Below are 115,343 nucleotides of genomic sequence, written 5' to 3'. Positions count from 1 at the left end.
GACGAGCCAAATCCACTCAGCATACTTCGTCTGGGTGACGAGTTGTTCTTTTGCACCAAGTTCTTTCGCACGGAGACTACTCCGGTAGTTCGTGAACGTGCTCTCCATCGTGTTGACGCTTTTACGCATCGTCTCACTATTCGAGGCATTCATCTTGAATTTCCGGTTCGGGTCCCGTGGCACTTCTGGCATCATCGCCTTCAGACTCGGCATCTGCAAGAAACGTTCGTCGATCGTGCCTGACTGCTTCGCTTGAACATATTTAATCAAGCTTGGCATGACGAAGTTCGTATACGAGTTATAGAGCGACCGGATATCAGACGCATAGATTTGATCCGCTTTGTAGAGACGATTTTTCTCAAACCAAGCGGTCTGTTGTTCAAGTGAGGCTTTTTTTTCATCAATCACGTCGAGCACGGCATCGTCACCGAAGACGATATAGCCCCGCATCTCGTATTGAAGGGACTGCCAATCGTCCCAAAGTTTCGTCGCTCGATCTTCACGTAAGCTGATCGCATCGAGCTCCTGTTTCGCATCCGTGACTTGGTGGTTCGTGTAAAAATAAGCAGCCAGGGAAGAGATCGATAGTGTGATAAGAATGAGATAAAACGACGACATGATCTGTCGGCTGATCTTTTGATTGAACCATTTTCGCATATGGATTATGGATGCTCCTTTGTCTATGTGTATCAAGCGTCGATTAGATGTATTACATTGGAATATTTGTTACCGTAATCGTACATTTTTTAGACGAATAAATATAGTCATAATGCTTAAATTATCTTCAAAGTAAGAGATTCAGGTTCACAAAGAAAACAAAGAACGACAAAAAAGCAGAACGGGATCTTACTCCCATCCTGCTCCGATGCCCATTAATGATGTTCGACGACAATCTTCCCAATCGTTTTTCCGCTTTCGACAAGACGATGTGCTTCTTTTAGGTTGTCGGCATTCATGCCGATTAGCGTCTGTGTGACCGTCGTCTCGAGTGTATGCTCTTCGATCCATGCTGCGACTTGCGTCAGAATCTCATGTTGGCGGATCATGTCCTCTGTCTCGAACAGCGGACGCGTGAACATGAACTCCCAAACGAACGTCGCACTCTTTTGTTGGAGCGCACTTAAATCGAGTTTTTGATCTGTCTCGACGATGCTACAGATTTTCCCTTGCGGTGCAATTACATCGACCATCGTCTCAAAATGTTGGTCCGTCGCATTGAGACAGAAGATATAGTCGACGTATTTGTAGCCGAGGGCTTCCAGCTGAGGACGGAATGCCTCGTGGTGATTGATCGTATGATGTGCACCGTGTTCCTTCGCCCACTCAATCGTCTCGTCGCGTGACGCCGTTCCGATGACAGTTAGTCCAGCGTGATTTGCGAGTTGTGTCGCGATTGAACCGACACCACCAGCGGCTCCGATGATGAGAATCGTCTTCTCGAGATTCGACTTAGCATCAAACGTCAATCCGAGACGATCGGTCAATGCTTCGTAAGCTGTCAGCGTCGTCAACGGGAGAGCAGCGGCTTCACTGAACGTCAACCGTTCCGGCTTTTTGGCGACGATCCGTTCATCGACGAGTTGGAAGTCACTGTTTGACCCGGGGCGCTGAATCGCACCGGCGTAATAGACTTCATCACCGACTTGGAAGAGGGAGGCATCATCGCCGACTTCAACGACGACTCCGGCTGCATCGTAACCGATGACCTTCGGGGCGTCTTCGTCTTTCCCGTGAGCACGGACTTTCGTATCGACCGGGTTAACCGATACGGCTTTGATCTCAACCAATAAATCGTGTCCGGTTGCTTCCGGGCGTGGCAGTTCTAAATCAATCAGACTCTCTTGTTCCGTTAGTGGTAAGTGTCGGTGGAAACCGACAGCGGACATATTCGACATCGACAATCATCCTTTCCAGATAGGAATCGTTTCTCTCCATCTGTTCCACCCCCGCTCGGTCTTAAAACCAATTGCGAAACTTTGAAAACGGATTCCCCTTCTGTCGTCAACGTAAGAATGCTGGATAGATATGGTAGCATATGAGAGTAGCTATTATTTTTTGAGAAGGAGCGATTTTGTATGTATGACGTCATCTCTCTACCGGCAGGACCGACTCAAGTCACGATTGAACGTTACCTCGTCCATGCGCATCCGCACCCACGTCCATATCGACCCGCGCGTTTGATTGCCTTGCGTCAAAGTGGTGGCGTCATGCATCGACTGTATCGCACGGAGCGGGAAATCGTGCTCTCTCCGCACGAGGCACTTGCCCCACAAGTCCAGCGGCTCTCGTTCTCGCAACAGGAGCGTGTCCTTGCGTATATCGAAGAACGGCGCGCAAGCTTCGGTTTTGATGAAGGGGAGGAATACAAATTTTACTTACTCGAAGTAGCATACGAACTCCGTCACCTGCCACGAACGGATCGACCGATTCGGGCACATACGTACTATCAACTGGATGAGCTGTTGTCGGGTCGACCGCTCGTTTTGCGTGCTGGAAGTCAAATGCGCTCCACATGAGACAGAAAAAAGAACATAAAAAAAGCAGTCCGCCTTTCCTGACGTTCATCGCGAGGAGGGCGGACTGTTTATTAGAGTGCCGGAGTTGGCGTCGGTGTGACACCGGTCTTTTTATAAGCTTGATCGATGGCAGTCCGGATTTCCTTGACGGAGCTACCTTTTTGATAAGCGACAATCGACTGTGCTGCGATATCGAGACACGTGCCGCACGTGATGCCGTGCGTCGTCCAGGTCGTGGAACTAGCAGTCTGCTCCTCGATGAAGCAGTCATAGTTGCTTGTATGACCAGCAGATTCACCGCAACCACAATAACAAGGCATCTTCTTCAAGAGATCAGGATGTTTAGCGACGGAGCGGTAAATCGTCTGGATCGACTCATCCTGTTCGTTCAGAAAAGCGGGTAACGTGTCTGGTCCCGCGGTCTTCTCGAGTTGATCACCAGCACCGTGGCTGGCATGGTCCGCATGATCTCCGTGATTCGTCTGTTCTGTTTTTGGAGCACCCGTTTGATCAGCTGTTCCGCATGCAGCGAGCAACAGGATGATACTAAGGGGAAAGGCGTAACGATATAGTCCTATTTGCATAATGTGCCTCTCTTTCATCGTCTTGCCTTCATTATAAGGAAAGACGTATCGAGAAGGCGTGACGATTTGTTGACGCTTACTTGGCGAGTGCTTCCGTGATCGTCTCGATGTTTGCTTGCATCATGCTGTAGTAGGTGTCGCCATCCTTACCCGGTGCACCGAGTGAGTCGGTGAAGAGAGTACCACCGATCGGAACACCAGTCTCCCTTGAGACGGTTTCCATGCTCCGCCGATCGACGCTCGTTTCGACGAACAGGACTGGGATATCTTGCTCCTTGATCGTATCGACGATCCGGCGGACTTGAGCCGGAGTTCCTTGATTATCTGAGTTGATCTCCCAAATATAATCCGCTTTGACGTCATAGGCAGTTCCGAAGTATTTGAAGGCTCCTTCGCTCGTGACGAGATGACGTTCTGCTTTCGGAATAGCGGCAAACTGCTTTTTCGCTTCCTGATCAAGCGTCTGCAATTTTTTAATATAGGCATCGGCATTTTTTTCGTAGTCGGCTTTGTGCTTCGGATCTTCCTTGATTAATGCCTGCTTGACGTTTTCGACGTAGCGAATCCCATTGCTTATATCGAGCCACGCATGCGGATCAGTCTCCGATTCTTTGCCCTTCGTCGTCAGGTATTTCGGTTCGACGCCTTTGCTTAAACGATAGACTGGTGCGTCAGACGCGTCTTTGCCAGTCGTTGCCCGGAGTTTATCGAACCACGCACCGCCGGCTTCCAGGTTCAACCCGTTGTAGAAGACGACGTCAGCATCTGCCATCGCTTGTACGTCTGCTGGAAGTGGATCATACTCGTGCGGGTTTGCCCCGATCTTGACCATGCTGTGGACATCGACATGTTCACCACCGACCTCACGTGCGAGGTCAGCGAGAATCGAATATGTCGCAACGACCTTCAGCTTCCCGTTATCTTCTGCAGGTGTCGAACAAGCAGCAAGCAAGACCGTGCTGAGGAGGACGAACAGAAAAAGTTTTACTTTCATACAGTAGACTCCTTTCGTTTCCGGTGACGCATCAGACCGTGACGTGGTGAGAAGACGAAGACGAGGGCGAACAACGTCGTCGCGACGAGGACGATCGACGCACCGGAAGATAGATTATAGGTAAAGCTGAAATACAGTCCGATGATGGCGGACAACGTACCGAAGCCTCCCGCTAGGAACAGCATCCGTGAGAGGCGGTTCGTCAGTAAATACGCGGTCGCTGCCGGTGTGATCAGCATCGCGACGACGAGGATGATGCCGACGGTCTGAAGTGAAGCGACGGTGACGAGTGTTAGTAACGTCATCAGTCCGTAATGAATCCAACGCGTCGATAGTCCATAGGCTTGCGCCATCGTCGGATCAAACGAGCTGATCAGCAACTCTTTGTAGAACAAGAAGATTCCACCGAGGACGATCAATCCGATGATGACGGTCATCCACATGTCGCTCGGACGGACCGCGAGGACGTTACCAAACAGAATGTGATAGAGATCGCTACTGCTACGCAAGAACGAAATCAGGATGATCCCGAGGGCGAAGGCGGATGTGAACATGATTCCGATTGCCGTATCGTTCTTGATGCGACTGTTCTGGCTAACGAAGCCGATTCCGAGTGCGGTCACGAGACCCGTCACGACAGCACCGATCAGGAAGTTGATTCCGAGTAGATAGGAAATCGCAACACCAGGTAAAACGGCGTGCGAGATTGCATCCCCCATCAACGACATTCCGCGAAGGATGATGAAACAGCCGATCACACCACAGATGATGCCGACCATGACGGCGGTGATCATCGCTTTTTGTAAGAATTCATACTGAAGTAATGCCTCGATGAACGTCATCCTCGTCCCTCCTTGCGTCGTTCGAATAGCGGTAAGCCATACGCTGGTTCGAGCCATTCCGGTGTCAAGATATCAGACGGCGGACCGACAGCGATTAGTTGTTTGTTCAACAGCATCAATGTGTCGAAGTAGTCTTCTGCTTTATGCAAATCATGGTGGACGACGACAATCGTCCGCCCTTCGGCTCGGAGTGTCCGTAAGAGCTCGATGATCATCTGCTCACTCGCGACATCGATGCCGACGAACGGTTCGTCCAGCAATAGTAGCTCTGCTTCTTGGGCAAGGGCACGCGCCAGAAAGACCCGTTGTTGCTGTCCGCCTGACAGTTCACCGATTTGGCGTTCAGCATGATCGGACATACCGACGCGTTCGAGACAATCCATGGCGAACGCTTTTTGTGCTTTCGATGGTCGTTTGAATAAGCCGAGCTTCGGATAACAGCCCATCAACACGACATCCTGCACACGAACCGGGAAATCCCAATCAATTGCACTTCGTTGTGGGACATAAGCGACGCGTGACCGGACGTCTTCGAGTGATTGGTCGAGCACGCGTAACTGCTCGATACGAGCCGGGATCAGACCGAGGACGGCTTTTAAGAATGTGGATTTACCAGCACCGTTCGGTCCGATGATGCCAATCAACGAAGCGACCGGGAGGCGAACGGACACTCCGTCGAGTGCATGGGTATCAAAATAAGAGACGGTGAGACGATCAACGTCAAGGGCGTACATGAATGATCACTCCTTTGGTTTTGTGGTGTATAGAAGGAAAGTTTCCTTAGGGCAAAAAATAGGGTAAAAATTTTAACTCCAATTACTGGATAAAGATTCGGTCTACAAATAATGTTTCCTTAAGGCAAACTTTAAAGCCGTAGGAAACAGATGTCAACTGTTTTTCGATATCGATCGCGAATCAACTCGTGCTAAGATGAAAAGGCAGAATCGTAATGGGGGTGAGGAGATTGCGTCAGACAGCAGAACAACAATGGAAGTGGTTATTGCTCGATGCGCTCGCGAAGGAAAAGCGGGAGCAAGCACAGCAAGTCATCGAAGAGGTCTATCCGTATGATATCGCGCAAGTGTATGAAGAGTTGGGCGAAGACGATCAGGCACGACTCCTCGACTATCTGGATCACGAGCGATTGGCGGATGTCCTCGAGGAGCTCGAAGGGGAGCAACGTCTCGCCGTCTTACGTCGTTTAGACGTCGAGCGTGCCGGGCACGTCCTCGATTTAATGGAGAACGATGACGTCGCGGATTTACTCGAGGAACTTGGACCGGAAGAGACCGACCGCTTGCTTGGAAGCATGCGGACGGACGAGGCTCTGATCGTCCGCAATCTCTTGACGTATCCACCGGAAACGGCAGGGCGCTTGATGACGAACCGGTTCATCTGGGTCGGAGAGGATTTCACGGTCGGTGAGACAGTCGAGAAGATGCGCGACTACATCGAATATTCGGAGACGATCAACTATGTCTACGTCGTCAATCAACTCAGTGAACTCGTTGGTGTCATCTCATACCGGGATGTCATCTTAGCTGAAAACACGGAACGGATTAGTGACGTCATGGAGACGAAGGTGATTCGGGTAGCGGCAGAGACCGACCAAGAAGAAGTCGCGCAATTGTTCGAACGCTATGATCTCGTCTCGTTACCCGTCGTCGAGGGCGACATTCTCGTTGGATTGATCACGGTCGATGATGCGCTTGACGTCTTACGGGAAGAAGCAAACGAAGACATCGAGAAACTCTCGGCATCCGGTAAATCGATTGATTTCGAGACGAAGCCGTGGATTGCTGCGACCCGTCGCTTACCGTGGCTCGTCTTGCTACTGTTCATCGGGCTCGTCTCCGGATCAATCATCAGTCAGTTCGAAGAGACGCTCTCAAAAGTCGTCGCGCTCGCCTTCTTCATGCCGATGATTGCTGGTATGACCGGAAATACTGGTACCCAATCGCTCGCGGTTGTCGTCCGCGGATTGATCACGCGTGAAGTCGATAAGCGGGTCGCGACTCGGTTGATCCTACGGGAGCTCTGGGTTGGTTTAATCATTGGTGTCATTTGTGGTATCTTGATCGCCATCATTGCCTACGTCTGGCAAGGGAGTGCCGTCTTAGGTCTTGTCGTCGGCAGTTCGCTCGTCATCACGTTGATCTTCGGGACACTTGCTGGAACGATCATTCCGCTCATCTTACATCGCCTAAAGATTGACCCAGCAATCGCATCCGGACCATTGATCACGACGTTGAACGATATCTTATCGCTCCTCGTCTACTTCGGGATTGCAACGGCATTCATTAGCCGCTTGATGTAAAAAAACCGAACCGATTCATCTTCGTCAAGAGGAAGGGAATCGGTTCGGTTTTTTCATGTGTGATCATGCGTCGTGCGAATCCAGATCGCGAGTGGACCAACGTCGTCAAAGCCGGCTTCAAGCGCTGTGATCAGGTGATCGCCATACTCGTAACCGACGAGCGATTGACCGGGAAAATGTGCTGAACTCAAACGTGCGATATCATCCCATAAGCGTTCGTCGAGGTAATCGGAATTGACGTACGTCAGTCCGGTCGTCACTTGATTCGAGTAGGCGATGCAACTTGCTTGTTGCGCCTCCGAATAGAAGAATCGGACAGCGGGATGTTGCCATAACGTTGTGGGCAACTCCGGTGTTACCTGGATCGACTGGAAGCGAGCGAACTGATCGAGATCCGTCACGACGGACCAATCGACGGGAAGAGCACGGCGATCGAGTATGGCAGGGCGGGTCATCCATTCCGCTGTGAACAGATGACTGAGACCGGCACTCGAGAAATCATAGCTTGCCGTGCAGTCCTTGATACTGTAGACATCCGTGACACCAATTCGCTGATGGGGAAGCCGGACCATCAGTTCCGGATAATAGCTTGGTACGTTTCCTTGAGCGTGCCAGGTCGAATCAGTTTCTGTCACCCGGCAACCGGCTGACTCACAGACGAGGCGACACCAATCGAAGTTATTTTGGATGGCAGCTTGGCGCATGGATCATTCCCCCTTATTCATCCTCCGGTTGTTTAATCAGGACATACGATAACGTGGCAATCAGTGTTAAGAACAGCCCGCAGCCAATCGTGATGTATGCCATCGTAAAGACCTTACCGAGCGTCGTCGTCGGAACGAACGTTGGATGCCCAACCGTACTTAATGTCGTGATACAAAAGTAAAGTGCATCCACTATCGACAGGTTTTCTTCCGTGCTATAGAAGATCGTACCGGAGACGAGCGTCAACAGGCAGAGAATCAATAGACCACGAAAGTAAGATAAGTGAAAGGCGCGGCGCAATCCCTTGAATAAGCGTGAAAAAATCGTCAGTACAGAAATCATGGAATCTCTCCTTTAGGATCGTTGCGTCGAGTCCATCGTATCATGAATGAAATAATCGTTCTTTCCAGCATGTTTGACACGATACATCGCTTGGTCAGCATGCTGAATCAGCGTGTCGAGATCGACGCCATGATTGGGTGAGTAACTGAGTCCGATGCTCGTTCGGATTTCGATGGTTTCTTCAGCGAACCGGTAAGGGTTGTCTTGCAAGTACGTCAACAGGTTCGCAGCATAGGCATGGAGTATAGCGACAGACGGATGACGATAGAGTAAGAAGAATTCGTCGCCACCGACACGGGCAGCGAACCCATTCTGTTCCGCATGATGTTCTAGTAGGCGAGCGATATGAATCAAGAAGGCGTCACCGATTTGATGTCCATACGTATCGTTGATCGCTTTGAAACCGTCGAGGTCGACGACGATGATCGCTATATGATCAAGCTCGAGTAACTCTTGCGCCGCACGTTCATAAAAGCTCCGGCGATTCGCAATCTTCGTCAACGGATCGTGGTAGGCGAAGAAACGAATCGTCTGCTCGGCCTCCTTGAAGGACTGGATATCACGAATCAACAACATCCCGTGCAGCTCTTGTTCGATGAAGACGAAATCGGCATCCATGACGACGTAGCGTTCTTGTTGTTGTGCTGTCAAAATCTTCGTCTCGAATTCATTGAACTTACGTTGCGATAAAAAGTGCGTCATATAATGCAGCGACCAATCGGCTTGTTTTTTATCCGGCAAGTAGGTCGAAAACGTACATGCCGTTAAGTCATCGGTCTCAAACAGCCGATGAGCGGCTGGGTTGGCACTCTCGATTCGTCCATCCCGGTCGAGCAGCAGGATTGCCGAAGGATTCAAATTGTAGAGCGTCGCGAAACGCTTCTGATAGGACGCGAGATAATCGAATCGGCGCATTGCGATTGCCAGTGCTCCTGCCCAGAACAAACCGCCATACATATAGGCATACGGTGGCATGATGCCGTAGAACGACCAGTAGCCGAAGACGATATCCCACGCGAGAACGAGAATCGCGACACTGAGTAAGACATTGATAATGCCACGACGCGCATCTTTCAAGTGTGTCCGTGCGTACACGAGCAGACTGATGACGAGGAGATGGAAGATGTTCCCGATCGTCATCGTCACTAGATATTGTGTGTTGAATTCAGGGTAGATGAACTGTCCGACCTGTGTGAATTGCTGACTGTTGATGACGTTCGTCTGGAAGACGTATGTCGTCAACACGACGCCCATCGGCAGATAGAAGATCCATGGGTACAGTAAGCGTGGCATTCGTTTCCACAAATTCGAGACGCGAAAGATGAAGTGGAGCGATGTACTGAAGACGATCAGACCAGCATTTCCGAACCAGTAGGTCACGAATGCCGGACTAAACTCGATCGGGGAGGCATTCCGGAAAAATTCACCAAGGAACAACATCCCGTAAGCGAACGTGAATAAGCTAAGCAGTCGGTGTTGCGGACGTGATGGATTGCGTAAAAATATATCAATCGACATGTAGAACATGATGAAGGTCGGAATCAGATAGACGATCGTAAAAAGAAACAAGGATGGCATGGCGTTCCGCCCTTCTAGATAATTTTTAGGTAGATAGTCTCAGTATAGTGGGCGAAGATTACTTAGGCGGATTGAAATTTCAAAAAAAGGGAAATCAGTCGAGATTTAATGTCAGCCGTCGTATTTTGGCGATCCCTTCGAGACCTGACGGATCATGATGTGTCTTATGGGCGACGAAATGTTCATCGGCTTCTGTCGTCCGGATCCGTAACGGACGTTCGTCACGGTGGACGACCTCGAAGATCACCTCAGCCAGAGCTTCTGCCGATTGGCGATCGGCATGTCGCGTCCGATACGTCTGCAAATAGGCCGTGATGATCGGTTTGAAGTCGTCTTCGTGTAAGCCGCCCGTCCGTTCGAGTTGATCGAGCACAGTTGCGGTAAAGTTCGTCTCGACGGCGGCTGGTTCAATCAGGGTGACGTCGATGTTGAAGTACGGTTTATAGTAGGTCGCAAGACTTTCGAACAGCCCTTCGATCGCAAACTTACTGGCACAATACAGTTCATTCATCGGTTGACCGACGAGACCACTGACGCTTGAAGTCGCAAGTAAGTGACTACCGTCCGGTGCTTGTTTGAGTAAGGGGAGACAAGCTTCGATCGTTCGGATGACACCGAAGACGTTCGTTTCGAAGAGTTGCTTGATTTCATAACTCGTCGCTTGACCGAGTGCGCGCAGCAAACCATGACCGGCATTACAGAACACGACGTCGAGATGTTCGACTTCTTGTTCAATTTGACGAACGGCTGCTTTCACGCTTGTTTCATCCGTCACATCGAGCGGCAAGAAGGTAAGCGTCGGTAATGACACGGTCATTTCGTCTGGACTCCGGACACCAGCGTAGACGAACCATCCGGCGTCTGCGAATCGCCGCGCCGTCGCAAGACCGATACCGGAAGAAGCACCCGTGATCAACATCGTTTGCATATCTATTCCTCCGTTCTGAAAGTAGTTGTCTTCTATTATTTACCCGAATTACTGTTGAACTATTTGCATTAAAATTGCATATTGTAATGAAAAAACTTAATATAAAGAAAAAAGGAGGCAGGAATCGATGGGGCAAATCGAACGGTTGCAACAGATGCGGGAATGGATCAAGACGAGTCCTGAAATTTCGCTCGATCAATTGATGCAGGAGTATCAGATTTCACGGGATACTGCACGTCGTGACGTCATCGCCCTCGAACAAGAAGGGGAGATCATTCGCGTTAAGAATGGATTAGTCCGTGCTGGTGGAACACTTGCATATGAGCAACGGACAGAGAAACCGGAAAAACGGCGGATTGGGCAGCGTGCAGCGCGTCACGTCCAAGCGAACGATCGCTTATTGCTCGACGCTGCAACGACGGTATCTGAGATGGCACGAGCACTTCCGCCTTATCCACTACAAGTCATCACGAACTCCCTCGACATCGCAGACTATGTCGGAGCTCGCACGGATATTGAGCTGTACGTCACGGGAGGACGTTTCGACCGGCATGCGCGCAGCTTGAGTGGGATCAAGACGGCAGACGACATCCTGAATTATCAAGTCGATTGTGTGTTTCTTGGAGCATGTGGATTGACGGAAGAAGGACTTTTTGCGGAACAACTCGAAGAAGCGGTCGTAAAGAAAGCGATGATTCGAAGCGCGACCCGTGTCATCGTCCTCGCAGACCATACGAAATTTAATAAGCGTTTCTTGCATAAGGTCTGTGATTGGGAACAAATCGATGTGCTCGTTACCGATCAAGTTCCAGATGCAACGTGGCAAGAACGACTAGATCATTATCATGTCGATCTCGACGTGACAGAGGAGGAAACAACATGAACCCGATTCAAACAACGCTCGTCGGATTCGGCTTTTCAGCGGTGACGTTCCACGTTCCGTTCTTACAGGCATTACCGGCATTTGAAGTGACGCAAGTCGTCTCCAGTCGACCGGAACAGGTAGCGCGCTATTTCAGTGAGGCGACGGTCGTCGCGACACTTGCTGAAGCCTTACAGGATGAGAACACGAAACTCGTCATCATCACGACACCAACGGCACTCCATTTCGAAATGGCAAAACAAGCGATTGAAGCAAAAAAGCACGTCTTACTCGAAAAGCCGGCTGTCGTAACGATCGAAGAAGCACTGGCGCTGCAAACGTTAGCGAAACAACACGGCGTTCAAGTCGCCGTCTATCAAAATCGTCGCTTTGACGGTGACTTCCTGACACTTGAACAATTGATGGAAATGAACGAGATCGGCGACTGGCAAGTCATCGAATCACGCTTTGATCGCTATCGCCCGGTCGTTCGGGAACGCTGGCGGGAACAAGCGGGAAGTGGCGCCGGCATCCTGTTTGATCTCGGCTCACACTTACTCGATCAAGCACTTGCCTTGTTCGGAGAACCGGATGCACTGACGGGCGACGTCTACCTGCAACGTGACGGTGCTGTCGTCGATGATGGTTTCCATATCACGTTGCACTACGGGACGCGTCGTGTCATTCTCCGTTCGACGTCCTTCATTCAAGGACCAACACCGCGTTTCGAGTTTCATGCGACGCGCGGCAGTTACATTAAATACGGAATGGACCCGCAAGAAGGACGGCTTGCGAAAGGTCATCGTGTTGACGAACAGCTTGGTGAAGATGAAGTAGATTCCTACGGCTACCTTCAAATCGCCGATCAGCCAGTCGAGCGTCTCGCGACACTTCCAGGCAGTTATGCGACGTTTTATGAACAGTTGGCGGAAGGACTTCGCGGGGGACGAGTACCTGTCGATTTACGCGACGCTGAAAAAACGATGCGTTTGATTGAAGCAGTGCGCATCAGTAGTGATGAAGGACGACGCCTCTTACGAAAGGAATGGGATGCATGGAAGAATTGAAGGTGTTGCTAGCGGAAGAGGACGAACTCGTCTTGACGTCCCTGACGAATGCGGAAGCGATCGGGATGGGGCATGAATTGATCGGACGGGCGATGAAGGAGAACTTATCGATCGCCGTTGAAATCAAACGGAATGGACAGCGTTTATATTACGCGGCGCTCGACGGTACGGCACCGGATCAGGAAGAGTGGATCCGCCGGAAATCGAACGTCGTCTTGCGGCATGGCTATAGCTCGCTCTACATGCGTCGGTATAATGAAAGTAAACATCGCTCGTACCACTCGATGTATGCCGTTTCGCCAGCTGATTATGCCGATGCCGGTGGATCGTTCCCGATTCGGATCGAAGGAGTCGGTGTCGTCGGTACGATCACCGTTTCCGGTTTATCGCAGGAAGCGGATCATCGCCTCGCGACGGAAGCGTTGCGCTTACTTAAGAGACAACAGCTGGGGCAATAAGGTATTTATAAAACACAAGTGTTGATTCTCGTGCAAGACTTCGCTTTCCGCGGGCGGAAGGCGAGCCTCCTCGCCGCATTCGCGCCTACGGGGTCTCACCCATTCCGCTGCTTTTCCCGCAGGAGTCTTCGTCTTGCACGTTCATCAACGGATCGTTCGACACGAAAAAATCGAAATGCTGAAGTGAATATACTTCAGCATTTCGGTTTTTTATGTTCTATTTTGATAGATCATGAGAAACAGCAGGACTCACGTTGTTCACGCGACTCCTACAGGAAAAAGCGCAAGATCTTGCGCTGTCAGAGATAAACAAGACCCGGGTCGGCTGTCTGTGACAGCCGAGACTGGCTTGTGTCTCGCCTGAGGAAAGCGCGTGAACGAATCGTGAGGACAATCGTCACGATGCCATCGAATCAGAAGAAGCCTTTACGTCTTTGCGTGTGTTCCCGCGATAGACGAAGTAAAGCGCAGCAAGCATCGCAAGCAGACCGAGCAGACGTTTTCCGTCGAGCGGCACGACGACGCCACCGAATGCACCGATGTGGTCGATGACCATACCTGCTGCGAGTTGACCGATGACGGTCGCGATACTAGCTGCCGTGACACCGATTTGCGGGACAGCAAGAATCGTCAGGAAGAGATAACTGACCCCAAACAAGACGGCACTGAGTTGCCAACGTGGTGCTTCAAGCAAGAGCAAGACGTTCCCTTGACCAAAGAACAAGATGGCGAGTGCGAGAATCAGCATTCCGGTGAAAAAAGTCAGGAACGTACTTTCGAGAGCCCCTGCCTTTTGACTGAAGGCACCGTTGATCGAGGACTGGGCGCTCAGCATCACGCCGCCGAGTAATGTAAAACCGAGTAATAGAATATTCACGAGCGAACCTCCTTAAAAGATGAGAAATAGAGCGACGAGCATCAAAGCAGAAGCCGTCAGCTTGTCACGATTGATCGGACGTTTCGGACTACCGAGCCAGCCGTAATGTTCGATGACCATGCTGGCAATCATCTGTCCGATGATGACACTGATCATGGCGAGACCGACACCGACGAGCGGGATGCTGATGATCAGGATCGTCAAGTAGATGCTACCGAGTAGACCACCGAGCAAGGTCCATTTCGGTGCGCGAAATGTATAGCCGAGTGAACCTTTTCCGAAGAAGAGGACGATCAGCCCGATGATGATCGTACCGGCGAAGAAATTATAAAAGCTACTTTCAAGTTTTCCGACGAAGTTCCCGAGCTCACCATAGATGGCCCCTTCGACACTTAAAGCGATACCCGCAAGTAACGCGAGTACGTAATACACGATTTTCAACAGAATTCATCCTTTCACGAATCTAAATATCGAGAAATGTCGATATGTAAGGCAAGGAGAACGGATCAAAGTTCTCCTTTGAGGTACGCTGCGAGCTCCTGGATTTTTTCTTCATTTCGCCGGTAATACGTCCATTTGCCGTGACGTTCGGATTCGAGCAATCCGACTTTTTGCAACATCGCAAGATATTGGGAGACGGTCGATTGAGATAAGTTCGCCTTCTCTTGGATATCTCCGACGCAAATGCCTCCCTTGTCCGACAGATTCGTCGCGAGATGGGCCGTCGGCTTATTGAAATGAGTCTCGGGATCCTTGAGCCAGCGTAAGATATCAAGACGTACCTCGTTCGATAATGCCTTGAATAGATCCACTTGATTTGTCATACGCTTAAACTAATCGATGATTCTCGATATGTCAATCCAAGACACTTAAGGTTGGACGAATGCATGCTTTAAAAGTCGATGTGTCACTTTGGTTGCCGTATACGGCTCAAAACCAAATCGTTCATAAAATTTACTGGCATCGTCCGTATAGAGCCAGAGCTCGGAATACGTCAACAGCGCTTCTGGGATGATTTTCTCAAGCAGTTGCGTACCGACACCGTGATGTCGCATTTCCGGTAAGACGTAGACATGACGAATCCGACCGACGTCGATCGCGTCGGTTTGTTTCATATAACCCCCGCACGCAATGACGTGACCGGAGAGCGACAAAACGACGAACATTGCTTCTCCGTCTTCTCGATACGTTTCATTTCGGCGTTCACGTAGCATCCGTTCGATGAAGGGATAGCCTTCCTGTGTACTCTTTGATAAGATTGGTAACCAGTTGAAGTCATCAAAATCGTTGACCCGTTCGATTGTCATCTCCATCTGTCATTCCTCCTTCTTCTCCCTTGGATATTCCTTTTTCGGGAGTAGGAAAAACACGAATCGAGAATCAATTCGAGCTTTTTTTAAATAGAGACTGGATTTTTAAAAGCCGTTTTGCGTATAATGAGAAGTAATGGATTGAACGCAAATGAAAGGAAGTGGCCGTCACAATGAGCCTCAGCCGTTTAAGTAAAGAAGAGATTACTGATCTTTCGCTGATCGAATTCGTCAACGAAATGTTGCAAGAAGCTGGCGAACAGCCAATCACGTTCGATGACATCACGTCAGAAATCGAAAAGTACCATACGTTTACAGATGAAGAAGACAAGTTCGAGAAACTTGCTCAACTCTATACAGACATGAATATCGATGGAAACTTCGTCAACGTCGGAGCGAACCGTTGGTCACTCCGCGCTTGGTATCCGTTCGATAAGTCGGATGAGGATCTCGTCATCGAAGCGCGTCAACGTGGAGAACTCGATGAGTTTGAAGAAGAGTTCAACTATGATGCAGAAGAAGATGAGTTCGAAACGATCGAAGACGATCTCGATACATTCGCGAAAACAGCAGACTATGATTCAGCTGACGACAGCGAAGACGATGATACGTTCAAAAAAGTCGCAGCCATCGATGATCTCGATGATGATCTCGACGAAGAAGACTTAGAAGACTTCGAAGAAGAAGAGGAAGTCTAAGCACGATCAACCACAACTGTACAGCTGCTATTTCCCTATAGAAATGGCAGTTTTTTCGTTGACGGCTGACGAACGAGCATGGAAATTTTTCTTTGAAAAATTAGGCTTGACGAAGTTTTCCGAATGACGTAAGTTAGTCATGGGCTTCTTTAAGCAACGTGCTTATTTCAGCAAAAGTGTCTCCTATTCCAATGGGGGCACTTTTGCTTTTTTGTTTTTACCACCTCTGTATTGTTGAGATGTGAATTAGAGAAGGGAGCAATATTTAACATGACAAAGTATATTTTCGTAACAGGTGGCGTCGTATCGTCACTCGGTAAAGGGATCACCGCTGCATCGCTCGCTCGTCTCTTGAAAAACCGTGGCCTCAATGTCACGATCCAAAAATTCGATCCGTACATCAACATCGACCCAGGTACGATGAGTCCGTATCAACACGGAGAAGTGTTCGTCACGGATGATGGCGCGGAGACAGACCTTGACCTTGGTCACTACGAGCGTTTCATCGACATCAACTTGAGCCAGAACGCGAACGTTACGTCTGGACGTATCTACTCGACGATCCTCAAGAAGGAACGCCGTGGCGACTACAACGGTGGAACGGTCCAAGTCATTCCGCACATCACGAACGAAATCAAGGATCGCGTCTTCCGTGCTGGAAAAGAAACGGGCGCTGACGTCGTCATCACAGAGATTGGTGGAACAGTAGGGGATATCGAATCGCTTCCGTTCATCGAAGCCATTCGTCAGGTGAAAAACGATATCGGGAAAGAAAACGTCATGTACGTTCACTGTACGCTCGTTCCGTATCTTGCAGCGGCAGGTGAGCTCAAGACGAAACCGACACAACACAGTGTCAAAGAACTCCGTAGCTACGGTATTCAACCAGACATCATCGTCTTACGTGCGGAGCACCCAGTCCCACAAGAGATGAAAGATAAAATCGCTCTCTTCTGTGACACACGTCCGGAAGCAGTCATCGAAGCACAAGATGCATCGACACTCTATGAAGTACCACTCAACTTACAACGCCAAGGCATGGACCAACTCGTCTGTGACTACTTCAAGTTCGATACACCAGCTGCTGACATGACGGCTTGGAAACAACTCGTCCACACAGTGACGCACCTCGAGAAGACGACGAAGATCGCACTCGTCGGGAAATACGTCGAATTACGTGATGCGTACATCTCGGTCGCAGAAGCATTGAAACATGCTGGATTCGCCTTCAACAGTGACATCGAAATCGACTGGATCAACGCAGAAGACGTGACGCGTGAAAACGTCAACGAATTGCTTGGTTCGGCAGACGGTATCCTCGTTCCTGGTGGATTCGGAGAACGCGGCATCGAAGGAAAAATCGAAGCGACACGTTTCGCCCGTGAAAACAACGTACCGTTCTTCGGTATCTGTCTCGGGATGCAACTCGCGACAGTCGAATTCGCACGTAACGTCCTCAACCTTGAAGGCGCACACTCAGCGGAAATCGACCCAGCGACACCATACCCGATCATCGACTTGTTGCCAGAACAAAAAGACATCGAGGATCTCGGTGGTACGCTCCGTCTCGGACTTTATCCATGTAAACTCGAAGACGGAACGAAAGCACGTGCCGCGTATTCAAGCGAGCTCGTCTATGAACGTCACCGTCACCGTTATGAGTTCGGTAACGAATTCCGCGAGCAGTTCGAAGCAAACGGCATGGTCTTCTCAGGTACGAGCCCAGACGGTCGTCTCGTTGAGATCATCGAAATTCCAGAACACAAATGGTTCGTCGCGTGTCAATTCCACCCAGAATTGATCTCACGTCCAGAACGCCCACAAGCGCTCTTCCATGACTTCATCCAAGCATCACTCGGAGAGTAAGTCGTATCCAAATAAACCTGTCTTCTTCAAGAAGACGGGTTTATTTTCATTTATTCCTATCGTCAAAATACATATCTGCTATAATGGTAGCGGATTCATTCCTACAAATTTTAGATAGAGGGGGGAATATCATTGATTCCGAAGTATAAACATGTCGCTGAACAAATCGAGATCGAGATCAATGAGCACGTCTATCAACATACGAACAAACTGTTGACGGAAGACGAATACGCCCAAAAATTCGATGTCAGCCGGAATACGATCCGGAAGGCGATCGAGATTCTCGTCAATAAAGGATACGTTTACCAAGTACAAGGGAGCGGTGTCTTTGTCCGCGATCATTATAAGAGTGATTTCGTTAATCTCGAAAAGCTACAAGGATTGACGAGCGACTTCAGTGGACGGAAAGTCGAGACGCGCGTTCTCGCTTTCGAACAGACGAAGGCAGACGAAGAAGTCGCGGAACGCATGAAATGTCCGGTCGGTACACCGGTCTATTACGTCAAACGATTGCGTCTCGTCGATGATCATCCGTTTTCGATCGAAGCGTCCTATTTCCGGAAAAATCTCGTCATGTATCTCGATGAGAATATCGTTCAAAAATCGATCTATACGTATTTACGCAACGATCAAAATCTGTCGATCGGATTTGCGGATCGCGTCATCTATGCCGATTACTTGAATAGCAGTGACGCCGAGTTGCTTGGATTAAAAGAGAACGATCCATCCTTACTCGTCGATAATACGGTCTATTTGACGAATGGGAAAATCTTCGACGTCTCGCGGGCGACGCATCATTTTCGCCACGTGAAGATGCTGAAGGTCTCGAATATTAAATAAGAAGGAAACACACGAAGCGAATTTCGTGTGTTTTTTTTATTTAAATTTTTTAAAAAGAAAGGGTTTACACGTTATGAAAGCGCATGCTATTATCGAACTGTAGAATTTGTACCTATGAATTTAAGTTATCCGTACAACAAAGGAGAGACAGCATGACTTCTGAAACGATTGAAATTACCCCGGAAGATATTTTTGGATTGATCGCCTTGTCGGGCGACGCCAAAGCAAGCTACCACCAAGCGATGTTACTGATGCAAGAAGGTAAAGTCGAAGAGGCACAAGCGGCTGTTGCAGCAGGTGACGCGACACTCAAGGATGCGCATAGCATTCAGACGAAGTTCGTCACACTTGAAGCACAAGGTAAGACAGCGACGGTTGGCGTCCTGATGGTACACGCGCAGGATCACCTCATGAACACGATCCTCGTCAAGGAAATGCTCGGATATATGATGAACATGCAAAACGAAATCAACCAATTGAAGGGAATGGATCAATAATGATGAAAATCGGACTCTTTTGTGCGGCAGGTATGTCGACAAGTATGTTAGTAGAAAAAATGAAAGCGGTTGCCTCGGAGCGCGGCTTAGAAGCAGACATCGCAGCATATCCGGAATCAGAGATGGAAACGTACGTCAACGAACTCGATGTCGCTCTCCTCGGACCACAGGTGAAGTACCTTCTTTCGAAAGGGAAACAGATTTGTGAACCAAAAGGTGTGCCAATCGATGTCATCAACACGATCGATTACGGCATGATGAACGGAACGAAAGTACTCGACCAAGCAATCAAACTCGCAAACAAATAAGAGGTGAAGATGATGAAAATGCCAAAAGATTTTCTATTCGGCGCTGCTTCTGCTTCTTATCAAGTAGAGGGTGCTTGGAACGTAGACGGAAAAGGCGTCTCGAACTGGGATGTCTTCTCGAAGATTCCTGGAAAGACGTTTGAAGCGACGAACGGGGATGTCGCAATCGATCATTACCACCGTTACAAAGAAGATATCGGTCTGATGGCCGAGATGGGTCTTGAATCGTATCGCTTCTCGATCTCATGGCCACGCATCTTCCCGAACGGCACAGGTGAAGTGAATGAAAAAGGACTTGAGTTTTATAACAACGTGATCGATGAGTGCCTTAAGCACGGGATCATCCCGTTCGTGACACTTTATCACTGGGATTTACCACAAGTCCTTGAAGAACAAGGCGGCTGGCGTAGTCCTGAAACAGCAGATGCCTTCGTGCGTTTTGCGAAGACTTGTTTCGAAGCGTTCGGCGATCGTGTCCGCAACTGGATTACCTTCAACGAGACGGTCATTTTCTGTTCGCTCGGCTACTTGACGGGCGCACACCCACCCGGCATCACAGGCGATGCAAAAGCATACTTCCAAACGACGCACAACGTTTTCGTCGCTCACGCTCGCGCAGTCGAAGCGTTCAAGGAAGCGGGATATGAAGGAGAAATCGGCATCACGCACGTCTTCAACCCAGCGTTCAGCATCGATGAAGCGCCAGAGAACAAACAAGCCGAAGTACATGCGAATGAATACGCGACACACTGGTTCTATGATCCGATTTTAAAGGGTGAGTACCCAGCATATGTCGTGAAAGATTTAGAAAAGCAGGGCTTGTTACCGGAATGGACAGAAGAAGAGCTCGATCTCTTGAAACGGACAGCACCGCTGAACGACTTCATCGGACTGAACTACTATTGTCCACAACGTGTCATGAAGAATGATTCGGCGCTCGTCATGGCAGGTGGTCGCGAAAATTCAACCGGACGTCCTGGGAACCCGTCGTTCGACGGCGTCTACAAGACAGTCTTGATGGACGATAAAGTCTACACGAAGTGGGGCTGGGAAATCGCACCGGATGCCTTCCTTGAAGGAATGCGGATGCTCCAAGCACGATACGGCGATATCAAAATCTACATCACGGAGAACGGTCTCGGTGACGAGGATCCGATCGTCGGCGAAGAAATCATGGATACACCACGAATCGAGTACATCGAAAGTCATCTTCGCGCCGTCAAGCGTGCTGTCGAAGAGGGCATCAATGTCTCTGGGTATTATGCATGGTCCGTCATCGATCTACTCAGCTGGTTGAACGGATATAAAAAGCAGTACGGATTCATCTATGTCGATCATGCGAATGGTCTGGCACGGAAGAAGAAACAGTCGTTCCATTGGTATCAGGAAATCATCGCGACACGTGCTGCTGAACTATAAGGAGGAGTCGGAATGAACCGATTAGAAACCGTATTTGAAAAAGTCACTCCTGCCTTCGCACGATTCGCGAACGCCAAGCCTGTCCTTGCGATCAAGGACGGCTTCATCTTAACGATGCCGATGACGATCATCGGCTCGTTATTCTTACTGATTCTCGCGTTACCAATCCCAGGCTGGGAGAAGTTCATGACGGGCCTATTCGGTGCCGACTGGACATTACCGCTGACTCAGGTCGTCGGTGCGACGTTTGATATCCTCGCATTGATTGGTGTCTTCGGTATTGCCTACTCGTACGTTAAAAACGAGAAGATCGAAGGGGTTCCAGCCGGGATTCTCGGAATCATCGCCTTCTTGATCATCACACAATCATCTGTTCTGTCGAAGTCAGGGGAAGTCGTCACGGGTGTCGTACCGAAAGTATGGACGGGCGGACAAGGGGTCCTTGCCTCGATCGTCGTCGGACTCGTCGTCGGTTTCATCTACTCGCAATTCATCAAGCGGGGCATCCGGATCAAGATGCCAGACGGTGTACCACCGGGCGTTTCGAACTCGTTCTCGGCCCTCATTCCGGGACTTGCGATCATCACGTTGTCTGTCGTCACGTTTGCCGTCTTCCAAGCGTTCGCTGACCGGACGTTCACGGAAGTTGTCTACGACGTCTTGCAAGCACCGATTCAAAACTTGACGGATACGCTCGCAGGAGCGGTCTTGATCATGATCTTGATGTCGGTCATGTGGTGGTGTGGGATTCATGGTGCAGCGATCATCATGGGAATCATGGGACCATTGCTGACGGCGAACGCTTTACAAAACCAAGCGATCATCGACTCCGGGAAAGAACTTGTCGTCGGTGACAACGCGAAGATCGTTACGATTCAGTTCCTCGATGTCTTTACGAAGCTCGGTGGAACAGGGATTACGGTCGGCTTCATCATTGCGACGTTGATCGTTGCCCGCTCGGCTCACTTGAAGCAGCTCGGGAAGCTATCACTTGCGCCAAGTTTGTTCAACATCAACGAACCGGTCATCTTCGGGATGCCGATCGTCTTCAACCCGATCATGTTCGTTCCGTTCGTCATCGTACCAGCGATTGCATCCTTCATGGTCTACTTCTCGATCCTCTGGGGTTGGGTCGAGCCATTTAATGCGCTTCAAGTACCATGGACGACACCACCCGTCATCTCTGGCTTCTTGATCAGCGGCTGGCAGGGTGCCTTGCTCCAGCTGGCGACGATTGCGATGTCGGTCGCAATCTATCTACCGTTCGTCCGCATGCAGGATCAGCTGTCTTACGGTGAAGAACTAAAAGCACAAGAAGAACATGCTTCGGCATGATCAAAAAAAGGAAGCGCGAATGGCGCTTCCTTTGAGACTGAAGACAAAGTGCAATTTTTCTCTAACGAGAAGGATTGCGCTTTTTTGTTCGTTTCGAATCGTTTTCCTGGGACAAGTATCGCGCTGCTTCGCTTCGCTGCAGGGTCGCTCTTGCTTGTTTTTCCCTAGGAAGCGATGTCGAGTGAACAAAACGCTTCTGTGATCCTTCGGTATAAAAAGAATGACGCGTTACACGCCACTCCTACAGGAAAAAGCGCAATTTTGCGCTGTCAGAGACAAACAAGACCCGTTTTCCTGCTCGAATGGGGCGGGGAAACGGGCTTGTGTCTCGCCTGAGGAAAGGGCGTGAAAAGACACGTCATTTTTTGAGTCAGTCCTTTTTGTATAACGGTCATGAACGGTTTCGCTTTGATTCAATGAAGACCGTAAGCTTAGTCAGACACGGACACGTATCCAGTGAACTTTATATTTATATTATAGAAGAAAAACGTCAATCCCACTCTTCCGTCATCTCTTGTAGTTGCGTCAAGATATGCGTCAAGAGGAACGCGCAAAGGGCAAGACTTGGCAGTCCGTGACGTGAACCGTCCTCTGCCGGAAGCAGTCCTTTATTGAACTTCAATGCGAGCGGAGCAATCGAACGCTCGAGCGTTTCCGTCACGTCACTGAGTGTGACGATCGCATAAGGTGTATGCCATGCGTCGTAACGGGCAAGAGAAGCCAGGAGATCCGAGCGTTCCGTATCCGGCGTGAAGATCAAGACGCGATCGACAGCGTGCAAGGTCTTTCGATCCTTGATCTTCGTAACGCGTTTCATCTGGTCTGGTCCTTCTGAGAGCATTGGATAGAGTCCTTCACATTCACCATAGGCGTCGACGTAGACCGTACCTTCCCCGACGAGCGCCTGTGCGAGTAGACGGACGACATCGAATAGTTCGTCTTCCTGTTTTGCGAGCGTTTGCAATTTTCCGTTGAATTGTGTAGCTAAGATTTTCATCATTTTTCTTCATCCTTTCTATGTTTCTCTCAAGGACAGTATAAAGCAAGTTTTGCTTTAGTGTAGAATGGAAATAACTAGAGGGGGAGTGGCAGAGATGAAAGGCAGATTGTTGATCGTCGAGGATGAGCCGGGAATCCGGAACTTACTTGCACAATTGTTCCGGGCAGAAGGGTATGAAACGGACGTCGCCGTCGATGGAGAGGAAGCGATCGTCTACTTACAGGAAGCGGCATACGATCTATTGTTGATGGATGTCAACATGCCGGGACGGACCGGGATCGAGGTATTGCGTCATCAGGACCGGATCGGACGACGTGTCCGGACGATCTTAATGACGGCACTCGGTGAAAAAGAAGCGATGGAAGAAGCGAAACGATTAGGGGTCGTCGCCTTCTTCGGAAAGCCATTTGACATCTTTGAATTAAAAAAAGAAGTGACTGTGCAAATTTCTCACGATGTAAGCGGTTAATCTTTCACGTCGCCGTCACAAACCAAAAAACCGAGCGAAATGCTGTACGTTCCGATGAATCAGTATGTTATAATCAGTCTGAAATTGCACGAGTTCGTGTAAGCAGCGATCAAAACAGAGGAGGATGTCATTATGCCATTAGTATCTATGACAGACATGTTAAACAAAGCTCTCGAAGGTAAGTATGCAGTAGGTCAATTCAACATCAACAACCTCGAGTGGACACAAGCGATTCTCGGTGCGGCTCAAGAAGAGCAGTCACCAGTCATCCTTGGAGTATCTGAAGGTGCAGCACGCCACATGGGCGGATTCTACACTGTCGTGAAAATGGTTGAAGGTCTTGTACACGACATGAAAATCACAGTTCCAGTTGCAATCCACCTCGACCACGGTTCGAGCGTTGAGAAATGTAAAGAAGCGATCGACGCTGGATTTACATCTGTCATGATCGATGATTCGCACAGCCCGATCGACACAAACATCGAAACAACAAAAGCAGTTGTTGAATACGCTCACTCTAAAGGCGTTTCAGTAGAAGCGGAAGTTGGCACAGTTGGCGGACAAGAAGACGACGTCATCGGTGATGTCATGTACGCGAAACTTGACGAGTGTGTACGCATCGTCAAAGAAACTGGAATCGACACGCTTGCTCCTGCACTCGGTTCTGTTCACGGACCATACAAAGGTGAACCAAACCTCGGATTCAAAGAGATGGAAGAAATCCGTGATGCGACAAACCTCCCACTCGTTCTTCACGGTGGAACTGGAATTCCGACACACGATATCGAAAAAGCGATCTCACTCGGAACTTCAAAAATCAACGTTAACACAGAGAACCAAATCTCATTCGCGAAAGTCGTTCGTGAAGTGTTAGCTGAGAAACCAGAAGCATATGACCCACGCGTATTCATCGCACCAGGTCGTGAAGCAATCAAACAAACTGTCATCGGTAAGATGCGTGAGTTCGGTTCAAGCAACAAAGCTTAATCGACTCCTCTTTAAAGTGCGGTAGACTTCGGTCTACCGTGCTTTTTTCATATCATGTGAACATGTATTCAATGGAAAACAGTAGGACTTCTCGTGAAAAAAACCTATAATAGAGTCGTAAGCGATTTCAAGGGATGAAAGGGGAACGAGAAAGATGAGATTTTTCATTGACACAGCAAACGTAGAAGACATCAAGAAAGCACATAAAATGGGGATTTTAGATGGTGTCACGACGAATCCGTCGCTCGTCGCTAAGGAAGGCGTCGATTTCCATACACGACTTCGTGAAATCTGTGAAATCGTCGGGGACGTCTCTGTTAGCGCTGAAGTCATCGCGCTTGATGCAGAAGGAATGATTCGTGAAGGGAAGGAACTTGCCCAAATTGCACCGAACATTACGGTTAAGGTTCCAATGACTCCGGCCGGACTCGAAGCAGTCGCAGCCCTTTCAAAAGAGAAGATCACGACGAACGTCACATTGATCTTCAATCCGAACCAAGCGTTACTCGCAGCCCGTGCTGGTGCGACATACGTATCACCATTCCTCGGTCGTCTAGATGACATCGGCCAAGATGGAATGGGGCTCGTCGAGACGATTGCTCAAATTTTCGTCGTACATGATATTCCGACACAGATCATCGCGGCATCGGTCCGGAACCCGGTTCACGTCACGAACGCTGCTCTTGCGGGCGCAGACATCGCGACGATTCCGTTCTCGGTCATCGAGTCACTCACACACCACCCACTCACGACGCAAGGGATCGAAAAGTTCCTCGCGGACTGGGAAAAAACGCAGCAATAATCGTAGCGAAGAGAAAGGTTGATGGAACGTGGACATTTTGCATATCGTAGGGCAACAACGCCTAGAAGGAACCGTATCAATCAGTGGTTCGAAGCAAAGCGCCATCCCGTGTCTTGCTGCAGCCCTCCTGACGGATCAAACGGTCGTTCTTGAAGGCGTGCCGGAGATTGGCGACGTCGCGACGATGATCGAGATTTTGGAGACGCTCGGCGCGGTCGTGACACGTCAAGGCGATATGGTGACGATTGATCCAAGCCGGGTCGAATCGATGCCGTTGACTGGTGCGGAGACGCGCAAGTTACGCGGATCGATCTACCTCATGAGCGTTCTGGCAGCCAGATTCAAACAAGGAGTCGTCGGTCTTCCTGGAGGTTATGCCATCGGACCACGACCGATCGATTTACACATCAAAGCACTAGAGCGTCTAGGTGTTTCTGTACGTAACGAGCAAGGCGTCCATTACATGCGCGTCGATCGTCTCGTCGGTAACCGAATTTACCTCGATCTCCCGTCTTTCGGAGCGACGATCAGTGCCTTACTCGTCGCTGTCTTCGCTGAAGGAACGACTGTCATCGAAAACGCCGCCTACGACCCGGAAGTCATCGACGTCAGTACGATGTTGACGAACATGGGGGCAAGCGTCAAAGGGGCAGGAACGGACGAGATTCGAATCAAGGGCGTATCGCAACTAAGTGGTTGCCGGCATACCTTGATTCCGGACCGAATGGAGGCAGGAACGTTCTTGACGATGGGGGCGGCACTTGGACGCGTCACCGTCGATAACGTCATTCCGCTTCATCTCGAGAGCGTCATCCAAAAACTCGAGCGGTACGGTGCGTTGATCGAAGCAACGGATGATTCCGTCACGGCGACGTTTCAGGAGACGAAGCCGGTCGATATTCGTGTCTTCCACTACGGTGGATTCCCGAGCGACTTACAGCCTGTCATCTCGGCAGCGTTGCTGCAAGCAAAAGGAGCGAGTATCGTCGTCGATAAGTTGTATCCGCAGCGTTTCCGGCATGTGCAGGAGTTACGACGCTTGAATGCTCGAATCACGCATGAAGACGCCTCAATCATCATTCGTGGTGGCGAATCCTTACTTGGTACGGAAATCGAGGCACCGGACCCACGCGGTGGCGCAGCACTTGTCTTGGCGGGACTTCTCGCTTCAGGGGAGACGACGCTGCACCATGCAGAAGTGCTTGACCAGAGTTACGAACGATTTGATCAGAAGTTGAAGGAACTTGGCGCCCTCGTATGGCGTGAAACGATTTGACCGATTTGTAACAAGGGAGAGGGGACATACACATGGAGAGAAGTCTATCAATGGAACTGGTACGCGTCACGGAGGCAGCAGCACTCGCCTCTGCACGCTGGATGGGAAAAGGATTGAAGAATGAAGCGGATGATGCGGCAACAAGCGCGATGCGTGATGTCTTCGATACGATTCCGATGAAAGGAACCGTCGTCATCGGGGAAGGCGAGATGGATGAAGCACCGATGCTTTACATTGGAGAAAAGCTAGGAAATGGGTATGGACCACGACTCGACGTCGCCGTCGATCCGCTGGAAGGAACGAACATCGTCGCAAAAGGAACATGGGGCGCACTTGCTGTTCTCGCGGTCGCGGATGCAGGAGATTTACTTCATGCACCGGACATGTACATGGATAAGATCGCAGTCGGCCCGGAAGCGGCAGGACACATCAGTCTGGATGCGACGATCGAAGAAAACATCGCAGCCGTAGCGAAGGCGAAGAACAAAGAAATCGAAGACGTCGTCGTCTCGATTCTGGATCGCGAACGTCATGAAGAAATCATTCAACGGATTCGGGCAACAGGGGCGCGGATTCGCTTGATCGGTGACGGTGACGTCGCTGCTGCGATCAACACGGCGTTCCCGCATACGGGGATTGATATCCTGCTCGGTTCAGGTGGTGCACCGGAAGGCGTTCTTGCTGCCGTTGCCTTGAAATGCCTCGGTGGTGAGCTCCAAGGACGCTTGTTACCAGCAGACGATGCCGAGGTCGAGCGTTGCAAGAAGATGGGCATTGAAGATCCATCGAAGATCCTTATGATGGATGATCTCGTTTCAGGAGACGATTGTATCTTTGCTGCGACAGGCGTCACGGACAGTGAGTTGATGAAAGGTGTTCAGTTCACGGCACAAGGCGGTCAGACACACTCTGTCGTCATGCGTGCAAAATCCGGAACGGTGCGTTTCGTCGAAGGTATTCACTCGTTCAAGAAAAAACCGAAGCTTGTCATTAAGTAAAATAGGACGACTCCTCAAAAAGGACGTCTGAATCCACACAAAAAGAGTTGGTGTTGCGGATAATTTCCGGAAGGCCAACTCTTTTTTGATGATGTTTAAAACTGATAACGTTCATATCCTCACTTTACTCAGGCGGGAGGTAAGCCGCGACATCTCGCAACTTATGCGAAATGTCGGGTCTTACCTTACCCTGACGGAAACGTTGAACTCGTTTCCTTTTCCTGTAGGAGTTGAGGATGAACGTCATAAATATTGAAATAATGAACATTATAACTATCACCGTGGACGCTGAACTTCTCCTGCTTGTCGGGTGACGTACCGACGCGGTAGAAAACGCGTCGAAAAGATATACCAGGCATTCCCGAAGCCAGGAACGATGAACGTTTTCCCCTTCATATAGCCGCGGTAGGCGATGCGCGCAACCGTCGGAGCATCCATGACACCAGGTCGCAAGAACAAGCGTGACTGTTCAAGATTTGCTGCTGATTCGAAACCGGTATGGGTCGCGCCTGGACAGACAACGCTGACTTGAATCCCGTCTTGTGCGAGTTCTTCCGTCAAGCCTTCCGAGAAATGAAGGACATAGGCTTTTGTCGCGTAGTAGACACTCAGCCATGGACCACCTTCAAACGCAGCCGTTGATGCGAGATGGACGATACGTCCTTTGATTCCCTGTGCTTTCATGCGAGAGGCATAGACCTTCGTTACGTGTGTTAATGCTTCGATATTCAAGGCAATCATCCGGGACTCGTCTTCGAACGAGGTCTCAAGGAAAGAACCAAAGACGCCGATCCCGGCGTTGTTGATGACGCAGTCGACCGGAATCTGTTCCGTTGCCCGAAATAGTGCGAGACGATGCGTCGGCTGCGTTAAGTCATACGGAAAGACGGTTGCCGTTCCCCCGAGTCGCTCGACATGGAACTTCGTTTCGAAGAGTGCTGTCGCATCGCGTCCGACGAGCAAGACGTGATCCCCTTGCTTGGCATGCAGATAAGCAAATTCACGACCAAGACCTCTTGAAGCACCTGTGATTAAGACATGCATCCGATTTCCTCCTCCTGTAATCGATTCGATGAAAAAAAGCGATCGAGCCAATGCTCAACCGCTTTGAGATGATGAATTATAGGTAAGATCCTGCGCCGACAAGGCGTGAACCCCAGTACCCTGATTTGAAGCTTGAGTATTTAACGCCACCTGTTTCTGAGTTGACCATGCTTGACTTGCTTGTTGCGATCCCAACGTGTTGAATGCCGCTACCGTGTGAGAAGAAGACAAGATCTCCTGGCTGTACTTTAGAAACGCTGACTTTCTTAGAAGAAGAATATTGTGAAGAAGACGTACGTGGTAATGTTTTACCAGCCGCTTTCTTGTAGACGTAGCTTGTGAAACCAGAGCAGTCGAATCCACGAGTCGTCGTTCCGCCCCATACATATGGTGTACCTTTATGTTTTGCTGCTTCGCTTAGGATTTTAGTCCGTTTAGAAGATGTGCTCGTTGTTTTTTTAGCGCTTGAAGATGATTTGTATGTCTTTGTGTATTGTGAGAAGACATAACGTGTTTTGCCGCCGTATGAGATTTTTGTCCAGCTGCCTGACTTGCCTTTATATGTAAAGACTTGACCAGCGTTGACTTTCCCGACGATGCTTGCTTTCGTAGAAGGTGCTGTCCGAACACGAAGACCGTTGTCCGTGATCTTGACTTTCGTGACTGTTGCTGCTTCAACTTTACCTGTACCCACTGATGTAAAACCTGAAACCACTAAGGCTGCTGTCGCGATCGATGCTAGAAAACGTTTCATGTTAAGAATTCCTCCGTTTAATGTAGTGTGTTGCGTCCGTAAGTTATATGATGAAATCATTAAGTGTTTGGTTAAGCAGTGAACCTTACAACTGTGTAAGAATTTTGTCTGCAGGAATATCTTAGCATGCGCACACTTGAAAACGTTTTTTCAGTTAGAAGACAAAATAGATGTTTTTGTAACATAACTGAAATAATATCCTTGAATATTACAAAGTAAGAAACGCAAAGGATTGTTGACGACGAATTCAAAAAAATATGATACCTTTAGTTCACGAATAAAATTACATACCTCCTGATGTATGTATGGAAGTATGCTGAATGCAGTTGAATTTATAAAGAATAGGTGAAGAACATGCCAACAACTGATAAAAAAGATAAACCAGAACGTTCCTATACACTGGCTCAATTGAGCCAACTGACATTAAAAGAACTTTATGAAATCGCAAAGACGAAAAATGTCCCACAATACCGGGAAGCCCGTAAGCGCGAGTTGATGTTCAAGATTTTAAAAGCACAGGCTGAATCGACTGGTCTTTATTTCCTCGAAGGGGTACTCGAAGTCATCCCTGGCAATCCACAAATGCAAAACGATGGTGGCTTTGGCTTCCTTCGTCCTATCAATTATTCCCAATCCTCTGAAGATATTTATATCGCAGCATCTCAAATCCGACGCTTTAATCTACGTAATGGTGATGTCGTCACAGGTAAAGTCCGTCCACCGAAGGAAAACGAACGGTTCCAAGGGTTACTTAGCGTGGAAGCCGTTAACGGTGAAGCACCGGATACTGCCCGTAACCGTTTATTCTTCCCGGCACTGACACCAATTTATCCGGACCGATTGATGCGACTTGAGACAGAACCACGCCATCTATCCGTTCGTGTCATGGATATGATCGCACCGGTTGGATTTGGTCAACGTGGTTTGATCGTCGCACCGCCAAAAGCAGGGAAGACGTCACTCCTCAAAGAAATCGCAAACTCGATTCAGGAGAATCATCCGGATGTCGAACTAATCATTCTCTTGATTGATGAGCGACCTGAGGAAGTAACGGACATTGAGCGTTCGGTTCCAGGAGCAGACGTCGTCAGCTCGACGTTTGACGAAACACCGGACAACCACGTCCGAATTTCTGAACTGGTCCTCGAGCGGGCGATGCGGCTCGTCGAACACAAGAAGGATGTCGTCATCTTGATGGATTCGATCACGCGTCTAACACGGGCCTATAACTTAACGGTACCGCAAAGTGGTCGGACGCTCTCTGGCGGAATTGATCCGGCTGCGTTCCATAAGCCAAAACGGTTCTTTGGTGCAGCGCGAAACATCGAACACGGTGGTAGTTTGACGATTCTTGCGACAGCACTCGTCGAGACAGGATCGCGCATGGATGACGTCATCTATGAGGAATTCAAAGGAACTGGCAACATGGAACTGCATCTTGATCGTAAGTTGTCAGAGCGTCGAATCTTCCCAGCGATCGACATTCGGAAGTCCGGTACACGGAAGGAAGAACTGTTGCTTCCGAAAGAGCAGCTTGATGCGCTTTGGGCGATTCGCCGGACGATGAACGAGTCGAACGAGTTCGTCGATACGTTCCTGCGTAAGATTCGTGATACGAAAAATAATGAAGAATTTTTCGTCGAACTCGAGAAAGAACAGAAGAAGGCGGTCCGACGCGCGCCAGCTAAACCACGTACCGTCAAGAAGGAAACGACGACAGAAAAATAACTATTGCGACGCATAAAAAAATCGTTTAGTATAGGAAGGTAACTTACTCTGGCTCAGCAAATGAACCAGGGCGGAAGGAGAGAAATCAACCATGAAACAAGGAATTCACCCTAACTACAACAAAGTAGTATTTATGGATTCAACGACTGAGTACAAATTCTTAAGCGGTTCTACTCGTTCTTCGAACGAAACGATCACTTGGGAAGATGGTAACGAGTACCCACTCATCCGTGTGGATGTGTCTTCAGACTCGCACCCATTCTACACAGGTCGTCAAAAGTTCAACGCGGCAGATGGTCGTGTCGATCGCTTCAACAAAAAATACGGCCGCAAGTAATTACTTGTCGGTTCTTAAAAAAACAGCCTGCCTCCATTACGGAAGCAGGCTGTTTTTGTATAGACTGAATTGTGAACGATACGCGAGATACGTCTTCAAGACGAACGAGAAGGCGATTCCGCCAGCAATCCCGATTAAATAGGGCATGACTTCCGGATGTGCCAAGACATAGTCCATGACTTTATGGAACGAGAGATGGCGGCCGACGAAATAACCGGCGCCTAAGAACACGCTGATCCAAATCAAGGCACCTGTATATGCATAACTCGCAAAAACGCGAAACGGCATTTTTGAGACGCCTGCAAAAAAGGCAGAGAGTTGGCGGAGACCAGGTATGTAGTAACCGATGATCAAGACCGATTTTCCGTAACGACGAAATCCGGCTTCAGCGGAAAGAATATGTTTTTCTGAGATACGCATTTTCGGTCCAACGCGGTGTAGTAGTGGCATACCGAGTTTTAATCCGAGTAAATAGCTGATCGTCATCCCGATGCAACTGCCGGCGTAAGCGGCGAGAATCGTACCGACGAGTGGTAGATTGCCTTGATGCATCCAAAATCCGGACAAAACGAGCAGGGTCTCATCAGGAACCGGCAATCCCACGATACCACCTGCGAGAAGGACGGAGAGACCAAGGGCACCATATTGGTGCAGGATGTCATGTAAGAGATGATGAATCGGGGACACCTTCTTTCGTGAGAATCTTCTTCTTCAGTGTACAGGAAATAGGGGGCAGTTGGAATGAAAGGACAAAAATTCTAGGGAAAGAAAAAATGAATTTTGATTTCCGGAAGTCAACCCTTTTTCTCGATACCGTTTCGAGCTATACTCGTTAAAGTGACTATTTTTAGAGGACGGTGTCGGACGATGATGCATGTAATAAATCAGTACGGCTGGATCGAAGTAATTTGTGGCAGTATGTTTTCCGGGAAATCGGAAGAGTTGATTCGTCGTGTCAGACGGGCGCAGTACGGCAAACTGCCCGTGCAAGTATTCAAGCCAGCAATCGACGACCGGTACCATGAAGAGCATGTCGTCTCTCACGTTGGCAACTCTGTCGTAGCGATTCCGATGGCGACGAGTCGTGATCTCTACGCGGCAGTAGCAGAAGAAACACAAATCGTTGGCATTGATGAAGTTCAATTCTTTGATGATGAGATCGTACAAGTCATCGAAGCACTCGCACAAGACGGAAAACGCGTCATTTGTGCAGGCCTTGATCAAGATTTCCGGGCAGAGCCATTCGGGAAAATGCCTGAATTACTGGCGCGTGCAGAATTCGTGACGAAGCTACAAGCGATCTGTCTTTCATGTGGGGATCCGGCTTCCCGGACACAACGTTTGATTGACGGGAAACCAGCGAACTACGATGATCCGATCATCCTAGTCGGAGCGTCGGAATCGTATGAGCCACGTTGCCGTCATTGCCATGAGGTACCTGGAAAACCGAAGCCGCTCCAATCGGTGCAACACCAAGAACGATAAATGAAAAAAGGCGAAGGCTGGGATATAACTCAGTTTTACAGATGATAAAAAGGAATTGCACATCCTGAGTGATGGCGATTCTTTTTTTTCGTTAAACTCAGCTAGTTAAGTCTCAGCTTCTTTTAGTCACTTTTTTAAACTCGAGATGAATGATAAAGAAAGCTAGGACTAAAAGAATAAAGTAACTAATTACTACTTGTAACAGTTCTTTATCGTGAGTTAGCTAACTCTAAACATAGAGTATATAAGTAATTAAAAAGACAATAAGGATTCATCAACTGAAAACTCTTACTGTTTTTCTCGTTTGTATGTAACCTTTCGAAGGTTTTTGGTGTAAGGTATAGTGTTTTTGAAGGATTTATTTAATGGATAAATTGAAAAGATCAAACAACGATAACTGTTGATGTAAGGAATTGGAGGTAAACAAATGAGTAAATACCATAAATCTAGCATACGATTAGTTTTGATTGTATTAGTTACAGTCACAATCTTGTATTATGGTTTTAACTTTGAAATAGGGTACGGGATAATCTTTTTAATCGCAGCTGTTGGGTGTACCATTTATCTTAACTTTAAAGCAGCTAAAAAAGAAAAAAGTGAGAAAAAAATCCTATAATTAAATATGGGAGTTTCAGCTTGTAGACAACCCCTCACTTCGTAATTGAAATGAGGGGTTGTTGTATGTATTAATTACTAAAATGTTAAAGAAACGTGGATTCCCTGAGGGATCCAAGAACCAATTTGTAGGCTTTTCGAGGTTCACGGTAATGAAAGTAAGCATTGCTTGAAGCGTCGTTTTTTCACTCCCCGGATCTGTTGTACTCTCCTGTATATGACGTCTTAATCTAATTTGTCTTTTTGCTTTCGGGCAACGCGTCTAATGTAGAGAAATAGGGTACCTATTCCTTCAACCCAAGACCTAAAAATTAACGGAATGTCATGTTAGTCTAGATCTCTTTGATGGTACGTCGCATGTAGGAAATACTAAATACATGTTGAAGAAGCGTCATCTTGATTAACAGGACGAGGTCGATGCTTGTCCCAGGAAAACGATTTGAAATGAACAAAGCGCAATCCTCCCATTAGAGAAAATTGCGCTTTGCTTACAATCTGTAGCAGCTATTTGCTTCCATATAGAAACGAATAGCTGTTTTTTTTGATTCAGCCTGTTTCTTGCGAAAACTGACACGATTGTTCGATAAAGCGGATCGTCTCACGAACGATCAAATCCTGATCATGATCGAGGGTCGCGACGTGGTACGAGTTCAGTAAACAGTAGCTTCGTTTATCATTCGTTCCGATGTGCTGATGCAGATAATCCGAGCTCGACGGCGGAACGACGTGATCGGTCGCCGAGTAGAGAATTAATGTCGGCAGAAGGATTGATCCTAAGCGTCCTTTCGTTTCATCCATCAGACGGACGAGTTCGAACGCACAACGGCTCGGAACGAGGTCATAGATGATTTCGAAGGCTGCTCGCTTAATGTCCGGTGCCCCTTCCGGTAAGTACTGTGGACCGTCCTCGAACGAAAGTGCTTCGTAAGAAGGAACGGAGAGTGCGGCATTGATCGTAATGATGCCGGCAAACGGAATGCCGTCAGCGGCGAGTGACAGTGCAAGCGTCGCACCCATCGATTGACCGATGACGAAGACTTGATCGCATGTTTCTTGTAAACGTTCATAGCCGTCTTGCAGACTTTGCTTCCAACATCGAGCAGTCGATTGTTCAAACTCGCGGACATTCGTTCCATGTCCACGTAAGCGCGGGGCATAGACGGTAAAACCTTCAGCAGCGAATGCCTCACCGACGTCCCGGACACTTTGCGGTGTGGCGTTAAAACCATGACAGATTAGAATGCCGATCGATCCCCCTTGAAAATAGAACGCTTCAGCACCAGTCAATACAGGATAGTTCATCATTACTATTTTTCCTCCATTCATGAAAAAAACTCGTCGACGTCACTGCTTGGACGCCCACGAGTTTTTCACCGTATCATCCAAAGCCGCGCTTTGCTGGTCGGAGCACCTTACAGATTGCAGGTTGCCGTGAAGTCATAGAGCCAGGTCTCTCGTTCACTCTTGATAAATATCATATTGGAATTGTCGGAATAATCATTGAAACGATGGTAGCACGACCAAAAATGACTTGTCAAATCTTTCTTGACGAATCATGATCCGTTGAGTAAGCTAACTCATAACTTGTTCATCCATCGATATGCGCCAAATGGATTATTTTTGCAAAGTTGGTTGACTTTTAAAGTTTCGACCCGTAATGTAAAAATTAGTTTTACGACATAAGCAACAACGCAACAACACACATACAAATTTCATACCGCAATACTTATCCAGAGAGGTGGAGGGACTGGCCCTACGAAACCTCGGCAACAGACTCATTATGAGCACTGTGCCAATTCCATCAGACAGATGTCTGAGAGATGAGTGGAGTGGATTCTGCCACTGTGCGGATCCAGGTCTCTTCTTGTTTCTCAAGAAGGGACCTTTTTTGTTGAATGAAGGGGGAAAACGGAATGATCGCATTTCATCAAGTCAAAAAAACGTACGTCACGAAAGATCAGACGATCGCAGCACTCGACGGTGTCGACCTGACGATCGAGAAAGGCGAAATCTTTGGTGTCATCGGCTTTAGCGGTGCCGGAAAAAGTTCACTGCTCCGCTGTGTCAATCTATTAGAACGACCGACGTCAGGAACGGTGACGGTCGATGGAGAAGATTTAACGCAACTGTCTCCGAAAAAATTGCGCCAAGCAAAACAACGGATCGGGATGATTTTTCAGCACTTCAATCTATTGAATGCGAACACGGTCTTTACGAATGTCGCGAAACCACTCGTTCTCGCAGGCGTCAAGAAAGACGAAATTCGCCGCCGGGTGACGGAGTTACTCGAATTCGTCGATCTCGCGGACAAGGCGGATCATTATCCGGATCAATTGTCGGGTGGGCAGAAACAGCGCGTTGGTATCGCCCGGGCACTCGCGACGCAACCTTCCGTCCTCTTATGTGACGAAGCGACGTCAGCACTCGATCCCCAAACGACACATCATATTCTCCAGTTATTAAAACGGATCAATGCGGAGTACGGAATCACGATTCTCTTGATCACCCACGAGATGGGCGTCATTCGGGAGATTTGCGACCGCGTCGCTGTCATTGAAGCTGGGAAACTGATCGAGTCAGGAACGGTCTTTGATGTCTTTTCAAACCCGCAGACCGAGACAGCACAGAACTTCGTCCGCTCCGTCATGCACGACGAGATTCCAGCATCGATTCGCCAGTTGATCGAGTCCCGGAATGCGAATCCGATCTATAAGATTCATTTCCTCGGACATCACACCGGGCAGCCGCTCTTATCGCAAGTTGCGAAACGCTTTGACGTCGATATCAACATCTTGCACGGTAGTATCACGGAGTTGCAGGATACGCCGTTCGGCACCTTACTCATCGAGTTGATTGGTGAGCAGACTGAAGTGAAACGAGCGTTACACTACATCGATCAGGCACAGGTGACGGTCGAGGAGGTACTTGCTCATGCTAGTTAATTACAGTGATATCTGGACAGCATTTTTGCAGACGATGACGATGGTATCCGTTTCGCTCTTATTCTCGACCTTGATCGGCTTACCACTCGGGATCCTGCTTGTCGTCACGCGAAAAGGAGCATTGCTTGAAAATGTCCCGCTGTTCACGTTCTTCAACAGTATCGTCAATATTTTCCGCTCGATTCCGTTCATCATCTTACTCGTCGCGATCATCCCGTTGACGCGCTTGATCGTTCAGACATCGATCGGAACAGAAGCCGCCATCGTCCCGCTCGTCTTTTACGCTGCACCGTACATGGCGCGTCTGATCGAGAGTTCTTTACTCGAAGTCGATAAAGGCGTTCTTGAAGCAGCAGAAGCGATGGGCGCGACACCGTTTCAAACGATTTTCCGCTTCCTCCTACCGGAAGCACTCGGTTCACTCATCCTGAACTTAACGATCGCGACGGTTGGCTTGATCGGGGCGTCAGCGATGGCAGGTGCGATTGGAGGCGGTGGTCTCGGCGACTTAGCGATCACTTATGGCTATCAACGATTCGACACGAAAGTCATGATCATCACGGTCGGGATTCTCGTCATCTTAGTCCAAGGCTTACAGACGACAGGCAACATCGTCGCACGAAAAATTAGAAGACATTAATCAAGGGAGCGATTCAGCCATGAAAAAAGCAGTAGCAATTGGAGCAACACTCACGACGATTTTATTTGCCGGGTGCGCAGCATCAGGAGAAGACGAAAAGACGATCAAGCTCGGTGTCAGCGGTTCAGACACACAAGTTTGGGATTATGTCGCCAAAAAAGCAGAGAAGGAAGGCATCAAAATCGAACTCGTCAAGTTCTCCGATTATGTCCAGCCGAACATGGCACTGGCTGAGGGTGAGATCGACGCCAATGCCTTCCAGACGATTTCCTACTTCAACGCTTTCAAGAAAGAACATAACTTGAAGCTATCGCCGATTGCGACGACTGTCATCGCACCGATGGGGATCTACTCGGATAAATACAAGGATGTCAAAGATATTCCAAATGGCGGAAAAATCGCTGTTCCGAACGAAGCGACGAACATGGGACGCGCCCTCTTGTTACTGCAAGAAGCAGGTCTGATCAAGCTACCGGACGACTTCGATGGTAACGGTTCGGTCGATAAGATCGTCGAGAATCCGAAGAAGCTGAAAATCGTTCCGATCGTCGCCGGACAAACGCCACGCGTCTTACCGGACGTCGCGGCGTCTATCATCAACAATGGCATCGCGGTTGACGCTGGCTTCAACCCGATCAAGGACTCGATCGTTCATGAGAACGAGACAGCAAAACCATACATCAACATCATCGCGACACGGACGGAAGACAAGAACAAAAAAGAACTGAAAAAAATCGCATCGCTGTATCAACAAAAAGATGTCGCGGCCTTCATCAAAAAAGAATACAAAGGCAGTACGATCCCGACGTTCGTTCCACTGAGCGACATCGGCGAATAATTTCAAAAGGAGAGTGGACAGTATGACGACACCAGTACGCACGACATGGGTAGAGACGATTGAACAGGATATCGAACAAAAACGGGAATCGTATCTTGAGACAAGTCACCGGATTCATGCAACGCCGGAAATCGGGAATGAGGAATTCTTTGCTTCGCGGCTCCATGCGGAGCGTCTAACGGCGGAAGGTTTTACAGTAGAACTCGGCGTCGCTGGGCATGATACCGCGTTCTTCGCGAAGAAATCGAGCGACCGACCAGGCGCAACGATTGCCTTTCTTGCTGAATACGATGCGTTGCCGAGTATTGGTCACGCGTGCGGTCATAATATCATCGGCACGACGAGCGTCGCAGCGGCGATCGCGCTCAGTAAAGTGCTCGATGAAGTCGGCGGGAGTGTCGTTGTCCTTGGAACACCAGCCGAGGAAGGTGGACCGAACGGCAGTGCGAAAGGCAGTTTCGTCAAACATCAGTTACTGGAAGGAATCGATGCAGCCTTGATGGTCCATCCGTCGGGACAAACACGGATCACGGGTTCTTCCCTTGCGGTCGATCCACTCGACTTTGCCTTTACGGGTCGTCCGGCGCACGCAGCGGCGTCACCGGAAGAAGGCATCAACGCCCTCGACGCTGTCATTCAACTCTTCAATGGCATCAATGCCTTACGTCAGCAGTTACCAGACGATGTCCGGATCCACGGGATCATCACGCATGGAGGCGATGCGCCGAACATCATCCCGGAATACGCAAAAGCACGTTTCTTCATCCGGGCAACGACACGGGAACGATTGAATGCCGTCACGGAAAAAGTCAAAGCCGTCGCCCAAGGCGCGGCACTCGCGACTGGGGCGACGCTCGATGTCATCGCCTTCCAAAATGAAGTCGATAACCTCGTCTTCAACCGGACGTTCGACCGTCTGTTCCAAGAAGAAGCAGAGGCGCTCGGCGAAATCGTTCACTTGGACGAACGACCGGGTCTTGGTTCAACGGACGCCGGTAACATCAGTCAAGTCATCCCGACGATCCATCCGTATATCAAGATTGGACCAGATGATCTCGTCGCCCATACGGAAGCATTCAAAGAGGCGGCCCGTTCAGCAGCTGGAGATGAAGCATTGATCACGGGGGCGAAAATCCTCGCCCGGACAGCGCTTCGCGTCCTCGCTGATGAACGGACGCGCGGGGCGATTGCGCAAGAATTCCATGACCGGAAGAATGGTTATTTGTAAGTGGAAAATAACGACTGGACGCACTGCTATCAAGTGCTCCGGTCGTTTTTGAGATGCAGTCGATTACGAATTGGGGACGGGTGACAGAAGTGGAACGAAATCAAAAAAGAGACAAGACAGAAGCATTTGCGCTTTGTTTTCTTGAAAAAGATATGCTAGGCTAAAGTTGTATAACTCAATAATCCAGTTCTTCGGGGTAGGGTGAAAATCCCAACCGGCGGTGATGCGATCAATCGATCGACGAGCCCGCGACCTGTGATGTACGCATCATGGCTGACTTGGTGAGATTCCAGGGCCGACGGTAAAGTCCGGATGGGAGAAGAACGAAACGACGCGATTCAAGCTGTTTTCTGAAAAAATGTTTTCAGGAGACGGTCTCTTTCTGCATGAAAAAATGCAGGAAGCGAACCGTGTATTTCGTGAACCCTTCTATACAGACGCCCCTTTTTCAAGGGGCGTCTTTTTTCATTTGAAAGGAGTGAACGCGATGTCACAGATGATGAGTTATGCCATGCAATTAGCACAAATGTTACACGGACAAACAAGTCCGAATCCAAGTGTCGGCTGTGTCATCGTCAAACAAGGACGCATCATCGGCTTCGGTGCACACCGGTTTGCCGGTGGGCCGCACGCAGAAGTCGAAGCCTTACGGATGGCAGGAGAAGCCGCCCGTGGTGCCGATCTCTACGTGACGCTCGAGCCATGCAACCATCACGGCAAGACGCCACCATGCACGGAAGCAATTCTACAAGCAGGAATCAAACGAGTCTTCGTTGCAACGGAAGACAAACATGCGATTGTCGCTGGTTCCGGAATCAAATGGCTACAGGACGCGGGAATCGAAGTCGAGGTCGGCTTGTTACGGCATGAGGCAGAAGCCCTTTACACGGCATTCTGGAAGACGATCGAACGAAAACGTCCGACCGTGACCGTCAAAATCGCTCAGACGATGAACGGGATCGCGGCGACAGGTGAACAGCGCTGGATCACGTCAGAAGAAGCACGCGCGAACGGTCGTGCCCTGCGTGGACGCCACGATGCCATCCTCGTCGGAAGTGAGACGGTGCTCGTCGATGATCCGGCACTGACGTTACGCGCATCGTCAGGCATCGAGCCGATTCGAGTAATCGTTGATCGCCGGGGGCGGATTCCGGAGACGGCGCAAGTCTTCCGCGATGGTAAAAATCCAACCTACTGGCTGACGAGTGTTCCTCGGATTAGTCACGATCAGGTGACGGTCCTCGTTGGTGAATATGAGACGCCGGAAGCGATTTTGAAACGCTTATACGAACAAGACATCCGTAGTGTCTTGATTGAAGGCGGACCAACGATTCAAGCCGCTTTCCTTGAGGCAGATCTCGTTGACCGAATCGAAGTCTACCAAGCCCCATCGATTTTTGAAGGCGATGCGTGGAATGGTCAACACGATATCGAAGATCGTTTTCAAATCGACCAGGTTGAGACGGTCGGACCGGATCTCCATCTGACGTACATCCGAAAGGAGGAGACGACATGTTCACCGGATTGATTGAAGAAGTCGGAACCTTAAAACGAAAGATCCCGCGACCGAACGGGTTAGCGCTTGAAATTGAGGCGCACCGGGTACTCGAAGGAACGAAGATCGGTGATAGCATCGCCGTCGACGGGATTTGTTTGACGGTCACGTCGATGAGTCCAACCGGTTTCACGGCAGATGCCGTCCATGACACGATCCGTTCAACAGCACTCGGTACGTACCGAGTCGGAAGTCCCTTGCAACTTGAGCGGGCGATGCCGGCAGACGGTCGCTTCGGTGGACATTTCGTTAGTGGACATATCGACGGAACAGCCCGACTGATCAGTCGGCGACCGGATGGAGAAGCGATGGTCTATACGTTTGATGTCGGAGCGTGGCAAAAGTATTGTATTCCGAAAGGCTCGATCGCAATCAACGGCACGAGCCTGACGTTGCAACGCGTCACACCGGAAACGATCTCGATTTCATTGATTCCGCACTCCCGTCAAGTGACGACGTTTGATCGATTGGCAAGCGGTGCAGTCGTCAATATCGAGTGTGACATGATGGCGAAACATCTCTATCATTTCACGCAGCATGAGAAGCAGACGGACTGGGCAGCATTCTTAGGAGGCGACATGTAATGAACGGATTCGACTTGATTGAAGACGCAATAGAAGATTTGAAAAACGGACGACCGATCATCGTCTGTGATGACGAGGATCGTGAGAATGAAGGCGATCTCGTCATGCTCGCGGAACACGCGACACCGGAAAACATCAACTTCATGATTACACATGGAAAAGGACTCGTCTGTGTACCAGTCAGTCCGCGGATCGCACAGCGACTCGAACTTGCTCCGATGACAGCGAATAATACGGACCCGCATGGGACGGCATTCACGCTCAGCATCGATCATGAAGAGGCAAAGACCGGCATCAGTGCCGAGGAACGGTCGCTAACGATTCAGCGGATGCTGACGGATGGACCGGAACGTTTCAAACGACCGGGTCATATCTTCCCGTTGATCGCAAAAGAGGGTGGTGTCCGGGAGCGACGCGGACATACGGAAGCAGGTGTCGATCTTGCCCGTCTTGCCGGTAGCGATGAGATCGCCGTCATCTGTGAAATCATTAAAGAAGATGGCACGATGGCACGGGTCGACGATCTACTTCTCTATAAGGAAGAACACGATTTAAAACTGATCACGATCGAAGCACTTGTCGCGTATCTCGAGCGTCCATTGACACGTGAAGCAGAAGTATTACTTCCAACGACGTTCGGAGCTTTCCGGATGATTGGCTATACGACGCAAGACGAGAAAGAACATGTCGCTGTCTTATCCGGCGAAGCGCAAGACGGGATGCTCGTCCGTCTACACTCGGAATGCCTGACAGGGGATGTCTTCGGTTCGAAGCGTTGCGATTGTGGACCACAACTCGATGCGGCACTCGAGCGGATTGAACGAGAAGGTGGAGCCGTCTTGTATTTACGTCAGGAAGGACGCGGCATCGGTCTGATGGCGAAGTTAAAAGCGTACGAGTTACAAGAACAAGGACTCGATACGGTCGAAGCGAACCATGCACTCGGTTATCCGACGGACATGCGTGACTACACGGTCGCAGCCAATATGTTGCGCGATCTCGGCGTGACGAAGATCCGCTTGATGACGAACAACCCGGACAAACAACGGGTGCTCGAGCAAGAGGGGATCGAAATCATCGAACGTGTACCCCATCAAGTACCGGCCGAGCCGGAAAATCAGCGTTACCTAAAAACAAAACAAACGAAACTCGGGCACTGGCTCGACATCCAAGGAGGACACACATCATGATCTACGAAGGTTTCTTAACAGGAGAAGGACTACGCGTCGCAATCGTCGCAGCACGTTTTAACGAATTGATCACTTCAAAACTCGTCGGAGGAGCAAACGACGCTTTCCGTCGTCACGGTGTTGCAGCGGATGCTGTCGATACGGCGTGGGTTCCGGGAGCATTCGAAATTCCACTCGTCGCGGAAAAATTAGCGAAAAGCGGCAAGTATGACGCCGTCATCACGCTTGGCGCTGTCATCCGCGGGGCAACGTCGCACTATGACTATGTCTGTAACGAAGTCGCGAAAGGTGTCGCAAGTGCCTCGCGCGACACAGGTGTACCGATCATCTTCGGTGTCCTGACGACAGATTCAATCGAGCAAGCAGTCGAACGTGCCGGTACGAAAGCCGGAAATAAAGGCTACGAAGCTGCGGTTTCTGCGATTGAGATGGCGAATCTTTTACGGACGATTTAATTGAATAGAGGCAGGGTGACGGTACATTCCGTCATCCTGTTTTTTTACGGAAATCTCTTGAAGATTGAATCAAATTTCAAAAAAAGAATCGTTGATTTGAAATTTGAGGATTCAATTTTAAGTAGAACGGTAATGGTCTACTAAAGAAAGTTTGAAACATTTTCCAATGTTTTTCGTAAATCAGGGTAACGCGTATAAAGGAGGAAATGAATATGAAGAAAGCTAGGTGGGTAGCAGCCGGGATCGTTGCAGCATCGATTGGGCTTGCTGGATGTCAAGATGGACAAACAGATACAGGGAGTGGCAGTGGGTCTGGTTCGACGAAGTCGGGGGAACTCTCGAATACGGAATTACTGAATAAAGCGACAGCCGCTCAAAAAGATATTAAATCGTTCCATATGGAAGGGACAGTCAACTCAAAAGCAGGTGAGATGACAGTGGATCAAAAGGTATCCGCCGATATCATCCAGAAGCCGCTTACGATGCACCAGACGATGACGATGAAAAATCCACAGGACGGTAAAGACATGTCGATTGAGAGCTATATCGTCGACGATAAGATGTATATCTCGCAAAACGGGCAATGGCTCGTTCAAGATGTCTCGGAACTAGGCGATATGGTTGAAGCAATGGAGTCATCGGCATCGACGGATCAAAATCTCAAGCTGTTGAAAAAGTATAAAGACAACTGGACAGCAAAAAAAGAGGGTGACGTCTATCAAATCGACGTCAAACTAAAGGGTGACGACCTCAAAGCTTTCATGAAGGATTCGCTCGAACAAACAGGACAGATGGCGCAGATGAAAGATGCGATGGATAGCATCGACTATAAGAAGATGAACTACAAGATGACGTATGACGCAAAAACGTTCTATCCGAAGTCTCTCGACATGGACATGGTATTTGCGATTGAAAAAGATACCGAGTTCAATATGAAAAACGCGTCGACGTTCTCGAAATTCAATGAGATTGACGAAATCAAATTACCAGCGGAAGCAAAAGATGCCCAACCGCTCACAGGTGCGACACAATAACGAACAACAAGCCCTTCACATCCAATCGGAAGTGAGGGGCTTGTCTCATTTAGACTTGAAATTGACGTAATACCTCTTTTAATGCTTCCGCCTGCTGTTGACTGACGGAAGTCTGTTCATGCACATCTCGGAACGCTTGAACGGAATGATTGATTTGCTCCGACATCGATTGAGTGCCTTGCGCCCCATCATTGACGGTGACCGCAACGTCATGGATGACACCGAGCATATTTGCTGTCAGTTCCTGAAGTTGACCAGCTTGAGCGGCAAAATGTTCTGCTGCATCACCAAATAATTGCGCATCATCACGGTATTGAATCGAGGCATCTTCGAATAAATCATAGTCTTTGACGACCTTTGTATCGATGAAAGAGAGCATCTCACCGGACGCGGCATTCAAGTGTTCGACGGAATCGATGACGGAGAGTGAGACGTCTTGAATTTGTTCAACGGTATCTCGACTGCTCTCGGCGAGTTTTCGAATCTCATCGGCGACGACGGCGAAGCCTCGACCGACTTCTCCGGCACGTGCTGCTTCAATCGAAGCGTTAAGGGATAATAAATTCGTTTGCGCCGCAATTGAAAGGATCGCGTCAGACAAAACGGAAATTTCCTTAACGGCTTTCGCCCGTGCCATCGCATCTTCCAGTTTATTTTTTGTTTCGAAGAGAATTTGAGTGGCGGTCTGTTTCGCTTCTGTGGCGACAACTTGAAGCGATTCAGCACGACCGCCGACTTCTTGAGCGCGTTTTCCGTTCGCTTCTGCGCCGGAGACGATGTCATGAATCGTCGCTTCCATATCGACGGCAGACGAGTTCATCTCTTCAGCTGAAGCGGCTGTCTCTTGCATACCCGCCGATAAGTTTTCAATCGTATGCGAAGTCGACGCCATATCTTGATCGAGTTCGCTGATTCGACCAGAGACATGACGAGAGGTCGACACGACGTGTGTTGCCGTATCATCGACTTGGACAATAATTGTTCGTAAGTGAGCGATGAATTGATTCATCGACTTGGCGATTTGTCCAATTTCGTCCTCTCGTACGACGTCGAGTTGCGCCGTCAAGTCACCACCTTGTGTTGCGAGTTCATGCGTTTTCGCCTGCAGTTGACGGAGTGGACCGAAGATTGAGCGTAAAATCAAGACGGTGAAGATGACACCGAGCAATCCGACGACACCGATGATCGTGAACAGCATAAGGTGCGCCGTATTAGCGGCGCTAGTGATAGCGTCACCATTTTTACCAGCTTGTTGATTATTGTATTTCACGATTTTCGTCAATTGATCCGAAACAGCGAAGTATGAATCACGACTCTCACCTTCATAATAGGTGACCGCTTCTTTTTGAGTTTCTGGTGTACTGAGGGCGAGAAGACGATCAGTCGTCTCATTGAAAGTTTGCCATTTTTTTGTGAGATCATTGTACAGTGCGCGATCGCTTTCTAAATAAATCGTTTTTTCGTATTTCGCGAGATTCGCATCAACGGTCGCTAAACCGTCTTTGACACGCTTATCATAACCGGCTTTGATTTCTGGATCATTTTCTTGAATGTGTAGTAATTCGACACGTCGTAAATCAGATAGAGCAGTATTCGTTTCATGAGATAAGTTCAGACCGGGAATCCAGGACGAGGTGATCGTTTGACTCTCTTGGTCAACACGATTGAGAGAAGATGCGCCGTATAACCCGACACCGATCAAGCTAAGCAAAAGGATGGAGGACAATAAGATAAGCTTCGTTTTAATCTTCATATGATTCGCTCCTTTTTTTGCAAGATGAACTATTCATTTTCTTGATTATACCGTCACAAGTAAAAAATTTACTTATTATAGAAAAAATTAAAATGTAGAATAGTTTTATGAAAAAATAGTTTGACAATTATCAGTAAATTCTGAAAAAATGGTAAGGAACTATAGATTACATAGGGGGAGGTAAAACGAATGGGAAATTCATTTAGTGACTGGATTGGTAAGGTGTCCAATTTTGTTTGGGGACCACCGTTACTCATTCTGTTGGTCGGTACGGGGATTTACTTGACGATTCGCTTAGGATTCATTCAAATTACCAAACTGCCGTATGCGCTGAAGCTTGCGTTTTCAAAGCATCAGGACGATAAGTCAGAAGGTGACATCAGTCACTTTCAAGCGTTGATGACGGCACTGGCTGCGACCGTCGGTACGGGGAATATCGTCGGTGTCGCAACCGCTGTCGTTCTCGGGGGACCAGGTGCGATCGTCTGGATGTGGTTGTCCGGTCTGTTCGGGATGGCAACGAAGTACGCGGAAGCGATTCTTGCCGTCAAATATCGCGTCGTCGATGAAAAAGGACAGATGGCAGGAGGACCGATGTATTACCTTGAGCGTGGACTGAAGCAGAAATGGCTCGGTGTCTTGTTTGCTGCATTCGCTTCAATCGCGGCGTTCGGAATCGGGAACGGGGTCCAGACGAACTCGGTCGCCCTCGCGATGAAATCGACGTTCGATGTGCCACTTTACGTGACGGGGATCGCGTTGATGGTATTGACGGGTGTCGTCATTCTTGGTGGGGTCAAATCGATTGGAAAGGTCGTCAGTCTATTCGTTCCGTTCATGATTTTGTTCTATGTCGGAAGTGGCTTGCTGATTCTCGTCATGAACTATGACTTGATTCCAGGTGCGATCTCGACGATCTTCAGCAGTACGTTCTCAAACGAAGCCATCACGGGTGGGGCAATCGGGGCAGCGATTCGTTATGGTGTTGCGCGTGGTGTCTTCTCGAACGAAGCAGGACTCGGTTCAGCACCGATCGCAGCCGCTGCTGCGAAGACGGACTTCCCGGGGCGTCAAGCGCTCGTCTCGATGACGCAAGTCTTCCTCGATACATTGGTCGTCTGTTCGATCACGGGTCTGACGCTCGTCATGGGGGGACAGTTGGACACGAAATTAGAAGGCGTCGAGTTGACGACAGCAAGCTTCGAGGTCTTCCTCGGTCCTGCCGGGAAATACATCGTTACGATTGGTCTCGTCATGTTCGCTTACTCGACGGTCCTCGGTTGGTCGTATTACGGTGAAAAGTCGATCTATTATCTGTTTGGTCAAAAATCAATCCTACCGTACCGCATCCTGTTCGTTTTAGTCGCCGGAGCGGGTGCGATGACGACGAACTTGAACATGGTCTGGGCGATTTCCGATGTCTTTAACGGATTGATGGCGATTCCGAACTTAATCGGTTTGATTGGATTGTCTGGCGTCGTCATTGCCGAGACACGACTGTTCCGCGAACAGTTGAGACGAGAAGAAGCGAATCGGAAGGTTTCGTAGGATACATGCTCTAATAACGAGTTCGTGTATGATGAAGTATGAGAAAAGGAGATCACGTTCCGAGTCATGGACTCGGATGGTGATCTCCCTTTTTTATTTGATCGAAAGAAATACGAATGTGCATCATACTCGACTCCTACAGGAAGAGAAAGCACAGACAGTGCTTTCGAAAGGGATAGGTAAGACCCGGCAGACCGCAATGAATGCGGGTGGCCGCGGCTTACCTCCCGCCTGTGGAAAGCGAGGATGATAAAACATTCGTTGTTAGAGATGGTGATCAAGAGAACAATGAGAGATGCATCACTTTTTACGATAAAGCATCAGGGATTCATAAGGACGTAACGTCAAAGTGTGTCCCTCTGTCTGCATCTCCTGATAGTTGTGAAGCAGCACCGTATAATCCGATTCGTCACGAGGTAACGTGAACGTCGTCTCTGTTCCGTAGAAGTTAGAAACGACAAGTAACTCTTCCTCGCTTGTTACGCGTTCGTACGCCCAGAGTGACGGATCGTCTGGTGTCAACAGACGATATGAACCGTCCGTGAGCACGTCATACTGTTTACGGAGCTGTATCAACTGTTTGTAATGATGATAGACCGATTCCGGATCTGCGACAGCCGTCTCGACATTGATCTGATCATACGTTGGCGAGACCGGTATCCATGGTTCACTCGTACTGAAGCCACCGTTGACAGCATCCGACCACGGCATCGGCGTCCGCGCATTATCACGCGATTTTTGACGAATCGCAGCAAGAATTTCTTCTTCCGCTACACCGTTGTCCCGCGCTTCCTGATACGCATTCAATGTTTCGACATCGCGGTAGTCGGACAGATCCGTGAAGTCCGGATTCGGCATCCCGATCTCTTCTCCTTGATAGATGTACGGTGTCCCTTGTAAGCCGTGAAGCGTCGTCGCGAGCATCTTCGCACTTTCGACGCGATACGTGGCGTCGTCACCAAACCGGCTGACGACGCGTGGCTGGTCATGGTTGCACCAAAAGATCGCGTTCCAGGCTTGTCCGTTCATACCGGATTGCCAGTCGGAGAAAATCTGTTTCAGTTGCGTGAAGTCAAACGGTGCTGCCGTCCATTTTTCACCGTTCGGATAATCGACCTTCAAATGATGAAAGTTGAACGTCATCTTCAGTTCTTGTTCATCAAGCGAAGAATAACGAAGGCAGTGTTCAAGTGACGTCGACGACATCTCACCAACCGTCATGAGATCGTGTCCGGCAAAGACTTCTGCGTTCATCTCTTGCAGGTAGTCATGGACGTTCGGTCCGTCCGTATAATACGCACGTCCGTCTCCTGCTGGATCGTTCGGAAGACCTGGCGTCTTTGAAATCAAATTGATGACATCAAGTCGGAAGCCGCTGACTCCTTTATCCCGCCAAAAGCGCATCATGTTGTAAACCTCTTCCCGTAAGCGCGGATTTTCCCAATTTAGATCGGCTTGCGTCTTGTCGAACAGGTGCAAGTAATACTTGCCAGCCACCTCATCGAACGACCAAGCAGGACCGCCAAACTTGGATACCCAGTCGTTCGGTGTCTCGCGCCAAATGAAGTAGTCGTGATAGGGACTATCCGGATGACGTCCTTCTTCAAACCAGACATGCGACGTGGAACAGTGATTAACGACGATATCCATCATGACAGACAAACCGCGTTGTTTCGCTTCTGCAAGTAACGTCTCGAAATCGTCCATCGTTCCGTACGATGGATCAATCGCGTAATAATCACTGACATCATAACCATTGTCGTTTTGCGGTGAAGCATAGACCGGCGTCAACCAAAGATAATCGACACCCAGATCCGCCAGATAATCGAGTTTGGCCGTCACGCCACGTAACGTACCGGTCGCTTTGCCCTCCGGACTATAAAAACTCTTCGGATAGATTTGATAAACGGCGGATTTGCGCCAATCGGTTGTCGTGATCATGAGATACACACCTTTCTAGAATTACGCTGCTTTATTGAGGGCAGCTTTTTTTGCGCGTTTCGTTGAGACATAGTGGAACAGGAACGTACAGGCGACAGGGACGATGATCGCAATCACCATGCCGACGATGAACGACAGAATCGAACCTGGTACGATCGAAATGAAAGCAGGTAATCCGCCAACACCGATCGCAGGAGCAAGAACGCCACTGACAGCGATGAAAGCTGACGCAATCGCTGAACCGACGAGTGCCGCGTAAAACGGATACTTGAACCGGAGATTGACCCCGAACATGGCCGGTTCCGTGATTCCGAAGTAGGCGGATAAAGCGGACGTTGATGCCATGTTTTTATCGTTAACGTTTTTCGCGAGGAAAAGCATCGCGAGTGTTGCTGAACCTTGAGCGATGTTCGAAATCGCGATCATCGGCCAAATGAACGTCGTCCCACTTTGTCCGATCAACTGTAGATCAACAGCGATGAACATGTGGTGCATGCCAGTGATGACGAGCGGCGCATAGAGTGCACCAAAGAGTAGGGCACCGAGTAATGGAACAGCTTCGAATGTATTGACGACACCGATCGTAATCCAGTCACCGACTTGACGCGTGACTGGTCCGATGATGGCAAGGGCGAGGAATCCCGTCAATGTGATCGTCGTAATCGGTACGACGAGTAATTGAATCGCATTCGGTACCCGTTTTTTGAGCCAACGTTCAATCGTACTGAGAACATAAGCAGCGGCGAGTACAGGGAGGATTTGTCCCTGATAACCGACTTTTTCAATTTCAAAGAGACCGAGAATGTTGAACGTCGGGATTTCACCTTTTAGAGCACTTTGTCCGTAGTTCCAAGCGTTTAAGAGATCTGGATGAACAAGCATCAGACCCATGACGATCCCGAGAATCTCACTTCCACCGAAGCGTTTCGTCGCTGACCAACCGACGAGTGCCGGGAGGAAGACGAAGGCCGTGTTTGCCATCATATTGATGAGGTCCCATAACCCTTGCAGATTCGGGTAACGGTCAATCATCGTCTTGCCACCGAACTCGATACCGAATAGATTATTGATTCCCATTAAGAGACCAGCAACGATGATCGCCGGGATGATAGGCATGAAGACATCAGAAAAGACTTTGATCAACTTTTGGAACGGATTCATCTTGGCAGCGCCAGACGATTTGACATCTGCGATCGTCGTTGCCTGTAAACCGGTTAATTGAATGAATTCTGCATAGACCCGGTCGACGTCTCCGGCACCAATGACGATTTGATAGACACCCGCGTTCAAGAACGCGCCTTTGACGAGCGGAACTTCAAGTAAGGCTTCTTGATCGACAAGCTCTTGATTCTTAAGCGTTAAACGAAGACGGGTGACACAGTGAGCTGCCTGCTCAACGTTCTCCTTACCTCCGATGTTCTCAATGATTTGCTCTGCAATCTGACGATAGTTTGGTTTCATCTCGATGCTCCTTTTTGGAAGTGACATACTCGACCACTTTTGAAATGAAAACGTTTTCTTATCTGCGCACACTTATCTTAACTTATCTATATAAGTTGGTCAAGAACTTATATAGATAAGTTGGGAAGAATAAAAAAGAGAGAATCCGTCATCTACGGATTCCCTCATCTTGCAGCCTATATTCAACGACGGGCAATATCAGTGAACTGAAACTTATCGAGCCGGTGACGCGATTCCGTCCGTTCGAAATGTTGTCCTTCATAGAAATACGTATCGTTCGTGACAACGATGACATGCGTCATATCGTGAAGGTCGAGTCGTTCTTGGTCTTCCATTGTCGCAGGGCGAGCTTCGATTTTTCGTTTTGCGTAGCTGATCTGCCGACCAAGTGTCTCTTCGATGTACTGATAGATCGAACCTTGAGCGATGTCAGTAGTGAGTCCGGGTACGAGTGCTGTCACGAAATGATTGATGTCACGGATGACACGTTCACCATCGATTTGGCGAATGCGCTCGATGCGCGTCACGTCCGTTCCTTGTGCCACATGTAATAACGAAGCGAGTTCAGCAGAAGCGGAAAGGACTTCGCAGGATAAGACATCCGTCTCGACGGTATGACGCCCCATCCGGCGATGTGCTTCCGAGAAGCTGACGATGCCGTTGAATTGGAACTCGATCGCTTCTTGCGACAGGACGAAGACACCTTTCCCCTGGTGTTTACGGACGAAGCCTTTTTCTTGCAGGGCATCAATCGCTTTTCGAACCGTTCCGCGGCTCGCCTCGAATTCATGCATCAATTCCGTTTCAGAAGGTAATTTCGTTTCGGCCGGAAGCGTTCCTTCCTGAATCCGCTGTGCGAGCTCGTGATAGATGTTTACATACTTCGGCATATGATCCGTCCTTTACACTCAAATAATGCCTTTAGTGTAGCACGGAACGATTACAGGCATCAAAATAGCTCCACCTATGATCCGGACATGACCGGAAAATAGATAGAGCGTAGAAGTGTGAATGTCAGTCAACGAAGAGACGTCGAAAACGTCGTTCCTTTTTTGAGGACATCTTGTTTTTCATCGAGAACATCACTCGTCAAGAGTTCAATCGAGTCAACCGGATGTTCCAAGATGAAGCCGAAGTTACCACTCCGTGACTCGGACGGGGCGTAAGTCTTCGCAAGCGACTCCAAATAGACGTCGTCCTCGAGCGTCTTTTCTGTCGCAGCATCGAGTTTGAAGTGGGCGACAGGATTGAACGTGACCGGTTCATTACTTGTGTTCTTGATCGTGACCCGTGTCTTGATCAAATCAAAGGATTCATCGTGCGTAAAGCCATGGAAGAAATCAATCATGCCATAGCTTGGACGAGCATGGAATACTTTGATCTCTTCGATCGTCATCTCGATCGGACCAATCTTCCGTGTTTCGTTCACTCGTTTGAATTGTTTAAGCGTCAGGTCGCCCTTATCATCCGTGACGGTCTGATCGATTTTTGTCAAATCGCGATCGTCTGGAATTTGTGGGTTTGGAACGTAGGCGCTTGTTTTTTCAAGCGATACCGGCTGCTCCTGTTTCGCAGACGCTGGTTCTTTTGGTGTGTCTTGTGATGCTGAAGTGCCACAACCAGCGAGCACCGTCCCGAGCATCAAAGTAGCAAGTATCTGTCTCATGAACATTCTCCTTATTTCTTCGATTTCAAGAGATCGAAGATGATTTTCGCGTGATCCGTGTTGTCGACTTGTCCCGCGAAACGTTCTTTAGCAGGACCGAACGCATAGACCGGTACGTCTTCACCTGTATGTCCACCTGTAGTCCAGCCTGTATGCGAGCGTTCGTTAAAGATTTCTTCAATCGCATTATCGATCTCGAGTAATTTCTTCGATTCAGCAGCGCGGGAGACGCTATCGATTTCTTTGTCCGTCAAGGCGAGTTTGTCCTGATCGATATACGTCGTCAACGTCTTGCGGACGTCCGCACCATCGACGATTTTTTGCGCCATGAAGTCAGGTGTTTTCTTTGCCGCTTTGATCGGTTCAGCGAACCAGTTATAGATGCCATCTGCACCGATTGAATATCCACCCGTTGAGTGGTCAGCTGTCGCGACGACGAGTGTATGTTTATCCTTCTTTGCAAATGCGATCGCGGCTTTGAATGCCCGCTCGAAGTCTTCCATCTCACTCATGGCACCGACGATATCATTGTCATGACCGGCCCAGTCGACTTGGCTACCTTCGACCATCAGGAAGAATCCTTTTTTATTCGAGTCGAGTCGCTTAATGGCAGAGTTCGTCATTTGTTCAAGCGATGGGACCGAGTTTTCGCGGTCAATCCGTTTTGGTAATCCACCATCTGCGAACAGACCGAGGACTTGTTTGTTTTTATCACCTTGCAATTGATCCAGATCCGTGACGTAACTGTAACCGTCTTTTTTGAATGCTTTCGTCAAATCAACATCCGGACGGACGAAGTTCGACTTACCGCCACCGAGCATGACGTCAATTTTATGCTTCCCATTGACGCGTTCCTTGAAGTAATCGTCTGCGATCGCGTTCATGTTCTTTCGGCTCTCATCATGAGCACCGAACGAAGCAGGTGTCGCATGCGTGATTTCCGATGTTGCAACGAGTCCTGTTGACTTACCACGTTCTTTCGCTGCTTCAAGGACGGTCTTGACTTCCGATTTATCGTTATCAACGGCAATTGCTGCATTATACGTCTTGACGCCGGATGACATCGCTGTTGCTGCGGAAGCGGAATCGGTGACGTTTTCCTTCGGATCTTCCGGATAAGTCATCTGTTGACCAACGAGGTATTGGTCAAACGCTGTTTTTTCAGCAACCGGTGTCGATGGATCGTTCTTTAAGTAACGATGAGCAGATGTATACGAGACCCCCATTCCGTCGCCGATCAAGAAGATGACGTTCCGGATTTCCGGTGATTTAACAGGTTTTGTCTTTGCTTCTGCTTCAGGCATCGAGAACATCGTACTGAGGGAAAGGGTTGATAAGGCAAAAATCGGAATGATACGTTTTAATTTCATACAGGTTCCTCCTCGAAAGGTGATGGGGTTTGATAATCGATACGAACTACAAACTCCACCTTACGGGTGAAATATGAAAACCATGTGTATAGTGTGTAAAGCTTTGTGAAGAATCGATGACAAAAAAATGGACCTTCTGAAAAGTCATTTCAGAAGGTCCATTCGTTGCATTAGCGACTCCACCCAATCATCCGACGATACGAACTAAACGTCGGCCAGGCGAGAATCGCGATCGCGAGCCAGTACAGGAACTGGTTCTCAGACGAAATCAGACCGATGATGCCAGCGAGCAGAATCGTCGTATAGATCGAGAAGGTGATGATGAGTGCTGGATGTAATTTCGGGAAGATCGTGAAACGTCCAAGACGTTCGTTCGCACCTTTGACATAGAGGCGGCTACCGAAAATCAGTAGGACGATCGTCAAGGCTAAGCTGAACAACACGGCATACGTGATGTTAATTTCAGTATTGTACTCAACGAAGAGCGCAAACGGTGTCGTGATCGTCATCAGGAAGCTTATTGGTTTGTCTAACTCTTCGTAACCCATACCGAAGCCCAGCTGACCGATGGCATAGATGCTGAAGTACGTGAAGTAGTTCAAGAATAAGAAGAACGTCCCGAGCAATAGCTGACCGATGATATCACCAGCAATCGTTCCGGCAAATAAGAAGATCGTCAAAATCGTCACATCAAATAGAAGGAAAAGACCAAAATCTTGAAGGAGTGAAGACCACGTGACGTAATCGAACGGATCGATTCCGAATGCTTGAAGTAATAACCAACTAGCAAAAAAGCCGATGATCGGGAAGACGATCAATGTCACGACACCGATGATCCATTTGATCCAGAACAACCAGACCTTCGGGAATGGGAGTGCATGCAAGATCAAACTACGACCACTTCCACGCTCAGAGCCGAGCATCAGGATTGCAAAGACGGCAATCAGAATTGCTGCGAACCCAGCGAAGAACGGACTGACGAGTACAGTGTTGAGTAGATCGGGTTGCTGAGACACATCGTATTTTTCGAATTCATTGATGACGGTATAACTGCCGAACCCATAACTGAAGATTGCGAGCAGAATGAAACAAGCGAGAGGCCAAATACCTTGCTTGATATGATAGCGGATCAATTGCTTAACCATGTCGTTTCCCTCCAAACGTCCCTAAGAAGTAATCTTCCATCTGCACTGGCAAAGCATCCTTTAAGAGAGGACTTGTCGTTTCAAGATAACGTGCGCCTTCATCCGATAAGACGAGTAACGTCACGACCCGACCCGTTTGGGATAAGACGTGGAGATCGGCATGACTGAGCTCTGGAACATCTTCATAGACGACTTGCCATTTCTGCATGCTAGCTTTGGCATCATCGAGTGCCTTTGGTTCGCGGACGAGGTGTTTTTCGATCGTCATGACACGGTCGGCAAGGGAATCAAGTTCTTCGAGTTGGTGCGAAGCAATCAGAACGGCTGTCTGGCGCTCCGCGAGTAATGAGACGAGTTGTTTCAGATAATCACGTTTGTTGATCCGGTCAAGTCCATCAGTTGGTTCGTCAAGCAAGAGGACCGGGGCATTGGTTGCAAACGCGAGTTGGAGAAGGAACAACTGGGCTTGTCCCTTTGATAAAGATGTCACGCGACGACCACGATCGAGATTCGACGAGCGACAATAATTTTCGATATACGTCTTTTCGAAATTCGGATAGAACGCATTGTAGAAGTTGATCAGTTCGCCAAGTGTCATTTGACGATAGACGGAGACGGAGTCCGGAACGAGAAAGAGGTGCTCCCGCGTCTGCGGGACATGGTGAATGGATTCGTTGTTCCATTCGACCTTTCCGCGTGTCGGCTCGAGGGCTCCGACGAGTGTTTTCAGTAACGTCGTTTTTCCGGCACCATTACGACCGATCAACGCGGTGATCGTTCCTGCTGGCAGGGTGAAGGATGCATTTTCATAAATCATGGTACGGTCAATTTGTTTCGTTAGATGAGAAACGGTCAACATGAGGAATCCTCCCTTATGTGTAAGATGAGTTGATAGAGTTCTTCGTTTGAGATCGAGAGTTCGTCGGCGACGGAACAAAGACGGATGAGTGGATCTTGAATAGCGGCTTGTTTGACTTCACTGAGGGGAATATCTGAGATGAAGGAGCCTTTGCCGCGCATCGTGACGATGAAGTTGCGGCTCTCGAGTTCCTGATAGGCACGGGAGACCGTGTTCGGATTGACAAGGAGTGTACCGGCAAGTTCACGAACGGATGGCATCTGTTCGCCGGAGCGGAGTAGACCACGAGCAATCGAGCGGATGATTTGCGTGACTAACTGTTCATAAATCGGCAAGGGACTTTTCGGATCGACGGTGAACATTTCTTCACCTCCTTAAGTGTACTAATTCAATTAATACACCAATTATAGGAATTTCGAATCGGTCTGTCAATGTTTCTTTTCGAGAAGACGGTTACGCCAACGATCGCAATATTTGCTATACTGACGACAGAAGAACCGCCAGGAAGGATGACCGAGATGTTGGATCGATTGAGTGCCTTAGAGGACCGTTATGAAAAACTGAATGATATGTTGGCTGATCCAGCCATCATCAATGATACGAATCAATTACGCGAGGTCTCAAAGGAGCAGTCGCAGCTTGCCCCAACCGTTGAGACATATCGCGTCTATCGCGAGAAGATGGAAGCCTATCAAGAGGCACGTCAGATGTTGACAGATCCGGAGATGCGCGACCTTGCGAAGGAAGAAGTCGCGATGCTTGAGCCGGAGATCAAAGAGCTCGAAGCGAAGCTGAAAGCTTTACTCTTACCGAAGGATCCGAATGACGATAAGAACGTCATCGTCGAGATTCGTGGTGCGGCAGGGGGAGATGAGGCAGCCTTATTTGCGGGTGACCTGTTTAAGATGTACTCGAAGTTTGCTGAGAAACAGAACTGGAAGATTGAGATCATCGACGCGAGCTATACGGAGCTCGGTGGTTATAAAGAAATCATCTTTATCGTCAAAGGAACAGGCGCCTACTCGAAGCTGAAGTATGAGAACGGGGCACACCGCGTCCAACGCGTTCCATCAACGGAATCGGGTGGACGGATTCATACATCGACCGCAACGGTTGCCGTGTTACCGGAAGCAGAAGACGTCGAGGTCGAAATCCATGATAAGGATGTCCGGGTCGATACGTTCACGTCGAGTGGACCGGGTGGACAGTCCGTCAATACGACGCAGTCCGCCGTCCGTGTTACACACGTGCCGACGGGGATCGTCGCGAGCTGTCAGGATGAGAAATCGCAAATCAAGAACAAGGAAAAAGCGATGAAAGTTTTACGGGCGCGTGTCTACGATAAAATTCAACGCGAACAGCAAGCGGAGTATGATGAAAAACGAAAGTCGGCTGTTGGTACGGGTGACCGTTCAGAGCGGATTCGGACGTATAATTTCGCCCAAAACCGGGTGACGGACCATCGCATCGGATTGACGATTCAGAAGCTTGATCGAATCTTGCAAGGCGAGATGGATGAAGTCATCGATACGCTCGTCATGGAACATCAGGCGCGAGCATCGGAGGCGGCAAACTGATGCGGATCGCAAAACGTCTAAATGAGGCAAAAACGATGATGGAACAAGCAGGACGCGAGGGTTCAAGTGCCGAATGGTTACTCATGCACGTCTTAGAAGTCGACCGGACCGGACTCCTTGTCCGCTTGTCCGATGAATTGACACCGGAGCAGGATTTACGATTCAGTGAATACTTGCTTGCTCATGTTCACGGTGTGCCCGTTCAGCATTTAATCGGCTATCAGCCGTTTTACGGACGGGACTTTCGTGTCACACCGGATGTCTTGATTCCACGACCGGAAACGGAAGAGTTGATCGTCTTCGTGACGGAGCGTCTCAAACGCGAGACGTTCACCGCGGGACAGATCGTCGACATCGGTACCGGTAGCGGGGCGATTGGAATCACGCTCGCCCTCGAACTCGAGCAACCGGTCACGACCGTCGATATTTCACCAGCTGCAATCGCGGTCGCGAAGCAAAATCAAGCGGCGCTTGGTGGAGACGTGACGTTCCTTGAAGGAGATTTACTCGCACCGCTCGCAGATGATTCCGTCCGGGTGCTCGTTTCGAACCCTCCTTATATCGAGGAAGAAGAATTACTCAGTGAAGTCGTGTTCGATCATGAACCGCATCTCGCCCTGTTTGGCGGAAAAGACGGTCTTGTCTTTTACCGACGTCTCGTCGAGGAGAGTGGACGGGTCCTACGCGACGATTTCCGACTGATTGCGTTTGAAATTGGACACAATCAAGGACCAGAAGTGCAAATGATGTTAAAAGAACGTTATCCAAATGCGGAAACGGGTATTTTAAAAGATATAAACGGTAAAGACCGTATCGTGTATGCGGAACGAAAGGATTGTACAGCGTGAAGACGGAAATGATTGACTTACAGACGATGGATGAAGCAGTTCGGTTATTGCAGGAAGGAGAGGTCGTGGCGATGCCGACCGAGACCGTTTATGGTCTCGCAGGAGACGCAACGAACGAAGCGGCTGTTCGGCGAATCTTCGCCGCGAAGGGTCGACCTTCCGACAATCCACTGATTGTCCATGTCGCATCCGTAGAACAGGCACATCAGTTCGTCACGCACATTCCAGATGTCGCGGCACGTTTGATGGAGGCGTTCTGGCCAGGAGCCTTGACGATCATCCTCGAATCGAACGGCACCGCATCCACACTCGTCACAGCAGGACTAGATACGATCGGATTACGGATGCCAGACCATCCGCTCGCGCTTCAATTAATTGAAGCGACAGGGCTGGGCCTCGCAGCACCGAGTGCCAACCGTTCCGGAAAACCTTCACCGACGTCATCTGCGCACGTCGCATATGACCTCTCGGGACGCATCGCTGCGATCGTCGATGGAGGGGAAACGGGCATCGGGGTCGAATCGACTGTCATCGATTGTACGATGACGCCACCGGCGATTTTACGACCGGGTGGCGTGACACGCGAACAAATCGAGTCGGTCATCGGTCCTGTCACACTCGATCCTGCCTTATCGATGAAAGATGTTACACCGAAGGCACCCGGGATGAAATATACCCACTATGCGCCGGAAGCAACACTGTCCGTCGTCGAAGGGGATCTTTCATTCTTACAGCAACTCATCGATGATGCGCGACAAACCGGACACAAGACGGGCGTTCTCCTGTTTGACGGGGAGGATGTCGACGCAGATGTTCGCTGCTCCCTTGGTAATTCGATGGAGACGGCGGCACAACGTCTTTACGATTGTTTACGGCGATTTGATCAGACGACGGTGGATCAGATTTTTGTACGAGACCTATCAGAAGAAGGGGTGGGGCTTGCGGTCCGCAACCGCCTCCATAAAGCAGCAGGTGGTCGGGTCATTCGCCCTTGAAGAAGGAGGATACGGAGATGAGCACACGTCGCGTTTTATTCATCTGTACAGGAAATACATGCCGTAGCCCGATGGCGATGGCATTACTACGCTCGAAAGTCGCTGATCAGGAATTCGACGTCCGTTCAGCAGGACTACGTTCGATGCAAGGATTTGATGCGTCCGAGAACGCCTTACAAGTGTTGCGTGAGCGCGGGATCGAACTCGAGCACTATACGCAAGTCTTTGATGATGTACTCGGACGTTGGTCCGACATCATCTTGACGATGACGCGTCAGCACAAGCAGGAAGTCGGTGAACGTTATCCGGAACTGAAAGAACGGACGTTCACCTTATATGAATATGTGACAGGGCTTGAACGGGATATCAACGATCCGTACGGCGGATCAATGAACGTCTACCGGCAAGTACGCAATGAACTCGAACCCCTCGTCAACCGTCTTGTGTTAAAATTGACGCAGAACGGAAACGGAAGAAAAGCTCCGGATACACGGAAACTTCCGAAAAAACAACCTAAACAAACGGGGGAATAGTAAAGATGAAAGTAGCAATCGGCGCGGATCATGGCGGTTTTAAGTTAAAGGCAGAAATCAACGATCTCTTACAAGAGCTCGGCATCGACTATACGGACTTCGGTACGCATTCAGCCGACTCGATCGATTATCCGGATGTCGCGATTCCAGTCGCTGAGGCAGTCGCGAATGGAGAGTTTGATCGTGGTATCTTGATTTGTGGAACAGGGATCGGGATCGGCATCGCAGCGAACAAGGTCAAGGGCATCCGAGCAGCACTCGTCCATGATACGTTCAGCGCGAAAGCGACGCGTCAGCACAACGATTCGAACATCTTAACGATGGGCGAACGCGTCATCGGTCCAGGACTGGCTCGTGAGATCGCACAGCTTTGGCTTGAAACGGAATTTGAAGGCGGACGTCATGAGAACCGCGTTTGCAAAATCTCAGATTATGAGGTGAAGTAATGGACTTGACACGCATCCAGCACGATTTAGAAGAAGCACTGAACGCTCTGGATGAACGATTTTCCTTAAAAGGAAAATTGCTCGTGATCGGCTGTTCGACGAGCGAAGTCATCGGTAAACAAATCGGCAAGGCCGGTTCGCCAGAAGTCGCGGACGCGTTGTTCGACGTATTCGATGCCTTTCGGCGGTCGCACCAAGTCGATCTTGCCTTCCAAGGCTGTGAGCATATCAACCGAGCGCTGACGCTCGAGCGGCAAACAGCAGAACGACTCGGACTGGATCCAGTGACGGTCGTTCCCGTTCCGGAAGCCGGTGGATCGATGGCAAGTGCTGCCTATCAGCGCTTCTCGGCACCGGTCGTCGTCGAAGCGATTCAGGCAGACGCCGGGATTGATATCGGGGACACGTTCATCGGGATGCACTTGAAAGCTGTTGCGATTCCCGTGCGCTTGCCGCACAAGGAAATCGGTGAGGCACACGTGACGGCAGCCGTGACACGACCGAAATTAATCGGTGGAGCACGTGCTAAATACGAATGATTGATGCAAGGGGTTGCGCACCCCTTGCTTTTTTGATGTTGTTTTTAGGGATGCCGGGAACGAAACATTCGTGTTAAGATAGGTCTATCGAAATGAAATGGGGGAATTCAGATGGAACAAACACCGCTTACGTATCTGAAACAACAAGATGAGGCACTCTTTTCGGCAATGCGCCAGGAACTAGGTCGTCAACGGGATAACATCGAATTGATCGCATCCGAGAACTTCGTCTCGCAAGCTGTCATGGAAGCACAAGGCAGCGTCTTGACGAACAAGTACGCAGAAGGTTACCCAGGCCGTCGTTATTATGGTGGCTGTGAGTATGTCGATCTCGCTGAGAATTTAGCACGCGACCGCGCGAAGGAAATCTTTGGGGCGGAGCACGCGAATGTGCAACCACACTCGGGCGCACAAGCGAACATGGCGGTCTACTTCACGATTCTCGAGCAAGGCGATACGGTCCTCGGGATGAACCTCTCGCACGGTGGCCATCTGACGCACGGTAGCCCCGTCAATTTCTCCGGTGTCCAGTACAACTTCGTGGAATACGGTGTCGATCAAGAGACAGAGATGATTGATTACGACGTCGTCGCACAATTAGCAGAAGAGCACAAACCAAAATTAATCGTCGCGGGCGCATCGGCGTATCCGCGCGTCATCGACTTCAAACGTTTCCGTGAAATCGCAGACAGCGTCGGCGCTTACTTGATGGTCGACATGGCACACATCGCTGGACTCGTCGCAGCAGGTCAGCATCCGAACCCGGTCGAGCATGCACACTTCGTCACGACGACGACGCATAAGACGTTGCGTGGTCCACGTGGTGGGATGATCCTCTGTAAAGAAGAACATGCGAAAGCGATCGATAAAGCGATCTTCCCAGGGATTCAAGGTGGTCCACTCATGCACGTCATCGCTGCGAAAGCTGTCGCATTCGGTGAAGCATTGGCACCTGAGTTCAAGGACTATATCGGTCAAGTCGTCACGAACGCGAAAGTCCTCGGTGAGGAATTGACGAATCGTGGACTCCGGATCGTCTCAGGCGGAACGGATAATCACTTGCTCCTCGTCGACTTGCAACCGCTCGGGATCACGGGGAAACTCGCTGAGCATGCACTTGACGAAGCCGGCATCACGGTCAACAAGAACACGATTCCGTTCGACCCAGCGAGCCCGTTCGTCACGAGTGGTATTCGGATTGGAACGGCAGCGATGACATCACGTGGCTTCAAGGAAGCGGAGATGAAAGAAATCGCTGAGTTGATCGAACTCGTCTTGAACCACCCAGAAGAAGCAGACGTTCTCGCACAAGCACGTGAGCGTGTCGTTGCTTTGACAGGTCGTTTCCCACTCTACCCAGAGCGCGGATGACCGTCATCCCCTTCGTCCTTTTCGTTATGAGAAGGGGAAGGGGATTTTTGTTTGTCTAACAAAGGAGGCGTACGATGTATATTCTAGTCGTTGAAGATGATCCACATATCCAAGCACTTGTCGTATCGACGTTACAAGCCGACGGACATTCCGTTCGAGCGACAGCAAACGGAAATGAAGCGCTCGCTTGGATTGACACGATGACGTTCGAAGCAGCGGTGCTCGATGTCTTGCTTCCCGGGCAGACCGGTCTCGTCCTGTGTGAGCGATTATGGCAAAACGGGGACATCCCGATCTTGATGCTGACAGCACTCGGTGAGCTGACGGATAAGCGGGACGGCTTTGCAGCCGGTGCCGATGATTACATCACGAAACCGTTTGATCCGGAAGAATTAGTGTTTCGGCTTCACGCCGTGGCGCGGCGCTATCAAAAAGCGGCGCAACCCGTTCTGCATCTCGGAGATGTCACGATCGATAAACGCAGTCAGCTCGTGACGATCCAGTCGACCGAGTGGACACTTCCGCGGCGCGAATTCGAATTATTACATCAGCTGGCGAGTTTTCCGGGACGGGTCTTCAGTCGCGAGGAATTGATTGAACACGTCTGGGGACTTGATTTCATGGGAGATGACCGGACGATTGACGTCCACATCAAACGACTCCGTGGACGCTTAAAGGAGACGAATCAGGTGAAGATTGAGACGGTTCGTGGACTCGGGTACCGGTTGGAGGTCGAATCATGAGATCCCTCTATACGAAAATCGTCGGACTCGTCTGTGTCGTCCTACTCGTGTCCGCACTACTCGCGCTTTTAATCAGTAACATCGCCTACTATTCGTTTTGGCAGGACAGCTATAGCCAAAAAGTTGAGGAAGCGGTCGAGACAGCGATTGATTATTACGAGACGCACGGTGACGGAAAGACAGAATCGTTTTACCGGATGTTACAAGCGACTGGCTTTCAACTATATGTGCAGACCGAAGACGGAACGGAGCGTTACGGAAATCCATTTCGTGATGAAACGCTCTCAAGTCAAATCGTCGAGCAAGTGAAAAATGGTCAACCGTACTACGGGATGCGTGAGTATCCGTTCCACCTCTTCTTGCTCGGTCTATTCGACAATGAAGTCATCAATACGTACGGGACGTCAGTCAAGACGGCGCAAGGAACGGATGCAATCTTCGTCCGTCCGGACTTGAGTCGGCAAATCCGTGAGTTGCACCTGTTCGTCGGTCTGTTTCTCGGATTGCTTGTCGTGATCAGCTTCCTCTTGCTTGTCTTCTCCATCCGGTATCTCGTGCGTCCGATCCGGCGCCTGACAAAAGCGACGGAACAGATGGCGTACGGTGACTACGGAATCCGCGTCGGAACGAAGGCACGCGATGAGATTGGTGAGCTGTCCCGACGCTTTGACGAGATGGCAACGGCAGTCGAAGCGTCTGATACAGAACGACGCCGGTTCGTCGCAAACGTTTCGCATGAATTTCAGTCACCGCTGACGACAATCTCGGGGTACGCGGGACAACTCGACGTGACGGGAGAAGACGTCAGGAGACGGGCAATCATTCAACAAGAGGCAGCGCGAATGTCGGAGCTGACGCGTCAATTATTGATCTTAGCGAAGCTCGATGAAGGACGGCGCTTCAAGCGGCAAGCACTCGATCTACGCGCGAGTCTAGAGACGACACTCGCAACACTTGCCTTTCAGCTCGATGAGCAAGGCATCGCCGTCGCACTCGATGTATCGCCAGCGCTACAGATTCAAGCAGATGCTAGTGCGCTCGAACATGTTTTCCAAAACGTCATTCGAAACGCTGTTTCGGTCTCAGCCGAAGGAGCGACGATTCACATTCAAGCGGAAGAACAAGTGAATCAGGTCATCGTCCGAATCAAGGACGAAGGACCAGGCATGACCGAACAACAGATGGAACATGCCTTTGAACGCTTTTATCAAGGTGATGTATCCCGCACGTCGCGCGGGACGGGTCTTGGGCTTGCGATCGTCAAAGAGACGATGCGCCAACTTGGTGGGGATGCGAGCTTGTCGTCCGATTCATCCGGTCTGACTGTGACATTGATTTTTTTACGTACTTGACGCGTGCGTTCATGTTCCGTTCATATTGCAGTCGTATCATCAATCCTGTAGCGAACATACAGGAGGGATCATGCAATGAAACTAGGATGGAAAGAACTCGTCCGGATGAAAGGACGATTCAGTTGGATGACGATCGTGACGATGTTGATCGTTTTATTGATTTTAATGATCACCGGTCTTGCGGACGGGCTGGCCTACGACAATGGGGCTGCCGTCCGTAATCTGCCGGTCGAGCAGTTTGCACTGAGTAAAGATGCGGAAGGGCAGCTGACCCGTTCATTCTTACGGGCGGATGAGACACCGAAGGGCGCGGAAGCGCTCGGTGTCCAGAACATGGTGCTTGAGAAGAAGAATGGAACGAAGGATGATGTGACAGTCTTTGCGTTACCAGAGACTACGAATTATGGTCCAAAACAGTTGCAATCATTGCAAAAAGGTGAGGTGCTCGTCGATGCTGCATACGCGGAACAACGCGGAACCCGTGTCGGCGATACGATCACCGATTTTCGGACGAAAGAGACGTTCCGGATTGCCGGCACGGTCACGGACGGACGTTATAGTCACGCACCTGTCCTCTGGATGACGGATGAATCGTGGCAAGCATGGCAATCGAAGATGGGGGCATCATACGTCTCAGCGTACATCGGTCAGTCATTACAAACGGATCAAGCGGTCTTCTCAAAACAAGCAGTCGTTGAGAATGTGCCAGGCTATGCAGCGGAGCAAAACTCCTTCCAGATGATGCGGGTTGCACTCGTCGTCATCGGGGCATTGATTCTGACAGCTTTCTTCTATATCTTGACGATGCAGAAGATGAAACAACTTGGCGTCCTAAAAGCAATCGGCATCCGAACACGGACGATGGGTGCGAGTCTACTCGTACAAGTCATCCTCCTGACGAGCCTCGCCTTTGGTGTCAGTGTCGTTATCACCTATCTGACGAGCCGCTTCTTACCAGCGGATCTTCCCTTCCGATTTGAATGGTCGACGAGTCTGATGTACGGCGGCATTTTACTCGTAACAGCGATCCTCGGAGCGCTCGTTCCGTTACGAATGGTGAAAAAACTTGAGGCGGCAGACGCGATGGGAGGAATGAACGGATGATTCAGTTAGAACGGATTGAACAGAGTTATGGTGAGATGACCGTCTTGCACGATATCAACTTACAGGCAGAAGCAGGGGAACTGATTGCCCTTGTTGGACCAAGCGGGAGTGGGAAAAGTACACTCCTTCAGTTACTCGGTTTACTTCAGACACCAACAAAAGGTGCGGTCTATTTTGATGATACGTGCGTCAGTGAAGCGTCGGGCGAAGAACGTCGTCGCTTACGTCTTGAGGAAGTCGGGTTCATCTTTCAGGAGTCGCATCTCGTACCCTTTTTGACAGCCCAGGAGCAACTGGAACTCGTCGCAAAAGAAGCTGGACGAACAGTGGATACGGTCGCAGCACTCGCCATGTTCGGACTCGAACACCGCAAAGATCATTTGCCGCATGCGTTATCGGGCGGTGAGCGTCAACGCATCGCGATTGCCCGCGCCTTCGTCAATGATCCGCAACTCGTCTTAGCGGACGAGCCGACGGCAAGTCTCGATTATACGAATGGACGTCGGGTGATGGAGTTATTACAACAGCAAGCGCATGAGTCAAACAAGACGATTATCGTCATTACTCATGATGAACGGATGCTTGACGTCTGTGATCGCATCTGGCGGATCGAGGATGGAAAAATCCATACAGCATAAGACAACGAATGGATCGCTTTCGAGAGAATGGAAAGCGATTCTTTTTTTTATATTCAATCTTGTAAGAGGAGGCGATGTCATTCCAAAAATTTGCTATACTTTTTAAAAAAGGAAATGAAGGAGTTTACGCGTTATGAATATTATGAAGTTGACCCAAGCCGAGCTCGCGTCGACGACAGGAAGCCAGATGTTGAAATGGTTGGAGAAGAAGAGTACGACGAAATCAGAATACAAACGATTGTACGAAGATTTCAAGACGATCATCATCATGCAACAAGCAGGCTTTTATGAACAAGCGGATGCACGGCTTCTGCAATGGAAACATTTACCGATGCCGGTTGAATATTATACATATCGTCTTGCGATCGCCTCAAAGGCAGGCGGACGACGTCTTGCGAAGAAGCGATTCAAGGCGCTGCCGGAAGCGATTCAGAAACATGACAAATTAAAACAGTGGCGCCAAGCGGTGAATCAGAATCAATGGTGGATGGCGGCAACCGGAGTGGTAGCGGCCGGCCTCTTATTCGTAGGTATTCAAGCGTGGTCTCCTACTTCAGAAAATGCTGCACCGAAAGAAGAGACCGATCAAAAAATTGCGCAACAATTGGCTGCCTTACAAACGGAAGTCGAGCAGTTAAAAAAAGAAAACGAGAAATTGAATACCGATCAGAAGCGAAAGACGGAAGCGGAAGTAAAACAAGAAGAGTCGCCGGTTAAGGAAAAGAAAACGACGAAAACGAGTGGTCTGAAACCGGAAGCCGCATTAAAGGAAGCGGTTGCGGCTGTCCAAGCAAAGGATTATCAAAAAGCAAATGACCTGTTGAGTGCAGACGTCTTGAAAAATAAAGAGACGGCAGGGATGGCGCGTTTTTATAAGTTGATTGCCGCTGGTAAGTTAAAGAAGACGACACAGGCGGACTATATCGCGTACCGTGAGGATTTTCCGAAGTCGGGTTACATGAGTGATGTCCTCTGGATGCAAGCGGTCTATGAACAAAAATATAAAAAAGGTGATTATCGCGCGACCTTGCAAGAACTCGCACAACAGCCGGACAATGAATGGTCTTACGCGGCGAAAGCGATTCTTTCCGGCAAGAGCACGCTTGGGGACTGACGAAAAAACAGTTCCCAAGCAGTGCGCTTTTAGAGTACAATGCGAAAAGAGAATGGAGAGGAGATGCAAACAATGAGTAAAGTACATGTATTTGATCACCCATTGATTCAGCACAAGATGACGATCATGCGTAAGGTCGAAACAGGAACGAAACAATTCCGGGAACTTGTCGACGAGGTGGCTTCATTGATGGCATATGAAATCACACGTGACCTTCCACTCACAGATGTCGCGATCGAGACACCGGTCACGAAGACGACGCAGAAGATGATCGAAGGCAAGAAACTCGGGATCGTCCCGATTCTCCGCGCCGGTCTCGGGATGGTCGACGGCATGCTCCGCATGATGCCAAACGTCAAGGTCGGTCACATCGGTTTGTACCGTGATCCGGAGACACTCGAGCCAACGGAATACTACCTCAAGCTCCCAACAGACGTCGCAGAACGTGATTTCGTCGTCGTTGACCCGATGCTTGCGACAGGTGGTTCGGCGGCAGACGCCATCTCCTCCTTAAAGAAACAAGGGGCGAAGAGCATTAAGCTCGCATGTCTCTGTGCAGCACCTGAAGGCGTCAAACGCGTTCAAGAAGAACACCCGGACGTCGATATCTATCTCGCGGCACTCGACGAGAAGTTGAACGACCACGGCTACATCGTCCCAGGACTCGGTGACGCAGGAGACCGTCTCTTCGGAACGAAGTAAAAATAGTAAGATACACAAAAAGACCGCAGACGATGATCTGCGGTCTTTTCGTTGCTATTTCGTAAACTGCGCAAGACTGCTGAAATATGTTTTAATGAAAAAAGGAAAAAAGGAGGAAGTCACCATGCCGATTACAGTCATGCCGATTTTCGGGACTCGACCGGAAGCTATTAAAATGGCACCGCTCGTCAACGCCCTGAAGCAACACCCTGCTTTTGATGTTCATGTCACAATCACAGCCCAGCACCGCGAGATGCTCGATCAAGTACTTACCCTGTTCGAAATCGAACCGGATCACGATTTGAACATCATGAAGCAACGTCAAACTCTCGTTGACATTACGACGCGTGGTCTTGAAGGACTCGATGCGATCATGAAAGAGATCAAGCCGGACCTTGTCCTCGTCCATGGCGACACGACGACGACGTTCGTTGGGAGCCTTGCTGCCTATTACAACCAAATCGTGGTCGGTCACGTCGAGGCAGGGCTGCGCACGTATAATAAATACTCACCGTTCCCGGAAGAGGTCAATCGTCAGTTGACGTCGACGCTCGCAGACTTACATTTTGCTCCGACCGCACAAGCGGCAGCGAACCTTGCGTCCGAGAATCGTCATGCTGGCGTCTATATTACAGGGAACACAGCAATCGATGCCCTGCAAACGACGGTCCAAGCCGATTACGTCCATCCGATGCTTGAGACGGTCGGGGATCGGAAGTTGATCTTGATGACAGCGCACCGTCGTGAGAACCAAGGCGAGAAGATGCATCAGATGTTCCGCGCGATTCGTCGTCTCGTCGATGAATTCCCGGATACACACGTCGTTTATCCAGTTCACCTTAACCCAGTTGTTCAGGAAGCGGCGAAGACGGTCTTTGAGGGACATGATCGGATTTCGTTAATTGCTCCGCTCGACGTGTTCGACTTCCACAACTTCGCGAGTCGTGCTCACTTAATCTTGACGGACTCCGGTGGTGTTCAGGAAGAAGCGCCGTCACTCGGTGTTCCGGTTCTTGTCTTACGCGATACGACCGAGCGTCCGGAAGGAATTACTGCTGGGACGTTAAAGCTTGCCGGAACAGAAGAAGAGACGATTTATCAGATGGCAACCGAACTGTTGACGAATGACGCACTTTATAAAGAAATGGCACATGCCTCAAACCCATACGGTGATGGTCATGCGTCAGAACGGATCGTCCAAGCGATCCTGCATCACTTCGGTCAAGGGGAAGCGCCGGCACCGCTACTCACGCAATGAGAAACGACTAGTACTCTCCGAATCGCTTACATTCACTTGCTTTCCTCAGGCGAGACGCAAGCCGCGTCTCCATCGTCCTTGGACGAGGAGTCAGGTCTCACTTGTCTCTGACAGCACAAAGACTTGTGCTTTTTCCTGTAGGAGTCGCGTGAAATAAGCGATTCTTTTTGTTTTAGTACATCTATATCGACAAGAAATTTTAGTTTATAGGAATAATATCTTTAAATCTTACCATTTCCACTAAAATCAGCCCATTTGTTTAGAAAATGTAAAACCAGATGACCTTGAAACTGGAAGATAAACCATGACGATTCAGGCTGTGACACATCTCACGATTGAAAAATTGGTAATCGTTGAAATCTATTGTTACAAACAGATGTCAGAGCTGTTTTTGTGTCCCGATTCGGAAGCGTTTACAATTGTGAACAGAAAATGTTTTTTCACAAAATCGACACAAATCAATTTTAGAGGTCTTGTTTCGGTTGAGGTAGCACGATATAACGTTACTATTCAACGGTTTTGTTCACCATATGAACAATCTCTATAACCGTTGATAGTACTACATATTTTCTTCACATCTTCGTGAAATGAGTTGCACGGATGACATCTGTGAAAACCTTATCATTCGTTGATATGTATAGGTTTTTCGGCTCTGTTTTTATTGTGAATTCATTTGACTATGAAAGCTGCTTCATTGTATTCTTGACTAGTATGAAAATCCGCAAATTGTGGGAAAGAAAAAGAACTCGCAATTGGGAAAAAAGGGGGTCGTCTCTAGTGCGCCAAAGTGGGCTCGCGAAGAGTATGGTCATGGCCTCGCAAATTTCGACGGCACTGGCTGCACCGATCGTCATTGGCTTTTTGGTTGGGAACTATGGGGAACAACAACAATGGTGGGAAAAAATGGGTGCGACATTCGCCGTGTTCATCGGGATTTTCATCGGCATTCTTTGCATGATCGCCATGATCAGGCACTTGTTAGGGGAGAAGACATGAACATCATCCTTCAAGATGCGTTGTATCGTGCGTACTTACGATGGTTTGGACTCTTTTACGGAATCCTGGCTGTCCTGCTGCTCATCGGACGCCCGAGTGACCCAGTCATTTATGGACTAGCACTTGGTGGAACTGGCAGCTTTCTGATCTTGACGCTTCAACGATTAAGCGTCGATCGTATGTATCGTGTAATTGAGATCGGGCGCAAGCCAGTGTCTCGAGGGACCGTTTCACGCATGGCGGTCGCGGTACTTTGTGTGATGATCGGTTTGAAATATCAAACTGAATTGTCATTAACTGCGGTGGTAATAGGCCTTCTCGCCGGCCACGTCATACAATTTTGTGAGTTCTTGACTCACGAACTCAAGCGGGAAAAGAGGTGAATAGTCAAATGAACCACGAAATGCCACTTTACGAAATCCCACTCTGGGGTGACTTCGTTCTGTACGGTAGCTGGACGAACTTGATCACAGTATTGATTGCTGCTGCTCTCGTCTTCTTGATTGCCGTGGCCGGTACGCGACGTCTTGTGATGAAGCCAACCGGTGCTCAAAACGTGATGGAGATGTTCCTTGAATTCGTTCGCGGAATCATCAGCAGCACGATGGACTGGAAAACAGGGGGTCGCTTCCTTACGTTCGGAATGACATTATTCCTGTTCATCCTTGTGTCCAACATCATGGGTCTCCCATTCAACGTCGTGACGGGACACTACATTTGGTTCAACTCACCAACTGCAGATCCTTACGTGACACTGGCACTTTCATCTCTCGTAGTAGTCTTAAGTCATTACTACGGTGTGAAGATGCGAGGCTTCGGCGCTTATGCGAAAACATTCATGACGCCGATGTTTATCATTACCATCATCGAAGAGTTTGCAAACACGTTGACGCTCGGTCTTCGTCTTTACGGAAACATCTTCGCTGGTGAAATCATGATCGGAATCATTCTTTCGATCGGTATCGTCTCTGGTACGAACGATTTCCAATTCGCCGGACCACTAGGCGCGATCATCTCGGGTATCCCGATGTTGATCTGGCAAGGATTCTCACTTTTCATCGGTGGTATCCAAGCGTACATCTTCCTTATCCTGACGATGGTTTACATCGGACATAAGGCAGCGCACGACCATTAATTCGAAGGTAAAGCATCCGCTTTTCCGATAACAGCACGACAAATCAATGAACATACTCTAGGGAGGCAATTTATCATGAATCTTATTGCAACAGCGATCATCATCGGACTCGGCGCACTCGGCGCAGGTATCGGTAACGGTCTTATCGTAAACGGTACAGTATTAGGTCAAGCACGTCAGCCAGAACTCAAAAACGAACTTCGTCAAACAATGTTCATCGGTATCGGTCTTGTTGAGGCACTTCCAATCATCGGTGTAGCGGTCGGTTTCCTTCTTCTCAACTCTTAATCCACGATTAACGAGAACGGACTACATAGGGCGCTATTCGTTCAACGTTTGAGTGAACCGTCACGGGAGCTTAGGCTCCCTTATGTAGATATTGAAGTTGAACCAACCACGAGGGGAGTGTAATCGAATGAATCTAACGTATCTTGCGGCAGAGGCTGGCGGCGAAGGCAACCAACTCTTATTAGCCAACATGATCGTCACGATCGTCGTTTTCCTCTTGCTCCTCATCCTCTTGAAGAAATTCGCATGGGGCCCGCTCGTCAACATGATGAAAGCGCGGGAAGAGCATGTGGCTAGCGAGATCAACTCGGCTGAAAAGAGCCGTAAAGACGCTGAAGTCTACGTAGAACAACAACGCGAAGAATTAAACAAGGCGCGTACGGAAGCACGCGATCTTTTAGAAGCATCACGCCGTCAGGCAGAAGCAGAGCAAGCACGTGCGATGGAGCAGGCACGTCTTGAATCCGAAATGAGTAAGGAAGAAGCTCGCCGTGCGATCGAACGTGAACGCGCTGAAGCACAAGCTGCTTTGAAGAACGATGTCGCTCTTCAAGCAATCGCTGCAGCACGCCACGTCATGAAAACACAGCTTGCGACAGACGAAGCCGCTCAAAAAGCACTCGTCGATCAATTCCTTGCTGATACTAAGGGCACGAACTAATGCGTGATCACGTAGCGGGACGCTACGCAAAAGCGCTCTTCGATCTTGCGCTTGAGCACCATGTGCTCGAGCAAGCAGAAGCTGATGTGCGGACGCTCGGCGAAGTGCTCCACGCAACACCAGAGCTCGCTTCGGTTTTAGATAACCCATCGATTTCTGCTGAAGAGCTCAAGCAAGTTCTTCAAACAAGCTTCACGGGCTTCAACTCGATCGTCTTGAACACATTGCTTGTCATGGTCGAAAACGACCGGGCGGCAGAGATCGTTACATTACCGGAACACTTCATTGCATTGTTGAATGAACACCGCAATGTCGCGACGGCAATCGTCACGAGTGCATACAAATTGTCAGACGAGGAACTCACGAAAGTGAAAGAGACGTTTGGCCAAAAATCAGGTAAAACGCTTGAAGTCGAGAACGTCGTCGACACGAGTGTCATCGGAGGACTTCGCGTTCAAATCGGTTACACGACATATGACGGTACGATCGAAACTAAACTAACGCGCCTTGAGCGTGAGCTGTTAAAAGCGTAAGAAAATAGGGGTGAAACGCATGAGCATTAGAGCTGAAGAAATCAGCGCCCTGCTTAAAGCGCGTATCGCGCAGTACGGTTCTACGATGGAAGTGAACGAGACAGGTACGGTCATCCAAATCGGTGATGGTATCGCTCGTGCACACGGACTCGACAACGTCATGTCGGGAGAGCTCGTAGAATTCGCTAACGGCACAATGGGCTTGGCGCAAAACTTAGAAGAAGGCAACGTCGGTATCATCATCCTCGGTGACTACCTTGAAATCAAAGAAGGCGACTCTGTTCGCCGTACGGGCCGCATCATGGAAGTACCAACAGGAGACGCACTCCTCGGACGTGTCGTTAACCCACTCGGTATGCCAATCGATGGTCTTGGTCCAATCGAAACAGAACACTACAACCCGATCGAGCGTAAGGCGTCTGGCGTCATGGCGCGTAAATCGGTACACGAACCACTTCAGACAGGAATCAAGGCGATCGATGCCCTCGTTCCAATCGGTCGTGGACAGCGTGAGTTGATCATCGGTGACCGTCAGACGGGTAAAACGTCGATCGCCATCGATACGATCATCAACCAAAAAGAAGAAAACATGATCTGTATCTACGTCGCAATCGGACAAAAAGAATCAACAGTCCGTGGCGTCGTCGAAACGCTCCGTAAAAACGGTGCCCTCGATTACACGATCGTCGTTTCGGCAGCGGCTTCACAGCCAGCTCCACTTCTTTACCTCGCACCATTCGCAGGTGTCGCGATGGGTGAACACTTCATGGACCAAGGCAAACACGTTCTTGTCATCTATGATGATCTTTCAAAACAAGCAGCTGCTTACCGTGAGCTTTCACTTCTCTTGAAACGCCCACCAGGCCGCGAAGCTTACCCAGGGGATGTCTTCTACCTCCACTCACGCCTTCTTGAGCGTGCGGCGAAGTTGAACGACGAGCTTGGCGCAGGTAGCTTGACTGCCCTTCCGTTCATCGAAACACAAGCGTCGGATATCTCAGCTTATATCCCGACGAACGTTATCTCGATCACGGATGGTCAAATCTTCCTTCAATCGGATCTCTTCTTCTCAGGTGTCCGTCCCGCGATCAACCCGGGTCTCTCGGTATCGCGTGTAGGTGGTTCGGCTCAAGTAAAAGCGATGAAGAAGGTAGCGGGTACGCTCCGTCTTGACCTCGCATCTTACCGTGAGCTTGAAGCATTCGCTCAGTTCGGATCTGACCTTGATAAAGCGACTCAATCGAAGCTTAACCGTGGTGAGCGGACAGTTGAAGTCTTGAAACAAGACTTGAACCAACCACTTACTGTCGATAAGCAAGTCATCATCATCTATGCCTTGACTCGTGGTCACCTTGATGATGTTGCTGTAACGGATATTCGTCGTTTTGAAAAGGAACTCAACCTCTGGCTCGATCAAAACCGCAAACAACTTTGCGATGAGATCCGTAAGACAGGTAACCTTCCAGCAGACGAAGAGATCGTAGCAGCAATCTCAGAATTTAAGAAAACGTTCCAAGCGACGGTTTAATCCGGCGGAACGCTCTTGATACTAACAAGGTGGTGAATCGAAATGGCATCGTTGCGCGAGATACAAACGCGGATCAACTCGACGAAAAGTACGAAACAGATCACGAAAGCGATGAACATGGTTTCGGCGTCGAAACTGAACCGCGCTCAAGCACATAGCGCGAAGTTCCAACCTTACATGCTGAAAATGCAAGAGGTACTCGGAACCATTGCGAATGGCACGACAGGTGCGAGCCATCCGATGCTCGAGAAACGTCCCGTCAAAAAGACGGGCTATATCGTCATCACATCGGATCGCGGCTTAGCTGGTGCATATAACGCCAACGTGCTGCGTGAAGTCTACCGGGAAATCAAAGAAAAGCATACTGCGGACAGTTACGTTCTCTTCGTGGTCGGTAAAGTCGGTGTCCAGTTCTTCCGTTCACGCGGAATCACGGTCACGGATGCGATCACAGGCTTGAACGATTCTCCTTCGTATGTCGACGTCGCTGAGATCGTGAAGCGCACAGTGAGTGCGTTCACGATCGGCGAAATCGACGAGCTCAAGCTGTGCTACAACCACTTCTTATCTGTCATCAGCCAAGAAGTGAAAGTCGAAACTCTTCTCCCACTCGGAGAAATCGAAGCTTCGTCTTCGACGACTTATGAGTACGAGCCAAGCGAGGAACAAATCCTTGCTGAACTCCTCCCGCGTTATGCGGAGAGCTTGATCTTCGGTGCGCTTCTTGACGCGAAAGTAGCAGAACATGCGTCACGTATGACAGCAATGCAAAGTGCGACAGATAACGCAGATGACTTGATCGGTCGATTGACTCTCGTCTACAACCGAGCTCGACAAGCTGCGATCACGCAAGAAATCACAGAGATCGTCAGTGGGGCTGCTGCGCAGCAGTAATCCCGACTGGCGTAACGATAGGTAGGAGGAAACACGATGAACGAACTCGGTTTAAAAGGCCGCGTCGTCGCGGTCATGGGACCTGTCATCGACGTTAAGTTCGAAGGACACTTACCGAACATCTACAACGCGCTTCGTATTCAATATACGCCGCAAACTGTAGAAGAAGTGGCTATCGACTTGACGCTTGAGGTCGCCCTGCACCTTGGTGACGACGTCGTCCGTACCATTGCGATGGACTCTACGGATGGAGTACGCCGTGGAATGGAAGTACTCGATACGAATGCTCCAATCTCGGTACCCGTCGGAGAAGCGACACTTGGTCGCGTCTTCAACGTACTCGGTAACCCAATTGATGAAAAAGAAATCGCTGCTGACGTGGAACGTCTTCCGATCCACAAAAAAGCACCGACTTTCGATAACCTTTCAACGAAAGTTGAAATCCTCGAGACTGGAATTAAAGTCGTCGACTTGCTCGCTCCTTACATCAAGGGTGGTAAGATCGGTCTCTTCGGTGGTGCCGGTGTAGGTAAGACCGTCCTCATCCAGGAATTGATCAACAACATCGCGCAAGAGCACAGCGGTATCTCAGTATTCGCAGGTGTTGGTGAGCGGACGCGTGAAGGAAATGACTTGTTCCACGAGATGACGGATTCAGGCGTTATCAAACAAACAGCGATGGTCTTCGGTCAGATGAACGAACCACCGGGTGCACGTCTTCGTGTTGCCTTGACTGGTTTGACAATGGCAGAATACTTCCGTGATGAGCAAGGACAAGACGTTCTTCTCTTCGTTGATAACATCTTCCGTTACACACAAGCGGGTTCTGAGGTATCGGCCCTTCTCGGTCGTATGCCATCTGCCGTTGGTTACCAGCCAACACTCGCAACAGAGATGGGTATGCTCCAAGAGCGAATCACATCAACAAACAAAGGTTCGGTTACATCGATCCAAGCGGTTTATGTACCAGCCGATGACTATACTGACCCGGCTCCTGCGACGACGTTTGCTCACTTAGATGCAACGACGAACCTTGAGCGCCGTCTCTCTGAGATGGGGATCTATCCTGCCGTGGATCCACTTGCTTCAACATCACGCGCCCTTTCACCGGAAATCGTCGGCGAAGAGCACTACGGTGTTGCACGTCAAGTTCAGGAAACACTTCAGCGTTATAAAGAACTTCAAGATATCATCGCGATCCTCGGTATGGACGAGTTGTCAGAAGACGACAAATTGACTGTACACCGTGCGCGTCGTATCCAATTCTTCTTGTCGCAGAACTTCCACGTAGCTGAGCAGTTCACAGGACAAAAAGGATCGTACGTCCCAGTTAAGGACACGATCCGCGGCTTCAAAGAAATCCTCGAAGGTAAACACGATGACTTAACGGAAGAAGCATTCCGTCTCGTCGGTCCGATCGAAGATGCGATTGAAAAAGCGAAGGCGCTTGTCTAAGTGACAAAGCATAAGGGGGACTTGAGATGAACACACTTCATGTCAATATCGTCACCCCGGATGGCGAAGTGTATGATGGCGATGTCCGTATGGTCGTTGCGAAGACGATTTCTGGTGAGATCGGGGTTCTCCCGCACCACGTCCCACTCGTGACACCACTCGACATCAGCATCTTGAAGTTGCGCCACGAAGATGGCGGACGCACGTTGATCGCTATCAGCGGTGGCTTTATGGAAGTGCGCCAGGATACTGTAACGGTTCTTGCGGAAACTGCGGAGCAAGCAGACAAGGTCGACTACGACCGTGCTGCAGCTGCGAAGGTTCGTGCAGAACGTCGTCTCCAGGACACGAAATTATCAGAACTCGAATTCAAGCGTGCTGAACTTTCACTGAAACGAGCAGTTAACCGTCTCAGCTTGAAAGACTACGGTCGCGATTGATGTCGATCAAAGACTCGATTCCTTCATGGAATCGGGTCTTTTTTGTACGACGCATCAATGAATGAGTGCGAAGAAGCGTTTTCTGAGCGAGGCGCTTGGAATCAGGTTTAGGAAGCGAAAAATATGTAAAAGAACACTATATGCCTTGTTTTCACGATTTCTTCAACAGAAAGCTCATGATTTTCCTCATTTGCTCTTCAATAAATATATTTTATGCGATAAAATAAATGCAGCTTGTGTCATTTTGTTTGCGCAATCATTCATTTTATGAAATCATGGTAAAGTTGAAGAAATTATGAAGAAGAGGTGCAATGGTAGTGACGTCAATTGGTATTAGTGCTCTGATCAGCATGCTCATGTATGTGATTGCCATCTTGTTTGCTTGGTGGGTGATGTTACCAATCAAATGGGATAAATTCCTGCAACATCCTAGAGGTCCACAGGCGGTTTTACTACGTGTCCTGCTTGCTGTTGCTCTTGGTTCCAGTCTGGCGCGCTTTTTACTTGAATATGCGGGTTTTGCGCAACGTCTGAAATTCTTATTCAGCTGAACTTGTAACTTCATTGTAAACCTTGTATCGTGAAACTGGATTACCATGGAAAAGGACACTGTTCTTTAATGAAAGAACACAGTCAATTTATCAATCATCGAAACAGTCGCGTAGTAGTTTTAACTATTGGGAGTTTCTCTTCTATCGGTTCATCTCGAACCGCATACGCACTTATCACGCCATCATAAATAGAACAGAAACGAAGCAGAGGAGTATGGGGAATGGAAAAAATCGTTGTCCGAGGCGGACGTAAATTAGCTGGCACAGTCAAAGTAGAAGGTGCAAAAAATGCCGTATTAAAAACACTCGTTGCAACATTGCTTGCATCAGAAGGGAAATCCGTCCTTCAAAACGTACCACGTTTAGCAGACGTCTATACGATCAATAACGTGTTGCGCAACTTGAACGCGGAAGTCGAATTCGATGCGGAAGCCAACACGGTGACGGTCAATGCAGAGCCGAATCTTAAAGACGAGGCACCACTCGAGTACGTGCGTAAGATGCGAGCTTCGATTCTCGTCATGGGTCCATTACTTGCACGCCTCGGGCGCGCACGCGTTGCAATGCCAGGTGGCTGTGCAATCGGATCACGTCCGATCGATCTTCACTTGAAAGGATTCGAAGCGATGGGCGCGAAGACGATCATCGGAAACGGATTTGTTGAAGCGCATGTCGACGGTCGTCTCCAAGGTGCAAAAATCTACCTCGACTTCCCATCAGTCGGTGCGACAGAGAATATCATGATGGCTGCGACACTCGCAGAAGGAACGACAGTCATCGAGAACGTCGCAAAAGAACCAGAAATCGTTGACCTTGCGAACTTCTTGAACGCAATGGGCGCAAAAGTCCGCGGTGCAGGTACAGAAACGATCCGCATCGAAGGCGTCGAGAAATTACACGGTGCAACACACTATGTCATTCCTGACCGGATTGAAGCAGGTACGTTCATGATCGCAGCAGCGATCACAGAAGGTGACGTCGAAGTCATCGGTGCTGAGCGCGAACACCTTCGTCCACTCATCTCGAAGATGGAAGAGATGGGCGTTAAGATCACGGATACAGAAGAAGGACTCCGTGTCGTTGGTCCAGCAAAACTTGAAGCAGTTGATGTCAAGACGATGCCACACCCTGGTTTCCCGACAGACGTTCAAGCACAGATGATGGCCCTCGTTCTCAAAGCAGGCGGCACATCGGTCATCACGGAAACAGTTTTTGAGAACCGTTTCATGCACGTTGAAGAATTCCGTCGCATGAACGCGGACATCAAGATTGAAGGTCGCTCGTCGATCATCAATGGTGGTGTACAGTTACAAGGTGCGGAAGTTCTTTCAACGGATCTTCGCTCAGGTGCTGCACTCGTCACAGCAGGATTGATCGCTGAAGGCGAAACGCGTGTCGGTGCGCTTCACCACATCGATCGTGGATACGTCGACTTCCACCTCAAACTTCAAGCACTCGGTGCAGACGTCGAACGTGTGACAGAAGAAGCGGCAATCGTCGAAGAAACGGCAGCAACAAAGCTTTAATTCCAATTATCCAAGCATCATCTCATGTTTTTGAGATGATGCTTTTTTGCTGTATTTTCAAAAAGATGACAATGAAATGTGAAAAGCGAAAAAGAAAGTCGTTTCGTTATGAGGCGTATGCTAGAATTGAAAAGTATGTATACATAAATGGGTTAGACGTCCAAACGACGTTCTATATTTTGGAAGAATAGCCATCGGGTAAAGGAGAGCACACGAGATGTTTTCAAAAGATATCGGAATCGACTTAGGGACGGCGAACGTCGTCATTCATGTCAAAGGGAGAGGCATCGTCCTCGATGAGCCATCGGTCGTCGCGATCGATAAGGCAACAGGTAAGATTCATGCAGTAGGAACGGAAGCACACTTGATGGTAGGGCGGACACCGGGGAACATCGTCGCGATTCGTCCTTTACAAGACGGAGTCATCGCGGACTTCGAAATGACGGAAGCAATGCTTCGCCATTTCATCGATAAGATTGAAGTCCGTAAGATGTTCGGTGGCGTCCGGATGTTGATCTGTACACCAGCAAGCATCACGACGGTTGAAGCGAAGGCGATTCGTCAAGCCGGTGAAAAATCAGGCGCAAAGACGGTCTTCCTCGAAGTCGAGCCGAAGGTCGCAGCAGTCGGTGCCGGTATGGACATTTGGATGCCAGCAGGGCACATGGTCATTGATATCGGTGGGGGAACGACGGACGTCGCTGTACTATCGATGGGTGATATCGTATGCGGGGAGACGATCAAAGTCGCAGGAGATCGCTTCGACCACGACATCATCCGTTCAATCAAGGATACACATAAGCTCATCATCGGGGAACGGACGGCACAAGCGGTCAAGACGACGGTTGCTACTGTTTCAGAAGACGGACGGAGCGAACAGATGGATATTCGGGGACGCAATCTCGTGACAGGCTTACCGCACAACATCACGGTGACCTCTGAAGAGATGCACGAAGCGCTCGCGGAAGCAGCGATGGAAATCGTCGAAGCAACGAAGCGTGTGCTCGAGAAGACGCCACCAGAGCTTGCAGCGGATATCATCGATCGCGGTATCATCCTGACGGGTGGGGGCGCACTCCTTGACGGCATCGATCAACTGCTTGCAAAAGAACTCGGACTACCGGTTCTGATCGCAGAAGATCCAATGCTATGTGTCGCACGCGGTACAGGCATCATGCTCGATAATCTAGGCAAGTGATGAAAAGATGGAAGTGTTCTCAACGGAGAATGCTTCTTTTTTTGTAGCATTCATTTTGCGAATTAATGAAGAGTAGAGGACAACTGGAAGAAATACTTGAACGATTCAAACGCTAGACATTTCACATTGTGAAGTGTATATTAGAAGTTGTTGTATTGAAACGAATTGTAAAATAAAAGGAAGTGATGCCACAATGCCATTGTGGAAAAGAAATTTAGTCGTCGTTTGGTTCGGTAGTTTTTTGACCGCTGCAGCCCTCAGTCTCGTTTTACCGTTTTTGCCCTTATTCATTGAAGAACTTGGTGTCGACAGCCGACAAGACATTACGACCTGGTCCGGCATCGCCTTTGGTGCAACGTTCCTCGTCGCTGCGATCGTCTCACCAATCTGGGGACGTCTCGCTGACCGAAAAGGACGGAAGCTGATGTTGCTTCGTGCAAGTCTTGGTATGTCGATCGTCATGTTCTTGATTAGTTTCGTTCAAGACGTCTATCAACTCGTATTCTTACGTCTTGTCATGGGAGCCGTATCCGGATTCATTTCAGCCGGCATTACACTCGTTGCTTCCCAAACCCCAAAAGAGAAAAGTGGCTGGGCGCTCGGCACCCTGTCGACCGGTGGGATTGCCGGTGGATTGCTAGGACCTCTCATTGGAGGATTCCTCGCTGACGTTGTTGGGCTTCGACCCGTTTTTCTCTTTACGAGCGTACCGCTCTTCATTACCTTCCTCGTGACCTACTTCTTAGTTAAAGAAGAATTCGTCCCAATGGAAGTTAAAAAGATGGCGTCCGCGAAGGAAATCATCCAGTCGCTGCGTCATCCGGAACTGATTTTAAGTCTCTTTTTGACGACGTTCCTGATTCAGTTCGCGGCACAATCAATCAGTCCGATCCTGTCGCTCTATGTCCGGGAACTCAGTCCGGGTACAGAACGTCTCGCGTTACTATCCGGGATCGTCGCTTCGGCACCTGGGATCGCAGCATTGATTGCAGCGCAACGACTCGGTCGTCTATCGGATAAAATCGGAGCAGAGCGTGTCTTGTTTTTTGCGCTACTTATTTTTGCGGCGTTCTTGATTCCGCAAGCATTCGTCACGGATACGAGCCAATTGATCGTCTTACGGATGGGAATTGGTTTTGCGACAGCAGCACTAATGCCGTCCGTCCAAACGTTGCTTCGGAAGAATACGCCAGCCAATGCGTCAGGCCGGATCTTTGGATATAACCAGTCCGCGCAGTTCATGGGGAACTTCCTCGGACCACTCGCGGGTGGACAGATTGCCGGGCACTTCGGCTTTGAAGCGTTATTCCTCTTCACTGGACTGATCGTCATCACGAATGCCGTGTTAGAGCGGACACAAACAGCAGTGCTCAGTAAAAATAACGGATAAGGTAAAACACGTCGACTCTAACGAAGGAGTCGACGTGTTTTTTGTCTTAAGAAGGCGGTTCGAGAACGTCTTCCAAAAAGGAAGGTTGAGAATGTTTCAGTTGCTCCTGGACGAGAGAAGAGAGCGCACGCACCTTGAAATCCGCTGCATAATGGAACAGGCCGTTATCGAGTTCCGTGATGGATACAGGAACGAGAAAAATCTCGGGATGAATCAATGAGGCAAGTGTCACGTTTAGTTCGATGTTTTGATGAATCGGAAGACGAATCGAAGAGTAGAAGAACAGCGTCTTATTCGTACATCGGTTGATCAGGATATCAGAGGATCCGACTTGGATGGCTCGACCGTTTAGCCGGGTAATCGTGATTTGAGCGAATAACGATAAGATCGCTTCGACTGGAGCGGCTGTACCGGTGTGTTGAGGATATAACATCCCTTTCGTCAGTAATTTTTCAAAAGTGCTCTCTGACACAGGTTTGCTAAACAAATAACCTTGAATCAGGTCGCACTGTAACTCGCGATAAAAGTCGAGCTGCGGAATCGTTTCGATGCCTTCTGCGACGACTATCAATTGAAACTCCTTTGCCATGAAGAGAATGCTTTTGACGACGGAACGACTTTTTGGATCGTGCTCGATCAGTTGCGCGAGGGAACGATCGATCTTTAGGCAATTGATCGGATAGCGCTGGACGTGAGAGATCGATGAATAGGCGGTACCGAAGTCATCTAAGGAGATATGGACACCGAGTGCAGAAATTCGTTCTAGAATCTCATGGATTTTATCGCTTTCAAGTAAGATGTCGGACTCGAGTAATTCAATCTCAAGGAGATGACCCGGTACTCGGTATCGCTTGAGATATTGTTCGATGACTTGTCCGAAATCTCCGTAAAACAGACGCTTCGGGGAGACGTTGATGGAAATCGGAACGATGTTCGAATGGCGTTGTTCGCGAAGCTTACTGAGAAAACGACATGTCTGATCAAGCACCCAATCCCCAATGTGGAGATACATCTCACTTTCTTCCGACAAGGAGAGGAAATCCTTTGGCGTCAAGCGTCCCCACTCCGGATGATTCCAGCGAATTAACGCTTCGGCTCCTTGAATATTTCCGTTCCAGCCGTCGACTTTCGGCTGGTATTCGAGGACGAGCTGCTCGTTTTGAATGGCGTACCGTAAATCCCGTTCGAGTTCATAACGGCGATACATATCAATATCGAGCGTCGTCGAGTAAAACTGATAATTGCTCTTCGTTCGTGATTTCGCACGCCGGAGTGCTGTATACGTTTGTTTCAATAATTCGTCTGCTGATAGTTTATCGTTGACGACGTATGTGATACCGATATAGACGTTCGTGAACAATTCATAAGACAAGACATCAAAACGTTTTTCAGACAGCTTCAGTAGCTGATGGCTTAGTTTCACGATAGCTGTCTCATCAATCGGTTTCTTAATGATGAAGAGATACTTATCACCGAACAGATGACCGACGAAATGATCTTGATCTGCAAAGCGACGCACTTCAGTACTCGTCTGGCGAATCCATTCATCTCCGACATCATGTCCGAAACGTTCATGAATGACATTGTATTGCTTAAAGGTGACAGCAAGCAACGTAAACGATGTTCGTGTCTTCAATAAACTCGTGATTTCCTCGAGTAAAAAGGCGCGGTTCGGTAACTGAGTTAACGAGTCATGCATGGAGAGATGCCAAATCGTATGCTGTTGCTCTTTTAAAATCGTAATGTCAGACGAGACCCCATAATGACCCGAGACATCGCCCTTATTATCAAGAATTGGAATACAGGTTTCCTCGATCCAAAAGACATTGTCGAGGAGTTGGAGGCGATAGACGTGTCGGATGACCTTACCGTTACGAATCTCAGGATACGAGAGTTCTAAATGTGGTAAATCCTCGGGGTGAATCAGTGTCCGCCATAACTGGGGTTCCTTTTCAATCCGGTTCAGGATGTGCTGATAGGGAGCTAAAAAACCGGCTGATTGAAACGTGACGGTTTGCGGATGATAGATATGTTCGTAAATGGACGTATCCAGTGAGCCGAAGACATCCTTTAAGGACTGAATGGCATGATCGCGTTCGCGTTCAAGACTCGTCAGCTCCGTCGCATCATGCAGGATGAAGTTGACGCAGCGGGGAGAAGAGTTTTGCTGAAGTAAGGCATCACAACGAACGACTTTCGTATAGTGACGTCGTTTGCTCATTCGAAGGGACATCGAGAATTCAGCAATCTGCTCGTCACACAAGGCAGTACTTTGTTGTAAGAATAGATCGCGGTCTTCCGGGTGGATTTCGTCGAGCAGTTCGTATGCATCCATTTGTGCGACATGACGCTGTGACCATTCTAGCAATTGACTAAGTGCGGCATCGGCAGTCAGTTGTTTCGTCGAAGGAATATATTCAAGAAAGGTGACGCCGTCAAGCGTCGTCGTCAACTGTTCCTTTGCAAGTAGACGATTATAAGCGGTACGTAATTCTTTTTGTTGGGAGACGTCACGCGCAATGCCGTAAAGTCCAATGATGACGTGTTGATTGTAGAGGGGAATGTTCGTGACGTTGACAGTCAGGATTTGACCATCTTTTCGTTGAATGTCCGTTGTGAAATGAATCGTTTCGCCTTCGTGAACACGATGTTTTAGTGGTGCAATACGTTCAGCTTCTGATTTGATGAGCAGCTCGCTGAAATGCATACCACGGATCGCGTCGGTAGGATAACCGAGTAAAAGAGGTAGCTTATTATTAAATGCGATGAAATTTCCTTTCAAATCCATCGTATAAACTGCATCCGGGTGATTTTCAAGGAAGTGGGTCATGTCTGTCAACAGTGTGAAATCTAAAGAAGGAGTGGTCGATTGGTTCGTACGTCTTTTAAAGAAAGACACCGTCATCACCTCGTTTCAACTGGTCGATATGAACTACTTCTAATTATACCCAATTGGAATAATTATGAATATGAAACGAATTCAAAAGAAGGAGAATGATTTTTTGACAGGAATGGTAGTACTTTAGATGCAACTAAGAATTTTATTCCCTTTTTTTGAAAAAAACTCATAATCTGAAGCAAACGGACCGATATACTAAAAGATAGAATTGAACATGAAGTCAATGAGGAGATGAAATATAGATGTTACGCGGAATGTATACGGCATCCGGTGCGATGCAGGCATTGCAACGCCAACAAGAGATGTTGAGTAATAACTTAGCGAATGCACGGACGCCCGGCTTCCGTGCCGATCAAGCATCCCTGCGCACGTTTCCGGAGATGATGATCCATCAAGCGGCGACGAATGAACGGACGGGAATTCGACCTGCTGGAAACGTCGGTACGCTCGCGACAGGTGTGTTTATGCAGGCGGCGACACCGAACTTCGCACCTGGATCCATCACGGAGACAGGAAATGCGACGGATTTACAGATTAGTTCGATCGACGGTGTGCCGATGTTCACGATTTTCCATAATACGGGAGAAGGAACAGGAATCGAAGGAGAAACATTGTATACGACGAATGGGCAGTTCGCAGTCGATGGAGACGGTATCTTACGGACGACGGACGGCGATCAGGTACTCGATGAAGACGGTAACTTCATGAATGTCGGCAATGACGATTTCAAAGTCTCACCTGAAGGTATCGTGACGCGGGGGAACGGAGAGCAAGTCGGACGACTTGGACTCGTGACGACGAATAATACGGAACAACTTGAACGAGTCGAGAACGGACTCTACCGGGCTCCTGAAGCGTTGGCACAAGGAAACGTCAAGGTCGATCAAGGGGTACTTGAACTAGGGAACGTCGCAATCGAACAAACGATGGCAGAGATGAACGCTGGTCTGCGTCAGTTTGAAGCGAATCAAAAAGTCATTCAAGCGTATGACCGGACAGCGGAAAAGGCAGTTTCTGAAATCGGTCGCGTCCGATAATGAAAGGGGAACACCATGCAATCACTCTATACGTCAGCTAGTACAATGGCGCAATTACAAAAACAACTCGATACGACCGGGCACAACTTAGCGAATGTCGATACGAACGGATATAAACGTCGTGACGCCCAGTTCAAGGAGCTGTTGACGCGTAACATCCAGAACCAACCGGCTGCATTGCAAACGGGACCTTTATCGACACCGGCCGGCTTACGAATCGGTGTCGGCGGCTATGTCGCTAATGAAGCGACGCGCTTTTCGATGGGAACGTTCAAACGGACGGACCGGGCACTCGATGCCGCCTTATCGGATCCGCATCATTTCTTTGCGGTCATCGATCGGGATGGGGTGACGAAGTTCACGCGAGACGGAAACTTCCAACTATCTCCGCAAGCCGATGGGCGTATTCAATTGACGGATGACGCGGGACGGTCTGTCGTCAACGGTCAAAATGAACCAATTCTCTTACCTGCGGATGCGACGGGTGTCGAATTGAACAAGGACGGCAACGTCACGGGAATCGTCAATGGAGAGCGCCGTGTCCTCGCGCGACTTGCTGTCGGGTATGTCGACAATCCGAATCAGTTGACGGAAGATGGAGCCGGCTTGTTTACAGCACCAGGACAGTATGAAACAGTCGATGGAAATCCATTGACGGTCGGCACACTCGAGTCGTCGAACGTCGATATGGCGACCGAGATGACGAATTTGACGCAGATTCAACGGGCGTATCAATTCAATTCAAAAGCACTGATGACGACCGATCAGATGATGGGAATCGTCACGTCACTGAAATAACATGAAAAAGCAGATCGCCTCAGATTTGAGTGCGGATCTGCTTTTTACGTTCAGTCTTGTAAGGCACGATAGATGGCTGCCATATCAGCATCACCGTAATTCGATTTTGCCTTCGCATAACTACGATCTGCTGCTTGAGCGAGTGGCAACTTGAGCTGCTGACGTTTTGCTTCAGTTGTGATCAGCCCGAGATCCTTCGCCATCAGACGGAGTGGGAAGGCAGATGGGAAATCATTGTTTCGGTACATGTCCCGTTTACCGGTGAAGAGTGGCGTGTTCATGCCCGATGCACTGATCATCTGGATCAGCTTCTCTTTCTCGAGACCCGCACCTTCTCCGAGCAATAACGTCTCCGCGACTCCTTGTCCGACGACGGCGAGTAAGAGATTGATGGCAAGTTTTGCCGCACTTCCTGAGCCATGTGGACCGAAATGGATCGTTTCCTTTCCGAGTAGGTCAAGATACGGCTGACAAGCCGTGACGACGTCTGCGTCACCGCCAGCAAGCAAGACGAGCTGCCCGTTTTCTGCGACGGGGACGGACCCCGAAACAGGAACTTCAAGATACGTCCCACCATTCTCTTCGACAAGCCGAGCCATCTTCCTTGTCTCTTCCGGTGAGATCGTACTCAAGTTGACGATCGTCTTACCTGTGAGGTCGTCTGTTACACTCTCGAGAACGGACGCGACAGCAGGACCGTCCGCGAGCATGACGAAGATGATGTCGCTTTGACGTACTGCTTCCTGTGCTTCTTTGACAGCTGTTGCTCCTCGATCAGTCAATGGCGCTGTTTTTTCAAACGTCCGGTTGTAGACGATCACGTTATGCCCACCGTCAAGCAGACGTTTTACCATCGGTATACCCATATGTCCTAAACCAATCCATCCCAGTTGCATGTTGATTCCTCCTTAAAATAATGCGCTTTTGACTATACCCCGCACTTCATTGAATCTAACGACAAAAGAGACCGTCCACATGATGTGAACGGTCAGGTGATTAATCTTCATACGTGAGGATGGTCGAGATGACAGCAATCGGGAAACGGATCGTAAAGGTTGATCCAACACCGACGACGGATTCGACATCAATCGTTCCGCTGTGGTGTTTAACGATTTCCTTACAGATTGATAGACCAAGACCGGTTCCACCGATTTTCCGTGTCTCGGAGTTATCGACACGGTAGAACTTATCGAATAATTTTGGAAGCGCGTCTTGTGGAATCCCAATGCCTTCATCCTGGATGCGGATTTGGGCGAAACCAAGTTCATTTGTAATCCGTATCAAGACCGTCCCACCGCTCGGTGAGTACTTGACGGCATTGCTGAGCAGGTTGTTGAGCAACTGCTTCATCTTTTCTGCGTCGCCGTCGATCATGATCGGTCCACGTGCCTCGAAATCAATCGTGTGCGTCTCGTGCGAGACATCATAGAACTCGATTAAATCCTGGGCGAGTTCGACGACATCAAACGTCGACATCTCGTAACGGTGTTCACTCGATTCCATGCGCTGGACGTCGAGGAAGTCATTGACGAGCGTCGTCAGGCGACCCGTCTCGGAGTGGATCGTCTGGAGATATTTCCGTTGCCGTTCTTCCTCGAACCGTTTATTAAGCATCAGCTCGGTGAAGCCATAGATCGAAGAGAGTGGGGTCCGTAATTCATGCGAGACGGTCGAGACGAATTCTTCCTTCATCCGCTCGGCTTCCGTCTCTTTCGTCACGTCACGGAGAACAAGCATCGTACCGACCCACATGCCGTCGACTTCAATCTTCTCGGCATAAATCTGGATGTACGTACTCTGTTTTCGAATCGAGACGATCAAGCTATCTTTTGGTAAATTCAGCTCAACGATCTGTTCGATGTAACGCTCAAATGGTGCTGGTTCATCGATGATGTCAGCGAGTGCTTGCATCGCTTGCTGGAAGGCAGAGCGCTCTTCGTCTTTGAACTCTGTTGGGACTTCCGGGAACAACGTCATCAGCGGTTCGTTGACGAGCAATTCGTCCGTCTCATGTTCGATGTAGACGACTGCTTCCCGGATCGAGTTCAACAGTTGCGTCGTCTTATTCTTCTCACGAATCATTTCTTCATAGATCCCCATCCGTAAGAGTGAGAGTGATAATTGATGCGAGAACGACAGGATGTCATCCATCTGCTCCGCTGTAAAGGCGTCACGATAACGAACGAGATAGATACAGGCAATCATGTGCTCTTTTGACGGATCAAGAACAGGGACTGCGACCTCATACATATAGTATGGGTATGGAAGCGGACTCTCATGCGCGACCTGTTTCGATGAATGAACTGGACGCTTCAGGAGGCGTGCGCGGTGCAAGAGTGATTGATCATCGGAGACAAGACGACCGACCATCTCTTCCGTCATCCCATAATCGATCGTCGAGCGGACTTCTTGTTGATCGAGGAACAACAGGGCACCGATCTCAGAATGCGTGATCGAGACGAGCTTCTCGATGATTTCCGGATACGCCGTCAGTGTCTCACGGGACGCAAGCGTCTCGGTCAATTCATTGCGGTACTTGAGATGTTGTTCGCTCCGAAGCGTGATATCGAGTGCTTCCTCAAGCTCTTCCTGTTGCGCTTGCAGTTCTTCTTGCTGGGCGACGAGTTCTTCCTGTTGTGCTTGGAGTTCTTCGTTTTTCGCCAGCATATGGACCTTGTTATCAGCAATCGAAGCCGCCATCTGATTGAATGATGTCGTCAACGTATGCAGTTCGTCCTTACGTTTTGGCAATGGAATCGCTTGGATGTCTTCACCTGTTGCAAGCATCGCGCTGTCACGAGACAAGGCATTGACTTGTTTTGTAATGCGGCTGATGAATGGACGCACGAGTGATAGGAGCACTAGTATCAGCACGACGAGATTCGAGAGCCAGATGAACTGCGCAACGCGCATCTCGCCTAGAAGATCGTTCTTTGCATCCACTTCCTTCCCTTGGATCAACGTCAGGTAATCACCAAGCAACGTATCAATCCGTGTCATATCGATATCAGCATCTGACAGACTGACTGATCCACGTAACGTCCCATTCGCTGTGAATAAGTCTTTTCCGTTCGACAGGGCAGCAAGTGTATTCGGATCAACAAAATCTTCGTTGATTTTCCCGTCCTTTTTTCCTTCGACGTATTCGTTGAGGAGCGGAAGTGACGTTCCAAAATAATCGTCATACATTTGACGGGTTGCCGTTGCATATTCTTTCCCTTGCTCATACACGGCATACTTTTCGAACCATGTCGTTAAGCGATTAATTTCCTGTTGATTTGTCTTGACGGCATCGAGTGTTTCTTGTGAGCCCGTCAATAAGTAAGATTTGACGTTACTTTGCGCGACGGTCCACTCGCTTGCGAGGGCATTGGCATTCGTCCGTCGTTCGCGCAAGTCATCGAACGTCGCATTCGCCTGATCGATCTTCTGTTCCGTATAGAAGTAAACGATTGCAGACGTGATGCTGAGAGCGACAAACACCATATAGAAGGCGAACATCAATTGGCGACCGATTGTATGGTTGATCCATTTCACTAGGGTATCCTCCGTATTCTATTTTTACATGTATGAAAAAGATTTCTTAAGTCCGAATATACTCATCTTACGCACATTCAACGGGTACGGCAAATTTGAATCTGCAAATCTTATTAAAACAAATATATCATATATTGGTTAAAATGGAGGGAACGATATATTTTCTGAGAATAAGGATTAAGAAGCGTTGTTTTAAGGAAAACAATAGGGGATATGGAACTTCATACTTTAAATTAGGGAAGTGGTTAGATGCAAAAAATGTTCGAAAACAAATGGTACCGATTTGCGTGGTGGATCATGACGTTACTCATCATCGTCTGGATTGGCGATCATGTCACGTTCCTATTCCGACCGGTCGCGATTCTGCTTCAGATGGTCGTTCCGCCGCTTGCGATTGCTGGGATTCTCTATTATGTCCTGCTGCCGATCGTCGAGTTGCTCGAGAAAAAGATGAAGCGACGGCCTGCTGTCTTGATCGTCCTCGTTGGTCTGATCGGGATCTTGACGACACTCGGCTTCATCTTCGGTCCGATGCTATCGGAGCAAATCACACAGTTCGTCAATTCGATTCCGACACTCGCGACACAGTTCCAGCGTCAATTGATCGATGTCCGAGAGCAACTTGAAAACAGTTCGGTTTTCTCACGCTTCTTGTCAGGACCGGATAACCTGTTCAATAAGTTTTCTGGCAATATTTCGGAATACGCTTCGACATTCTTGAAGAACATCGGGACGGGTGTCGGTGGCTTCGTCAGTGTCGTAACGACAACGGTCGTGACGATCGTCATCATCCCGATCATGTTGATCTATATGTTGCTTGATGGCGATAAGCTAAAAGGTAATCTCGTCAAGCTGATGCCGTACGAATATCATAAAGAAACGAAAAAAATTCTCGGGGACGTCCACTTGACGATCATGAGCTACATCCGCGGTCAGGTCATCGTTAGTATCGGGGTCGGGATCATCGCTTATATCGGATACTTAATCATCGGAATTGATTATGCGTTGCTGCTCGCCTTGTTCGCAACGTTGACGAACATCATTCCGTTCCTCGGTCCGGTGCTCGGTGTCATTCCAGCGTTGATCGTCGGGTTCATTCAAGATCCGATTCTTGCGATTTATGCGATCATCGTCATGACGGTCGCGCAACAGATTGACTCACACATTATGTCACCACTCGTCCAAGGAAAAACGCTCGATGTCCATCCGTTGACGATCATCATCGTCTTACTCGTCGCAGGGAACATCGCTGGATTCTTCGGTGTCTTGTTAGGCGTTCCATTCTACGCCGTCATGAAGGTCGTCATCTTGAACATTCGTCGTCTCTATCATCTTCGCTCGCAAAAGAAGATGGTCATTACGGAAGAAGAGAAGACGTTCGATACGATTATCACGGAGCGCGATTGAGTTTTGAAATTCACGTAAAAGTGCGTCATACTGAAGAGGTAGTTAAGAAAAAGGGGGCAGGGATCAGATGGATTCACGTCATACCGAAGAACAAGCCGATTTACTGGCATTGCAGAAGTTTCAGCACAATTTCGAAAATAGCCTCAAGTCGAGTATCATTTATCTCTTACGGGACGGTGCGTTGACGATCGGGGAACTCGAGCAACGGATCGATCAGTCACACGGTCAAATCCTCGAACAGTTGCAGGAGCTGATCGAAGATGGACTCGTCATCCAGCAGATGTCAGAAAAAGTGCACGGGCTTGCCTACTATTTAACGGCACCAGCAGAAGATCTCGTTCGTCAGTTCAAGGAATCGATTCGCTGGAGCAAACAGCATATTCGTTATTGAGGAACGTCAAAAGCCAGAGTCGCAATAGGGACTCTGGCTTTTGTGTGGATATTAGCGGCGTACGGCACTGAAAGCTTCTTCCGATTCAATGCCTGCTTTGTTGACGGCTGTAATGATGAAGCGACCCGTCGCATCTTCCGGAAGTGGGAAAGCTTTCCGTTCGATGACGTCTGTTGTACCGAGTTTTTTACGTTTGCCGTCTTTTTCTTGATAGACGTTATATGATGTCACATCTTTATCCGTAGATGCATACCAGTTAACGAATCCGCCACTGACGCGGACGTTCGTGGCTGGTTTCGGTGGCGTTTTGACAGGATCAGATGCTTTCTCATCAAGTTCTGTGAAGACGACGAGTCGATCATCATACGTACCGGCATTTCGGTCAAACGTTCCGATACACGTGATCAAGTTCAAGTTCCGTGTATCTGCTGGACCGAAGATTTTCTTAAGTGGTGCTTTCAAGTGATCGTATTGGACGAGCTTCTTGACGCGGAAGACGAGTTTCCGTCCGGACGCATCGGTAATCTCGACTGGATCACCTTTTTTCAGTTCATGTAGCTTATAGAAAATGGCTGGACCGGTCTTCGTGTCGGTGTGACCGTCGATGACAGCATTACCAACGTCACCTGGACGTGGACCGAACTTGTACCAGCCGGCTTGTTGTTCGTTTTTCGGTGTTGCCATCGCGCCATCTTTATCAAGCCCGACTTGTTCGACCTTCGCTTTGATGTCGTGCTTTGGAATGACGAGTTGTTTTGGAAGTTCGACCTCCGTTGCAGAGAGATCCTTGAACTCCTTCTTGAATATTTCAGACGGTTTGAGCGGATCTTCTTCCTTCGTCTCGGAAGAGGCCGCGGATTCCGTTTTTTGATCACCTTGCGTGATGTTTGATGTATCTGGTTTAGTTTGACCAAATAGGAGGAACAGCAGTGTTCCGACCGATGCGACCATCAAGACGATGCTCGCCGGTAATAACCAACGTTTCATAAACGCGTAGCTCCTTTCCGAGAGAAGGGATTCCCTCTATGTAAAAAAATAACAGGATAGCATGTGGCTATCCTGTTATTGAGTATACCCAATTTCTTAAGCGTTTTGACGTTTGCGTGCGAGAACAAGACCAACTGCTCCGAGTGCGAGACCGAATACTGCGATTGCACCTGTTGTTGCAGCTGTGTTGTTGTCGCTCATACCACCGTTACCAGTGTTTGGCATTGAGCCTGGTGTACCATCCATGAATTTCTCTGGCGATTGTTTAACGATCGCTTCACCGAGGTTTTCACCTACGCCGTACATGTAAGCGTAAGACTCACGGAATGTGTCGACAGAACCTTTGTAGTCGCCTTCAACATACTGCATGAACGTATCTTGGACGTAAGTCTCGTGACCTGATACGGCTTCTTGTGCTGCTTTTGTTGGAAGGTTTTCTTCTGTTGCTGCACCGAGGAATGCACCGAAATCATTTGAGAACATTTTGAGCATTTCTTGTGCGTCACCCATCAATTTCTTGTCGTCATTGATTGCTGCTGTGACAAGGTTTGCTTGTGCTTCGATGTGGTTTTTCGTCCAAACTTGTTCGAACTGATCTGCACCAGCTTGACCGTAGATTGATTTGATCGCTGCTTTGAAGTCTGCAGTGTGCATATCTTCAGCCCAGTTTGCTGCATCGTAATCTTTCGCTTTATCCACACCAGCTGTCATGCTGAGGTTTGCAAGTGCAACGTGTTCAGCTGCAAGGCTGTTAAGTGTTGAACGAAGATCTGCTGCTTTTGAGTCAGCTTTCGTGTTATCGAATTTCTCAGGCATTTGTGTTGTGATAGCGACTGAGAGTGCTTTTGAGATATCGTACATGCGGCTGTATCCTTCACGGAACGTGTTGTACGATCCTTCGTAGTCACCAGCTGCATATTGTTGGAATGTCTTGTAGACATCTGCTTCGTGCGCACGGAGGACTTCTTCAGCTGCTGCTTTCGGGAGTTTACCTTCCGTTGCTGTATCGAGGAAGCTTGAGAGATCTTGTACGAACTCTTCTGTTTCTTTCTTCGAAGCGTTGATGCCGTCTTGGTCATCTGCTTTTACAGCTTTGACGAGGTCTGTTGTGTATTTATTGTGATCAACGAAGATTTTCTCGAATTGTTTTGCGCCTTCATCGCCGTAAACTGAAGCGATGGCTGGTGTCATATCGAGTGCATTTTGTTTAAGTGCTGCTTCGTAATATTCTGCGTCTTTTGAACCGTCATATTGTTTTTTCATGTCCATGACAGCGAGGACGAAGTGCTCTGAAAGTAACTGATCGAGTGTGGCACGAAGGTCAGCAGCTTTTGTTTTGACCGTGACGTTCTTTGGTGCCTCTTGTTTCATGTCATCTGCGCCACCAGAAGCGAATGCTGCTGTTCCTGGAAGTACGAGTGCTGCTGCCATTGCTGATGCTGCGAATTTTTTAGTGTGTTTCATGTTGAATCCATCCTCTCGATTTTAAGGTAGTGGAGCGCTTGCTTTGGTTTTTAATATGAAAAACGTTTGGAAGCGTTGATCTAAACTTGAATAGAGGGATGAAACCGGGCCCGTGTCATCCTGTGCTTGTAAGTGTTGCTTGTGAATCTGTAAGGCTTACGCGGATGGATGGCATTTGGATTTAAAAAAATGTGAGATTTACGGAAATAATGTGTTGCGAATTTTTTACTTCCTTATATAAAAAAAGAAAACTTTTTTTAAATGTTTACCGATCGCTCGTGTTACACTAGCTAGGAACCAGGAGAAAACAAAGTCATTCCTGATATTGTTACCTGGTACTAATGTGCTATACTACGCTTAGACTGAATCAATGAAAGGTGATCAAAATGGTACAAGACCAAGCAGGTACGGAACAGCCAACGCGTGAACGTTCAAAGCGACATCAACAAGGCAAGGACGCTGGAACATCTGAAAAGAAAACACCACGTCTTCGGAAGTACACGACGCGACGTGTCCCAATTCTCGTCCGGTTGTTGATCGTTCTCGTTCTCGTCATCGTCGCACTGGTCGTCGGTGCAATGGTAGGGTATGCAACGTTTGGTGGTGGCGAGGCAATGGATGTGTTAAAGCTCGACACATGGACCCGCATCACCGATTTTTGGATGAAATCTTAATTTGTCAGTGATGGGAGCTGTTTAATATGTATACAATCGAACAAATCAAGGAAGTCATTCCGCACCGTTATCCCTTTTTGCTCGTCGATCGGATTTTAGAGGTCGAAGAAGGCAAACGCGCGGTCGGAGTGAAAAACGTGTCTGCGAACGAAGAATTCTTCAACGGACACTTTCCTGACTATAACGTCATGCCCGGCGTTCTCATCGTCGAGGCGCTCGCGCAAGTCGGTGCCTTCGCTGTCCTCAAGATGGAAGCGAATCAAGGAAAGCTTGCTTTCTTTGCCGGCATCGAGAACTGCCGCTTTAAACGTCAAGTCGTGCCAGGCGATCAATTGCGCCTCGAAGTTGAATTGACGAAGTTACGTGGACCTATCGGAAAAGGTCGTGCCACAGCGACGGTAGACGGGGAAGTCGCCTGCACTGCCGAATTGACATTCGCAATTAAGTGACGACCAGATGAAACGCTGGTTGCTTCCTCTCGCGATTTCCTTATTGATCATCCCTGGCTGTCAGCGTGCTGAAAAGGTCGAGACCGCTTCCCCATCGGTCATCGTCGACCCGATCAAACGGGCTGGTCAGACAGAGAACATCTCCGCCCAGATTTCCTTGACGAGTAAGGACCGGATGCGTTTGACGATCAAGACGACGAATGACATTCGTCTTGACGATCAACAAGTCGACATTCGCTTAGAGGTCTCGAATCAATCGATTCCGTTCCCATTCGTGTCGTTTTCCGCTAAAAAAATGGGTGAGATTCGCACGTACACTTCAGATACAACCGTTGAAGATGAAGTTTTCAACGAAAATCGCCTGCCTGTCCTTGTCATTGACGCCGGAGCAGGACGCGGGATTGAGATTCCGCTCGAAATCATCCGATGAACGATAAAGCGCCGACTCCTGTCACAGGAATCGGCGCTTTATCGTTTATTTGACGAGCGAGACGGCACGGTTTACGTCGAGGCGACCGTAGCCGTATGAGGTGTCGTAGCCTTTTGTTCCGAGATCTCGGGCAGACGATTTTAAAAGCTTCTCTGTCGCACTCGGTGACAAGCTCGGCTTCAAGCTCATCAAAAGACTCGCGACTGCTGCGACGTGAGGGGCTGCCATCGAAGTCCCACTCGAATAGGCGAGTTCACCGTCACCGATATAACTTGGGATCTCAACCCCTGGGGCGACGAGATCGAGTCCTTTTCCACGATTCGAGAACGAAGCGCGGACATCTTTTCGGTCCGTCGCGCCGACAGATAGAACATGCGCATAGCGTGCAGGATAGCTGATCGTCTTCGCACCGTCATTACCGGAAGCAGCGACGACGAGCACCTTCTTCTGATCGGCATACGCGATCGCATCCTCGATAGCGCGTGATTTTTCATCCATTTCTAGACTGAGGTTAATGACGCGGGCGCCTTTTTTGATCGCATGGAGAATACCACGTGCGACGTCCGACGTGGAGCCTTGCCCGTTTGCATCAAGGACACGAATCGGAATCAAGGAAGCCGCTGGATTGATCCCTTGAATGCCATACAGATTATCGGCATTCGCAGCAATGATCCCGGCGACATGAGAACCGTGACCGTCCGGATCGGTGACGGAAGTCTTTCCGCGAATGAAGTCGTACCCGAGATCGGTTCGGACGCGTCCTGCGAAGTCGGCATAGGTCGAGTTGATCCCGGTATCAACGACGGCGACAAGTGTCGGCTGTAACGTTTTTCCGGCGAGTCGTTTTAAGGCAGCGGCGTACTGGATGTCAGCCCCGACTTTTCCTTTTCGTTGTCCTGTGTTCTGGAGCGACCATTGGTACGGGCGATACATATCCTTTGCCGTCCGGACGGTCTGTGTATGCTCGACGTAGTCAACAGCAGCTGATCGTTCTAAGTAACGTTTTGCCTGCGCTGCGGCAGCATTCGTCTTGAACGTCCATTCTTCGAGGGACAGGCCCGGAAGCGACGATCGTGTCGCCTGGAGCGACGTCGAGACGGATTGTTTCAGACTGCCGTGCTTCATCTTGACGAGGAGACTCGCGGTCTTTGACGTCGTCGCACTTGGTTTCATCGGTAGGAGCGGCTGGAGTTTACGAAGGATAAAAGGAATTTGATAGCGGGTTCCCGGTTTCCCTTCGAAGACGACGTACTGTGTACCGGACCAGCTGAGCGGGAAGATCAACGCTTCGTCCTGCAATTGGCGATACCGTTTGTAAGTCGTCCCTTTGCTGTAATTCGTCTTTGAGGTATAGATAGAACCTTTCGAGCGATCGAGATCGAATTCGAGATGCGTTGCCCGTTCAATATAGAGGGCTGACGGTAGGGTGAAGACGGCACGTCCGGACGCATCATATGTACCGCGTAACGTCTGACTCGTCACCGGAAGTGGTGTCGTCGCAGCCGAGACGGCGGACGGGGTCAGGAGACTGACACCGAGGAGGAGTGGAAGGATACGTTTCATGAAAAATCACGACCTTTACGGAAAATGGTGGAAAGTTGAAAAAAAGGACAGTTCAAACAAAATTATCTGGTTTAATTTTACGTTGTTGTTTAAAATTTAGATATGTTTTTCTTATAGAAACGGAGCTGAATGAGACACCATGAAAAAAATCATCATCTTTTTGTTACTCCTGATGTGGAGTGGAACGGGTATCGCTCCGGTCCAAGCTGAATCGAAATGGGACGTGACAGCAAGCGGGACAGGACCGTATACGTTGACCTTCACGGGAGAAGGCATCGTTGATGTGACGAGTGAGACGGCGCTTGCGTTCTCAGACGGTTTGACGGGAAGCGGCATTGATATCACTGCACATCCGACGGTGACGTTCACAGCAGAGACGGCACCACGGATCGTCGTTACGGAACCAACGACACAGCAATCGATCCTCCTTGAGTTTCCGAAAGTCGACGCGGAGGAGCCGGTAACGGATGATCCTGCGACACCGGAAGAACCGGTCACAGAACCGGAAGTTAAACCAGACGTCAAACCGGATACACAACCGGTCACACCAAGTAAATCAAAACCGACGACGCCGACAAAGGAAAAGCCGGTCACAGAAACAAAACCGGCTCCGGCGACGAACGTCAAGGCGACGAAGGGGCAAATTACGGGAACGGTCTGGTATGACGCGAACGAAGACGGGATTCGCCAAGAGACGGAAGCCCTTCTTGATGACGTTAGTGTCTTCTTGATCACGCCACGTGGCGACGTCACGGACATGGCGATCACGGAACAAGGGAACTACATATTCGAACAGGTGACACCAGGAACGTATCAAGTAAAAGTCGATGGCTATGACATCGGCTTGTATACGTTCACGAAGCCGCATCAGGATTCAGATGTCAACACGTTCGGAACGACGAACGTAACGATCCAAGCAGGGGACGTCCGGGTCATCGATGCCGGTATGACGGAAGGGGACGAGATGATGGAACCGTCGCACTTCTTGACACTGACAAACTTCGTCGATGCGAATGGGGACCAACAGCCGCAGGAAAAAGAAGAGACCGTCCCGATGACGTACACGTTACTGGATACCGTCACGGGGGAAACGGCATGGACGATTGAAGACGAAGGAGATGATCACGCTTTTGCGGGCGGAGACAGCTTCCCGGTCGGCACGTACATTTTAAAAGTCAAAGCGCCTGCCGGTTATACGGTTAAGGCGATGCATCACCTCGATTACATTGCGTTTGAAGAGGACATGAGTGAGGCGAAGGATGCTCAGGCGCACCTCTTGAAACACTTGAAGCGTCAATCGGTCGACGCCGTCCTTGATCTAACACGCGATGGTGGCGGAACAATGGTTGCCGTCGAACTGGCGCCACCTGTTCAACCGGTCAAGGAAACACCGACGAAAGTCGTTAGTCCGGTCAAATCGACAGTACCGGTCGCAGCAAAAGCGGACACGACGTCGACCCCAAGCGTTACAGTGGAACATCTACCGCAAGCAGGGGAAGACAAGCCGTTTCCGTTCGCGGTCGTCGGTGGCATGAGTGCCGTTGTCGGAGTATGGTTGCTCGTTCGAAAACGATAAGGCTTAAACGGAACGTCTCCTACGCGGAGGCGTTCTTTTTTTTATGGAGGGATGTGTGTTGATTGACACACACGCACACATATGCGCATAATAGTAGTATCAAATCATAGGAAAGAGGGATTCGATGTTGACGACAAAACAGATCAGTGAATTGTTACGGGTATCGGAAGAGACGGTCCGGCGCTGGATTCGAACAGGGGAATTGCACGCGGAGCAGGACGGCAAAGGCTATCGTGTCGATGAATTGGCGTTGAAACGGTTAGTCGATGAGAAATCACAGATTCCGGGAACGGCATTGAACAAGATTCTCCCGATCATCCAAGACATGTTCGGACCGGAAGCAGCCCAGTTCGCGAAGTCGAATGTTTTTGATCCACTCCAAGCGACGATGCAATCGAGTGAGACGACGGCAACACCGGAAGCCTCGAAAGCTTCGATGGAAGCGGAACTCGCGCGCTTGAAACGGAAGAAACGTCGCCTTGAGCTCGAACACGAATTAAAGTTACTCGATATCGAGGAACAGATCGCGTCGATGGAACGTAAACAACAATCCTAAAAGCAAAGCGCACGTAGGGGCATCTCCCTCGTGCGCTTTCGTATGTAAGAGGAAAAGACGCCTTCACTGATCCGAAGGCGTCTTTTTGACGGAACGTTGTTTACGTTTCCAGTACCAATAGCCGAGCCCGAGTGCGATCGGGATGGCCGCCAAGTACGGATTGGCTTCGATATATCCAATGATCTCAAATAACGCGAACCATCCACTGATTAAACCAAGGACGAGTAAAATCGACCGCAGGACTTCTGGAAGCTTACGGATCCGATACGCGAAGAGACAAATGAGGCTAAAAATGATGATCGCCACATGCATTCCTCCATTCCGTACTCAGTATAGCGTATTCGGAAAGCTTTTTCGATGCACAAATCGGCTTTCCTCCCGTATAGTGAAGACAGAGAAAAATGGACAAGGACGTGATGGAGATGCAAGCAACAGTGATTGGGACAGGATATGTCGGACTCGTCACCGCGATCGGACTCGCAGAAAACGGGCATGAGGTGACGTGTGTCGACTTGAATGCAGAACGGATGGAACGGTTAACGCAAGGGGTCGCACCGATCACCGAAGAAGGAATCGAAGACGCGCTCCGCCTCAATCGCGAACGCTTGACGTTCACGACGGACTATCCGGCGTCCGACTTGTACTTGATCGCCGTCGGGACTCCGGAACGGGCAGACGGTAGCTGTGATCTATCGGCTGTCGAAGCGGTCGCACGTTTGATCGAAGAAACGCGCCCGGGAGCCAGTGTCATCGTCAAGTCGACGGTGCCACCGGGAACGACAGCACGCTTGCAAGACGAGCACCCGACGTTACGCTTTGCGATGGTGCCAGAGTTCTTGCGTGAAGGAACGGCCCTTGCGGACAACCGTCAGCCGAGCCGTTTGATCATCGGAACGACGGATGCTACTTTTGCAAAAACGGTCGAGCAGTTATTTCAAACGACAGCTCCGGTCGTCGTCGTTGATCCAACGACAGCGGAGTTGACGAAATATGCGGCGAACAGTTTCCTCGCTGTCAAAATCAGTTTCATTAATGAAATCGCCCGGCTTGCGGACGCAGTCGGTGCCGACGTGACGGAAGTCGCTCACGGGATCGGACTTGATCCCCGGATCGGTTCTGCCTTCTTGCGAGCAGGTGCCGGTTACGGCGGGTCCTGTTTCCCGAAAGACATCGCCGCATTGACGACGCTTGCGCGCACGCACGAGACGACACTGCACGTCATCGAAGCAGCTGACCGGACGAACGAAGCCCAGCTCGATTACGTCCTCGCGAAGATCAGACCGGAGCGGGAAATGCGTGTCGCGCTGCTTGGTCTTGCCTTTAAGCCGGGAACGGACGACTTACGGGACGCACCAGCCTTACGTCTCGCGGAACGGCTCGAGCAACTCGGTGTCGTCGTCGTTGGCTATGATCCGGCGGCGCGGACATTGCTTGACCAGAAACCGACGCTTGAAGAAGCGTTACGCGGAGCGGACGTCGCCGTCATCATGACGGAGTGGCCGGAGATGAAGACGATGGCGCCGGAACTGTTGACGCGCGTCATGCAGACGCCACGTTTGATTGACGGACGGAACTGTTGGCAGTATGTCGATGCCCCAGCAGGCGTCGCCTATGAAGCGATCGGACGTCCGGGAAAAGAATTTTCGAACAAACGTTAAGCGCGACCTGTCATTAGGGATGAGACCAGTCATGGTGTCATCCCTATTTTGTTAGACGAAAGGACGAAGCGACATGCAGATCGATTATTTCGCGGTTCAACCGAGTGGTCCAAAGGGAGCGCTCGAGGCACACGTGTTATATCCCGGATGGAATCAACGACAGAACGAAGAGTGGGAACGGGCTGTCCATTACGGGGCGGGACTGATCCGGATCCGTCAACGGGGAACGGAACTCCGAATTCCGATCGAGTTCGGATTCGGCTATGTCCTGCAGTACATACGTCAGTTCATGGAAGCCGAACGCAAGGGCGGCAGCATCCGCCAAAAGATGCAAGCGCAGATCGACTGGATCGCGGAAGGACTGCCGGTTCGTTTTAAGCGCGAGAAGGAGACGATCGTCGTCACGGCAGAACGGAGCCATGCCTTTGCCGAGCGTCCGTTTCTCGAAGCACTGGAAAAGTCGATGTATGTTCTACCGTGAGCTTTATAAGAAAGGGTCTAATGAAAGGTAGTCAACGCGTCGGAGAAGAACGCTGTGATCGGGCGAACACTAGCAGGTCTACTTTAAAAAGAAAGCCCGCGTGGCTTTCTTTTTTTGTTATCGCTGATTTTTAAGAACCGGTTCCCATCCTCCTGAAAAGAACAAACCTCTTCCATCAGGTGGTTTCGTATACTGAGGAAGGCATGATCTAAAAACGAGGAGTGAAAGCGATGAACGGAATACGTATGATCTGGCGAGCGAGTGTGCTGAGCTTACTACTGATCATTTGGTCAGGTGGTGCGGTCGAAGCGGACGGTCCACTCGTATGGGATCAACCGGTATCCGGTGTACTAAAAGCCAACGAGTCAGCGAAGTATGATCTCACCGTGACGCGTGCAAGTAAGCTGACTGTCGACGTCAGTGGATTCGGTGAAAATACACGCGTGACCTTACAGGATGAGCGTGGTAAACAAGTTATCTATCAGAGTTTAACGAGTGACGGCGTCAGACCGGCGCAAGCTGTTCTGTCTGAATACGTGGAGCCAGGCAACTACCGTCTGATCGTATCGGAATACATCTTAAGTAAGCGACCGGCAGCCTACACGCTTCGTGCGACAGCGGAAACCATCACGACGGATGATCGGGAACCGAACAACGGTACGCTAGAAGCGCAAGTCTTACCGTTTCAGCAAGCGGTTCGTGGAATGCTGTCTGCTCAAGATGAAAAAGACATCTATCAAGTGAACGTTCCAAAAAACGGCAAACTGTCACTAGCCATCGATACATACCTGCGCGGCAACGCAACGATTAGTCTAACGGACAGTTTAAACGAGAACGTCTTCTCGAGCTATCTCGTCAGTGAAGAGAAGTCGCCGGGAAAATTCCGTCGAGCGGTTTATGTCGAAGCGGGGACCTACTTCCTGACCTTGTCACGGACGAGTACACAAACCGGTCGTTATCAGGTCCAGGCAGCGATGCAACCGGTAACGACGAATGAACAGGAACCGAATGACGGAGTACTCGAGGCAACACGTCTATTGTTTGCGCAAGGCTACAGTGGTCTGCTGACGTGGCAGGATCATCACGATTACTATCGCGTGACGCTGCCGAAAAAGAGCCAGGTAACGTTCGATGTCACAACGATGATTGATCCGTCTATGACGATTGAATGGACGGACCCGATGAACAAGTCGCTCTATTACCGAAGTCTGAGCGGAAGTGAAAAGACACCAGGGAGATGGAAGGACAGTCTTGAACTTCCAAAAGGCACCTACTACTTCCGGATTGAGAGTACGTACTACAGCGGATACTATCATTTCCGGATGACAGCGAGTCACCTGTTCCCAGTCTTACAGATCAATCCGGTGAAGGTCGGAGCGCGACAGATTAGCGGGACGACAGAGAAGAACGCCACGGTACGATTAACGATTGACAAGCGTACGTATACTCAAAAAGCGAATCAAACGGGTCGCTTCACGTTTGCGATCCCAAAAGCAAAGCGTGGCACAGAGATCACTATCTCTTCTGAGAACCGATACGGGAAAACAACGAAGCAGATATACGTGACGCGCTAATCATCTCGCTAATCATCTATAGAAAGAACGCATTCCTGACAGACGAGGAATGCGTTTTCACGATTTCGACACAATTTGTGCGTAGGGACAATCAGGGGAAAAGCGATGAAAGGATCAAAAAACATCTGAAAAAATTTTTTTTGATCTCTTTTGTATCGAAAATCAGAGCGTGACTTTCGAATCATTTCCGCGTTTTTTAAAATCGGACTAAAAGCAGAGAAGTTAGTCTAGCTTTTTTGATAAAAAAATCATTCGACACCCAGTCGTGAAAACGTGTCACTTTTTGTCGAAAAAAAGGTGTTTTTTAACAGTAGGGTAACCGGAAAATCATTTTCCATAAGACACCATGTAAAAAATTTTTAATAAGACCATTAGATTGCATTTTAGTTACAAATTTAGGGTTGTTGAAATGAAACACTTTCGGTATATTTATTCTTGTAGGTCGAGACAACTGGTAAACAGTGGGATTAACCTGCAAATTCATGAAAAACGATTTTTCTTCGAGAAATCGTTAAACATTGGAGTATCAGGTGTCGATAAGGAATATGGAATGACGATTACATACTGATTCGATAGAAAAGGAAAAATTAGGTTACTAATATTACCTATTTTATCTAATTATCAATTTTCGTCAGGACGTAAGACTTCTTCCTTTATCTGACTTGGATTTGAAATACAATTGAAATTTTGTTGGTAGAAATAGCAACTCAATTACCATTGTATGGACGAGAAAAGGCTGGGTGAAGGAGATCCTGAAGTTTGTCTTTTGTCTTTTATTGGAGGCAAGTCGTCAAGTCAACTAGTAGTTTAATTAAGGGAGGATTTTTACACATGGGCACGAAGAAATCGAACAAATTATACGCTGCAGCAGCTGCTCTTGCAGTGACAGCTTCAGCAGTAGCACCAGGCCTTACGGCGGATGCTGCTACGAAAGTCACAGTTAAATCTGTTACAAACCCAGCTTCAATCTCGCACTACGGTGGTTACACATTCGCAGTGAAAAAATTGTCACTTCCAAAAACGGTTAAAGTATTGCTTTCAAACAAGAAATACGAAAACCGTTCAGTCAAATGGGGCAAAGTCTCTTACGACAAAAAATACATCGGTAAATACCAAACGATCTCTGGTACTGTTTCAGGTACTACGAAAAAAGCTTCGATCAAAGTGAAGTTGAACAACTACCCAGTTGACGTTGTTGAGCCAAAGCTCGCTCCTGTCGCAGTTGGTGAGAAACTCAACCTTCCTTCAACAATCGACGTGAAATACAAAGACGGTAAAGTCATCGCTCGTTCTGCTAAATCTTTCAACCTCACGGCTGAAAAAACAGACAAAGCTGGCATGATGAAATTGTCTTACAACTACATGGGCAAAAACTCTTCAATCAAGGGTTCAATCGCTTATGAAGTCAAAGCTGCTGAAATCACAAACGTCATGAACGAAATCAAAGACGATATGCTTTCAGTTTCTGCTGACGTTAAATACCCAGCAAAAGATGCTAAAGCAGAAGTTCTTGTTTATGCATTCAAAGACATGACTAAAGAGCCAATCAAAGTTGCTGCTGAACTCAAAGACGGCAAATTGACTGCTAAATCAGCTGTACTTCCAGCTGGAACTCACGCATTCGCAGTTAAAGTCGGTGAAGTTGTTTCACCTGCTAAAGACTTCGTAATCGAAGCTCCAATGGTTAAAGAAGTTAAGGCGATTAACGCTACTCAACTTGAAGTTGCGTTCAATAAAGCTGTAGATGCTAAATCAGTATTCGCTGATGGCGTATCAGGTACATTAGCAACTGGAGTTCTTAAATTCCGCTCGATCGACTCTGTTACAGACGGTACATTAACTGGTAAATTGAGTGAAGATGGTAAGACATTAGTTGTTACTTCAACTCAGTTGCTAGAAAAACGCTACGATGTAGAAGTTGATAAAGTAAAAACTGTTACTGGCGTATCTGTAGAAAAGTTCGGTAAAATCTTAACAATTGAAAAAGATACTGTCGCACCTTCAATCGTTGGTACTGAACGTGTTACTGCTACAAAAGTAAAAGTAAAATTCTCTGAGCCTATGACAAGCGCTGGTTCAACTACATTCAAACTTGCTGACGGTACTGTTGTTTCTGGTATCACTGGCGAAGGTGTACTAGTTGATGGCGGTATGGCTGTTGAGCTTGACCTCTCGAACACATCTGTTCCAGTTGGTAAAGAAATCATCGCTACAATTATCGGTGCAGCGGATAAAGCAGGTAACTTGTTAACACCAAACCCAGCTACAGTATCAATCCAAAAAGGCGATAAAGATGGCGTCGCTCCAACTGTTTCTTCTGTAGTTCAGTCTGGCGCTAAAACTTTTGAAATCACTTTCTCTGAAGCACTTTCTTCTAAGCCAGCAGTATCACTTGATGGCGTAATTGTTTCTGCAGCAAACGTTTCAATTGATTCTAAAGATGCTAAGAAAGTTACTGTTGATGCTGGTGCAGTATTGACTGGCGACAAAGTTGTCACAATCTCTGGAGCTGTCGATGGTAGTGGCGAAGTACAAGCTGCGACTAACCGTGTAGTTAAATTCGTTAGTGATACTGTTGCACCTAAAATTGTTTCTTCTGCTGTAGTTGTTGATGCAACGGAGAAAGCAGAATACCTCGAATTGACATTTGATAAAAATGTTGATCTTGGAGCTACTCCACGTATTGATGTTGAAAATAGTTCTTATGTTAAAGACTATGTAACAACTTCAATCGCAGGAGCTGATCTTGGTCCAATCGCTATCGATTATAAAGATGCGAAAAACAAGAAAGTTCTTCGTGTGAAATTAGATACATTACTCGGAACTACAACTGATGTAGAAGGTGCAAAATATGCATTGAACTTCTCGCTTACTGGAGTAACTAGTGAGTTCAACGTGGCTGTTACTTCTGGAACTTCATCATTTACACGTGGAAAAGACGGTGTCGCAGCTAACACGACAGTTCAAACACTTGCTTCTTCAACTCCAATCGTTCAATCATCTACAAACAACAGTGAAATCGTTGTAACGTTTACTGAAAACGTTGATGCAGCTACTGCAACAAACGCAGCGAACTACATCGTAGGTGGTGCAATTGTTGAATCAGCAACAGTAAACTCTGCTAATACTAAAGCAGTTACTTTGAAATTAAAAGCAGATTCAAACACATTCACTGGAGCACGTAACGTAACTGTTCAGAACGTAAAAGCGGCTGGATCTTCTGTTGCTATGAACACTGCAACTCTTCCAATCACATTGAAAGAAAACGTTGCTCCTACTGTAACTGCAAAATTAGGTGCAGACCTCAAAACAATTACACTTACTTTCAGTGAAGTTGTAAATAATGACGTAGAAAAAGATTTCGACGTTTACTCTGAAACTACTAAATTAGCTGGAAATGAAGCTGTTGTTTTAGATCCTACGACTAAGAAGTCTGCAACTATCACTTTGACAAATGTTGTTAATGCTGACCAGTTGACTAAAGGTATCTCGTTAAAAGCTCTTCCAACTATCGATATCGTTGATGAAGCTGGTAACAAACTTTCAGTTGGCGATAAAGTCGCTATCTCTAACAACTAATTCCTTTCTTCTTGTGTAAAAATCATCTTCCTATGATTTTTATACTTGATAATAAAGACCCATCATTTGATGGGTCTTTTACTGTACTCTCAAATATATATTATTATCTTGTATGACTTTGCCAAGAGCATTCATTCCAATCGGGAGTGAATGCTCTTTTTTATTTGGAGAAAGGAGGGGTACTTTGGATAAAAGAATTGGGTTTGTCGTTCGGATCAAGCAACTGTTTGGTAAAGTAGTAGCCGTCGATGAGGTCGGAATAGAGTCTTACCTGTTCGAACATTCAGAGATTGATCCGTCTATTGTTCCGTCGGAACATCTATCTTTGCTTCCTGATCCTATACAGTTCGATACATTCGTGTATGTCGAGGAAGAGGGAAAGGAATGGATGGCTGGAATGGGCTATGACCCGATCACCTATCGGTTGGTCTATGAGGTATGGCTGTGTAATGGAAGAACGATTGCCTACGAACTATACGACGTATCGAAGTCATGATGAGGATTGACTAGGAATGAATACGCTCTATGTGTATGTAAAAGATGCGATTCCAATACCGAAGGAGGAGATTAGAATGCGGAAGTATCATCGGGTAGTGCTTGGAGGAAAGGACTATTATCGTCAATATGATGAGACGCTAGACTGTTACGAAGGAGAATTACTGACAGAAGAGGATGTCTTCGAGCAAGTATTAGAGGATGTCGTACAAGATGTCATTCACGTCGATCAATCACGTGTCCAACGAAGTATCAAGAACATCACGGATGAAGATGACCGGCTAGTCATTCAGTCTTACGTCGAATATCTAGAACGTGTCGTAGAGCTTTTCGAGTGAAAAGGTCTTTTTTATTTGTCCTGTTTTGGGACTCGACGTAGCAAGTTGCGGAAATATTCTTGTCTGTGACTCCTGACTGTTCATTAAGACTGCTGGGAGTGCGGAACGGAAGAAAAGTGTTGTATACCAACGATTTTGGTAGCTATTCAGTAAAGGAACAGAATACAAAAGTAGAACTGACGGGAGTTTCGAGGGGACGTCCAGTAGAACTGTAGGGAGATTTCCCGTTCCCCGATTCTGTTTGCACTGGATATAGAGATGTATCTCCACCTAGAGAAACGGGGATTCGGGAATTTTCGTCTTCTTATCCCCGAAACCCCGAAAATAATCGAGAGGGGATGGACCCATGACATCGGGAATAGCAAACGGGGAACGCGAATCCTTCCGACGATTCCTCTATGAACAAGGACGACAACCGAGTACGATTGCTAGCTATGTCGCAGAAGTCGAGAAGTTCAGTGGAAGAGGTATTTTTTCTTCTCGGGATGATATCCTATCGCACAAACAATGGCTTCTCGATCAAGGAAGAAAGGCAGCGACGATCAATAAATTTCTCAATGCGATGACTGCCTACAATGATTTTCTGATGGCACAAGGGAAGCTGGATCGACGATGGATTTTCTGGAGTGACCGGATCAAGGTGGCACAAGGAAGTCATCAAGTCGATGTCTTGACGGAAGAAGAATTTCGTCGGATCCAACAGGTCTTACCGTCCCTGTCCTTTCGGAACCAGTCACTGATTCATCTCTTACTCTATGCCGGACTCCGTGCCAGTGAGCTGGTCGAACTGCGGATGGGACAGATCGACTGGATCGGACGAAACATCGAGGTCCATGGGAAGGGAGATAAGGTCCGTGAGGTCCCATTACGCGAAGATACATTACGTTGTATACGTCAGTATGTGGAAGAGGACAAAAAGAAGCATCGTCATACGTTCGCGACACGATTGACACAGAAGCATGTTGATATCACCGTCATCAGTCGCTTGCTCGGGCATCATTAGATCGAGCAGACGAATCGATACTACATCCAGACTTCGAAAGAAGAGAAACAACAGGCAGTAGAGCAACTCTGAAAGTAAAGTCTATTTTAGGGAAAAGAAAGAATTAAAGAATAATTATATGCTTCGAATAGTAAGTAGGATTGACGCCATTAATAAGAAATTTAGAAATCTTAAGTAGTAAAAGACCTGAATCATCAACTTTATATTCAAGTCTTTTTACTGTTTGAATAAAAGTTTATTGTCCGACTTTAAAATAACGACCAAATCGTTGTTCGATAGGAACGCCTACAATCGCTTGCGATACAGCATCAGCAAACGGAAGTAACGCTGCTGCTCGACGTTGTTCCCGCTCTTCCTTATAAGCTATGATCTCTGGTCCTGTGTTGGCTTCAAAGAATCGAAGGGTGAATGTTTCGTCTAATGCAAAATCAAGAGCCAGCTCCGGCAAGGTAAAAGGATACAAAGCATCGATGGCCTTCGCTAGTAAAAGACTTTGCTCAACGAGTGCACGGTGCATGAAGGTACCTTCAGGGTGTAACGATTGAAGAAACGCGTCAGCTCGTTCTGTCTTGTAGCCACTTAAGTTCGTGATGAACCGTCCTTTTTTTGCAACGTCCGCAATGGAAGCGAGCACCGTCCATTGGCCGGAGGCATCTCGAACTAAGTGCGTGCGCAGATGAAAAGTTTCGCCGCTTGTCGTGCGTGATATCACAAATGGCTGCATGATGTAGTTGCCTTGTTCGGCTAACGAAAGAATTAATGTTCGCAGTTGTTGATAGGTATACACATGACGCTGATCTTGGATGGTTACAGAATATCCTACCCCCGCCGCTTTGGTAATTTTATATATTCCTGTTCCTTTAGAAGCATTCGTTGGTTTTAAGACGGTGACATTGTGTTTCTTCAACTGTGTTAGAAATTGATCGAATCCTGTTAATCGTTCGGTTGGAATGAATAACGTTCCCCACGATCCCGCGTCTTCTAGTTTTTGTTGAAGCACATACTTATCATCAATCAGGTGAAAGAAATGAGGAATGACTTGCTGAAGGCATAGATCCTCTTCGGGATGCGCTGACTGTGAGGGAACAACACAGTTCTCATTTAAGAGTAAAGGCGGAAACGGAATCGATTGGCGACACCATTCTCCATCATATACTTCTGCTTGAATGATTTGAGCATCAAAATCAACATCTTCGATCGTACAACTGGCGACCTGTTGTCCTAAATGCTGAGCATATTCGATGTAATAATGTAATCGTTCTTTTGGTAGAATCATGCGAGGTGATTTTACATTGTTGAATAAAACAATCATTCGATTCAACTCCCTTAAAATACTTCATGTTATTACCATTATTGTATGTCATGTCAAAGTAGAATGGTTAGAAAAATTGAGTCGAAAAATGATTACGTACTGGTCTCCACTCGCTTAATACGTACGTTTTTAATGCATTCCAATTAACAAATAAAAGGAAAGCGCTTTATCGACAAAATCATTTTAAGTGATTGTAAATATTTTCTTTTGTTTTAAAAAATGGAATTTTATTATCCTTGAATACGTTAAACTATGAATGAAAGTTAGACGAAAAAGGATGATAGGCATGAGAAAAATAATGATGGCTTTACTTGGGGGAATCATATCTTTTGGAGGAGCATTACCTGTCGCAGCAGAAGTCGCTCTACCTTTAACAGGATCGTTCGGGTTATCGGGACAGTTTCAAATCGTCAAAGGACAAGAACGTGTTTGGGAGTGGTCTTCCTATCAACAACTGAGTCTGATTGACCTTCAAAGTGGAGAACGCATTCAGTCGCTCTCTGGTAGGGAATCATCGATTGAAGGATTCGATGTCTCGGACGATCAAACACAACGTGTCGTAATAAAACAGGGAGTGCTTCATGTCTACAATGCTTTTGGAACAAAGCTTCAAGAAGTATCGGAGATTGTCGACAAGGAAGACAAGATTACTAAGTTCGTGGACGTCCAGTTCATTCCGAATACGCATACGGTCGTTTTACTAGCGAAGAATGGTGGGCACTGTAAACTTCTTTCGTATGATTTAGATACGGAGCAACTCATTAGTAGTCGTGGAACCAGTCCATATGGTCAATTGTTAACCGCACGCAATCATGTTGCTGTCGTCTATTCGTCTGCTGTATATCTCTATACCGCTGACTTGACGTATATAGGCGTCATCCATGCGAGAGAAGAAGATGGTATCGAGGCATTTGACATGAATGACGAGGGACTTCTCGTCATCGGAGAACAGGGAGTACCACAGCCCGACGTCTACGATTTGAATCATGGTCTTGAAAAGACACAGACGAATGAGCAGTTTGTGATGGGAAGTGACGTTTCCTACAGTGACATCGCGATTGACGAGTCAGGAACTTTTATTGCGGTTACCTCGTCCGGAAGTGATCGCCCCTTCTCGTTATTTGAACGAGAGACGGGACGGCGTATTCATACCTCGCTCGACCACAATCAAGATTTTTCCTATCAATCAGGTGTCGAACTCAGTAACAAAGCACGTTCCATCATTGTCGAAGGATCTAACCAGACGAACATCTACAGTGGAAAAGCATTATCGACACGACCGATTGCGATTCAGATACCGAAAGCCCGTCAACGCATAGATCGAGGGGCTTCAGAAACGTTAGCACTTGAAGTCACGCGAGCTGACGGAAAGACTTCGCTCGTCAAAGTAGGTGTCAACTGGGAGACAGATCATCCAGAAGCAGCCTTCATTCAATCGGGGAAACTGCACGGTGAAGCAGAAGGAGACTATACCCTATCCGCGACCTATGAGGGGTTCACGGCGACTGTCACCGGTGTGGTCGCACCGCCGAAGCTGTCGTCGCTAAAAGATATACCGTGGTTAGAGCGTCACCGCCAATCACTGCTCGATTACCAATCGTTTGAAGGCTTACCGGTCCTGTCCTCGTCCTATTCGAAGCTCAAAGAAACGAAGGGGAAGATGATCATTCCAAAAGAGAAGGTGAATATGAACGGGAAATGGAAAGGAAGTGTCCTTGCTTCACGGTATCCACGCCCCTTAGAACATCAGCCGAATCAAATCGAGTTGCTAACGATGCTCCCAGCGCTTGAACAGCGCTCGATTTCGAAAAAGGAGATTCAGTCCATCTTTGGTAAACCAGTGACCTCAACAACGTACGCTCCTTCCATTTCGCATCAGTTTTCAAAGTCCGATAAGACATTCGCGAAATACACCATCAAACGTGTCGATCGCTATCGCTTGAACGATCTCTCCGTAGAAACCTATTTTGATAAAAAGGATACGGTACGATTCATCACAGTGAGTAAGCAATCCTCTAAAAAAGGGAACAAAAAGATTTCATCATGAGACTTTCCGATTCTTGAATCAAATACATGAAGCAGGTGGCGTAGACATACGTCACCTGCTATTTTATTTCCAAAAAGAAGTATTCATTTTTTGAATTGAAGGACGGGAATCTTGCAGAAGAATATACGATTGTCGCGAGCCCTTCTAACTCACGAAATGTATTAGTACCGGTGGATCATACAGATTACAAAGTTGAGGCAGCATCATACTACTGGAAGTGACGCAAAGCGATTTCTAGGATTCTATCTTGAAAAAAGCAATATGTAAAAATTACGATGCCGGGGTTTTTACTTTTTTCTATGTCCGATTCAAAATCTTATGGATTTCATGTGTCCACCACACCTTATGGTGATGAACCAAATATTATCTTTTATTTTAAAAAATGGAATTTTATCATTCTTTGATTACGGTAAACTATGGATGGAACGTTAAACAGGAAGAGGATGATGAAATTATGAAGAAAACGATGATAGCTTTACTTGGCGGTGTTGCAATTTTGGGTGGGACATCTCCTGTCTCAGCAGAGGTCGATACACCCATGACGACTTCGTTTGAGTTATACGGACAGTTTAACATCATCAAAGGACAAGAACTCGTATGGGGATGGTCTTCTTATCAAAAACCGGAGCTGATTGATCTTTCTAATGGCGAACGTATTCAGTCGCTCCCTAATGTTGACTCGTCGATAGACGGGTTTGATGCATCCGATGATAAAAGTCTACGTGTTGCAATATCAGAAGGAAGCATTCATGTCTATGACGCCTTTGGATCGAAAATCAAAGAAATATCGACGATTCTCAATAAGGAGGAAGAAATTTCTGACTTCGTTGAGGTTCAGTTCATTCCGGATACGCATACGGTCATTTTACTAGCCGAAAATAGCGGGGATGGTAAGATGCTATCGTTTGACCTAGATTCGGAGCAACTCTTAAGCGTCCGAGGAACAAGTCAATTCGGTCAGATTTTGACGGCACGCGATCATGTAGCCATCATTTCTTCGTCAGATGCTAATGTCTATACATCCAATCTCTCCTATAAAGGCGTTATCCATGGAAAAGAAGAGGAAAGTATCGAAGCGTTTGATATGAATGATGATGGATTACTTATCATAGGAGAAAATAACACACCACAGCTTGATGTCTACGATTTGAATCGAGGGTTCAGAAAGATTCAAACGAGTGGACAGTTCGTGACGGGAAAAGACATGTCGTATAACGATATCTCAATCGACGAGTCAGGCACATTCATTGCAGTGACTTCTTACGGAAGCGGTCGACCGTTCTCGTTATTTGAACGGGAGACGGGGCGTCGTGTTCATACGTCCCTCGACTATGATCGGGATATTGCCTACCAATCAAAAATTGAACTTAGTAATGAAGCGCGCTCAATCGTCGTCGAAGGGTACAGCAGTACGAATGTTTATAGTGGGAAAGAGCTATACAAACGACTAGTCGCTATCCAAGTACCAGCAGCTCATCAAAGTGTGGACAGTGGTTCTTCTGAAACGTTAGCACTTGAAGTCACACGAGCGGATGGAAAAACGGTTCTCGTCAAATCTGGTGTCAGCTGGGCGACGGACAATCCAACGAAAGCCTATATCAAATCGGGAAAGCTGTACGGCAAAACACAAGGATCATACACCTTAAAAGCGACGTATGAAGGCTTTACGACGACAGTAACCGGTAAAGTCATGCCGCCGCCAAAGTTATCTTCGCTAAAAGATGTTCCGTGGTTGGAACGTCACCGACAGTCGCTCCTCGATAAACAGTCGTTCGAAGGACTACCGGTCCTCGCATCATCGTACTCGAAGCTAAAAGGAACGAAAGGGAGCATGTTCATTCCAGAAACGGATGCGAACACGAACGGAAAATGGAAAGGGAGCGTTCTCGCTTCACGGTATGTGCGCTACGGAGAGAGCCAGCCAAACCGAATTGAGTTGCTGACGATGCTTCCGGCACTTGAAAAACGCTCGATTTCAAAAGCGGAGATTAAATCTGCCTTTGGCAAACCTGTGACATCCGAGACGTATTCGTCTTCCGTACCACGTCATTTTTCAAAGTCCAATAAGACGTTCGCAAAGTATTCAGTCAAAAGTTACTATGAGTATCAATTAAAAAATCTATCCGTGGAAGTGTGCTTTGATAAACAAGATAACGTGAAGTTCATCACTGTGAGTAAGCGATAATATAAAGCGGTTCGTCGGAAGATCTCATCATGGGGTCTTCCATTTGTCTGATAACTGATATAGAACGTGTCACCTTTATACGTTTGTGCTCAGTACGAATAGCTGAGTAAGGAAAATAAGGCTAAAGAAATTACATTGATGAAGGAGAACAATCATATGCTTTACGTCATCATCGGAATCATCATTCTTGCGATCGTCTTAAGACTGACAGGACCAATGGGATGCGGCTGTTTCGTATTTCTTGTAGGCGGTGGCTTCATTCTTTGGCGAATCGGCTTGTTGGGATTCGTCATCCGCATGATTAGTGGGTTCTTACGTTGGTTGATCAGAAAAATCGTCTATTACTATTATAAGTTTTTTGGAGAAGAAAGCAGTGCGATTGATTGGACACGTGAATTGATTTTAGCGAGTGTTTAAAGAGCCGCACGATTTCGATCGTATGTAAGATGAACATTGCAGATGTTATATACAGACGAATTTTTCATCACAAATACATATTTTCTAAATTACTAATCTGAATTAAATATAAGCAGAAATAGCAAACGACCTGAGTTACTTTTGTACAAAGAACTTAGGTCGTTTGTTATTTTTCATAATCATACTGTATAGAAACAAATTAATTTTTATACTTTGTCTTATTTTGAGTGAGCATACGAAACTCGTATAAGAAAACGGAGAAAATCACGACAATCAGAATCGCAGCAAAGCTAGTTCCTTTCGGTAAATCGAGTGTGAAGATGACGATGGATGCGAAGAGGACGATCAATGAAGAAATCAGATAGTCTTTTTTTCGATTCGACATACGTTCACTCCTTAAAGGTCTGGCATATTTGATGCGTTTACAATATTTAGTATAACATATCAAAAGATTTAGCGTTTTGGCGATGAACTATGAACACGAAGGGAACTAAAGATACTATAAAAAACTGCCTGGACGCATGTCGAGACAGTTTTTTCATAGTATCTGACATTGGGAAGTGAATCAACGGAAGGGTAATAAGAAGACAAGGATACTAAAGATAATCACAGCCAAAGAAGGTA

At 48.6% G+C, this 115,343-nt stretch carries 114 protein-coding genes and 3 riboswitches (1 of these 117 only partly in view); of the genes, 77 read left to right on the top strand and 37 right to left on the bottom strand.

Translation table 11 applies throughout. From position 1 onward, the window contains the following. Together ASF99_RS13735 and ASF99_RS13730 are read right to left on the bottom strand one after the other, a co-directional pair. Positions 1-657, bottom strand: the 5' portion of a protein-coding gene (locus tag ASF99_RS13735) for a HAMP domain-containing sensor histidine kinase (protein WP_055969378.1). It extends 1,776 nt beyond the left edge of the window; the window shows 657 of its 2,433 coding nt (coding positions 1-657); it begins with the start codon at positions 655-657; its stop codon lies off the left edge, out of view. 215 nt (positions 658-872) lie between these two features. Beyond that, a complete protein-coding gene (locus ASF99_RS13730) occupies positions 873-1,895 on the bottom strand; it encodes a zinc-binding alcohol dehydrogenase family protein (RefSeq protein WP_055969375.1) in 1,023 nt (340 codons plus the stop codon). Positions 1,896-2,075: 180 nt separating this feature from the next. On the opposite strand from ASF99_RS13730, the gene ASF99_RS13725 reads away from it, so the two are divergent. Beyond that, positions 2,076-2,516 (top strand): hypothetical protein, encoded by a 441-nt coding sequence (locus ASF99_RS13725; protein ID WP_035395742.1) that lies wholly within the window; start codon positions 2,076-2,078, stop codon positions 2,514-2,516. 71 nt (positions 2,517-2,587) lie between these two features. Here the strand turns inward: ASF99_RS13725 and ASF99_RS13720 are convergent, their stop codons facing one another. From ASF99_RS13720 to ASF99_RS13705, 4 genes are all read right to left on the bottom strand, one after another. Continuing rightward, positions 2,588-3,100, bottom strand: a complete 513-nt coding sequence (locus tag ASF99_RS13720) for a PCYCGC motif-containing (lipo)protein (protein WP_055969373.1) — start codon at positions 3,098-3,100, stop codon at positions 2,588-2,590. Between the two features lie 76 nt (positions 3,101-3,176). Then, positions 3,177-4,094 (bottom strand): metal ABC transporter substrate-binding protein, encoded by a 918-nt coding sequence (locus ASF99_RS13715; RefSeq protein WP_029342805.1) that lies wholly within the window; start codon positions 4,092-4,094, stop codon positions 3,177-3,179. Further along, entirely contained in the window at positions 4,091-4,936 is an 846-nt protein-coding gene (locus ASF99_RS13710; protein ID WP_023469576.1) for a metal ABC transporter permease, read from the bottom strand. Before ASF99_RS13710 ends, ASF99_RS13715 begins: the two co-directional genes overlap by 4 nt. Next, the gene (locus ASF99_RS13705; protein ID WP_055969370.1) at positions 4,933-5,670 is read right to left on the bottom strand and encodes a metal ABC transporter ATP-binding protein; all 738 of its coding nucleotides are present in this window, start codon (positions 5,668-5,670) and stop codon (positions 4,933-4,935) included. Before ASF99_RS13705 ends, ASF99_RS13710 begins: the two co-directional genes overlap by 4 nt. 230 nt (positions 5,671-5,900) lie before the next feature. On the opposite strand from ASF99_RS13705, the gene mgtE reads away from it, so the two are divergent. After that, complete coding sequence (mgtE, locus tag ASF99_RS13700; protein WP_023469574.1) at positions 5,901-7,253, top strand: magnesium transporter; 1,353 nt, start codon at positions 5,901-5,903, stop codon at positions 7,251-7,253. A gap of 53 nt (positions 7,254-7,306) precedes the next feature. Here the strand turns inward: mgtE and ASF99_RS13695 are convergent, their stop codons facing one another. From ASF99_RS13695 to ASF99_RS13680, 4 genes are all read right to left on the bottom strand, one after another. Next, a complete protein-coding gene (locus ASF99_RS13695; RefSeq protein ID WP_055969367.1) occupies positions 7,307-7,957 on the bottom strand; it encodes a hypothetical protein in 651 nt (216 codons plus the stop codon). A 13-nt stretch (positions 7,958-7,970) separates the two neighbouring features. Beyond that, positions 7,971-8,300: a potassium channel family protein gene (locus ASF99_RS13690; protein WP_023469572.1), complete on the bottom strand. Its 330-nt coding sequence runs from the start codon at positions 8,298-8,300 to the stop codon at positions 7,971-7,973. Between the two features lie 12 nt (positions 8,301-8,312). Beyond that, positions 8,313-9,878, bottom strand: coding sequence for a sensor domain-containing diguanylate cyclase (locus tag ASF99_RS13685; RefSeq protein WP_055969363.1), 1,566 nt, complete (start codon positions 9,876-9,878; stop codon positions 8,313-8,315). A 94-nt stretch (positions 9,879-9,972) separates the two neighbouring features. After that, entirely contained in the window at positions 9,973-10,806 is an 834-nt protein-coding gene (locus ASF99_RS13680; protein ID WP_055969361.1) for an SDR family oxidoreductase, read from the bottom strand. A 127-nt stretch (positions 10,807-10,933) separates the two neighbouring features. Here ASF99_RS13680 and ASF99_RS13675 point away from each other — a divergent pair, with 127 nt between their 5' ends. Genes ASF99_RS13675 through ASF99_RS13665 form a run of 3 tightly spaced genes read left to right on the top strand, consistent with a single transcriptional unit; the run spans position 10,934 to position 13,193 of the window. Further along, the gene (locus ASF99_RS13675) at positions 10,934-11,689 is read left to right on the top strand and encodes a DeoR/GlpR family DNA-binding transcription regulator (RefSeq protein ID WP_035395763.1); all 756 of its coding nucleotides are present in this window, start codon (positions 10,934-10,936) and stop codon (positions 11,687-11,689) included. Further along, on the top strand, positions 11,686-12,735 hold the full coding sequence (locus tag ASF99_RS13670) for a Gfo/Idh/MocA family oxidoreductase (RefSeq protein WP_055969357.1): 1,050 nt from the start codon (positions 11,686-11,688) through the stop codon (positions 12,733-12,735). Before ASF99_RS13675 ends, ASF99_RS13670 begins: the two co-directional genes overlap by 4 nt. Continuing rightward, positions 12,723-13,193 carry a heme-degrading domain-containing protein gene (locus ASF99_RS13665; protein ID WP_055969354.1) on the top strand — a complete coding sequence of 157 codons (471 nt, stop codon included), beginning with the start codon at positions 12,723-12,725 and terminating at the stop codon, positions 13,191-13,193. The genes ASF99_RS13670 and ASF99_RS13665 overlap by 13 nt, the downstream gene beginning before the upstream one ends. A gap of 397 nt (positions 13,194-13,590) precedes the next feature. Here the strand turns inward: ASF99_RS13665 and ASF99_RS13660 are convergent, their stop codons facing one another. The 4 genes from ASF99_RS13660 to ASF99_RS13645 all read right to left on the bottom strand — a co-directional run bounded on the left by ASF99_RS13660 (position 13,591) and on the right by ASF99_RS13645 (position 15,383). Further along, positions 13,591-14,070, bottom strand: coding sequence for a DMT family transporter (locus tag ASF99_RS13660; RefSeq protein ID WP_055969352.1), 480 nt, complete (start codon positions 14,068-14,070; stop codon positions 13,591-13,593). A 12-nt stretch (positions 14,071-14,082) separates the two neighbouring features. Next, entirely contained in the window at positions 14,083-14,511 is a 429-nt protein-coding gene (locus tag ASF99_RS13655; protein WP_023469565.1) for a DMT family transporter, read from the bottom strand. A 65-nt stretch (positions 14,512-14,576) separates the two neighbouring features. Beyond that, positions 14,577-14,894, bottom strand: coding sequence for an ArsR/SmtB family transcription factor (locus ASF99_RS13650; RefSeq protein ID WP_023469564.1), 318 nt, complete (start codon positions 14,892-14,894; stop codon positions 14,577-14,579). A 45-nt stretch (positions 14,895-14,939) separates the two neighbouring features. Further along, complete coding sequence (locus ASF99_RS13645; protein ID WP_055969349.1) at positions 14,940-15,383, bottom strand: GNAT family N-acetyltransferase; 444 nt, start codon at positions 15,381-15,383, stop codon at positions 14,940-14,942. Between the two features lie 170 nt (positions 15,384-15,553). On the opposite strand from ASF99_RS13645, the gene rpoE reads away from it, so the two are divergent. From rpoE to ASF99_RS13610, 7 genes are all read left to right on the top strand, one after another. After that, entirely contained in the window at positions 15,554-16,078 is a 525-nt protein-coding gene (gene rpoE, locus ASF99_RS13640) for a DNA-directed RNA polymerase subunit delta (protein WP_023469562.1), read from the top strand. A 270-nt stretch (positions 16,079-16,348) separates the two neighbouring features. Further along, positions 16,349-17,944, top strand: coding sequence for a CTP synthase (locus ASF99_RS13635; protein WP_023469561.1), 1,596 nt, complete (start codon positions 16,349-16,351; stop codon positions 17,942-17,944). A 132-nt stretch (positions 17,945-18,076) separates the two neighbouring features. After that, positions 18,077-18,784, top strand: a complete 708-nt coding sequence (locus tag ASF99_RS13630) for a GntR family transcriptional regulator (protein WP_055969347.1) — start codon at positions 18,077-18,079, stop codon at positions 18,782-18,784. Between the two features lie 152 nt (positions 18,785-18,936). Then, positions 18,937-19,281: a PTS lactose/cellobiose transporter subunit IIA gene (locus ASF99_RS13625; RefSeq protein WP_035395779.1), complete on the top strand. Its 345-nt coding sequence runs from the start codon at positions 18,937-18,939 to the stop codon at positions 19,279-19,281. Beyond that, complete coding sequence (locus ASF99_RS13620; RefSeq protein WP_055969344.1) at positions 19,281-19,589, top strand: PTS sugar transporter subunit IIB; 309 nt, start codon at positions 19,281-19,283, stop codon at positions 19,587-19,589. The genes ASF99_RS13625 and ASF99_RS13620 overlap by 1 nt, the downstream gene beginning before the upstream one ends. 12 nt (positions 19,590-19,601) lie before the next feature. After that, the gene (locus tag ASF99_RS13615) at positions 19,602-21,008 is read left to right on the top strand and encodes a GH1 family beta-glucosidase (RefSeq protein WP_055969341.1); all 1,407 of its coding nucleotides are present in this window, start codon (positions 19,602-19,604) and stop codon (positions 21,006-21,008) included. A 12-nt stretch (positions 21,009-21,020) separates the two neighbouring features. Next, complete coding sequence (locus ASF99_RS13610; protein ID WP_023469556.1) at positions 21,021-22,343, top strand: PTS sugar transporter subunit IIC; 1,323 nt, start codon at positions 21,021-21,023, stop codon at positions 22,341-22,343. 490 nt (positions 22,344-22,833) lie between these two features. Here ASF99_RS13610 and ASF99_RS13605 read toward each other — a convergent pair whose 3' ends face one another. Further along, positions 22,834-23,343 (bottom strand): DUF2529 family protein, encoded by a 510-nt coding sequence (locus ASF99_RS13605; protein ID WP_035395788.1) that lies wholly within the window; start codon positions 23,341-23,343, stop codon positions 22,834-22,836. A 94-nt stretch (positions 23,344-23,437) separates the two neighbouring features. Here ASF99_RS13605 and ASF99_RS13600 point away from each other — a divergent pair, with 94 nt between their 5' ends. The 5 genes from ASF99_RS13600 to glpX all read left to right on the top strand — a co-directional run bounded on the left by ASF99_RS13600 (position 23,438) and on the right by glpX (position 27,875). Next, a complete protein-coding gene (locus ASF99_RS13600; protein WP_029342784.1) occupies positions 23,438-23,812 on the top strand; it encodes a response regulator in 375 nt (124 codons plus the stop codon). Positions 23,813-23,944: 132 nt separating this feature from the next. After that, a complete protein-coding gene (gene fba, locus ASF99_RS13595) occupies positions 23,945-24,799 on the top strand; it encodes a class II fructose-1,6-bisphosphate aldolase (RefSeq protein ID WP_023469553.1) in 855 nt (284 codons plus the stop codon). A 154-nt stretch (positions 24,800-24,953) separates the two neighbouring features. Beyond that, a complete protein-coding gene (fsa, locus tag ASF99_RS13590; RefSeq protein WP_023469552.1) occupies positions 24,954-25,601 on the top strand; it encodes a fructose-6-phosphate aldolase in 648 nt (215 codons plus the stop codon). Between the two features lie 28 nt (positions 25,602-25,629). Next, on the top strand, positions 25,630-26,877 hold the full coding sequence (gene murA, locus ASF99_RS13585) for a UDP-N-acetylglucosamine 1-carboxyvinyltransferase (RefSeq protein WP_023469551.1): 1,248 nt from the start codon (positions 25,630-25,632) through the stop codon (positions 26,875-26,877). A gap of 32 nt (positions 26,878-26,909) precedes the next feature. Continuing rightward, positions 26,910-27,875: a class II fructose-bisphosphatase gene (glpX, locus tag ASF99_RS13580; protein WP_035395794.1), complete on the top strand. Its 966-nt coding sequence runs from the start codon at positions 26,910-26,912 to the stop codon at positions 27,873-27,875. Positions 27,876-28,151: 276 nt separating this feature from the next. Here the strand turns inward: glpX and ASF99_RS13575 are convergent, their stop codons facing one another. Together ASF99_RS13575 and ASF99_RS13570 are read right to left on the bottom strand one after the other, a co-directional pair. Continuing rightward, on the bottom strand, positions 28,152-28,919 hold the full coding sequence (locus tag ASF99_RS13575) for an SDR family NAD(P)-dependent oxidoreductase (protein ID WP_023469549.1): 768 nt from the start codon (positions 28,917-28,919) through the stop codon (positions 28,152-28,154). 76 nt (positions 28,920-28,995) lie between these two features. Then, positions 28,996-29,673 carry a C40 family peptidase gene (locus ASF99_RS13570; protein WP_023469548.1) on the bottom strand — a complete coding sequence of 226 codons (678 nt, stop codon included), beginning with the start codon at positions 29,671-29,673 and terminating at the stop codon, positions 28,996-28,998. Between the two features lie 354 nt (positions 29,674-30,027). Here ASF99_RS13570 and rho point away from each other — a divergent pair, with 354 nt between their 5' ends. Both rho and ASF99_RS13560 read left to right on the top strand, forming a co-directional pair. Then, entirely contained in the window at positions 30,028-31,401 is a 1,374-nt protein-coding gene (gene rho / locus ASF99_RS13565) for a transcription termination factor Rho (protein ID WP_055969338.1), read from the top strand. 91 nt (positions 31,402-31,492) lie between these two features. After that, a complete protein-coding gene (locus ASF99_RS13560) occupies positions 31,493-31,738 on the top strand; it encodes a type B 50S ribosomal protein L31 (RefSeq protein ID WP_023469546.1) in 246 nt (81 codons plus the stop codon). Positions 31,739-31,774: 36 nt separating this feature from the next. Here ASF99_RS13560 and ASF99_RS13555 read toward each other — a convergent pair whose 3' ends face one another. Beyond that, entirely contained in the window at positions 31,775-32,425 is a 651-nt protein-coding gene (locus ASF99_RS13555) for a DedA family protein (protein WP_055969335.1), read from the bottom strand. 183 nt (positions 32,426-32,608) lie between these two features. On the opposite strand from ASF99_RS13555, the gene ASF99_RS13550 reads away from it, so the two are divergent. Continuing rightward, positions 32,609-33,223 carry a thymidine kinase gene (locus ASF99_RS13550; RefSeq protein ID WP_035395950.1) on the top strand — a complete coding sequence of 205 codons (615 nt, stop codon included), beginning with the start codon at positions 32,609-32,611 and terminating at the stop codon, positions 33,221-33,223. Between the two features lie 1,161 nt (positions 33,224-34,384). Here ASF99_RS13550 and ASF99_RS13540 read toward each other — a convergent pair. Continuing rightward, positions 34,385-35,143, bottom strand: a complete 759-nt coding sequence (locus tag ASF99_RS13540; RefSeq protein ID WP_235515946.1) for an alpha/beta hydrolase — start codon at positions 35,141-35,143, stop codon at positions 34,385-34,387. Between the two features lie 67 nt (positions 35,144-35,210). Beyond that, a riboswitch (SAM riboswitch) is annotated at positions 35,211-35,312 on the bottom strand. A 249-nt stretch (positions 35,313-35,561) separates the two neighbouring features. Further along, positions 35,562-35,665: riboswitch (SAM riboswitch) on the top strand. Positions 35,666-35,751: 86 nt separating this feature from the next. Here ASF99_RS13540 and ASF99_RS13535 point away from each other — a divergent pair. From ASF99_RS13535 to ASF99_RS13495, 9 genes are all read left to right on the top strand, one after another. Beyond that, entirely contained in the window at positions 35,752-36,780 is a 1,029-nt protein-coding gene (locus ASF99_RS13535; RefSeq protein ID WP_055969329.1) for a methionine ABC transporter ATP-binding protein, read from the top strand. Beyond that, positions 36,770-37,420, top strand: coding sequence for a methionine ABC transporter permease (locus tag ASF99_RS13530; RefSeq protein ID WP_023469541.1), 651 nt, complete (start codon positions 36,770-36,772; stop codon positions 37,418-37,420). Before ASF99_RS13535 ends, ASF99_RS13530 begins: the two co-directional genes overlap by 11 nt. Positions 37,421-37,439: 19 nt before the next feature. After that, positions 37,440-38,258 (top strand): MetQ/NlpA family ABC transporter substrate-binding protein, encoded by an 819-nt coding sequence (locus tag ASF99_RS13525; protein ID WP_023469540.1) that lies wholly within the window; start codon positions 37,440-37,442, stop codon positions 38,256-38,258. A 22-nt stretch (positions 38,259-38,280) separates the two neighbouring features. Next, positions 38,281-39,486: a M20 family metallopeptidase gene (locus ASF99_RS13520; RefSeq protein WP_055969326.1), complete on the top strand. Its 1,206-nt coding sequence runs from the start codon at positions 38,281-38,283 to the stop codon at positions 39,484-39,486. A 183-nt stretch (positions 39,487-39,669) separates the two neighbouring features. Beyond that, positions 39,670-39,814, top strand: a riboswitch (FMN riboswitch). Between the two features lie 159 nt (positions 39,815-39,973). Then, entirely contained in the window at positions 39,974-41,014 is a 1,041-nt protein-coding gene (gene ribD, locus ASF99_RS13515) for a bifunctional diaminohydroxyphosphoribosylaminopyrimidine deaminase/5-amino-6-(5-phosphoribosylamino)uracil reductase RibD (RefSeq protein WP_055969322.1), read from the top strand. Then, entirely contained in the window at positions 40,999-41,625 is a 627-nt protein-coding gene (ribE, locus tag ASF99_RS13510) for a riboflavin synthase (protein WP_035395815.1), read from the top strand. Before ribD ends, ribE begins: the two co-directional genes overlap by 16 nt. After that, positions 41,625-42,815, top strand: a complete 1,191-nt coding sequence (locus ASF99_RS13505; RefSeq protein ID WP_035395818.1) for a bifunctional 3,4-dihydroxy-2-butanone-4-phosphate synthase/GTP cyclohydrolase II — start codon at positions 41,625-41,627, stop codon at positions 42,813-42,815. Before ribE ends, ASF99_RS13505 begins: the two co-directional genes overlap by 1 nt. After that, positions 42,812-43,270: a 6,7-dimethyl-8-ribityllumazine synthase gene (gene ribH, locus ASF99_RS13500; protein ID WP_035395821.1), complete on the top strand. Its 459-nt coding sequence runs from the start codon at positions 42,812-42,814 to the stop codon at positions 43,268-43,270. Before ASF99_RS13505 ends, ribH begins: the two co-directional genes overlap by 4 nt. Before the next feature lie 212 nt (positions 43,271-43,482). Beyond that, positions 43,483-44,304 (top strand): DUF6612 family protein, encoded by an 822-nt coding sequence (locus ASF99_RS13495; protein ID WP_035395824.1) that lies wholly within the window; start codon positions 43,483-43,485, stop codon positions 44,302-44,304. Positions 44,305-44,353: 49 nt separating this feature from the next. On the opposite strand, the gene ASF99_RS13490 is transcribed toward ASF99_RS13495, so the two are convergent. Further along, entirely contained in the window at positions 44,354-46,057 is a 1,704-nt protein-coding gene (locus ASF99_RS13490) for a methyl-accepting chemotaxis protein (protein WP_035395827.1), read from the bottom strand. Between the two features lie 189 nt (positions 46,058-46,246). Between ASF99_RS13490 and ASF99_RS13485 the strand changes: the two genes are divergently transcribed. Next, a complete protein-coding gene (locus ASF99_RS13485; RefSeq protein WP_055969320.1) occupies positions 46,247-47,605 on the top strand; it encodes an alanine/glycine:cation symporter family protein in 1,359 nt (452 codons plus the stop codon). A gap of 300 nt (positions 47,606-47,905) precedes the next feature. Here ASF99_RS13485 and treC read toward each other — a convergent pair whose 3' ends face one another. The 8 genes from treC to ASF99_RS13445 all read right to left on the bottom strand — a co-directional run bounded on the left by treC (position 47,906) and on the right by ASF99_RS13445 (position 56,409). Then, complete coding sequence (gene treC, locus ASF99_RS13480; protein WP_055969318.1) at positions 47,906-49,546, bottom strand: alpha,alpha-phosphotrehalase; 1,641 nt, start codon at positions 49,544-49,546, stop codon at positions 47,906-47,908. A gap of 21 nt (positions 49,547-49,567) precedes the next feature. Then, positions 49,568-51,007 (bottom strand): PTS system trehalose-specific EIIBC component, encoded by a 1,440-nt coding sequence (treP, locus tag ASF99_RS13475; RefSeq protein ID WP_055969315.1) that lies wholly within the window; start codon positions 51,005-51,007, stop codon positions 49,568-49,570. Between the two features lie 182 nt (positions 51,008-51,189). Next, on the bottom strand, positions 51,190-51,897 hold the full coding sequence (gene treR / locus ASF99_RS13470) for a trehalose operon repressor (protein WP_055969313.1): 708 nt from the start codon (positions 51,895-51,897) through the stop codon (positions 51,190-51,192). Between the two features lie 128 nt (positions 51,898-52,025). Further along, on the bottom strand, positions 52,026-52,673 hold the full coding sequence (locus ASF99_RS13465; RefSeq protein ID WP_055969310.1) for a DUF4352 domain-containing protein: 648 nt from the start codon (positions 52,671-52,673) through the stop codon (positions 52,026-52,028). Positions 52,674-52,684: 11 nt separating this feature from the next. Continuing rightward, positions 52,685-54,043: an alkaline phosphatase gene (locus tag ASF99_RS13460; protein WP_035395839.1), complete on the bottom strand. Its 1,359-nt coding sequence runs from the start codon at positions 54,041-54,043 to the stop codon at positions 52,685-52,687. Positions 54,044-54,213: 170 nt separating this feature from the next. Further along, positions 54,214-55,188, bottom strand: coding sequence for a hypothetical protein (locus ASF99_RS13455; protein WP_055969307.1), 975 nt, complete (start codon positions 55,186-55,188; stop codon positions 54,214-54,216). Beyond that, entirely contained in the window at positions 55,181-56,047 is an 867-nt protein-coding gene (locus ASF99_RS13450; RefSeq protein ID WP_023469525.1) for an ATP-binding cassette domain-containing protein, read from the bottom strand. The genes ASF99_RS13455 and ASF99_RS13450 overlap by 8 nt, the downstream gene beginning before the upstream one ends. After that, positions 56,041-56,409, bottom strand: coding sequence for a GntR family transcriptional regulator (locus tag ASF99_RS13445; protein WP_023469524.1), 369 nt, complete (start codon positions 56,407-56,409; stop codon positions 56,041-56,043). The genes ASF99_RS13450 and ASF99_RS13445 overlap by 7 nt, the downstream gene beginning before the upstream one ends. A 156-nt stretch (positions 56,410-56,565) precedes the next feature. Between ASF99_RS13445 and prfA the strand changes: the two genes are divergently transcribed. The 28 genes from prfA to ASF99_RS13305 all read left to right on the top strand — a co-directional run bounded on the left by prfA (position 56,566) and on the right by ASF99_RS13305 (position 81,862). Next, positions 56,566-57,624, top strand: coding sequence for a peptide chain release factor 1 (gene prfA / locus ASF99_RS13440; RefSeq protein WP_023469516.1), 1,059 nt, complete (start codon positions 56,566-56,568; stop codon positions 57,622-57,624). Beyond that, on the top strand, positions 57,624-58,472 hold the full coding sequence (gene prmC / locus ASF99_RS13435; protein WP_023469515.1) for a peptide chain release factor N(5)-glutamine methyltransferase: 849 nt from the start codon (positions 57,624-57,626) through the stop codon (positions 58,470-58,472). Before prfA ends, prmC begins: the two co-directional genes overlap by 1 nt. Beyond that, positions 58,469-59,467, top strand: coding sequence for an L-threonylcarbamoyladenylate synthase (locus tag ASF99_RS13430; protein ID WP_023469514.1), 999 nt, complete (start codon positions 58,469-58,471; stop codon positions 59,465-59,467). Before prmC ends, ASF99_RS13430 begins: the two co-directional genes overlap by 4 nt. 17 nt (positions 59,468-59,484) lie before the next feature. Beyond that, a complete protein-coding gene (locus ASF99_RS13425; protein ID WP_023469513.1) occupies positions 59,485-60,000 on the top strand; it encodes a low molecular weight protein arginine phosphatase in 516 nt (171 codons plus the stop codon). Between the two features lie 5 nt (positions 60,001-60,005). Next, a complete protein-coding gene (gene rpiB / locus ASF99_RS13420; RefSeq protein ID WP_029342752.1) occupies positions 60,006-60,446 on the top strand; it encodes a ribose 5-phosphate isomerase B in 441 nt (146 codons plus the stop codon). After that, entirely contained in the window at positions 60,446-60,985 is a 540-nt protein-coding gene (locus tag ASF99_RS13415; protein ID WP_023469511.1) for a TIGR01440 family protein, read from the top strand. The genes rpiB and ASF99_RS13415 overlap by 1 nt, the downstream gene beginning before the upstream one ends. Positions 60,986-61,096: 111 nt before the next feature. Next, on the top strand, positions 61,097-62,356 hold the full coding sequence (glyA, locus tag ASF99_RS13410; RefSeq protein WP_023469510.1) for a serine hydroxymethyltransferase: 1,260 nt from the start codon (positions 61,097-61,099) through the stop codon (positions 62,354-62,356). Positions 62,357-62,430: 74 nt separating this feature from the next. After that, the gene (locus ASF99_RS13405) at positions 62,431-63,099 is read left to right on the top strand and encodes a response regulator transcription factor (RefSeq protein WP_055969305.1); all 669 of its coding nucleotides are present in this window, start codon (positions 62,431-62,433) and stop codon (positions 63,097-63,099) included. Next, the gene (locus ASF99_RS13400) at positions 63,096-64,451 is read left to right on the top strand and encodes a HAMP domain-containing sensor histidine kinase (RefSeq protein WP_055969302.1); all 1,356 of its coding nucleotides are present in this window, start codon (positions 63,096-63,098) and stop codon (positions 64,449-64,451) included. The genes ASF99_RS13405 and ASF99_RS13400 overlap by 4 nt, the downstream gene beginning before the upstream one ends. Before the next feature lie 75 nt (positions 64,452-64,526). Next, on the top strand, positions 64,527-65,555 hold the full coding sequence (locus ASF99_RS13395) for an ABC transporter permease (protein ID WP_055969298.1): 1,029 nt from the start codon (positions 64,527-64,529) through the stop codon (positions 65,553-65,555). Continuing rightward, the gene (locus ASF99_RS13390) at positions 65,552-66,193 is read left to right on the top strand and encodes an ABC transporter ATP-binding protein (RefSeq protein WP_055969295.1); all 642 of its coding nucleotides are present in this window, start codon (positions 65,552-65,554) and stop codon (positions 66,191-66,193) included. The genes ASF99_RS13395 and ASF99_RS13390 overlap by 4 nt, the downstream gene beginning before the upstream one ends. Before the next feature lie 133 nt (positions 66,194-66,326). Then, complete coding sequence (locus ASF99_RS13385; RefSeq protein WP_055969291.1) at positions 66,327-67,307, top strand: hypothetical protein; 981 nt, start codon at positions 66,327-66,329, stop codon at positions 67,305-67,307. Between the two features lie 72 nt (positions 67,308-67,379). Then, complete coding sequence (gene upp, locus ASF99_RS13380; RefSeq protein ID WP_023469504.1) at positions 67,380-68,009, top strand: uracil phosphoribosyltransferase; 630 nt, start codon at positions 67,380-67,382, stop codon at positions 68,007-68,009. 124 nt (positions 68,010-68,133) lie between these two features. Beyond that, positions 68,134-69,267 carry a non-hydrolyzing UDP-N-acetylglucosamine 2-epimerase gene (gene wecB / locus ASF99_RS13375; protein ID WP_055969288.1) on the top strand — a complete coding sequence of 378 codons (1,134 nt, stop codon included), beginning with the start codon at positions 68,134-68,136 and terminating at the stop codon, positions 69,265-69,267. A gap of 777 nt (positions 69,268-70,044) precedes the next feature. Then, on the top strand, positions 70,045-70,263 hold the full coding sequence (locus ASF99_RS13370; protein WP_023469502.1) for an AtpZ/AtpI family protein: 219 nt from the start codon (positions 70,045-70,047) through the stop codon (positions 70,261-70,263). Beyond that, on the top strand, positions 70,260-70,646 hold the full coding sequence (locus tag ASF99_RS13365; protein WP_055969285.1) for an ATP synthase subunit I: 387 nt from the start codon (positions 70,260-70,262) through the stop codon (positions 70,644-70,646). Before ASF99_RS13370 ends, ASF99_RS13365 begins: the two co-directional genes overlap by 4 nt. Positions 70,647-70,654: 8 nt before the next feature. After that, entirely contained in the window at positions 70,655-71,398 is a 744-nt protein-coding gene (gene atpB, locus ASF99_RS13360; protein ID WP_055969284.1) for a F0F1 ATP synthase subunit A, read from the top strand. 75 nt (positions 71,399-71,473) lie between these two features. Further along, positions 71,474-71,686, top strand: a complete 213-nt coding sequence (gene atpE / locus ASF99_RS13355) for a F0F1 ATP synthase subunit C (protein WP_023469499.1) — start codon at positions 71,474-71,476, stop codon at positions 71,684-71,686. 127 nt (positions 71,687-71,813) lie between these two features. After that, positions 71,814-72,347 (top strand): F0F1 ATP synthase subunit B, encoded by a 534-nt coding sequence (gene atpF / locus ASF99_RS13350; RefSeq protein ID WP_023469498.1) that lies wholly within the window; start codon positions 71,814-71,816, stop codon positions 72,345-72,347. Beyond that, entirely contained in the window at positions 72,347-72,880 is a 534-nt protein-coding gene (locus tag ASF99_RS13345) for a F0F1 ATP synthase subunit delta (RefSeq protein ID WP_023469497.1), read from the top strand. The genes atpF and ASF99_RS13345 overlap by 1 nt, the downstream gene beginning before the upstream one ends. A 19-nt stretch (positions 72,881-72,899) precedes the next feature. After that, complete coding sequence (gene atpA / locus ASF99_RS13340; protein WP_023469496.1) at positions 72,900-74,408, top strand: F0F1 ATP synthase subunit alpha; 1,509 nt, start codon at positions 72,900-72,902, stop codon at positions 74,406-74,408. 42 nt (positions 74,409-74,450) lie between these two features. Further along, positions 74,451-75,302 (top strand): ATP synthase F1 subunit gamma, encoded by an 852-nt coding sequence (atpG, locus tag ASF99_RS13335; protein WP_023469495.1) that lies wholly within the window; start codon positions 74,451-74,453, stop codon positions 75,300-75,302. 36 nt (positions 75,303-75,338) lie between these two features. Next, positions 75,339-76,757, top strand: coding sequence for a F0F1 ATP synthase subunit beta (gene atpD, locus ASF99_RS13330; RefSeq protein WP_023469494.1), 1,419 nt, complete (start codon positions 75,339-75,341; stop codon positions 76,755-76,757). A 26-nt stretch (positions 76,758-76,783) separates the two neighbouring features. Next, a complete protein-coding gene (locus ASF99_RS13325) occupies positions 76,784-77,197 on the top strand; it encodes a F0F1 ATP synthase subunit epsilon (RefSeq protein WP_029342737.1) in 414 nt (137 codons plus the stop codon). Positions 77,198-77,508: 311 nt separating this feature from the next. Next, entirely contained in the window at positions 77,509-77,748 is a 240-nt protein-coding gene (locus ASF99_RS13320) for a DUF1146 family protein (RefSeq protein ID WP_235515945.1), read from the top strand. 221 nt (positions 77,749-77,969) lie between these two features. Beyond that, entirely contained in the window at positions 77,970-79,274 is a 1,305-nt protein-coding gene (gene murA / locus ASF99_RS13315) for a UDP-N-acetylglucosamine 1-carboxyvinyltransferase (RefSeq protein ID WP_023469491.1), read from the top strand. Positions 79,275-79,491: 217 nt separating this feature from the next. Beyond that, positions 79,492-80,472 (top strand): rod shape-determining protein MreB, encoded by a 981-nt coding sequence (gene mreB / locus ASF99_RS13310; RefSeq protein ID WP_023469490.1) that lies wholly within the window; start codon positions 79,492-79,494, stop codon positions 80,470-80,472. Positions 80,473-80,665: 193 nt separating this feature from the next. Next, the gene (locus tag ASF99_RS13305; protein WP_023469489.1) at positions 80,666-81,862 is read left to right on the top strand and encodes a multidrug efflux MFS transporter; all 1,197 of its coding nucleotides are present in this window, start codon (positions 80,666-80,668) and stop codon (positions 81,860-81,862) included. Positions 81,863-81,908: 46 nt separating this feature from the next. On the opposite strand, the gene ASF99_RS13300 is transcribed toward ASF99_RS13305, so the two are convergent. After that, entirely contained in the window at positions 81,909-84,761 is a 2,853-nt protein-coding gene (locus ASF99_RS13300; RefSeq protein ID WP_235515944.1) for a sensor domain-containing protein, read from the bottom strand. Positions 84,762-85,003: 242 nt separating this feature from the next. On the opposite strand from ASF99_RS13300, the gene ASF99_RS13295 reads away from it, so the two are divergent. Then, on the top strand, positions 85,004-85,798 hold the full coding sequence (locus ASF99_RS13295; protein WP_055969278.1) for a flagellar hook-basal body protein: 795 nt from the start codon (positions 85,004-85,006) through the stop codon (positions 85,796-85,798). Between the two features lie 15 nt (positions 85,799-85,813). Continuing rightward, positions 85,814-86,596, top strand: a complete 783-nt coding sequence (locus ASF99_RS13290; RefSeq protein WP_023469485.1) for a flagellar hook-basal body protein — start codon at positions 85,814-85,816, stop codon at positions 86,594-86,596. A gap of 50 nt (positions 86,597-86,646) precedes the next feature. On the opposite strand, the gene ASF99_RS13285 is transcribed toward ASF99_RS13290, so the two are convergent. Then, positions 86,647-87,492, bottom strand: coding sequence for an NAD(P)-dependent oxidoreductase (locus ASF99_RS13285; protein WP_055969275.1), 846 nt, complete (start codon positions 87,490-87,492; stop codon positions 86,647-86,649). A gap of 100 nt (positions 87,493-87,592) precedes the next feature. Further along, on the bottom strand, positions 87,593-90,133 hold the full coding sequence (locus ASF99_RS13280; RefSeq protein WP_055969273.1) for an ATP-binding protein: 2,541 nt from the start codon (positions 90,131-90,133) through the stop codon (positions 87,593-87,595). A 249-nt stretch (positions 90,134-90,382) separates the two neighbouring features. Between ASF99_RS13280 and ASF99_RS13275 the strand changes: the two genes are divergently transcribed. Both ASF99_RS13275 and ASF99_RS13270 read left to right on the top strand, forming a co-directional pair. Continuing rightward, a complete protein-coding gene (locus ASF99_RS13275; protein WP_053454391.1) occupies positions 90,383-91,540 on the top strand; it encodes an AI-2E family transporter in 1,158 nt (385 codons plus the stop codon). A gap of 67 nt (positions 91,541-91,607) precedes the next feature. Then, on the top strand, positions 91,608-91,931 hold the full coding sequence (locus ASF99_RS13270; protein WP_029342725.1) for a winged helix-turn-helix transcriptional regulator: 324 nt from the start codon (positions 91,608-91,610) through the stop codon (positions 91,929-91,931). A 51-nt stretch (positions 91,932-91,982) separates the two neighbouring features. Here the strand turns inward: ASF99_RS13270 and ASF99_RS13265 are convergent, their stop codons facing one another. Further along, entirely contained in the window at positions 91,983-92,918 is a 936-nt protein-coding gene (locus ASF99_RS13265; protein WP_055969270.1) for a class F sortase, read from the bottom strand. A gap of 96 nt (positions 92,919-93,014) precedes the next feature. After that, a complete protein-coding gene (locus ASF99_RS13260; RefSeq protein WP_055969268.1) occupies positions 93,015-94,382 on the bottom strand; it encodes a hypothetical protein in 1,368 nt (455 codons plus the stop codon). A 386-nt stretch (positions 94,383-94,768) separates the two neighbouring features. On the opposite strand from ASF99_RS13260, the gene ASF99_RS13255 reads away from it, so the two are divergent. From ASF99_RS13255 to ASF99_RS13245, 3 genes are read left to right on the top strand one after another with little or no spacing between them, the layout of a single operon-like run. Next, on the top strand, positions 94,769-95,056 hold the full coding sequence (locus tag ASF99_RS13255; protein WP_023469478.1) for a DNA-directed RNA polymerase subunit beta: 288 nt from the start codon (positions 94,769-94,771) through the stop codon (positions 95,054-95,056). A 26-nt stretch (positions 95,057-95,082) separates the two neighbouring features. Next, the gene (gene fabZ, locus ASF99_RS13250) at positions 95,083-95,505 is read left to right on the top strand and encodes a 3-hydroxyacyl-ACP dehydratase FabZ (protein ID WP_023469477.1); all 423 of its coding nucleotides are present in this window, start codon (positions 95,083-95,085) and stop codon (positions 95,503-95,505) included. A 7-nt stretch (positions 95,506-95,512) separates the two neighbouring features. Next, positions 95,513-95,935 (top strand): hypothetical protein, encoded by a 423-nt coding sequence (locus ASF99_RS13245; protein ID WP_053454386.1) that lies wholly within the window; start codon positions 95,513-95,515, stop codon positions 95,933-95,935. Positions 95,936-95,980: 45 nt separating this feature from the next. Here the strand turns inward: ASF99_RS13245 and ASF99_RS13240 are convergent, their stop codons facing one another. Continuing rightward, positions 95,981-97,498, bottom strand: coding sequence for a S8 family peptidase (locus ASF99_RS13240; protein WP_235515943.1), 1,518 nt, complete (start codon positions 97,496-97,498; stop codon positions 95,981-95,983). Positions 97,499-97,637: 139 nt separating this feature from the next. Between ASF99_RS13240 and ASF99_RS13235 the strand changes: the two genes are divergently transcribed. Together ASF99_RS13235 and ASF99_RS13230 are read left to right on the top strand one after the other, a co-directional pair. Continuing rightward, positions 97,638-99,074 carry an SdrD B-like domain-containing protein gene (locus tag ASF99_RS13235; protein WP_055969265.1) on the top strand — a complete coding sequence of 479 codons (1,437 nt, stop codon included), beginning with the start codon at positions 97,638-97,640 and terminating at the stop codon, positions 99,072-99,074. A gap of 103 nt (positions 99,075-99,177) precedes the next feature. Then, positions 99,178-99,630 (top strand): helix-turn-helix domain-containing protein, encoded by a 453-nt coding sequence (locus ASF99_RS13230; RefSeq protein WP_326937832.1) that lies wholly within the window; start codon positions 99,178-99,180, stop codon positions 99,628-99,630. Positions 99,631-99,693: 63 nt separating this feature from the next. On the opposite strand, the gene ASF99_RS13225 is transcribed toward ASF99_RS13230, so the two are convergent. Further along, the gene (locus ASF99_RS13225) at positions 99,694-99,942 is read right to left on the bottom strand and encodes a hypothetical protein (RefSeq protein ID WP_041255214.1); all 249 of its coding nucleotides are present in this window, start codon (positions 99,940-99,942) and stop codon (positions 99,694-99,696) included. A 110-nt stretch (positions 99,943-100,052) separates the two neighbouring features. On the opposite strand from ASF99_RS13225, the gene ASF99_RS13220 reads away from it, so the two are divergent. From ASF99_RS13220 to ASF99_RS13190, 7 genes are all read left to right on the top strand, one after another. Beyond that, positions 100,053-101,288 (top strand): UDP-glucose dehydrogenase family protein, encoded by a 1,236-nt coding sequence (locus ASF99_RS13220; protein ID WP_055969261.1) that lies wholly within the window; start codon positions 100,053-100,055, stop codon positions 101,286-101,288. Between the two features lie 73 nt (positions 101,289-101,361). After that, entirely contained in the window at positions 101,362-101,769 is a 408-nt protein-coding gene (locus tag ASF99_RS13215; RefSeq protein WP_055969257.1) for a hypothetical protein, read from the top strand. 230 nt (positions 101,770-101,999) lie between these two features. Beyond that, entirely contained in the window at positions 102,000-103,343 is a 1,344-nt protein-coding gene (locus tag ASF99_RS13210; protein ID WP_055969255.1) for an Ig-like domain-containing protein, read from the top strand. Positions 103,344-104,174: 831 nt separating this feature from the next. Then, positions 104,175-106,922 carry an Ig-like domain-containing protein gene (locus ASF99_RS13205; RefSeq protein ID WP_055969252.1) on the top strand — a complete coding sequence of 916 codons (2,748 nt, stop codon included), beginning with the start codon at positions 104,175-104,177 and terminating at the stop codon, positions 106,920-106,922. 184 nt (positions 106,923-107,106) lie between these two features. Beyond that, the gene (locus ASF99_RS13200; RefSeq protein WP_055969250.1) at positions 107,107-107,418 is read left to right on the top strand and encodes a hypothetical protein; all 312 of its coding nucleotides are present in this window, start codon (positions 107,107-107,109) and stop codon (positions 107,416-107,418) included. A gap of 76 nt (positions 107,419-107,494) precedes the next feature. After that, entirely contained in the window at positions 107,495-107,755 is a 261-nt protein-coding gene (locus ASF99_RS13195; RefSeq protein ID WP_055969247.1) for a hypothetical protein, read from the top strand. Positions 107,756-108,101: 346 nt separating this feature from the next. Continuing rightward, entirely contained in the window at positions 108,102-108,758 is a 657-nt protein-coding gene (locus tag ASF99_RS13190; RefSeq protein WP_055969244.1) for a tyrosine-type recombinase/integrase, read from the top strand. A gap of 235 nt (positions 108,759-108,993) precedes the next feature. On the opposite strand, the gene ASF99_RS13185 is transcribed toward ASF99_RS13190, so the two are convergent. Further along, on the bottom strand, positions 108,994-110,070 hold the full coding sequence (locus tag ASF99_RS13185) for a YheC/YheD family protein (RefSeq protein ID WP_055969241.1): 1,077 nt from the start codon (positions 110,068-110,070) through the stop codon (positions 108,994-108,996). Positions 110,071-110,356: 286 nt separating this feature from the next. Between ASF99_RS13185 and ASF99_RS13180 the strand changes: the two genes are divergently transcribed. The 3 genes from ASF99_RS13180 (at position 110,357) to ASF99_RS13170 (ending at position 114,719) form a co-directional block, all read left to right on the top strand. Beyond that, on the top strand, positions 110,357-112,117 hold the full coding sequence (locus tag ASF99_RS13180; protein WP_156357210.1) for a hypothetical protein: 1,761 nt from the start codon (positions 110,357-110,359) through the stop codon (positions 112,115-112,117). 454 nt (positions 112,118-112,571) lie between these two features. After that, positions 112,572-114,302, top strand: coding sequence for a hypothetical protein (locus ASF99_RS13175; RefSeq protein ID WP_055969235.1), 1,731 nt, complete (start codon positions 112,572-112,574; stop codon positions 114,300-114,302). Between the two features lie 156 nt (positions 114,303-114,458). Next, positions 114,459-114,719 carry a hypothetical protein gene (locus tag ASF99_RS13170; RefSeq protein WP_055969232.1) on the top strand — a complete coding sequence of 87 codons (261 nt, stop codon included), beginning with the start codon at positions 114,459-114,461 and terminating at the stop codon, positions 114,717-114,719. A 199-nt stretch (positions 114,720-114,918) separates the two neighbouring features. Here ASF99_RS13170 and ASF99_RS13165 read toward each other — a convergent pair whose 3' ends face one another. Next, positions 114,919-115,104 carry a hypothetical protein gene (locus ASF99_RS13165; RefSeq protein WP_055969229.1) on the bottom strand — a complete coding sequence of 62 codons (186 nt, stop codon included), beginning with the start codon at positions 115,102-115,104 and terminating at the stop codon, positions 114,919-114,921. Positions 115,105-115,343 lie beyond the last annotated feature (239 nt).

The sequence above is a fragment of the Exiguobacterium sp. Leaf187 genome (genome assembly GCF_001423925.1).
GTDB lineage: Bacteria > Bacillota > Bacilli > Exiguobacteriales > Exiguobacteriaceae > Exiguobacterium_A > Exiguobacterium_A indicum.
Note: the sequence above shows the minus strand (reverse complement) of the source record. Positions and strands in the feature narration are given on the sequence as shown.

What these genes read in the sequence shown, in the direction of transcription:
- ASF99_RS13730 (WP_055969375.1), bottom strand. Translation starts at nt 1,895, where the DNA reads ATGTCGAATATGTCCGCTGTCGGTTTCCACCGACACTTACCACTAACG.
- ASF99_RS13725 (WP_035395742.1), top strand. Translation starts at nt 2,076, where the DNA reads ATGTATGACGTCATCTCTCTACCGGCAGGACCGACTCAAGTCACGATT.
- ASF99_RS13720 (WP_055969373.1), bottom strand. Translation starts at nt 3,100, where the DNA reads ATGCAAATAGGACTATATCGTTACGCCTTTCCCCTTAGTATCATCCTG.
- ASF99_RS13715 (WP_029342805.1), bottom strand. Translation starts at nt 4,094, where the DNA reads ATGAAAGTAAAACTTTTTCTGTTCGTCCTCCTCAGCACGGTCTTGCTT.
- ASF99_RS13710 (WP_023469576.1), bottom strand. Translation starts at nt 4,936, where the DNA reads ATGACGTTCATCGAGGCATTACTTCAGTATGAATTCTTACAAAAAGCG.
- ASF99_RS13705 (WP_055969370.1), bottom strand. Translation starts at nt 5,670, where the DNA reads ATGTACGCCCTTGACGTTGATCGTCTCACCGTCTCTTATTTTGATACC.
- ASF99_RS13695 (WP_055969367.1), bottom strand. Translation starts at nt 7,957, where the DNA reads ATGCGCCAAGCTGCCATCCAAAATAACTTCGATTGGTGTCGCCTCGTC.
- ASF99_RS13690 (WP_023469572.1), bottom strand. Translation starts at nt 8,300, where the DNA reads ATGATTTCTGTACTGACGATTTTTTCACGCTTATTCAAGGGATTGCGC.
- ASF99_RS13685 (WP_055969363.1), bottom strand. Translation starts at nt 9,878, where the DNA reads ATGCCATCCTTGTTTCTTTTTACGATCGTCTATCTGATTCCGACCTTC.
- ASF99_RS13680 (WP_055969361.1), bottom strand. Translation starts at nt 10,806, where the DNA reads ATGCAAACGATGTTGATCACGGGTGCTTCTTCCGGTATCGGTCTTGCG.
- ASF99_RS13675 (WP_035395763.1), top strand. Translation starts at nt 10,934, where the DNA reads ATGGGGCAAATCGAACGGTTGCAACAGATGCGGGAATGGATCAAGACG.
- ASF99_RS13670 (WP_055969357.1), top strand. Translation starts at nt 11,686, where the DNA reads ATGAACCCGATTCAAACAACGCTCGTCGGATTCGGCTTTTCAGCGGTG.
- ASF99_RS13665 (WP_055969354.1), top strand. Translation starts at nt 12,723, where the DNA reads ATGGAAGAATTGAAGGTGTTGCTAGCGGAAGAGGACGAACTCGTCTTG.
- ASF99_RS13650 (WP_023469564.1), bottom strand. Translation starts at nt 14,894, where the DNA reads ATGACAAATCAAGTGGATCTATTCAAGGCATTATCGAACGAGGTACGT.
- ASF99_RS13645 (WP_055969349.1), bottom strand. Translation starts at nt 15,383, where the DNA reads ATGGAGATGACAATCGAACGGGTCAACGATTTTGATGACTTCAACTGG.
- rpoE (WP_023469562.1), top strand. Translation starts at nt 15,554, where the DNA reads ATGAGCCTCAGCCGTTTAAGTAAAGAAGAGATTACTGATCTTTCGCTG.
- ASF99_RS13635 (WP_023469561.1), top strand. Translation starts at nt 16,349, where the DNA reads ATGACAAAGTATATTTTCGTAACAGGTGGCGTCGTATCGTCACTCGGT.
- ASF99_RS13625 (WP_035395779.1), top strand. Translation starts at nt 18,937, where the DNA reads ATGACTTCTGAAACGATTGAAATTACCCCGGAAGATATTTTTGGATTG.
- ASF99_RS13620 (WP_055969344.1), top strand. Translation starts at nt 19,281, where the DNA reads ATGATGAAAATCGGACTCTTTTGTGCGGCAGGTATGTCGACAAGTATG.
- ASF99_RS13615 (WP_055969341.1), top strand. Translation starts at nt 19,602, where the DNA reads ATGAAAATGCCAAAAGATTTTCTATTCGGCGCTGCTTCTGCTTCTTAT.
- ASF99_RS13610 (WP_023469556.1), top strand. Translation starts at nt 21,021, where the DNA reads ATGAACCGATTAGAAACCGTATTTGAAAAAGTCACTCCTGCCTTCGCA.
- ASF99_RS13605 (WP_035395788.1), bottom strand. Translation starts at nt 23,343, where the DNA reads ATGATGAAAATCTTAGCTACACAATTCAACGGAAAATTGCAAACGCTC.
- ASF99_RS13600 (WP_029342784.1), top strand. Translation starts at nt 23,438, where the DNA reads ATGAAAGGCAGATTGTTGATCGTCGAGGATGAGCCGGGAATCCGGAAC.
- fba (WP_023469553.1), top strand. Translation starts at nt 23,945, where the DNA reads ATGCCATTAGTATCTATGACAGACATGTTAAACAAAGCTCTCGAAGGT.
- fsa (WP_023469552.1), top strand. Translation starts at nt 24,954, where the DNA reads ATGAGATTTTTCATTGACACAGCAAACGTAGAAGACATCAAGAAAGCA.
- glpX (WP_035395794.1), top strand. Translation starts at nt 26,910, where the DNA reads ATGGAGAGAAGTCTATCAATGGAACTGGTACGCGTCACGGAGGCAGCA.
- ASF99_RS13575 (WP_023469549.1), bottom strand. Translation starts at nt 28,919, where the DNA reads ATGCATGTCTTAATCACAGGTGCTTCAAGAGGTCTTGGTCGTGAATTT.
- ASF99_RS13570 (WP_023469548.1), bottom strand. Translation starts at nt 29,673, where the DNA reads ATGAAACGTTTTCTAGCATCGATCGCGACAGCAGCCTTAGTGGTTTCA.
- rho (WP_055969338.1), top strand. Translation starts at nt 30,028, where the DNA reads ATGCCAACAACTGATAAAAAAGATAAACCAGAACGTTCCTATACACTG.
- ASF99_RS13560 (WP_023469546.1), top strand. Translation starts at nt 31,493, where the DNA reads ATGAAACAAGGAATTCACCCTAACTACAACAAAGTAGTATTTATGGAT.
- ASF99_RS13550 (WP_035395950.1), top strand. Translation starts at nt 32,609, where the DNA reads ATGCATGTAATAAATCAGTACGGCTGGATCGAAGTAATTTGTGGCAGT.
- ASF99_RS13540 (WP_235515946.1), bottom strand. Translation starts at nt 35,143, where the DNA reads ATGATGAACTATCCTGTATTGACTGGTGCTGAAGCGTTCTATTTTCAA.
- ASF99_RS13535 (WP_055969329.1), top strand. Translation starts at nt 35,752, where the DNA reads ATGATCGCATTTCATCAAGTCAAAAAAACGTACGTCACGAAAGATCAG.
- ASF99_RS13530 (WP_023469541.1), top strand. Translation starts at nt 36,770, where the DNA reads ATGCTAGTTAATTACAGTGATATCTGGACAGCATTTTTGCAGACGATG.
- ASF99_RS13525 (WP_023469540.1), top strand. Translation starts at nt 37,440, where the DNA reads ATGAAAAAAGCAGTAGCAATTGGAGCAACACTCACGACGATTTTATTT.
- ASF99_RS13520 (WP_055969326.1), top strand. Translation starts at nt 38,281, where the DNA reads ATGACGACACCAGTACGCACGACATGGGTAGAGACGATTGAACAGGAT.
- ribD (WP_055969322.1), top strand. Translation starts at nt 39,974, where the DNA reads ATGTCACAGATGATGAGTTATGCCATGCAATTAGCACAAATGTTACAC.
- ribE (WP_035395815.1), top strand. Translation starts at nt 40,999, where the DNA reads ATGTTCACCGGATTGATTGAAGAAGTCGGAACCTTAAAACGAAAGATC.
- ASF99_RS13505 (WP_035395818.1), top strand. Translation starts at nt 41,625, where the DNA reads ATGAACGGATTCGACTTGATTGAAGACGCAATAGAAGATTTGAAAAAC.
- ribH (WP_035395821.1), top strand. Translation starts at nt 42,812, where the DNA reads ATGATCTACGAAGGTTTCTTAACAGGAGAAGGACTACGCGTCGCAATC.
- ASF99_RS13495 (WP_035395824.1), top strand. Translation starts at nt 43,483, where the DNA reads ATGAAGAAAGCTAGGTGGGTAGCAGCCGGGATCGTTGCAGCATCGATT.
- ASF99_RS13490 (WP_035395827.1), bottom strand. Translation starts at nt 46,057, where the DNA reads ATGAAGATTAAAACGAAGCTTATCTTATTGTCCTCCATCCTTTTGCTT.
- ASF99_RS13485 (WP_055969320.1), top strand. Translation starts at nt 46,247, where the DNA reads ATGGGAAATTCATTTAGTGACTGGATTGGTAAGGTGTCCAATTTTGTT.
- treC (WP_055969318.1), bottom strand. Translation starts at nt 49,546, where the DNA reads ATGATCACGACAACCGATTGGCGCAAATCCGCCGTTTATCAAATCTAT.
- treP (WP_055969315.1), bottom strand. Translation starts at nt 51,007, where the DNA reads ATGAAACCAAACTATCGTCAGATTGCAGAGCAAATCATTGAGAACATC.
- treR (WP_055969313.1), bottom strand. Translation starts at nt 51,897, where the DNA reads ATGCCGAAGTATGTAAACATCTATCACGAGCTCGCACAGCGGATTCAG.
- ASF99_RS13465 (WP_055969310.1), bottom strand. Translation starts at nt 52,673, where the DNA reads ATGAGACAGATACTTGCTACTTTGATGCTCGGGACGGTGCTCGCTGGT.
- ASF99_RS13460 (WP_035395839.1), bottom strand. Translation starts at nt 54,043, where the DNA reads ATGAAATTAAAACGTATCATTCCGATTTTTGCCTTATCAACCCTTTCC.
- ASF99_RS13455 (WP_055969307.1), bottom strand. Translation starts at nt 55,188, where the DNA reads ATGGTTAAGCAATTGATCCGCTATCATATCAAGCAAGGTATTTGGCCT.
- ASF99_RS13450 (WP_023469525.1), bottom strand. Translation starts at nt 56,047, where the DNA reads ATGTTGACCGTTTCTCATCTAACGAAACAAATTGACCGTACCATGATT.
- ASF99_RS13445 (WP_023469524.1), bottom strand. Translation starts at nt 56,409, where the DNA reads ATGTTCACCGTCGATCCGAAAAGTCCCTTGCCGATTTATGAACAGTTA.
- prfA (WP_023469516.1), top strand. Translation starts at nt 56,566, where the DNA reads ATGTTGGATCGATTGAGTGCCTTAGAGGACCGTTATGAAAAACTGAAT.
- prmC (WP_023469515.1), top strand. Translation starts at nt 57,624, where the DNA reads ATGCGGATCGCAAAACGTCTAAATGAGGCAAAAACGATGATGGAACAA.
- ASF99_RS13425 (WP_023469513.1), top strand. Translation starts at nt 59,485, where the DNA reads ATGAGCACACGTCGCGTTTTATTCATCTGTACAGGAAATACATGCCGT.
- rpiB (WP_029342752.1), top strand. Translation starts at nt 60,006, where the DNA reads ATGAAAGTAGCAATCGGCGCGGATCATGGCGGTTTTAAGTTAAAGGCA.
- ASF99_RS13415 (WP_023469511.1), top strand. Translation starts at nt 60,446, where the DNA reads ATGGACTTGACACGCATCCAGCACGATTTAGAAGAAGCACTGAACGCT.
- glyA (WP_023469510.1), top strand. Translation starts at nt 61,097, where the DNA reads ATGGAACAAACACCGCTTACGTATCTGAAACAACAAGATGAGGCACTC.
- ASF99_RS13405 (WP_055969305.1), top strand. Translation starts at nt 62,431, where the DNA reads ATGTATATTCTAGTCGTTGAAGATGATCCACATATCCAAGCACTTGTC.
- ASF99_RS13400 (WP_055969302.1), top strand. Translation starts at nt 63,096, where the DNA reads ATGAGATCCCTCTATACGAAAATCGTCGGACTCGTCTGTGTCGTCCTA.
- ASF99_RS13395 (WP_055969298.1), top strand. Translation starts at nt 64,527, where the DNA reads ATGAAACTAGGATGGAAAGAACTCGTCCGGATGAAAGGACGATTCAGT.
- ASF99_RS13390 (WP_055969295.1), top strand. Translation starts at nt 65,552, where the DNA reads ATGATTCAGTTAGAACGGATTGAACAGAGTTATGGTGAGATGACCGTC.
- ASF99_RS13385 (WP_055969291.1), top strand. Translation starts at nt 66,327, where the DNA reads ATGAATATTATGAAGTTGACCCAAGCCGAGCTCGCGTCGACGACAGGA.
- upp (WP_023469504.1), top strand. Translation starts at nt 67,380, where the DNA reads ATGAGTAAAGTACATGTATTTGATCACCCATTGATTCAGCACAAGATG.
- wecB (WP_055969288.1), top strand. Translation starts at nt 68,134, where the DNA reads ATGCCGATTACAGTCATGCCGATTTTCGGGACTCGACCGGAAGCTATT.
- ASF99_RS13365 (WP_055969285.1), top strand. Translation starts at nt 70,260, where the DNA reads ATGAACATCATCCTTCAAGATGCGTTGTATCGTGCGTACTTACGATGG.
- atpB (WP_055969284.1), top strand. Translation starts at nt 70,655, where the DNA reads ATGAACCACGAAATGCCACTTTACGAAATCCCACTCTGGGGTGACTTC.
- atpE (WP_023469499.1), top strand. Translation starts at nt 71,474, where the DNA reads ATGAATCTTATTGCAACAGCGATCATCATCGGACTCGGCGCACTCGGC.
- atpF (WP_023469498.1), top strand. Translation starts at nt 71,814, where the DNA reads ATGAATCTAACGTATCTTGCGGCAGAGGCTGGCGGCGAAGGCAACCAA.
- ASF99_RS13345 (WP_023469497.1), top strand. Translation starts at nt 72,347, where the DNA reads ATGCGTGATCACGTAGCGGGACGCTACGCAAAAGCGCTCTTCGATCTT.
- atpA (WP_023469496.1), top strand. Translation starts at nt 72,900, where the DNA reads ATGAGCATTAGAGCTGAAGAAATCAGCGCCCTGCTTAAAGCGCGTATC.
- atpG (WP_023469495.1), top strand. Translation starts at nt 74,451, where the DNA reads ATGGCATCGTTGCGCGAGATACAAACGCGGATCAACTCGACGAAAAGT.
- atpD (WP_023469494.1), top strand. Translation starts at nt 75,339, where the DNA reads ATGAACGAACTCGGTTTAAAAGGCCGCGTCGTCGCGGTCATGGGACCT.
- ASF99_RS13325 (WP_029342737.1), top strand. Translation starts at nt 76,784, where the DNA reads ATGAACACACTTCATGTCAATATCGTCACCCCGGATGGCGAAGTGTAT.
- ASF99_RS13320 (WP_235515945.1), top strand. Translation starts at nt 77,509, where the DNA reads ATGGTAGTGACGTCAATTGGTATTAGTGCTCTGATCAGCATGCTCATG.
- murA (WP_023469491.1), top strand. Translation starts at nt 77,970, where the DNA reads ATGGAAAAAATCGTTGTCCGAGGCGGACGTAAATTAGCTGGCACAGTC.
- mreB (WP_023469490.1), top strand. Translation starts at nt 79,492, where the DNA reads ATGTTTTCAAAAGATATCGGAATCGACTTAGGGACGGCGAACGTCGTC.
- ASF99_RS13305 (WP_023469489.1), top strand. Translation starts at nt 80,666, where the DNA reads ATGCCATTGTGGAAAAGAAATTTAGTCGTCGTTTGGTTCGGTAGTTTT.
- ASF99_RS13295 (WP_055969278.1), top strand. Translation starts at nt 85,004, where the DNA reads ATGTTACGCGGAATGTATACGGCATCCGGTGCGATGCAGGCATTGCAA.
- ASF99_RS13290 (WP_023469485.1), top strand. Translation starts at nt 85,814, where the DNA reads ATGCAATCACTCTATACGTCAGCTAGTACAATGGCGCAATTACAAAAA.
- ASF99_RS13285 (WP_055969275.1), bottom strand. Translation starts at nt 87,492, where the DNA reads ATGCAACTGGGATGGATTGGTTTAGGACATATGGGTATACCGATGGTA.
- ASF99_RS13275 (WP_053454391.1), top strand. Translation starts at nt 90,383, where the DNA reads ATGCAAAAAATGTTCGAAAACAAATGGTACCGATTTGCGTGGTGGATC.
- ASF99_RS13270 (WP_029342725.1), top strand. Translation starts at nt 91,608, where the DNA reads ATGGATTCACGTCATACCGAAGAACAAGCCGATTTACTGGCATTGCAG.
- ASF99_RS13265 (WP_055969270.1), bottom strand. Translation starts at nt 92,918, where the DNA reads ATGAAACGTTGGTTATTACCGGCGAGCATCGTCTTGATGGTCGCATCG.
- ASF99_RS13260 (WP_055969268.1), bottom strand. Translation starts at nt 94,382, where the DNA reads ATGAAACACACTAAAAAATTCGCAGCATCAGCAATGGCAGCAGCACTC.
- ASF99_RS13255 (WP_023469478.1), top strand. Translation starts at nt 94,769, where the DNA reads ATGGTACAAGACCAAGCAGGTACGGAACAGCCAACGCGTGAACGTTCA.
- fabZ (WP_023469477.1), top strand. Translation starts at nt 95,083, where the DNA reads ATGTATACAATCGAACAAATCAAGGAAGTCATTCCGCACCGTTATCCC.
- ASF99_RS13245 (WP_053454386.1), top strand. Translation starts at nt 95,513, where the DNA reads ATGAAACGCTGGTTGCTTCCTCTCGCGATTTCCTTATTGATCATCCCT.
- ASF99_RS13240 (WP_235515943.1), bottom strand. Translation starts at nt 97,498, where the DNA reads ATGAAACGTATCCTTCCACTCCTCCTCGGTGTCAGTCTCCTGACCCCG.
- ASF99_RS13235 (WP_055969265.1), top strand. Translation starts at nt 97,638, where the DNA reads ATGAAAAAAATCATCATCTTTTTGTTACTCCTGATGTGGAGTGGAACG.
- ASF99_RS13225 (WP_041255214.1), bottom strand. Translation starts at nt 99,942, where the DNA reads ATGCATGTGGCGATCATCATTTTTAGCCTCATTTGTCTCTTCGCGTAT.
- ASF99_RS13220 (WP_055969261.1), top strand. Translation starts at nt 100,053, where the DNA reads ATGCAAGCAACAGTGATTGGGACAGGATATGTCGGACTCGTCACCGCG.
- ASF99_RS13215 (WP_055969257.1), top strand. Translation starts at nt 101,362, where the DNA reads ATGCAGATCGATTATTTCGCGGTTCAACCGAGTGGTCCAAAGGGAGCG.
- ASF99_RS13210 (WP_055969255.1), top strand. Translation starts at nt 102,000, where the DNA reads ATGAACGGAATACGTATGATCTGGCGAGCGAGTGTGCTGAGCTTACTA.
- ASF99_RS13205 (WP_055969252.1), top strand. Translation starts at nt 104,175, where the DNA reads ATGGGCACGAAGAAATCGAACAAATTATACGCTGCAGCAGCTGCTCTT.
- ASF99_RS13195 (WP_055969247.1), top strand. Translation starts at nt 107,495, where the DNA reads ATGCGGAAGTATCATCGGGTAGTGCTTGGAGGAAAGGACTATTATCGT.
- ASF99_RS13190 (WP_055969244.1), top strand. Translation starts at nt 108,102, where the DNA reads ATGACATCGGGAATAGCAAACGGGGAACGCGAATCCTTCCGACGATTC.
- ASF99_RS13185 (WP_055969241.1), bottom strand. Translation starts at nt 110,070, where the DNA reads ATGATTGTTTTATTCAACAATGTAAAATCACCTCGCATGATTCTACCA.
- ASF99_RS13180 (WP_156357210.1), top strand. Translation starts at nt 110,357, where the DNA reads ATGAGAAAAATAATGATGGCTTTACTTGGGGGAATCATATCTTTTGGA.
- ASF99_RS13175 (WP_055969235.1), top strand. Translation starts at nt 112,572, where the DNA reads ATGAAGAAAACGATGATAGCTTTACTTGGCGGTGTTGCAATTTTGGGT.
- ASF99_RS13170 (WP_055969232.1), top strand. Translation starts at nt 114,459, where the DNA reads ATGCTTTACGTCATCATCGGAATCATCATTCTTGCGATCGTCTTAAGA.
- ASF99_RS13165 (WP_055969229.1), bottom strand. Translation starts at nt 115,104, where the DNA reads ATGTCGAATCGAAAAAAAGACTATCTGATTTCTTCATTGATCGTCCTC.